The 115,343-nt window shown below is 65.2% G+C and carries 102 protein-coding genes and 2 pseudogenes (2 of these 104 only partly in view); 47 read left to right on the top strand and 57 right to left on the bottom strand.

The genetic code is table 11. The features are described from left to right. The 4 genes from FPZ24_RS17615 to FPZ24_RS12605 form a co-directional block, all read right to left on the bottom strand. Window positions 1-27 carry the beginning of a methyltransferase domain-containing protein gene (locus FPZ24_RS17615; protein ID WP_240047457.1) on the bottom strand. 732 nt of this gene lie to the left of the window's left edge, so only the first 27 of its 759 coding nucleotides appear in the window; its start codon is at window positions 25-27; its stop codon lies beyond the left edge, outside the window. A gap of 13 nt (window positions 28-40) precedes the next feature. Next, the gene (locus tag FPZ24_RS17610) at window positions 41-679 is read right to left on the bottom strand and encodes a hypothetical protein (RefSeq protein ID WP_240047456.1); all 639 of its coding nucleotides are present in this window, start codon (window positions 677-679) and stop codon (window positions 41-43) included. Between the two features lie 417 nt (window positions 680-1,096). Beyond that, window positions 1,097-2,440 carry a hypothetical protein gene (locus tag FPZ24_RS12610; protein ID WP_205012836.1) on the bottom strand — a complete coding sequence of 448 codons (1,344 nt, stop codon included), beginning with the start codon at window positions 2,438-2,440 and terminating at the stop codon, window positions 1,097-1,099. A 307-nt stretch (window positions 2,441-2,747) separates the two neighbouring features. Then, window positions 2,748-5,795 (bottom strand): SNF2-related protein, encoded by a 3,048-nt coding sequence (locus FPZ24_RS12605; RefSeq protein WP_146572519.1) that lies wholly within the window; start codon window positions 5,793-5,795, stop codon window positions 2,748-2,750. 486 nt (window positions 5,796-6,281) lie between these two features. On the opposite strand from FPZ24_RS12605, the gene FPZ24_RS12600 reads away from it, so the two are divergent. Genes FPZ24_RS12600 through FPZ24_RS12585 form a run of 4 tightly spaced genes read left to right on the top strand, consistent with a single transcriptional unit; the run spans window position 6,282 to window position 13,213 of the window. Beyond that, the gene (locus FPZ24_RS12600) at window positions 6,282-8,099 is read left to right on the top strand and encodes a type I restriction-modification system subunit M (RefSeq protein ID WP_240047455.1); all 1,818 of its coding nucleotides are present in this window, start codon (window positions 6,282-6,284) and stop codon (window positions 8,097-8,099) included. Next, window positions 8,089-9,276: a restriction endonuclease subunit S gene (locus tag FPZ24_RS17240; RefSeq protein WP_186728825.1), complete on the top strand. Its 1,188-nt coding sequence runs from the start codon at window positions 8,089-8,091 to the stop codon at window positions 9,274-9,276. The genes FPZ24_RS12600 and FPZ24_RS17240 overlap by 11 nt, the downstream gene beginning before the upstream one ends. Continuing rightward, the gene (locus tag FPZ24_RS12590; protein WP_146572517.1) at window positions 9,273-12,512 is read left to right on the top strand and encodes a type I restriction endonuclease subunit R; all 3,240 of its coding nucleotides are present in this window, start codon (window positions 9,273-9,275) and stop codon (window positions 12,510-12,512) included. The genes FPZ24_RS17240 and FPZ24_RS12590 overlap by 4 nt, the downstream gene beginning before the upstream one ends. Further along, window positions 12,509-13,213, top strand: a complete 705-nt coding sequence (locus FPZ24_RS12585) for a M48 family metallopeptidase (RefSeq protein ID WP_146572515.1) — start codon at window positions 12,509-12,511, stop codon at window positions 13,211-13,213. The genes FPZ24_RS12590 and FPZ24_RS12585 overlap by 4 nt, the downstream gene beginning before the upstream one ends. A gap of 142 nt (window positions 13,214-13,355) precedes the next feature. Here FPZ24_RS12585 and FPZ24_RS12580 read toward each other — a convergent pair whose 3' ends face one another. Further along, the gene (locus FPZ24_RS12580; RefSeq protein WP_146572513.1) at window positions 13,356-15,131 is read right to left on the bottom strand and encodes an ABC-F family ATP-binding cassette domain-containing protein; all 1,776 of its coding nucleotides are present in this window, start codon (window positions 15,129-15,131) and stop codon (window positions 13,356-13,358) included. Between the two features lie 100 nt (window positions 15,132-15,231). Between FPZ24_RS12580 and FPZ24_RS12575 the strand changes: the two genes are divergently transcribed. From FPZ24_RS12575 to FPZ24_RS12560, 4 genes are all read left to right on the top strand, one after another. After that, window positions 15,232-15,534 (top strand): hypothetical protein, encoded by a 303-nt coding sequence (locus FPZ24_RS12575; protein ID WP_186728823.1) that lies wholly within the window; start codon window positions 15,232-15,234, stop codon window positions 15,532-15,534. 33 nt (window positions 15,535-15,567) lie between these two features. Beyond that, window positions 15,568-16,251, top strand: coding sequence for a response regulator transcription factor (locus tag FPZ24_RS12570; protein WP_146572508.1), 684 nt, complete (start codon window positions 15,568-15,570; stop codon window positions 16,249-16,251). A 109-nt stretch (window positions 16,252-16,360) separates the two neighbouring features. Then, window positions 16,361-17,668 (top strand): sensor histidine kinase, encoded by a 1,308-nt coding sequence (locus FPZ24_RS12565; protein WP_146574500.1) that lies wholly within the window; start codon window positions 16,361-16,363, stop codon window positions 17,666-17,668. Window positions 17,669-17,670: 2 nt separating this feature from the next. Then, window positions 17,671-18,561 (top strand): diacylglycerol/lipid kinase family protein, encoded by an 891-nt coding sequence (locus FPZ24_RS12560; RefSeq protein WP_146572506.1) that lies wholly within the window; start codon window positions 17,671-17,673, stop codon window positions 18,559-18,561. Here FPZ24_RS12560 and FPZ24_RS12555 read toward each other — a convergent pair. After that, window positions 18,527-19,573 carry an LLM class flavin-dependent oxidoreductase gene (locus FPZ24_RS12555; RefSeq protein ID WP_146572504.1) on the bottom strand — a complete coding sequence of 349 codons (1,047 nt, stop codon included), beginning with the start codon at window positions 19,571-19,573 and terminating at the stop codon, window positions 18,527-18,529. The genes FPZ24_RS12560 and FPZ24_RS12555 overlap by 35 nt on opposite strands. A gap of 153 nt (window positions 19,574-19,726) precedes the next feature. Then, entirely contained in the window at window positions 19,727-22,087 is a 2,361-nt protein-coding gene (locus tag FPZ24_RS12550; protein ID WP_146572502.1) for a S8 family peptidase, read from the bottom strand. Between the two features lie 117 nt (window positions 22,088-22,204). Between FPZ24_RS12550 and FPZ24_RS12545 the strand changes: the two genes are divergently transcribed. The 5 genes from FPZ24_RS12545 to FPZ24_RS12525 all read left to right on the top strand — a co-directional run bounded on the left by FPZ24_RS12545 (window position 22,205) and on the right by FPZ24_RS12525 (window position 27,482). Further along, entirely contained in the window at window positions 22,205-22,870 is a 666-nt protein-coding gene (locus FPZ24_RS12545) for a pyrimidine 5'-nucleotidase (protein WP_146572499.1), read from the top strand. Further along, window positions 22,867-23,688 carry a 2,3,4,5-tetrahydropyridine-2,6-dicarboxylate N-succinyltransferase gene (gene dapD / locus FPZ24_RS12540; protein ID WP_146572497.1) on the top strand — a complete coding sequence of 274 codons (822 nt, stop codon included), beginning with the start codon at window positions 22,867-22,869 and terminating at the stop codon, window positions 23,686-23,688. The genes FPZ24_RS12545 and dapD overlap by 4 nt, the downstream gene beginning before the upstream one ends. A gap of 2 nt (window positions 23,689-23,690) precedes the next feature. Continuing rightward, window positions 23,691-24,479, top strand: a complete 789-nt coding sequence (locus FPZ24_RS12535; protein WP_146572495.1) for a glutaminyl-peptide cyclotransferase — start codon at window positions 23,691-23,693, stop codon at window positions 24,477-24,479. Between the two features lie 54 nt (window positions 24,480-24,533). Then, window positions 24,534-25,502 carry a class II fructose-bisphosphatase gene (gene glpX / locus FPZ24_RS12530; protein WP_146572493.1) on the top strand — a complete coding sequence of 323 codons (969 nt, stop codon included), beginning with the start codon at window positions 24,534-24,536 and terminating at the stop codon, window positions 25,500-25,502. A gap of 120 nt (window positions 25,503-25,622) precedes the next feature. Further along, complete coding sequence (locus FPZ24_RS12525) at window positions 25,623-27,482, top strand: CocE/NonD family hydrolase (RefSeq protein WP_146572491.1); 1,860 nt, start codon at window positions 25,623-25,625, stop codon at window positions 27,480-27,482. A gap of 1 nt (window position 27,483) precedes the next feature. Here the strand turns inward: FPZ24_RS12525 and FPZ24_RS12520 are convergent, their stop codons facing one another. The 5 genes from FPZ24_RS12520 to FPZ24_RS12500 all read right to left on the bottom strand — a co-directional run bounded on the left by FPZ24_RS12520 (window position 27,484) and on the right by FPZ24_RS12500 (window position 34,026). After that, the gene (locus FPZ24_RS12520) at window positions 27,484-28,245 is read right to left on the bottom strand and encodes an ABC transporter permease (RefSeq protein WP_146572488.1); all 762 of its coding nucleotides are present in this window, start codon (window positions 28,243-28,245) and stop codon (window positions 27,484-27,486) included. Further along, window positions 28,242-29,192, bottom strand: a complete 951-nt coding sequence (locus FPZ24_RS12515; RefSeq protein WP_146572486.1) for an ABC transporter ATP-binding protein — start codon at window positions 29,190-29,192, stop codon at window positions 28,242-28,244. Before FPZ24_RS12515 ends, FPZ24_RS12520 begins: the two co-directional genes overlap by 4 nt. A 59-nt stretch (window positions 29,193-29,251) precedes the next feature. After that, entirely contained in the window at window positions 29,252-29,965 is a 714-nt protein-coding gene (locus FPZ24_RS12510) for a DsbA family protein (protein ID WP_146572484.1), read from the bottom strand. Beyond that, a complete protein-coding gene (locus tag FPZ24_RS12505) occupies window positions 29,962-31,308 on the bottom strand; it encodes a M48 family metalloprotease (protein WP_146572482.1) in 1,347 nt (448 codons plus the stop codon). Before FPZ24_RS12505 ends, FPZ24_RS12510 begins: the two co-directional genes overlap by 4 nt. Window positions 31,309-31,404: 96 nt before the next feature. Then, window positions 31,405-34,026 (bottom strand): Rne/Rng family ribonuclease, encoded by a 2,622-nt coding sequence (locus tag FPZ24_RS12500; protein WP_240047454.1) that lies wholly within the window; start codon window positions 34,024-34,026, stop codon window positions 31,405-31,407. Between the two features lie 469 nt (window positions 34,027-34,495). Between FPZ24_RS12500 and FPZ24_RS12495 the strand changes: the two genes are divergently transcribed. The 4 genes from FPZ24_RS12495 (at window position 34,496) to FPZ24_RS12480 (ending at window position 40,217) form a co-directional block, all read left to right on the top strand. Further along, on the top strand, window positions 34,496-35,746 hold the full coding sequence (locus FPZ24_RS12495; RefSeq protein WP_240047453.1) for an N-acetylmuramoyl-L-alanine amidase: 1,251 nt from the start codon (window positions 34,496-34,498) through the stop codon (window positions 35,744-35,746). Window positions 35,747-35,801: 55 nt separating this feature from the next. Beyond that, complete coding sequence (locus FPZ24_RS12490) at window positions 35,802-38,300, top strand: penicillin-binding protein 1A (protein WP_146572480.1); 2,499 nt, start codon at window positions 35,802-35,804, stop codon at window positions 38,298-38,300. A gap of 70 nt (window positions 38,301-38,370) precedes the next feature. Beyond that, window positions 38,371-39,498, top strand: coding sequence for a peptide chain release factor 2 (gene prfB / locus FPZ24_RS12485; protein ID WP_146572478.1), 1,128 nt, complete (start codon window positions 38,371-38,373; stop codon window positions 39,496-39,498). Continuing rightward, window positions 39,495-40,217 (top strand): class I SAM-dependent methyltransferase, encoded by a 723-nt coding sequence (locus tag FPZ24_RS12480; protein ID WP_146572476.1) that lies wholly within the window; start codon window positions 39,495-39,497, stop codon window positions 40,215-40,217. Before prfB ends, FPZ24_RS12480 begins: the two co-directional genes overlap by 4 nt. Here FPZ24_RS12480 and FPZ24_RS17235 read toward each other — a convergent pair. After that, window positions 40,214-40,510 carry a JAB domain-containing protein gene (locus tag FPZ24_RS17235; protein ID WP_186728821.1) on the bottom strand — a complete coding sequence of 99 codons (297 nt, stop codon included), beginning with the start codon at window positions 40,508-40,510 and terminating at the stop codon, window positions 40,214-40,216. The genes FPZ24_RS12480 and FPZ24_RS17235 overlap by 4 nt on opposite strands. A 209-nt stretch (window positions 40,511-40,719) precedes the next feature. Between FPZ24_RS17235 and FPZ24_RS12470 the strand changes: the two genes are divergently transcribed. The 14 genes from FPZ24_RS12470 (at window position 40,720) to FPZ24_RS17860 (ending at window position 55,497) form a co-directional block, all read left to right on the top strand. Beyond that, a complete protein-coding gene (locus FPZ24_RS12470) occupies window positions 40,720-41,514 on the top strand; it encodes a thymidylate synthase (RefSeq protein ID WP_146572473.1) in 795 nt (264 codons plus the stop codon). Between the two features lie 34 nt (window positions 41,515-41,548). Continuing rightward, window positions 41,549-42,067 carry a hemerythrin domain-containing protein gene (locus FPZ24_RS12465; protein WP_146572471.1) on the top strand — a complete coding sequence of 173 codons (519 nt, stop codon included), beginning with the start codon at window positions 41,549-41,551 and terminating at the stop codon, window positions 42,065-42,067. Between the two features lie 40 nt (window positions 42,068-42,107). Next, window positions 42,108-42,575 carry a dihydrofolate reductase gene (locus FPZ24_RS12460; RefSeq protein WP_146572469.1) on the top strand — a complete coding sequence of 156 codons (468 nt, stop codon included), beginning with the start codon at window positions 42,108-42,110 and terminating at the stop codon, window positions 42,573-42,575. A gap of 102 nt (window positions 42,576-42,677) precedes the next feature. Then, entirely contained in the window at window positions 42,678-43,892 is a 1,215-nt protein-coding gene (locus tag FPZ24_RS12455) for a dipeptidase (RefSeq protein WP_146572467.1), read from the top strand. A gap of 19 nt (window positions 43,893-43,911) precedes the next feature. Then, window positions 43,912-44,835, top strand: a complete 924-nt coding sequence (locus tag FPZ24_RS12450; protein ID WP_146572465.1) for a bifunctional riboflavin kinase/FAD synthetase — start codon at window positions 43,912-43,914, stop codon at window positions 44,833-44,835. A gap of 284 nt (window positions 44,836-45,119) precedes the next feature. Beyond that, window positions 45,120-48,056, top strand: coding sequence for an isoleucine--tRNA ligase (gene ileS / locus FPZ24_RS12445; RefSeq protein WP_146572463.1), 2,937 nt, complete (start codon window positions 45,120-45,122; stop codon window positions 48,054-48,056). After that, window positions 48,056-48,571, top strand: coding sequence for a signal peptidase II (lspA, locus tag FPZ24_RS12440; RefSeq protein ID WP_146572461.1), 516 nt, complete (start codon window positions 48,056-48,058; stop codon window positions 48,569-48,571). The genes ileS and lspA overlap by 1 nt, the downstream gene beginning before the upstream one ends. Further along, window positions 48,564-48,974, top strand: a complete 411-nt coding sequence (locus FPZ24_RS12435) for a DUF3035 domain-containing protein (RefSeq protein ID WP_146572459.1) — start codon at window positions 48,564-48,566, stop codon at window positions 48,972-48,974. Before lspA ends, FPZ24_RS12435 begins: the two co-directional genes overlap by 8 nt. Before the next feature lie 94 nt (window positions 48,975-49,068). Beyond that, complete coding sequence (locus FPZ24_RS12430; RefSeq protein WP_146572456.1) at window positions 49,069-50,109, top strand: COX15/CtaA family protein; 1,041 nt, start codon at window positions 49,069-49,071, stop codon at window positions 50,107-50,109. 124 nt (window positions 50,110-50,233) lie between these two features. Then, complete coding sequence (gene rplM, locus FPZ24_RS12425; RefSeq protein WP_146572454.1) at window positions 50,234-50,713, top strand: 50S ribosomal protein L13; 480 nt, start codon at window positions 50,234-50,236, stop codon at window positions 50,711-50,713. After that, window positions 50,713-51,243, top strand: coding sequence for a 30S ribosomal protein S9 (rpsI, locus tag FPZ24_RS12420; protein ID WP_146572452.1), 531 nt, complete (start codon window positions 50,713-50,715; stop codon window positions 51,241-51,243). Before rplM ends, rpsI begins: the two co-directional genes overlap by 1 nt. 244 nt (window positions 51,244-51,487) lie before the next feature. Continuing rightward, complete coding sequence (locus tag FPZ24_RS12415; RefSeq protein WP_146572450.1) at window positions 51,488-52,366, top strand: alpha/beta fold hydrolase; 879 nt, start codon at window positions 51,488-51,490, stop codon at window positions 52,364-52,366. A 105-nt stretch (window positions 52,367-52,471) separates the two neighbouring features. After that, on the top strand, window positions 52,472-53,428 hold the full coding sequence (locus FPZ24_RS12410; RefSeq protein WP_146572448.1) for an SDR family NAD(P)-dependent oxidoreductase: 957 nt from the start codon (window positions 52,472-52,474) through the stop codon (window positions 53,426-53,428). 71 nt (window positions 53,429-53,499) lie between these two features. After that, window positions 53,500-55,497 (top strand): PAS domain-containing protein, encoded by a 1,998-nt coding sequence (locus FPZ24_RS17860; RefSeq protein ID WP_146572446.1) that lies wholly within the window; start codon window positions 53,500-53,502, stop codon window positions 55,495-55,497. Window positions 55,498-55,567: 70 nt separating this feature from the next. Here FPZ24_RS17860 and FPZ24_RS12400 read toward each other — a convergent pair whose 3' ends face one another. After that, the gene (locus tag FPZ24_RS12400) at window positions 55,568-56,332 is read right to left on the bottom strand and encodes an SDR family NAD(P)-dependent oxidoreductase (protein WP_146572444.1); all 765 of its coding nucleotides are present in this window, start codon (window positions 56,330-56,332) and stop codon (window positions 55,568-55,570) included. 90 nt (window positions 56,333-56,422) lie between these two features. Here FPZ24_RS12400 and amaB point away from each other — a divergent pair, with 90 nt between their 5' ends. After that, on the top strand, window positions 56,423-57,934 hold the full coding sequence (gene amaB, locus FPZ24_RS12395; protein ID WP_146572442.1) for an L-piperidine-6-carboxylate dehydrogenase: 1,512 nt from the start codon (window positions 56,423-56,425) through the stop codon (window positions 57,932-57,934). Here the strand turns inward: amaB and trmB are convergent, their stop codons facing one another. The 3 genes from trmB to lnt all read right to left on the bottom strand — a co-directional run bounded on the left by trmB (window position 57,935) and on the right by lnt (window position 61,563). After that, a complete protein-coding gene (gene trmB / locus FPZ24_RS12390; protein WP_146572440.1) occupies window positions 57,935-58,615 on the bottom strand; it encodes a tRNA (guanine(46)-N(7))-methyltransferase TrmB in 681 nt (226 codons plus the stop codon). Window positions 58,616-58,698: 83 nt separating this feature from the next. Beyond that, on the bottom strand, window positions 58,699-59,910 hold the full coding sequence (gene metK / locus FPZ24_RS12385; RefSeq protein WP_146572438.1) for a methionine adenosyltransferase: 1,212 nt from the start codon (window positions 59,908-59,910) through the stop codon (window positions 58,699-58,701). 81 nt (window positions 59,911-59,991) lie between these two features. Next, window positions 59,992-61,563 carry an apolipoprotein N-acyltransferase gene (gene lnt / locus FPZ24_RS12380; protein ID WP_146572435.1) on the bottom strand — a complete coding sequence of 524 codons (1,572 nt, stop codon included), beginning with the start codon at window positions 61,561-61,563 and terminating at the stop codon, window positions 59,992-59,994. Between the two features lie 47 nt (window positions 61,564-61,610). On the opposite strand from lnt, the gene FPZ24_RS12375 reads away from it, so the two are divergent. Then, a complete protein-coding gene (locus FPZ24_RS12375) occupies window positions 61,611-62,027 on the top strand; it encodes a VOC family protein (protein WP_146572433.1) in 417 nt (138 codons plus the stop codon). On the opposite strand, the gene FPZ24_RS12370 is transcribed toward FPZ24_RS12375, so the two are convergent. The 19 genes from FPZ24_RS12370 to FPZ24_RS12280 all read right to left on the bottom strand — a co-directional run bounded on the left by FPZ24_RS12370 (window position 62,024) and on the right by FPZ24_RS12280 (window position 78,438). Next, entirely contained in the window at window positions 62,024-62,518 is a 495-nt protein-coding gene (locus FPZ24_RS12370) for a helix-turn-helix domain-containing protein (RefSeq protein ID WP_146572431.1), read from the bottom strand. The genes FPZ24_RS12375 and FPZ24_RS12370 overlap by 4 nt on opposite strands. Window positions 62,519-62,716: 198 nt before the next feature. Continuing rightward, the gene (locus FPZ24_RS12365) at window positions 62,717-64,081 is read right to left on the bottom strand and encodes a PQQ-dependent sugar dehydrogenase (RefSeq protein ID WP_146572429.1); all 1,365 of its coding nucleotides are present in this window, start codon (window positions 64,079-64,081) and stop codon (window positions 62,717-62,719) included. Window positions 64,082-64,492: 411 nt separating this feature from the next. Then, window positions 64,493-66,658, bottom strand: a complete 2,166-nt coding sequence (gene katG / locus FPZ24_RS12360; RefSeq protein WP_146572427.1) for a catalase/peroxidase HPI — start codon at window positions 66,656-66,658, stop codon at window positions 64,493-64,495. 195 nt (window positions 66,659-66,853) lie between these two features. Next, window positions 66,854-67,744 (bottom strand): hemolysin family protein, encoded by an 891-nt coding sequence (locus FPZ24_RS12355; RefSeq protein WP_146572425.1) that lies wholly within the window; start codon window positions 67,742-67,744, stop codon window positions 66,854-66,856. A 9-nt stretch (window positions 67,745-67,753) separates the two neighbouring features. Further along, complete coding sequence (gene ybeY, locus FPZ24_RS12350) at window positions 67,754-68,263, bottom strand: rRNA maturation RNase YbeY (protein ID WP_146572423.1); 510 nt, start codon at window positions 68,261-68,263, stop codon at window positions 67,754-67,756. After that, window positions 68,263-69,261 carry a PhoH family protein gene (locus FPZ24_RS12345; RefSeq protein ID WP_146572421.1) on the bottom strand — a complete coding sequence of 333 codons (999 nt, stop codon included), beginning with the start codon at window positions 69,259-69,261 and terminating at the stop codon, window positions 68,263-68,265. The genes ybeY and FPZ24_RS12345 overlap by 1 nt, the downstream gene beginning before the upstream one ends. A gap of 197 nt (window positions 69,262-69,458) precedes the next feature. Continuing rightward, a complete protein-coding gene (locus tag FPZ24_RS12340; protein ID WP_146572419.1) occupies window positions 69,459-69,782 on the bottom strand; it encodes a hypothetical protein in 324 nt (107 codons plus the stop codon). Window positions 69,783-69,931: 149 nt separating this feature from the next. Beyond that, the gene (locus FPZ24_RS12335; protein ID WP_146572417.1) at window positions 69,932-70,717 is read right to left on the bottom strand and encodes a PEPxxWA-CTERM sorting domain-containing protein; all 786 of its coding nucleotides are present in this window, start codon (window positions 70,715-70,717) and stop codon (window positions 69,932-69,934) included. A gap of 22 nt (window positions 70,718-70,739) precedes the next feature. Next, complete coding sequence (locus FPZ24_RS17595; protein WP_146572415.1) at window positions 70,740-71,414, bottom strand: PEPxxWA-CTERM sorting domain-containing protein; 675 nt, start codon at window positions 71,412-71,414, stop codon at window positions 70,740-70,742. Window positions 71,415-71,501: 87 nt separating this feature from the next. Then, entirely contained in the window at window positions 71,502-72,815 is a 1,314-nt protein-coding gene (miaB, locus tag FPZ24_RS12325) for a tRNA (N6-isopentenyl adenosine(37)-C2)-methylthiotransferase MiaB (RefSeq protein ID WP_146572413.1), read from the bottom strand. Next, a complete protein-coding gene (locus FPZ24_RS12320) occupies window positions 72,812-73,627 on the bottom strand; it encodes a lysophospholipid acyltransferase family protein (RefSeq protein WP_420853363.1) in 816 nt (271 codons plus the stop codon). The genes miaB and FPZ24_RS12320 overlap by 4 nt, the downstream gene beginning before the upstream one ends. A 50-nt stretch (window positions 73,628-73,677) precedes the next feature. Further along, a complete protein-coding gene (locus FPZ24_RS12315) occupies window positions 73,678-74,100 on the bottom strand; it encodes a Fur family transcriptional regulator (RefSeq protein ID WP_146572411.1) in 423 nt (140 codons plus the stop codon). 112 nt (window positions 74,101-74,212) lie between these two features. Further along, window positions 74,213-74,629, bottom strand: coding sequence for a Ros/MucR family transcriptional regulator (locus tag FPZ24_RS12310; protein WP_146572409.1), 417 nt, complete (start codon window positions 74,627-74,629; stop codon window positions 74,213-74,215). A gap of 106 nt (window positions 74,630-74,735) precedes the next feature. Further along, window positions 74,736-75,206, bottom strand: coding sequence for a ribosomal protein S18-alanine N-acetyltransferase (gene rimI, locus FPZ24_RS12305; RefSeq protein WP_146572407.1), 471 nt, complete (start codon window positions 75,204-75,206; stop codon window positions 74,736-74,738). Next, window positions 75,203-75,817 carry a tRNA (adenosine(37)-N6)-threonylcarbamoyltransferase complex dimerization subunit type 1 TsaB gene (gene tsaB, locus FPZ24_RS12300; protein ID WP_186728819.1) on the bottom strand — a complete coding sequence of 205 codons (615 nt, stop codon included), beginning with the start codon at window positions 75,815-75,817 and terminating at the stop codon, window positions 75,203-75,205. The genes rimI and tsaB overlap by 4 nt, the downstream gene beginning before the upstream one ends. A 68-nt stretch (window positions 75,818-75,885) precedes the next feature. Next, window positions 75,886-76,482, bottom strand: coding sequence for a malonic semialdehyde reductase (locus FPZ24_RS12295; protein WP_146572405.1), 597 nt, complete (start codon window positions 76,480-76,482; stop codon window positions 75,886-75,888). 37 nt (window positions 76,483-76,519) lie between these two features. Next, a complete protein-coding gene (locus FPZ24_RS12290; protein ID WP_146572403.1) occupies window positions 76,520-77,092 on the bottom strand; it encodes a NifU family protein in 573 nt (190 codons plus the stop codon). A 90-nt stretch (window positions 77,093-77,182) separates the two neighbouring features. After that, window positions 77,183-77,407: a hypothetical protein gene (locus FPZ24_RS12285; RefSeq protein ID WP_146572401.1), complete on the bottom strand. Its 225-nt coding sequence runs from the start codon at window positions 77,405-77,407 to the stop codon at window positions 77,183-77,185. A gap of 41 nt (window positions 77,408-77,448) precedes the next feature. Next, the gene (locus FPZ24_RS12280) at window positions 77,449-78,438 is read right to left on the bottom strand and encodes a chymotrypsin family serine protease (protein ID WP_146572399.1); all 990 of its coding nucleotides are present in this window, start codon (window positions 78,436-78,438) and stop codon (window positions 77,449-77,451) included. Window positions 78,439-78,611: 173 nt separating this feature from the next. Between FPZ24_RS12280 and FPZ24_RS12275 the strand changes: the two genes are divergently transcribed. Then, entirely contained in the window at window positions 78,612-80,252 is a 1,641-nt protein-coding gene (locus tag FPZ24_RS12275) for a hypothetical protein (protein ID WP_146572397.1), read from the top strand. Here the strand turns inward: FPZ24_RS12275 and FPZ24_RS12270 are convergent. Further along, on the bottom strand, window positions 80,249-81,043 hold the full coding sequence (locus FPZ24_RS12270) for an aspartyl/asparaginyl beta-hydroxylase domain-containing protein (RefSeq protein WP_240047452.1): 795 nt from the start codon (window positions 81,041-81,043) through the stop codon (window positions 80,249-80,251). The two genes, FPZ24_RS12275 and FPZ24_RS12270, sit on opposite strands and share 4 nt — an antisense overlap. 189 nt (window positions 81,044-81,232) lie before the next feature. Here FPZ24_RS12270 and FPZ24_RS12265 point away from each other — a divergent pair, with 189 nt between their 5' ends. Continuing rightward, on the top strand, window positions 81,233-84,175 hold the full coding sequence (locus FPZ24_RS12265; protein WP_146572392.1) for a M16 family metallopeptidase: 2,943 nt from the start codon (window positions 81,233-81,235) through the stop codon (window positions 84,173-84,175). Window positions 84,176-84,312: 137 nt separating this feature from the next. Here the strand turns inward: FPZ24_RS12265 and FPZ24_RS12260 are convergent, their stop codons facing one another. The 3 genes from FPZ24_RS12260 to FPZ24_RS12250 form a co-directional block, all read right to left on the bottom strand. Beyond that, window positions 84,313-86,097 (bottom strand): AMP-dependent synthetase/ligase, encoded by a 1,785-nt coding sequence (locus FPZ24_RS12260; protein WP_146572390.1) that lies wholly within the window; start codon window positions 86,095-86,097, stop codon window positions 84,313-84,315. A gap of 64 nt (window positions 86,098-86,161) precedes the next feature. After that, window positions 86,162-87,931, bottom strand: coding sequence for a gamma-glutamyltransferase (gene ggt, locus FPZ24_RS12255; protein WP_186728817.1), 1,770 nt, complete (start codon window positions 87,929-87,931; stop codon window positions 86,162-86,164). A gap of 44 nt (window positions 87,932-87,975) precedes the next feature. After that, a complete protein-coding gene (locus tag FPZ24_RS12250; protein ID WP_146572387.1) occupies window positions 87,976-89,001 on the bottom strand; it encodes a quinone-dependent dihydroorotate dehydrogenase in 1,026 nt (341 codons plus the stop codon). 224 nt (window positions 89,002-89,225) lie between these two features. Between FPZ24_RS12250 and FPZ24_RS12245 the strand changes: the two genes are divergently transcribed. The 10 genes and pseudogenes from FPZ24_RS12245 (at window position 89,226) to FPZ24_RS12200 (ending at window position 96,442) form a co-directional block, all read left to right on the top strand. Beyond that, window positions 89,226-90,080 (top strand): helix-turn-helix domain-containing protein, encoded by an 855-nt coding sequence (locus FPZ24_RS12245; RefSeq protein ID WP_146572385.1) that lies wholly within the window; start codon window positions 89,226-89,228, stop codon window positions 90,078-90,080. 89 nt (window positions 90,081-90,169) lie between these two features. Beyond that, complete coding sequence (locus FPZ24_RS12240) at window positions 90,170-90,646, top strand: SUF system Fe-S cluster assembly regulator (RefSeq protein WP_146572382.1); 477 nt, start codon at window positions 90,170-90,172, stop codon at window positions 90,644-90,646. A gap of 9 nt (window positions 90,647-90,655) precedes the next feature. Continuing rightward, entirely contained in the window at window positions 90,656-92,119 is a 1,464-nt protein-coding gene (gene sufB, locus FPZ24_RS12235) for a Fe-S cluster assembly protein SufB (protein WP_146572380.1), read from the top strand. Then, window positions 92,119-92,373, top strand: coding sequence for a hypothetical protein (locus FPZ24_RS12230; RefSeq protein ID WP_186728815.1), 255 nt, complete (start codon window positions 92,119-92,121; stop codon window positions 92,371-92,373). The genes sufB and FPZ24_RS12230 overlap by 1 nt, the downstream gene beginning before the upstream one ends. Window positions 92,374-92,432: 59 nt before the next feature. Beyond that, complete coding sequence (locus tag FPZ24_RS12225; protein ID WP_146572377.1) at window positions 92,433-92,840, top strand: hypothetical protein; 408 nt, start codon at window positions 92,433-92,435, stop codon at window positions 92,838-92,840. A gap of 61 nt (window positions 92,841-92,901) precedes the next feature. Further along, window positions 92,902-93,672: pseudogene (gene sufC, locus FPZ24_RS12220) on the top strand (Fe-S cluster assembly ATPase SufC); the annotation flags it as partial. Then, entirely contained in the window at window positions 93,669-94,421 is a 753-nt protein-coding gene (locus FPZ24_RS12215) for a SufD family Fe-S cluster assembly protein (protein ID WP_146572373.1), read from the top strand. The pseudogene sufC and the gene FPZ24_RS12215, both read left to right, overlap by 4 nt. Further along, window positions 94,418-95,628 (top strand): annotated as a pseudogene (locus FPZ24_RS12210) (cysteine desulfurase). Before FPZ24_RS12215 ends, FPZ24_RS12210 begins: the two are co-directional and overlap by 4 nt. After that, window positions 95,625-96,089 (top strand): SUF system Fe-S cluster assembly protein, encoded by a 465-nt coding sequence (locus FPZ24_RS12205; protein WP_146572371.1) that lies wholly within the window; start codon window positions 95,625-95,627, stop codon window positions 96,087-96,089. Before FPZ24_RS12210 ends, FPZ24_RS12205 begins: the two are co-directional and overlap by 4 nt. Next, window positions 96,089-96,442: a HesB/IscA family protein gene (locus tag FPZ24_RS12200; protein WP_146572369.1), complete on the top strand. Its 354-nt coding sequence runs from the start codon at window positions 96,089-96,091 to the stop codon at window positions 96,440-96,442. The genes FPZ24_RS12205 and FPZ24_RS12200 overlap by 1 nt, the downstream gene beginning before the upstream one ends. Window positions 96,443-96,520: 78 nt before the next feature. On the opposite strand, the gene FPZ24_RS12195 is transcribed toward FPZ24_RS12200, so the two are convergent. From FPZ24_RS12195 to FPZ24_RS12170, 6 genes are read right to left on the bottom strand one after another with little or no spacing between them, the layout of a single operon-like run. Beyond that, a complete protein-coding gene (locus FPZ24_RS12195; protein ID WP_146572367.1) occupies window positions 96,521-96,973 on the bottom strand; it encodes a MaoC family dehydratase in 453 nt (150 codons plus the stop codon). Further along, the gene (locus tag FPZ24_RS12190) at window positions 96,973-97,431 is read right to left on the bottom strand and encodes a GNAT family N-acetyltransferase (protein ID WP_146572365.1); all 459 of its coding nucleotides are present in this window, start codon (window positions 97,429-97,431) and stop codon (window positions 96,973-96,975) included. Before FPZ24_RS12190 ends, FPZ24_RS12195 begins: the two co-directional genes overlap by 1 nt. Next, window positions 97,428-98,336, bottom strand: a complete 909-nt coding sequence (locus tag FPZ24_RS12185) for a crotonase/enoyl-CoA hydratase family protein (protein ID WP_146572363.1) — start codon at window positions 98,334-98,336, stop codon at window positions 97,428-97,430. Before FPZ24_RS12185 ends, FPZ24_RS12190 begins: the two co-directional genes overlap by 4 nt. Continuing rightward, window positions 98,329-100,170 (bottom strand): acetyl/propionyl/methylcrotonyl-CoA carboxylase subunit alpha, encoded by a 1,842-nt coding sequence (locus FPZ24_RS12180; protein WP_146572361.1) that lies wholly within the window; start codon window positions 100,168-100,170, stop codon window positions 98,329-98,331. Before FPZ24_RS12180 ends, FPZ24_RS12185 begins: the two co-directional genes overlap by 8 nt. A 16-nt stretch (window positions 100,171-100,186) precedes the next feature. Continuing rightward, window positions 100,187-100,675 carry a hypothetical protein gene (locus FPZ24_RS12175; protein ID WP_146572359.1) on the bottom strand — a complete coding sequence of 163 codons (489 nt, stop codon included), beginning with the start codon at window positions 100,673-100,675 and terminating at the stop codon, window positions 100,187-100,189. Between the two features lie 11 nt (window positions 100,676-100,686). Beyond that, the gene (locus tag FPZ24_RS12170; RefSeq protein ID WP_146572357.1) at window positions 100,687-102,288 is read right to left on the bottom strand and encodes a carboxyl transferase domain-containing protein; all 1,602 of its coding nucleotides are present in this window, start codon (window positions 102,286-102,288) and stop codon (window positions 100,687-100,689) included. Between the two features lie 105 nt (window positions 102,289-102,393). Between FPZ24_RS12170 and FPZ24_RS12165 the strand changes: the two genes are divergently transcribed. After that, window positions 102,394-104,469 (top strand): M13 family metallopeptidase, encoded by a 2,076-nt coding sequence (locus FPZ24_RS12165; RefSeq protein WP_146572355.1) that lies wholly within the window; start codon window positions 102,394-102,396, stop codon window positions 104,467-104,469. Between the two features lie 21 nt (window positions 104,470-104,490). Here the strand turns inward: FPZ24_RS12165 and FPZ24_RS12160 are convergent, their stop codons facing one another. Continuing rightward, window positions 104,491-105,642, bottom strand: coding sequence for an isovaleryl-CoA dehydrogenase (locus tag FPZ24_RS12160; RefSeq protein ID WP_146572353.1), 1,152 nt, complete (start codon window positions 105,640-105,642; stop codon window positions 104,491-104,493). A gap of 121 nt (window positions 105,643-105,763) precedes the next feature. Here FPZ24_RS12160 and FPZ24_RS12155 point away from each other — a divergent pair, with 121 nt between their 5' ends. Then, window positions 105,764-107,197, top strand: a complete 1,434-nt coding sequence (locus FPZ24_RS12155; RefSeq protein WP_146572351.1) for an amino acid permease — start codon at window positions 105,764-105,766, stop codon at window positions 107,195-107,197. Here the strand turns inward: FPZ24_RS12155 and FPZ24_RS12150 are convergent. The 10 genes from FPZ24_RS12150 to FPZ24_RS12105 all read right to left on the bottom strand — a co-directional run. Further along, on the bottom strand, window positions 107,186-108,013 hold the full coding sequence (locus FPZ24_RS12150) for an oxygenase MpaB family protein (RefSeq protein ID WP_146572349.1): 828 nt from the start codon (window positions 108,011-108,013) through the stop codon (window positions 107,186-107,188). The genes FPZ24_RS12155 and FPZ24_RS12150 overlap by 12 nt on opposite strands. A 2-nt stretch (window positions 108,014-108,015) precedes the next feature. After that, window positions 108,016-109,005: a polysaccharide deacetylase family protein gene (locus FPZ24_RS12145; RefSeq protein WP_146572347.1), complete on the bottom strand. Its 990-nt coding sequence runs from the start codon at window positions 109,003-109,005 to the stop codon at window positions 108,016-108,018. Then, complete coding sequence (locus tag FPZ24_RS12140; RefSeq protein WP_146572346.1) at window positions 109,005-109,823, bottom strand: formyl transferase; 819 nt, start codon at window positions 109,821-109,823, stop codon at window positions 109,005-109,007. The genes FPZ24_RS12145 and FPZ24_RS12140 overlap by 1 nt, the downstream gene beginning before the upstream one ends. Before the next feature lie 292 nt (window positions 109,824-110,115). Then, the gene (locus FPZ24_RS12135) at window positions 110,116-110,808 is read right to left on the bottom strand and encodes a MobA/MobL family protein (protein WP_146574489.1); all 693 of its coding nucleotides are present in this window, start codon (window positions 110,806-110,808) and stop codon (window positions 110,116-110,118) included. A 129-nt stretch (window positions 110,809-110,937) separates the two neighbouring features. Further along, window positions 110,938-111,564, bottom strand: a complete 627-nt coding sequence (locus tag FPZ24_RS12130) for a GntR family transcriptional regulator (protein ID WP_146572344.1) — start codon at window positions 111,562-111,564, stop codon at window positions 110,938-110,940. A 78-nt stretch (window positions 111,565-111,642) separates the two neighbouring features. Beyond that, window positions 111,643-112,410 carry a hypothetical protein gene (locus FPZ24_RS12125; RefSeq protein ID WP_146572342.1) on the bottom strand — a complete coding sequence of 256 codons (768 nt, stop codon included), beginning with the start codon at window positions 112,408-112,410 and terminating at the stop codon, window positions 111,643-111,645. Window positions 112,411-112,623: 213 nt separating this feature from the next. Continuing rightward, window positions 112,624-113,526: a HEPN domain-containing protein gene (locus FPZ24_RS12120; RefSeq protein WP_146572340.1), complete on the bottom strand. Its 903-nt coding sequence runs from the start codon at window positions 113,524-113,526 to the stop codon at window positions 112,624-112,626. A 353-nt stretch (window positions 113,527-113,879) separates the two neighbouring features. Continuing rightward, window positions 113,880-114,674: an exodeoxyribonuclease III gene (xth, locus tag FPZ24_RS12115; protein ID WP_146572338.1), complete on the bottom strand. Its 795-nt coding sequence runs from the start codon at window positions 114,672-114,674 to the stop codon at window positions 113,880-113,882. 28 nt (window positions 114,675-114,702) lie between these two features. Then, entirely contained in the window at window positions 114,703-114,993 is a 291-nt protein-coding gene (locus FPZ24_RS12110; RefSeq protein ID WP_205012835.1) for a hypothetical protein, read from the bottom strand. 73 nt (window positions 114,994-115,066) lie between these two features. Continuing rightward, window positions 115,067-115,343 carry the final stretch of an SOS response-associated peptidase gene (locus FPZ24_RS12105; protein WP_146572336.1) on the bottom strand. It continues 323 nt past the right edge of the window, so only the last 277 of its 600 coding nucleotides appear in the window; its start codon lies beyond the right edge, outside the window; its stop codon occupies window positions 115,067-115,069.

The raw sequence follows: 115,343 nt of genomic DNA, 5'->3' as shown, positions 1-115,343 counted from the left end.
CCCGCGGAAGCGCAAGTAGCGACGCACGATCAGTTCGCGGTCAGGGTGCGTCTCGAGCCAGCCCTCCCCCCTTGCGCAGCAGCTTCTCCACCTCGGCCTCCCCGATGTAATAGTGCTTCTGATTGTCAAGCACCGGGATCAGCACGAAAAGGTGGGTGAGCAGGGCGGCGAGCCGCACGGTGCCGGTCAGGCGTAGTGCCAAATACGGGCTGTTGCCCCAGTCGGGGTGCACTGGATCGAGCGCAATCGGTGTTGCCTCTACGGCATAGCCGAGCGGCCCGAACAGTCGTTCGATCAGATCGGGTCCGCCACGGGCAGGCAGCGGGGTGACGACAGCTTCGAGCGGGATCGCTGTATCGGCAAGTTCCTGACGATCCTTCGACCGCCCGCCCATCGCGGTGTTTACCAGTCGCCCCAGAGCTACCGACAACAAGGACGACGCCGCATAGGGGCGGTCGTTGACATACTGATCCTCCAGCCCCGCCTTGCCGCGCACGAGCTGCACCGGGTCGATCTCGAGCGTGACGGCTGCGGTGCAGCGCTCCTCGTTCGCCTCAGGGTAGAACAGGGTCGCGTTGCCGAACGGGAGTTCGACCGAATGCACGTTCGCGGGGTTCTTCATTAACAGAAACCCGAGGTCGGTCGCGGGCCGGTGCGTGGTCGTGATGGTCAGGAGCATGGTCGGTTCCGGGTATGAAAAAGCCCCATCGAGGGCTCGACGGGGCTGCGGGGCATGGTCGGGTGGAGCGGGGGTCCGACTATGGCGCAGCCTGGGCGCGAGGGTGATTGGCGGCGATGCGCAAATAAAAAGCGCACGACATCGGTGCTTGCGGGAAGCAGTGAGAGAAGGTCGATCTGGTCGCGCGCACGATCATGGACTCAAGCATCTAGCGGGTCGGGCCCGTCGTCAACTGTCGATACGATCGTGCCGGTGTCGCCGAGGATTTTGAAAAGGCTAGGTCCGTGACCGGACAGAAGAACGAAGTCCTACACTTTTGCCGAACTCGGTTATCCGGGTCGTGCCTAAACGGCGGGGCTCGATCGCTTCGAGCCATCCTCCGCCTTCGGTCAACCACCGACATGCGGATGAGATAGATTAAACTTGGTCTTTAGAGATCATCTCAGGCCCGCTGTGAGGCTGTGGCGGCGGACGATCGCCGGGCATGGCAACTTCCCGTAGTTCGATCGGCGAGCGGGCTAATCCATCAGCTAGGACCAGCCGACCTTCGCTCGCCCCGGCATCGCGCAGCAACCCGCGATCAAGCTCAGGCCGAAAGAATGGGCGTTGAAATGAAGCAGCCATGTCATCGAACAACGATCGGTGGATCGGCCCATCAATTCCGCCGCCGACCATGATCACCTGATAAGCGTAACGCCGATCATCGTCTTGGCTAAATCCGCTTCGTGCAAACTCCAATGTGTCTGCATAGACGCGATGCTCTTGAAATCGAACGGCACCTCGGCAGTCGTCTTCTCCAGCACCGGCAGCTTGATAAGCAACGCACGCATCCGCCCCAAGAGGCCCAACCTCGGCCGCATAAATGCCGATCGGCCAAGGCCCATTTCCTAGGTGAAAACTTGCGATGTCTAAGGTAGCGGACCCGCAATCGACGATAACGTGCGCTCCTTGGTAAGGCCGCGGGCCGGCACAGTAGCCGGCGATTGCACCGCTAAGCTCGGTGTGCAGCTCGAACTGGATCGAACCTTGATCTGATGTCGCAAGGGCTGCGTGAACATCGTCAAGCGTCAGCGCCGGAGCCACGCCCAGGAGCACTGCCGCAGCTCGAGTAACATTGCCGAACATTGAGGAGATCTTTTGGTCCGCAAGAGCTGCCACCGGAACACCGACGTTGATCACACTTATCCCGGCGTCCGGGCGAGTTTGTGCAATTGCCCCCAGCACGTAGGCCAAATGCAGCGTGATAAACGCGGTCGCCGCATCGGCCATTGAAACGACGCTGCCGCAGCACATCCGATGGCCTTGCCCCTCGATCAACGCCGATTTGAATCCGGTCAGAGCAACCAGCCCCTCTCCTGGAAGTGGAGCAAAGGCACGCGAAGCCGGATCGAAGTAGACCACCGTTGGCCATAGGTGCGGAACGTTGCCGCTGCACCAGCCAGCGGGAACGGGAACTGCAAAGGCTCCCGCAGATCGGTCGTAAGGCCAGCGAACGATAGCCTTCGTCGTGCTGGTGCCAAAGTCGTGTCCGACATATCCGTCTGCGTCAGGATCACAGATTGCCACGTTGACGGCAGCGCCGAGTGCGATGCATTGCACTATCGTTTCGCGCGTTTCCGCATCCACCGTCTTAGGCGCGCGCGTGTCCGAGATGAGTGACGAGAGTGAAGAGCGCAAGTTAGAAATTCGCCTATAGGCGGCGGCGCCCAAATCGCTGACCGATGCCGGCTCTATCGTGGTGCCATCCGTGCGGACCGGCAAGGCTGTTTCCCGTTGGATCTGCTCGGAGATATGCCGCGGAAGTCTGACTATCTCTTTCTTCCTAGCCTTAGCATTGCTTATTGCCGCCCTTGCCTGCCTCGCAGGCGGAGGAACAACACGCGCAGCATGCGTCATCGCTGCGCCGAGATCGTCGGACACTGCAGAAGGCGCGGCCTTTGCAGTGCTGCCGGAACTTGATGGCGTAGGAGTCTCCGGCGAGGTCATATTCTTCAAAAGCTGGGCAAGCATATTGCCTGCCTTTCCGTCCCCTAACGTTGCCCTGCCACGATTTTTCGGCATGTTCGCCCTATCCGATCGCTACAATCGCTATTCCGACCAAGTCCGGTTGAAACGAAAAGCGGTCGCGAACGGCTACCAGCTCATCTCGCCGATGATCTAGGCGTGCAAGCAGCTTATTCAGCTTGCCTTGTTCTGCGGGGATGAGGCGAAGCTTCTTTGAGTCTCCGCTCAACTTCCAATTCCACAGCTTGGCCTCTGAATCGCGCACCCGCTTTTCATGTTGCCGCTCAAGTCGAGCAATGCCGGTTTCTGCTCGGTCAAGGTGACGAGCTTCCTCGTCATCCACAAAAGCTTCAAACGCTGCCTTCAGATCGTCCCGCAATTTGTCCACGTCAGTAAGCAAATCGGGCGATACGTTGATGCCGGGTCGCCCTGTTGCCAAGGCGACTTGCAACATCTGTTCGGCGACGATGGCGTCGAGAGCAGACCCACCCACCATTCGCGCACCATAGGCGATGCGATCGACCCGCACGGCTCCGTCGACCATCCAATGCTCCACACAAACGACATACACCCCATCCGGGACGTCCATCGTATCCGACGGTAGTGTGACGTTTACGACGGGGACTGAAGCAACGCCTTGTGCAGCTTCCTTTCGCAAGGTCGCCGCAAGCCTAACCAGAGCGTGCACCGTGGTTACAAGTTCGATCGATTTGGGCAGCCCCGGCTTGCGTTCGAAAGCGGCACGTATACGTGTCTCGCGCGTGAGCCGGGTGCGGAATCTTCCCCCGCGAATTAAGATGCGCTTGAGCGCCAAATGCGCCGCGTCGCTTAATCTCACGTCGTAAAGGCCCGGCATGTCGGGAGCATCCACGATCTCGCTGCCGGGGAAGCGGCCGGCTATCGCCTCGTGAACATAGTCGGCCAGTTCCTCAGCACCGACTCTCCTCTCGGGGCGATGACTCTCGGCGATCTGCGCTAAAATCATGTCGCCGTGGGCGATTAGCCCAGGCGCTTCCTCTTCGAGCGCCATTGTCTGACGATGACGCTCCTCGATTGCCATCGCCCGACGAGACACCTCCTCCTCCCGCTGCGACGGCGTCAATTCAGGGTCAAGCAAACGCTGCTCTAGGGTCTGTATCTCGTTGCCCAGTATCGATTCGAATGCACCCAGCGTTTGCTCGATCACGAGGAGCCGCCTGTATAGACGTTGGTAGACTTGCTCCTCGATCGTGTCGGCGGCAATCAAGGACAGGATCGTTATCTTCGCAGCACCTTGGCCAATGCGGTCGATACGACCGATGCGCTGCTCGACCTTCATCGGGTTCCAAGGGAGGTCGTAATTGATCAGCGCGCGACAAAACTGCATGTCGAGACCTTCGCCACCAACTTCGGACGTCAACAGGACGCATGCGTCCTCCCGTGCGGCAAAGCGTGCCAGTATTTCCGTACGATCTTCGACTACGCCGCCGTGCATCAGCTCAAAGGCTGAACCGCTTTCGCGCAACCTGTCTGCCAGATAGTCGAGCGTCACGCGGAAGCTCGAGAAGATGATAAGCTTCGAGTCGCCAGCGGCTCTTTGATCGCTGATTGCCTTAACCAGACGTTCGAATTTCGTGTCGCTGGCCTCCAGCGCAGCCAAACGCGCCGGATCATTGCAAAGGACTCCCAACTTGGCCACGAGCGGGCCCGCCGCGTCCACAGCATCATCTGGGTCGTCCATTGACAAATCCGCCGCCCGACGTGCCCAGTGTCGACAGGCTGCCGCGAGCGAAGAGGCAATCAACCGCTGGGGCGTCGCGAGCAAGAAGCGTTCGGCGGCCGGTATCGACCAAGCATGCGCGCGCACCACATCCGATGCGTCGTCGTAGAAGGTTCGCTCTTCATCACTCATGTGCCAGCGCAGAAGGTCGACCTCTCGCTTGACCTGCAACTCGTTCACGTCGCGACGGCGCGTGCGATTGACCACCGAACCCAGCAGGGACATCTCTTCGAGTTGCGCGGCGATGCGGGTTCTGACCGTGCTATTGTCGACGAGATCGGGATCGGCCAGTTCGCGTTGCAGGTTTTCAAGCTGCCGGTCGATTTTCAGCAGTGACCCGCGCGGCATGTCGTCCAATGCCTGCTTCAATTCTGAGAACGGTGTGCGCGGGCGGAGTGCGAGCTCGCGCGCGGCGACCAAGGGCCTGTTTTCCTCGGCGAGAAGCTCGAATGTATAAGCGTTACCGAACGTATCAGGATCGAGCAGGGCCAGCAGGTTGCGCAAGTCCTCACTGCGCAAATTGATGGGCGTCGCGCTCAACAGCAGCTTATAGTCCGCTACATCCATCGCCGCGCTGGCAAAGGCGTGGTTCATTGTCTCAGCGTTGCGCAGATGATGGGCTTCGTCGAAAATGATGCAGTCGAATAGCGGATCCTGGCCTTGTTGGTCCGCGAGGAAACGGCTGAGCTTGGCGCGGGCGCTGTCTCCTTCGTCTTGCCATCCCCGAGGGGGACGCACGGAGGACAGCGACACAATCAGCGCAAACCCGTCGGACTGTTCGCCGTCCCGCTTGAGATAGTTGAGAAGCTCCGACGCATCGACGACCTTCGCGTCGACTGAGAACTTCTGCCAGAGTTCGAGCCGCCATTTTTCCGTGAGCGATTTCGGACAGACGACGAGCAAGCGGTGGCAATCGAACCGCGCGACGAGTTCGGTCCAGATGAGGCCGGCTTCGATCGTTTTGCCCAAGCCGACCTCGTCGGCGATCAGCAGACCCTGCGCCGGGGACGCGAGCAGCTTTACGACGGGTTTGAACTGATAAGCGTGAAATTCGGTGTCCGTGACGTCCATGCTGTAGATGACGTCGCGCAGGCGACCAGTCAGCCGTTTATGGAGCAGCATTCGCCGCAACAGATTTGGATCAGCGAAGCGTTGCGCTTCGAGGTCACTGAGAGGATCGGCGGGGCCGCTGGCCGCAACTAGCTGACTTTCTGGAAATGTTTGTTTCCCGCTCCCATCCGCAAGTTGCACCTCGTGATAGCGGCGGCCGCTCCGCTCGGTCGAAACACCCGTTATGTGTCCCGCGCAAGCAGGGTCATTGCGAAGCCTTACAATCGTGCCCGGCGCGAACATCGTTTCTCTCTCATCCGCGGCGCGAGATTTCCTTCGTTTTCCCGCCCGATCATATGCTTCCGGCTCGTTTGCCAGGCGTCAAGTGTCGGCAGCGGAATACTAGTTCATTTTGGCCGGAGCGGCTCGGCAACGGGGAAACGCGAGAGTTCGATTGACTTATAGAAGTGTGTTCTATAGTTTCTGGCTTATGGGCGAGCTGGTTCAGATCAGAAGTGGTTCAGTTAAGCGGCCTGGCGACGACGCATTGTTTGCCACGCCGCGATCGGTGTCGAGGGGATTCCTGTCCGATTCGGCGCTTGAAGCGGGAATGGCGCCGACACGGTCCGGTACAGATGCGGAAGTTCGGGTCGGCGATGTCTTGGTGACTATGCGAGGCCCGGTGAACGCCGCGGTGGCGGTTTCGACGACGTTCTCCAAGCCCTTATTCGCGACGCTGGAACTTGCAGTGCTTCGACCCTCCGACCTGTTGGATCCGGGCTATCTCGCGTGGTTCATCAATCTTCCAGAGAGCCAAGTCGCACTGGCTGGAGACCGCACGGGCGGAGCCGTGGCTCGCTTGCCGCTTCCGGCTTTGCGGTCGCTACCCATCCGCATCCCTCCGCTGTCCACGCAAAGGCGGATCGGAGCGCTGGCGACGCTCGCGGTCGAAGAAGCGCAGCTGTCGTCACGTCTTGCAACGCTCAGAGTGACATCGCTCCAAGCCAAACTGATCGCCATCGTCCATCGACATTCAACCGGAGGTGCAAGAATATGCACGCTGTAGAACAAAAGGCCCTCAACGATGCAGCGTGGAAGGCCTGCGACACCTTCCGAGGCGTTGTCGATCCCGCACAATACAAGGATTACATCCTCATCTTCCTGTTCTGGAAGTACGTCTCGGACCTGTGGCTGGACCACAAGAAGGCTTACGAGCGCGAGTTCGGCGGCGATGCGGAGCGGGTCGCCCGCAAGCTGCGGTTTGAGCGGTTCAATCTGACCAAAGAGACCACCTTCCAGGCGGTTTACGCGCAACGCAACGCCGACAATCTGGGCGAGCTCATCAACATCGCGCTTCAAGCGATCGAGGAGGCCAACCGCGCCAAGCTCGCCGGGGTGCTTACCAACATCGATTTCAACTCGACCAACAATCTGGGCGAGACGGCCGATCGAAACCGGCGACTGAAGAATCTGTTCGTCGATTTTGCCAAGCCAGAACTCGACTTCAGCCCGTCGCGGTTCGAGGGCGAGCATAAGGCAGAGGATGCCATCGGCGAGACCTATATCTACCTGATCAGCCAGTTCGCGTCGGACGCGGGCAAGAAAGCCGGCGAGTTCTTCACGCCGCGCAAAGTCTCGGAGCTGCTCGTGCGGCTCGCTGACCCGCAGCCCGGTAGCAAGATCTGCGATCCCGCGTGCGGCTCGTCGACGCTGCTGATCCGCGCTGCCGAGTATGTCGCGCACATCCAAGGTGTTGAGACCGCACGCGCGGACGTCAAACTGTTCGGGCAGGAGGCGACCCGGCAGACGCAAGGCCTCGCGCGGATGAACATGTTCCTCCACGGGCTGGACGACGCGAAGATCGAATGGGGCGACACGCTCAACAACCCCAAACTGATCGACGGTGATGCGCTGATGCGCTTCGACCTCGTCGTCGCCAACCCGCCGTTCAGCCTCGACAAATGGGGTGCGGAGAATGCCGAGAACGATCGCTGGCGCCGCTTCCACCGCGGCGTCCCGCCCAAAGGGCGCGGCGACTATGCGTTCATCAGCCACATGATCGAGGCGGCGAAGCCGCGTGAGGGCAGGGTGGCGGTGATCGCGCCGCACGGCGTGCTGTTCCGCGGCGGCGCAGAGGGGCGTATTCGCGAGAAGCTGATCGAGGAGAACCTACTCGACGGCATCGTCGGTCTGCCGGCGCAGCTGTTCCCTTCGACGGGCATTCCAGTCGTCATGCTAATCTTCGACCGCGCGCGGGAGAAGGGTGGCGCGCGCGAGGGCGTAGATGATGTACTGTTCATCGACGCAAGCCGCGACTTTATTCCGGGCAAAAAGCAGAACCAGTTGGGCCCCGAGCAACTTGATCGCATCGTTAGCGCTTGGCGTGCGCGCGGGGAGGTCGAACGCTACGCTGCGGTGGTGGAGCGCGCGCAGATCAAGGGAAACGGCTACAACCTCAACATCCCGCGCTATGTCGACACGTTCGAGGCAGAGAAGGAGATCGACGTGGCCGCGGTGCAGGCCGAGATCGAGGCGCTTGAGGCGCAGCTCGCGGAGACGCGGGTGAAGATGAAGGCGTATCTGCGGGAGCTGGGCGTTGTTTGCTGATCTCCCGGAACTAGGATCGCTTGTGAACAGCGTGAATGTGCGCGGCTATCAGGTCACCACGGATCAGTATCGCGCCGAAGGAGCACATCCCATTGTCGATCAGGGCAAGAAGCTGATCTGCGGGTATTGCGATGCTCCAACTCTCCCTTGCCGCCTCCCAGTAACGGTTTTCGGCGATCACACGCGCGAAGTTAAGTTCATCACCTTCCCGTTCGTCGTCGGCGCAGACGGAACGAAAGTCCTGGAACCAGCCGGCGATCAGAACCCGCGTTATCTCTCCGCGCTCATCGAATACGCGGCGGGCCGAATCAGCAGTCTCGGCTATGCCCGTCATTTCAAAGAGTTGAGGGAAGCGAGAGTTCCGTATACGCCCATGATCGCAGAGCAGGCGCGAGTTGCGGCGGTGCTCGAAGCATGGGATGACGCCGTGGCCGTCGCCGAGAGGCTGGTAGCCACGCGACAAGATCGCTTTGTTTGGGTGCAAAGCGCGGTCTTGACCGGACGCGTACGCCTACTCGGCTGCGCTCAAGCTTGGGCGGCCACCCCACTCTCGCGAGTACTACATGAGCACCGCACAACAAGCACAGGCGCCGAGTCGGTATTCTCAGTCTCCGTCCATCGCGGGCTTATCGACCAGGTCGAGCACCTTGGCCGCTCGTTCGCAGCAGCGAGCACTGAGCATTACAACCTCGTGCGACCGGGCGATATTGTTTACACGAAGAGCCCGACAGGAGACTTCCCCCTCGGCATCATCAAACAGAGCAAGGTCGAACGAGCCGTGATCGTTTCGCCACTCTACGGCGTGTTCACGCCCGCCTCTCGCGAGCTTGGCATTCTTCTTGATGCTTACTTCGCGAGTCCAGATGCTACGCTCCGCTATCTGACGCCACTTGTGCAGAAAGGCGCCAAGAACACGATCGCGGTCACAAATACCCAGTTCCTTCAAGGAAGGGTCATATTGCCGTCGGACAGCGCAGAGACGGCAATGCTCGCGTCACTTGTAGAGACTTGCCTGTCCGAGGCGCGGACGGCAGAAAGTCAAATCACTCTCCTCCGCCGACAAAAGCATGGCCTGATGCACAAGCTCCTCACCGGCGAATGGCGCATCCCCGCGGGCGGCGACTCCTTCGCCCCCGGCGGCCCCGCCGCCGACCGCCTCGCGGAGACCGCCGAATGACTTCGCCGGACTTCGCCACCTCCGAGGCCGGCGGGGTCCAGCTTCAGGCGCTGCACACGCTCGCCGGTCTCGGCTGGCGCTATCTCACGCGCGCCGAGGGCGAGGCGCAGCGGCGGGGGCGGCTGGCCGAGACATTGCTCGAGGATGTGCTCGCCGAGCGCCTCCACGCGCTCAATCCGCTCCGCCAGGGCAATGCCCGCCACGCGCTGCCCGGTGCCGCCGCGCAGGTAGCGATCCGGCGGTTGTCGCTCGCCATCGCCGATCAGGGCAAGGGGCTGCTCGGCGCCAACGCGGCGGTGACCGACCTGCTCCGGCTCGGCACCTCGGTCGACGTGACGCTGGCGAACGAGCGCGGCGAAGCAATCGCGCGCGGGCGTCAGCTTCGCTTCGTCGACTGGGACGATCCCGCCGCCAACCTCTTCCACATGACCGCCGAGTTCCCGGTCCAGCGCGAGGGCGCGGCGGATACGCGGCGGCCGGACATCGTGCTGTTCGTCAACGGCATCCCTTTCGCCGTGATCGAAGTCAAATCTTCAGTTGTCGGCACCGAGCAGGGCATCAGCCAGCAGCTGCGCAATCAGGGCCCAACCGAAATCCCGCGGCTGTTCGCCAGTGCACAGTTGCTCATCGCCGCTAACCCGTCGGACCCGCGCTTCGCCACGACGGGCACGGCGGCACAGTTCTGGGCATTGTGGCGCGAACATGAGATCATCGAGGCTGTAATTCACGGCACCGTCAATGCCGGTCTCGCGATCGAGACATCGTCCGCGATCTTCGCCGACTTCTCGATCCACCGGCGCCGGCACGAAAAGCTGATGGAGCATGGCGGCGGTCGTCAGCCGACACCGCTGGATAGGTTGCTCGTCTCGCTTTGCGGGCCTACCCGCCTCCTCGACATTGCGCGGGGCTACACGCTGTTCGATGCTGGCGACAAGAAAGTCCCCCGCTACCAACAGTATTTCGGCGTCCGCCGAGCGATCGACCGCCTCAAGACGCGGGACGAAGCTGATCGGCGCCGCGGCGGCGTGATCTGGCACACGCAGGGATCGGGTAAGTCGCTGACGATGGTGATGCTGGCCGGCGAGATCATTCGCGCCGTGCCCAACGCCCGGATCGTGCTTGTCACCGACCGCACCGATCTCGACATTCAGATCCGCGACACGTTCAAGGACACCGGCAAAGAAGTGGTCCAGGCGGACAGCGGCGCAGATCTCGGGCGTTTGATCCGCGCCCGGACGGACATCATCACGACGCTGATCCACAAATTCCGCAGTCTCGTCGAGCGCGGCGGGTTACGCGACGAGGACCCCGATGTTTTCCTGCTGGTCGACGAAAGCCATCGCAGCCAGACGGTTACCGACGACGAGAGCATGCATCGGCAGATGCGCGCAATCTTTCCGCGGGCCTGCTATATCGGCTTCACCGGCACGCCGCTGTTGAAGCGCGAGCGTTCGACCTTCACGACCTTCGGCGGTTTGATCCACAGCTACAAAATCGACGAGGCGGTTCGCGACAAAGCCGTAGTGCCGTTGCTCTATGAGGGCCGGCACGTCGATATGGACGTCGAGCAAGACGGCCTCGATCGCTGGTTCGAGCGCGTCACCAAGGCTTTGACCGACGATCAGAAAACCGATCTCAAGCACCGCATGGGTCGCGCGAACGAAGTTCTGGGTGCGACCCCTTGGCTGAGGGAGGTCGCTTTCGATGTATCCGAAGATTTCGCGCGCAACTGGCAGGGAACGCCCTTTCGCGGGCAGTTGGTGGCGCGGGGCAAGCGCGAGGCGGTCCTGCTGAAACAGCTGATCAAGGGTTTCGGGGATGTCACGGCCGAGGTCATCATCTCCGACATCGACGATCGCGAGGGTCACGACGAGGTGGCCGACGAGGATGACGACATCGTTCGTGCGCACATCAGGCAGGCTAAAGCGCTGCATGGCGATCTGAAGACCTTCGAACGTTTCGTTATTCAGGGCTTCAAGGCTGGCAAGGGCCCCGACATCCTAATCGTGGTCGACAAGCTGCTGACCGGCTTCGATGCGCCACGCAATCGCGTCCTCTATCTCGCCAAGTCGCTGAAGGAGCATGGTCTGCTCCAGGCGATCGCGCGCGTGAACCGGCTTTATCAGGACGACGAAGCGGAGAAGACGCACGGCCACATCGTCGATTATGCAGGCGTGCTCGGGGAACTCGACAAGGCGCTCACGAGCTATCAGGCGTTCGCTGACTATGACGAAGGCGATGTTGCCCAAGCGCTGGTTTCAATCCGCGAAGAAACCGAGAGACTGCCAGACACGCACGCCGCGTTGCTCGACCTGTTCAAGGGCATCGAGAACGCGGCTGACCAAGAAGCCTACGAACTGCTACTCGCGGAAGACCTGATCCGGCGCGACTTTTATGAACGCCTTCGGGCGTTCGCCAGCGCCCTGCAGTCGGCTTTCACGTCGCAAGACTGGGTCGATCGCACCCCAGAGCGCACGATCCGGGGCTATAAAGACGATCTCAAGCGGTTCGAGTCTCTTCGCCGCGCCGTGGCGCGCCGTTATGCGGACGATACGGACGATTACGACGCTCGAGAATATCAAGCTCGCATTCGAAAGCTGCTTGACCAGCATATCACGACGGCCGGGATGATCGAGCTGGTGCCGCCCGTCGACATTTTTGATGAGACGGTATTCAAGCAGGCAGTGGAAGAGGCGACTGGCGGCTCGGCCTCGGTTGCCGATGCCATCGCAAGTGCGACGGCGCGCACAATCAACGAGCGGATGGGTGAGGATCCCATTCGCTACAAGCGCTTCTCCGCGATTGTCGCTGAAGCAATCGAGGAGTTTCGCGCTGGCCGTCTCAGCGAAGCAGACTATCTTGCCCGCGTGACGGCGGTCAGGGATGAGATCGTCGGCGTAAAGGCATCGGAGGATTTGCCCGAGGCAGTGCGTGGCGACGATTTTGCCGGCGCCGTGTGGAGAATCCTACGAGAGGCACTCTTGCCATTGGCGGGCGATGACGTTGACCACATCGCCACCGACGTAACGTCTTCGATCACTGCCGCGGTGCGAGCGGAGTGCCGGGTCGGTTGGCAAGACGACATTGGCCCGCAGAACGCGATGCGCGCCGGCATAGACGATATTCTCTACGATCGCGTTCGTGATCGCCGTGGGATTTGGGGCTTGGATGCTGCGGCGATGGACGAGATTGCCGATCGCATCATTGCTGTTGCCCGCAGACAGCTCCCGAGATGATCAACGGGGTTGTTCTGCTCGGTGCGACCGACATCCCCTATACGGTCTCCTATAGTGGAAGGCGCACTCTCGGGATCTCTGTGCAGCCGAGCGGTGCGCTTACTGTTGCTGCTCCAAGAGGCACTTCCCTCGCCGTAATCGAAGAACGTCTCAAAAGGCGGGGCGCCTGGATACTCAAGTCCATTCGAGACTTCGACCGTTTCCGGCCTCGGACCCCCGAGCGGCATTACGTTGCAGGTGAGTCTCATCGCTATCTAGGCCGTCAGTATCGCCTGCTGGTAAGTCCTAATGCCGCACGCGGGGTTGTGCTGACGCGCGATCACATTGAGGTTGGCGGTATCTCTACTGACGAAACAAGCCGCATCAGGAATCGACTGATCAACTGGTATCAACGCGAAGCGCGCCGCATCATGGAAGTGCGCTTTGATGCGTGCTGGGCCAAGCACGGCTCGGGCCTACGTCCACGCCTAATCGTGCGGCCTATGGAGAAGAGATGGGGTAGTTTGTCGGCAAGCGGGCGCTCTCTCATACTCAATCGCAGGCTGGTTGAGGCTGACGTCGATGCGATTGACTTCGTCATCGTCCACGAGCTTTGTCATCTGACGTATCATCATCACGGACCCGCCTTCGAGGCGTTGCTCGGCGCACGAATGCCAGATTGGCGCGATCGTAAAGCGCGACTTGAAAGGTGGATGATGTGACCGTGATGAAAGGGCTTGGGACAAATAAGCTTAAGTTGGGGGCGCGATCGGGGGTATCTGATCGAGATTGACAGAAATTATTCTGATAAAATAGTCACATAGCGTACCAATTCGAGTCCTGTAGGCGCACCATTTTCTTCCTTCACCCCAGTGCTTCGACTTGCGCGGCCAGTTCGAGCCAGCGCAACTCCGCAGCGTCCTTATCCTCGCGAGCGCGTTCGATCGCGTCGGTCAGCGCGGCGAATTTCGCGGGGTCGCGCGTGTAGAGCGACGGGTCGTGGAGCGCTTCCTCGTCGCGGGCGATGGCCGCTTCGATCGCCTCGATCCGTTGCGGGAGCAGGTCGTAGTCGCGCTGGTCTTTGTAACTGAGCTTAGCCGTCTTGGGACGCGCGGGCGCGGCCGACGCGGGCTTCGCCGCCGCCTTCTTCTCCGCCGTTGGTCGTCGCCGCGCTTCCCAATCGGCATAGCCGCCGGCGACGATATCGACCGTGCCCGATCCGTCGAGCCCGAGCGTCAGGGTCACGGTGCGGTCGAGGAAGTCGCGGTCGTGGCTGACGATCAGCACGGTGCCGTCATAGTCGGCGATCACTTCCTGCAGCAGGTCGAGCGTTTCGAGGTCGAGGTCGTTGGTCGGCTCGTCGAGCACCAGCAGGTTCGACGCGCGGGCGAATTCGCGCGCCAGCAACAGGCGGGAGCGCTCGCCGCCCGACAAGGTGCCGACCTTCGCTTCGACCATGTTGGGATCGAATAGAAAGTCCTTCAGATAGCCGTGAATGTGCTTCTTGGTGCCGAGCACGTCGATCCAGTCGCCGCCATCGGCCACGACCTCGCGCACGGTCTTTTCCGGCGCCATCAGCTTGCGCTGTTGGTCGATCACGACGCCGTCGAGCGTCTTGGCGAGCTTCACCTCTCCGCTGTCGGGGGCATATTCGCCGGTCAGCAGCTTTAGTAGAGTGGTCTTGCCCGCGCCGTTGGGGCCGACGACGCCGATCCGGTCGCCGCGCGTGATGCGCAGCGTAAGGTCGCGGATGATCGTGCGGCTGTCGAACGACTTGCTCGCGTGCTTGGCGTCGATCACGACCTTGGTCTTGGTGTCGTCGCTGGCGGTCGCTAGGTTTGCGGCGCCTTGCGGGCCGAGCATCGCGGCGCGTTCGGCGCGCATTTCCTTCAACTTCGCGAGCCGCCCCTGGTTGCGCCGCCGCCGTCCAGTGACGCCGCGTTGCAACCAATGTTCCTCGAGCTTGAGCTTGGCGTCGAGCCGCTGCGCATTGCGCTCTTCCTCGGCATAGACTTGTTCGGTCCACGCCTCGAACCCGCCATAGCCGACCTCGGCGCGGCGGATCGTGCCGCGGTCCAGCCACAAGGTCTGCTTCGTCAGCCGTGTCAGGAACGTGCGGTCGTGGCTGATCACGACGAACGCGCCCTTGAACCGGTTGAGCCACTCCTCCAGCCATTCGATCGCGGCGATGTCGAGATGGTTGGTCGGCTCGTCGAGCAATAGCACGTCGGGGTTCTGTGCGAGCGCGCGGACGATCGCGGCGCGGCGGCGTTCGCCGCCCGAGGCGGATTTGGCGTCGCGCAACAGGTCGATGCCGAGCTGGTCGGCGATCGCGTCGGCTTCGTGGGGCAAGGGCGGATTGGCGCCGCCGAGCACGAAATCGGCGAGCGTCGCGAACCCGTCGACCTTCGGATCCTGTTCGAGCAGCACGACGTTGGTGCCGGGGACGATCGTCCGCCGCCCCTCGTCGGCGTCGATCGCACCGGCGATCAGCTTCATCAGCGTGGTCTTGCCCGCGCCGTTCCGTCCGATCAGCGCGAGCCTGTCACGCTCGCCGATATAGAGGTCGAGGTGGCGGAACAGCCAACCCGCGCCCTGCACGAGGCCGAGATCTTCATACGCTAATACGGGAGCCGCCATGGGCGGGCTATCTAGGGGCTGAGCACCACAGCGCAACCTTGTTGGCGGCTGACGGCGACGTTCACAGGCTGTTCAAGCCCAGAACCTTATGCAATCCCCGATGTTCATGTTTGCGTTGCTTGCTTTGACCCTGTCGCCGTCGGTGATTCCGGCGGATGCGATGCCGTGCCAGAAACGGCGCGACCAGGACCGCGCGTTCGAAGCGCGCAAGCAGGGCCGCATCCTGCCGCTTCCCGAAATCGAGCGCCGCGTGATCCCGACCATGGCGGGTGCGCAGTATCTCGGGCCGGAGGTCGATTTCGACACCGGCGTTTACACGCTCAAGTTCCTGCGCAATGGAACGGTCATCTGGGTGCGGGTCGACGGCCGGTCGGGGCAAGTCATCGGCCACACCGGTTACTGAGCGGTTCGACCGCTCCACGCGAAGGGGATCATCATGCGCGTTCTGATCGTCGAGGACGAACCCAATCTGGGCCAGCAGCTCAAGAATACGCTGGAGGGCGCGGGCTACGCCATCGACCTGGCGACCGACGGCGAGGAAGGGCTCTTCCTCGGCGAGACCGAGGCGTATGACGCGATTGTGCTCGACCTCGGCCTGCCGGAGATCGACGGGCTGACCGTGCTCGATCGCTGGCGCAAGCAGGGCAAGACGACGCCGGTGCTGGTGCTGACCGCGCGGGACAGCTGGTCGGACAAGGTCGCTGGGCTCGATGCCGGTGCCGACGACTATGTCGCCAAGCCGTTTCAGACCGAGGAACTGATCGCGCGGCTGCGCGCGCTGATCCGCCGCGCGTCGGGCAATGCGTCGAGCGAACTGATCGCGGGCGACGTCCGGCTCGATACGCGCAGCGGCAAGGTGACGCTGGCCGGTGATCCGGTGAAGCTGACCGCGCAGGAGTACAAGCTGCTGTCGTACCTGCTGCACCACAAGGGCAAGATCGTCAGCCGCACCGAATTGATCGAGCATATCTACGATCAGGATTTCGACCGCGATTCGAACACGATCGAAGTGTTCGTGACGCGCATCCGCAAGAAACTGGGGCAGGACGTGATCACCACGATCCGCGGTCTGGGCTACAGCCTCGACGACCCCGACGGCCCGCCGCGCGCGACCGAATAAGCGACCGGTGGCCGAGCAGGATCCCGCCGCGTCGATGACTCCCGCCGTCGCGGCCGACGCGCCGCGGCCGATGCCGACGACGCGGATCACCGGGTCGCTCGGCCGGCGCATGATCGCCATCGCCGCGTTATGGATCATCATCCTGCTCGCCGGCGGCGGCTTCGCGCTCGATCGCGTGCTGACCAGCGCCGTAACGCGCAATTTCGACGATCAGCTCGATTACGTGCTGACCTCGCTGTTCACCTCGGCAGAGATCGGTCCCGATGGGGAGGTCATCTTCAGCCGCGAACCCGCGGACCAGCGGTTCCTCGAGCCGTATTCGGGGCTGTATTGGCAAGTCTCGGCGCCGGGTAAGGAAGCGTTTCCCTCGCGGTCGCTCTGGGACCGGCGGCTCGCCTACGGCACCGCGCATACGGACCTCGAAGTCCATGTCTACGACAGTAGCCAGTTCAAGGACGAGAAGCTGCGCGTGCTCGAACGTGACGTGCGTCTGCCGGGATCGCGGATCCGCTGGCGGTTCCAGGTCGCGCAGAGCCGCGACGGGCTCGACGCCAATATCAACGTGCTACGCAGGACATTGGTGCGCAGCTTCCTGTTGCTCGCGCTCGGGCTGATCGTGCTCGCGGGACTGCAGACCTGGTACGGCCTGCGCCCTCTGCGGCGGTTGCGCGCGGATATCGCACGGCTGCGCGGCGGGCTGTCGCGGCGGATCGAGGGCTCGATGCCGGCCGAAGTCGCGCCGATGGTCGAGGAACTGAACGCGCTGATCGAACATAACGATCGCCAGGCCGAGGAAGCGCGCCGTCACGCGGGCAATCTCGCGCACGCGCTCAAGACGCCGCTGACGGTGATCATGAACTCGGCGACCGCCAAGTCGGACGATCTGGCGGAGACCGTGGTCCGTGAGGCGCGCACGATGCGGCGCCAGGTGGATCACCATCTGGCGCGCGCCCGTGCGGTGGGGCGGCGCGGGTCGGCGCATAGCCGCGCCGACGTCTGGCCCAGCCTCGAATCGGTCGAGCGCGCGGTGTCGCGACTCTACCCGAACGTCCGCATCGACGCCGACGGGCCGAAGGATCTGCAGGTTCATGTCGAGCGCCAAGACCTCGACGAAATGCTCGGCAATCTCATCGAAAATGCCGCGAAGTACGGCGGCGGCAGCGTGTTCGTGACGGTCGGCGCGCAGGCCGGGTTCATCGAATTCCAGGTCGAGGATGACGGCATGGGCATCCCCGAGGAGGAACGCGTGCGCATCTTCGACCGCGGCGTGCGGCTCGATACGGGCAAGCCGGGGACGGGCCTGGGTCTGGCGATCGTGCGCGACGTGGCGGAGATTTACGAAGGCACCGTCAGCCTCGAAGAGAGCGAAGACCTCGGCGGGCTGCTCGTCCGGTTGCGACTGCCGGCGGCGACCTGATTTTGGCGGCCAAGCTACCGATCATCGTCAACAGGAATGGCGGCACGGCGGCGAAGATGGGCGACAAGCTCGTCTCGACGCTGACCGAGGCGTTCGACGCGGCGCGCGCGAACGCGGCGATCGAACCGCTCGACGGCAAGCAAATCCCCAAGGCGATAAAGGCGGCCGCGAAGAAGGGCCGCGTCGTCGTCGCGGGCGGCGACGGCACGGTGTCGTGCGCCGCGCAGGAACTGGCGGGGAGCGACGCAGAACTCGGGCTGCTGCCGCTCGGCACGCTCAATCACCTCGCCCGCGATCTCGGCCTGCCGACCGACCTGAAGGAGGCGGCCAAGGTAGCGGCGACGGGCAAGGCGACCGCGATCGACGTCGCGGAGGTCAACGGCAAGGTCTTCGTCAACAATGCATCGATCGGGTTGTACCCGCTGATGGTGCGCGAGCGCGAAGGGCTGCAGGACGACAAGGGCTGGCCCAAATGGCTGTCGACGATCCCCGCCGCCTATGCCGCGCTCGAGCGTTTCCCGCATCACCGGCTGCGCGTCGATCTGGGGAAGGGCGAACGCGCGATCGTCACGCCGCTGCTGTTCGTCGGCAACAACATCTATTCGCTCGACGCCGGCGCGCTCGGCCAGCGAGCGTCGCTGACGGACGGCAAGCTGTCGGTCTACGCTGTCTCGCACCGCAGTCGCGCGAAGCTGCTCTGGTTCGCCGCGCGCGCGCTGTTCGGACGCGCACGTCATGACATGGATTTCGTGACGCTCGGCGAATGCGAGACGCTGAAGGTTTGGTCGAGCGGTGACAGTATCGAGATCGCGCTGGACGGCGAGGTGCAGCGAATCGATTCGCCGCTCGAATTCCGGATCAGATCGGGCGCGTTGAAGGTCGTGACCCCGTAGTTCCCTCCCTGTCAGGGAGGGGAGTTTTCAAGCTCCGCATAGCCTCGGCCGCCAGCGCGACGCTCTTCTTGCGCGCCGCAACGTCGTAGATCGAACTCGAGATCATCACCTCGTCGACGCCGGTGCGTTCGACGAACGCGGCGAGCCCGTGCTCGACGGTGTCGATCGTCCCGACCGCCGAGCATTGCAGGACATGGTCGAGGATCGCGGCATGGTGCGGGGGCAGGCTTTCGCGATAGCCGGCGACCGGCGGCGATAGCTGGCGCGGATTGCCGGTGCGCAGGCTGACGAACGATTGCGCCTGCGAACTGGAAAGGAATTCGGCCTCTTCGTCGTTGTCGGCGGCGATCACGTTGAAGCCGGCCATCGCATAGGGTTTGTCGAGCGCCGTCGAAGGGCGGAAATCGCGGCGGTAGATTTCCATCGCCTGGTCGAGCGCGTCGGGCGCGAAGTGCGAGGCGAAGGCATAGGGCAGACCGAGCATCGCCGCGAGCTGCGCACCGAACAGGCTGGAGCCGAGGATCCATAGATCGGGTTTCGCCCCAGCACCCGGCGTCGCGCGAATGCCGGTCTGGCCGTCGTCGGCGAAGTAGCTCTGCAATTCGAGCACATCGCGCGGGAAAGCGTTGGGGTCGCTGTCGAGCGTCCGGCGGATCGCTTGCGCGACGCGCTGGTCGCTACCCGGCGCACGGCCGAGCCCGAGGTCGATCCGACCCGGGAACAGCGCGTCGAGCGTGCCGAACTGTTCGGCGATCACAAGCGGCGCGTGGTTGGGCAGCATGATCCCGCCCGCGCCGATACGGATCGTCGAGGTCGCCGCCCCGACATGCGCGATGACGACAGCGGTCGCCGAACTCGCGATCCCCGCCATGCCGTGATGTTCCGCCACCCAATAGCGGGAGTAGCCCGCGGCTTCGGCGTGGCGCGCCATATCGGCGGCGTTGGCAAGCGCCTGGGCGACGCTGCCGCCTTCGACGACGGGGACGAGATCGAGCAGCGAAAATGCGGTCATGGTTTGGGAGATAGGATCGCATGGCAATCCTTCCACCCCGTCATCCTGAACTTGTTTCAGGATCCATGCGGCCAGCGCGCCGCAGGCCGACCGCGCGGGAAGAAGGGAATATATGCATGCTGAAACAAGTTCAGCATGACGGCAATAGAAGGCTCAGAACTTCACGCCGTACCGCAACGCCATGCCATAATCGTCGGGCAACGCGGCGAAATTCCCGGGGTCGCGACGGTAGAAGAAATTGGATTCGACGTTCCCGCCGAACAATGTCCAGCCGTACGCGAACTCGACGTCGAGCTCGCGGCCGGTCGGGGCCAGATTGAAATATTGCCGCGTATATTCGGACACGCCGACCGTGCCGACATAGCTCCAGCCGGTCGGCAGGTTGAGGTCGAGTCCGCCGCCCGACACGCGGAGCGGCTGGGCGATGCGGATGCCCGCCCGGTCGGTCTTGCCGAATACGCCGAACTTGGTGACATCGGCGTCGAACGCGTTGGTCTTCACCGTGCCGCCGCCCTCAAGCCCGAACCGCAGGTCGGCGATCGTCCAGCCCTGACGCCAGGCGCCGCCGATCGACCAGCCGCCGCCGGCGTCGAGCCGCGCGGTCGCATCGACGAACCAGCTCGTCGCGCGCGGCGCGCCCAGGCCGGCGCTGAACTTCGCGCCGAGCAACGTGTCGCTCTCCGCCAGCCGGCTCGCGCCGACCCACAGGCCGAGCGGGCCGAAGCGGCGATCGACGGTCATGCCGATGCGGTTGTAGTTGTACGGGCGATAGCGATAGGCGATGCCCGGCAGCGCTTCCTGGTCGCCGCGCACCAGCGCCGCGCCGCTTTCGACCGATCCGGAAATGCCCCAGCGGCCGATCTGTTCGCGCATCGCGATCGAGCTGCCGGTGCGGCTGTCGAAGCCGAGATTGGTCAGCGGGTCGCGCGCCACGAGGAAGGCGGGGGCGTTCTGCCCGCTCAGCCGCGCGGTCAGGCCCTGGCCGCCCTCGGCAAAGCCGATCGCGAAGCTCGATTTGCTGCCCAATCGCTGCACGATGCTGCCCGCGACCGCGCGAGATTGCTCGGCGTCGGCGCTGCTGAGGTTGAGCCCGGTCAGCACCGCGCCGCTGGTGCGGAACGGCGCGATCGTCATCGCGACGCTGGTTGCACCGCGATCGAACGCGCGGGTCTGCGTCTTGCCGGTCAAAACGCCGGCCAGCGTGCGCTGCGGCCCTGTCCGATTGATCGTGCGCGCCAGGTCGAGCGCGAAGGCCCGGTCGAAGCCGTCGAGGATGACGGCGCCCAGCGCGCCGGTCCGTGCGTCGCCCATCGGCGCCGACAGCGTGCCGTTGATGCTGGTCGATATCGGCGCGCCGGTGGTGGTCTGCGTGCCGCCGAGCGGGGTGAACGCTTTGGACAGATCGAGCACACCACGGCCATAGATGGAGTCGGTGCCGGTCGTTCCGGCGTCGCGCGCGCTGGTCAGCAGGATCTGGACGATCTGCGCGCCGGTCAGGTTGGGAAAGGCCTGCGCCAGCAATGCCGCGGCGCCCGCGATCTGCGGCGCGGAGAAGGACGTGCCCGACCACAGGCAAACCTGCGTGTCGTTGCACGGCGCGCGGACGTTTTCGCCGACTGCTGCCAGGTAGAATTGCGCTTCGGGGCCGGTGCCGGCACGATTGCTGAAGTCGGAGATCGCGTCGCCGCCCGCCGTCCGATTGTTGTTCGGACCGACCGACCCGGCGAGGATCACCAGGTTGCGCGCGACCGAACTGTCGACGACGCCGGCGCCGAACGGATCGGGCGTCTTGCCCTTGACCGGATCGTCGCCGTCATTGCCGGCGGAGATCACGATGATGATGCCCTTCGCGGTCGCGCGGCCGATCGCGGCGATCAGCGCCGACGACGGCGCGCTGCCGCCCAACGACATATTGATGACGCGCGCGCCGTTATTGGCGGCCAGATCGACGCCCCGGGCGATATTCGTATCGTCGAAGCTGCAGCCCGAATCGGGGCCGGTCGTGTTCGCGCACGTGCCGGGCGTGTCGGCGCGCGCGATGATGACCGTCGCGTCGAACGCGATGCCTTGCGTACCGGCGCCGTTGCGCACCCCCGCGATGGTGAAGGCGACCGCCGTGCCATGGCCGTCCTGGTCGTCATAGGTCGTGCCGCCCGCGACGTTGGCGGAGGCTGCGTCGACGCGGCCGGTGAATTGGTCGCTCGCGAGGTCGAGCCCGGAATCGATCACCCCGACCTTGATCCCGCGGCCGGTGTCGCCGTTGTTATAGGCGGTCAGCGCGTTGGCCGAGACCGCGCCGACCGTCGCGCGATATTCGCTGGTGTCGAAGCTGCTGGGCGTCGGGGTAGGGGTCGGCGTCGGGGTAGGAACCGGGGTCGGCGTCGGCGTGGGCGTCGGGGCGGGGGTAGGTGTCGGCGTGCTGGCAACGCCGCCGCCGCCACCGCCGCACGCGGCGGTCACCAGGAAACTCGCAAGTGCCGCCGACTGCAGCAATCGTACGCGCGCGATCGTCATCACTGTCCCAACCCCTTCTCGGCAATCATGGATTAGGTTTGGTTTACAGAGTCTTAAAATCTTCCGGCCGGGCGCGCCTTGCTCCACGTCAGTACGCCGCCTAGGGCCTGTCTCCGCATGCTCCCGCGTCTGGCCTCGATCCGCAACTGGATTTTCGACCTCGACAACACGCTCTATCCGCACGGCGCGCGGTTGTTCGAGCAGGTCGACCGGCGCATCACCGATTACATCGCGCGGCTGTTCCAGGTTAATCGCGACGAGGCGTACCGCATCCAGAAGAACTATTTCCACACGCGCGGCACGACGCTGGCAGGGCTGATGGCGGAGCACGGCGTCGATCCGCACCAATATCTCGCCGACGTCCACGATATCGAGATGGACATGCTGGAGAATAACGCGCCGCTCGCCGCCGCGATCGCCAAGCTGCCGGGGCGCAAGATCGTCTTCACCAACGCCGACGAGATTTACGCGCGGAAGATTTTGGCCCGGCTGGGGCTGGGCGATACGTTCGAGGCAATCCACGACGTCCACGCGCTGAATTACCGGCCCAAGCCCGAGCCCTGGGCGTATCGGCACATCTGCGACACGTTCGGACTCGATCCGCACGAATGCCTCTTCGCCGACGACATGGCGCGCAACCTGAAGCCGGCAAAGGACATCGGCATGACGACCTTGTGGGTCGACAACGGTTCCGAACAGGCCGACAGCGCCGAGCGCGATCATATCGATTTCGCGACCCGCGACATCACCCACTGGCTGCACGAGATATTGGAGGAAGCATGACCGATCTGGCCGCGACGATCGACGCCGCGTGGGAGGATCGCGCGAACGTTTCCACCGGGACGACCGGCGCGGTGCGCGACGCGGTCGAGGCGGCGTTGGCGCTGCTCGATTCGGGCGAGGTGCGCGTCGCCGAACCGTCGGGCGACGGCTGGGTGGTCAATCAGTGGCTGAAGAAGGCGGTTTTGCTGTCGTTCCGCCTGAACGACAACGAAGTGATCAATGGCGGTGCGGCGGGCGCGCCGGCGTTCGACAAGGTGCCGTCCAAGTTCGCCGGCTGGGGTGAGAACCGCTTCCGCGACGCGGGCTTCCGCATCGTACCCGGCGCGGTGGTGCGGCGCGGGTCGTTCATCGGCAAGAACGCGATCGTGATGCCGAGCTTCGTCAATATCGGCGCCTATGTCGGCGAAGGCACGATGGTCGATACCTGGGCGACCGTGGGCAGCTGCGCGCAGATCGGGAAGAACGTGCACCTGTCGGGCGGTGCGGGGATCGGCGGCGTGCTCGAACCGCTTCAGGCTGATCCGGTCGTGATCGGCGACAATTGCTTCATCGGTGCGCGCAGCGAAGTGGTCGAGGGCGTCCGCGTCGGCGAAGGCGCGGTTCTGTCGATGGGCGTGTTCATCGGCAAATCGACCAAGATCGTCGACCGCGCGACCGGCGAAGTGATGTTTGGCGAAGTACCGCCTTATGCGGTCGTCGTCCCCGGCTCGATCGGCGGCGGCGACGGCAAGCCGGGGCTGTATTGCGCGGTCATCATCAAGCGCGCCGACGCGCAGACGCGGGCGAAGACGAGCATCAACGAGCTGCTGAGGGATTGATCATGCGTATCGCGATCCTGCTCGCTCTCCTCGCCGGCCCGGCGGTCGCGCAGGACATTCCGGTGCTCGAGCCGACCAATGTCCCGGTAGCCCGCGCGCAGATCATCGCGACCTACCCGCACGATCCGCAGGCCTATACCGAGGGGCTGTTCTACGAGAACGGCAAGCTGTGGGAATCGACCGGTACCGTCGGCAAGTCCGGCATCCGCAAGGTCGATCTGATGACCGGCAAGGTGCTGATGCGCGTCGCGGTCAATCCGCCGCTCTATGGCGAGGGCATCGCGCCCTGGGGCAATCAGATTCTGAGCCTCACGTGGAAGAACGGCATCGGGTTCCGCTGGTCGAAGGACAAATTGAAGAAGGTCGGCGAGTTCAAATATGCGGGCGAGGGTTGGGCGCTGACCGGCGACGGTACCAGCCTGATCATGTCCGACGGCACGCCGGTGCTGCGGTTCGTCGATCCGACCACGTTCGCTGTCCGCCGCACGCTGACCGTGACACATGACGGGCAGCCGCTGATCAACCTCAACGAGCTTGAATATGTCGACGGCGAGATCCTCGCCAACGTCTGGTTGACCGATCGCATCGCGCGGATCGATCCGAAGGATGGGCACGTGATCGGCTGGATCGACGTTGCCGAACTCCATCGCCAATCGGGCGCGACCGCGGAGAACGACGTCGCCAACGGCATCGCCTGGGACGCGAAGAAGCGGCGGCTGTTCGTGACGGGCAAGGACTGGCCGTACATTTTCGAGATCAAGGCGCCGCGCGACACCGTCTCGACTCCGTAACGTCGCGCGCCTATCCGCGCCGCCAACAGACCAATTGAGAGGATTCCCGACGACATGACCACCGCCAGCAAGGTGCTCGACCGCGTGCTCGTGCTCGAAATGGTGCGCGTCACCGAAGCCGCCGCGATCGGCGCATCGACCCTGGTCGGGCGCGGCGACGAAAAGGCCGCCGACGCCGCCGCGGTCGAGGCGATGCGTGCCGCGCTCAACGAACTCGCGATGGACGGCACCGTGGTGATCGGCGAAGGCGAACGCGACGAGGCGCCGATGCTGTTCATCGGCGAAAAGGTCGGGTCGGCGATCGGCACCGGCCCGAAGATCGACATCGCGCTCGATCCCCTCGAGGGCACCACTATCTGCGCCAAGGCGGGGCCGAATGCGCTCGCGGTGCTGGCGATTTCCGAAGAGGGCAATTTGCTCAACGCGCCCGACGTGTACATGGACAAGATCGCGGTCGGGCCGGGCTATCCAGAGGGCGTGATCGATCTTGACAAGTCGCCGACCGATAACGTTGCCGCGATCGCCGCGGCTAAGGGGTGCAAGCCCAACGAGGTCATCGCCTGCGTGCTCGACCGGCCGCGGCACGAAGGGCTGATCGCCGAACTGCGCGCGATCGGCTGCGGCGTGATGCTGATCGGCGACGGTGATGTCGCGGGCGTGATCGCGACGACCAATCCCGACACGACGATCGACGTGTATATGGGATCGGGCGGTGCGCCGGAGGGGGTGTTGGCTTGTGCCGCGCTGCGCTGCGTCGGGGGGCAGTTCAAGGGCCGCCTGTTGTTCCGCAACGACGACGAACGTGCCCGCGCCCGCAAATGGGGAATCGACGACCTCGACAAGCAATACGATCTGTCGGAACTCGCGAAGGGCGACTGCATTTTCGCCGCGACCGGCGTGACCGACGGCTCGCTGCTCGATGGCGTCAAGCGCCAGGGCGGCAAGATGACGACCAATTCGGTAGTGATGCGCGCCAGTTCCGGTACGGTGCGCTGGGTCAAGGGCGAGCACCGCATCGGCTAACGCCGCCTTCCGTCGTCATGCCGGGCTTGTCCCGGCATCCGCCGTGCCGCAAACATCGCGCGTCCAGATTCGTGGCACGGCAGACCCCGGCACAAGGCCGGGGTGACGGAGGAGATTAGGATGCGGAAACACACCGTCTTGCTCGCGGCGGTTGCGGCGCTGGTTCCGGCGTCTTTCGTCGCCGCGCGCCCGCAAGCTGCTACGTCCGTCGCCGCCCCGAGCGTCGCCGACCAATTCACCTACACGCGCGTGATGGTCCCCATGCACGACGGCGCGAAGATGGAGACGGTAATCATCGCCCCGAAGGGCGCGAAGACGAAGCTGCCGATCCTGTTCCAGCGCACGCCCTATGGCGTCCCCGGCGGATTGCCGACACAGGTCCCGGCGAACTGGAAGCCGCTGGTGGCGGACGGCTACATCTTCGTGTTCCAGTCGATGCGCGGGCGGTTCGGATCGGACGGCAAGTTCACCCTATCGACCAGCGTCAAGACGACGCCCAACGAAGCGACCGATGCCTACGACGCGATCGACTGGCTGGTGAAGAACGTGCCGAACAACAACGGCAAGGTCGGGATGTGGGGCGTGTCGTACCCCGGCTTCGCCGCCGCCGTCGCGCTCGCCAAGCCGCACCCGGCGCTGAAGGCGGTCAGCCCGCAGGCGGCATGGATCGATTATTGGCTGTCGGACGATCTTCACCGCAACGGCGCGTTGCGGCTGAGCTATGCGACCGAATGGGTGTCCAGCCTGCAGGTCGACAAGACGCAGAACAAGGAACTCAGCCTCGACGGCATGACCGACGCCTACGACTGGTATCTGAAAATGGGGCCCGTCGAGAATATCGACAAGACCATCTTCAAGGGCGCGGCGCCGATGTTCACCTCGCTGCTCGATCACCCGAACCACGACGCCTTTTACACCGATCAGAACTGGCAGACGTCGCTGGGCAAGACGACGGTGCCGACGCTCAACGTCGCCGGCTTCTGGGATCAGGAAGATCCCTGGGGTTCGTGGCAGATCTACGCGCAGCAAACGAAGAACGATCCCGACCATCTAGCGCAGATCGTCGCCGGGCCGTGGAACCATGGCGGGTGGCAGGGGAAGGGATCGACGCTCGGGGCCATCCCGATCGGCACCGAAAGCGGTACCGAATTCCAGACGCAGGTCCAGGCGCCGTTCTTCGCCTATTGGCTGCACGGCAAGGGGGCGCGGCCCGATTTCACCGCGCGGATGTTCCAGTCGGGGTCGAACGTGTGGAAGACCTATGCCGCCTGGCCGCCCGCCGGCGCCAAGCCGACCGACCTCTATTTCCACGCCGATGGCAGCCTGTCGTTCACCGCGCCCGCCGCGGGTGAGGGCTGCCGCGATTACGTCAGCGACCCCGCCAACCCGGTACCGTTCCGCAAGCGGCCGATGAGCCGAACCTACGCGACCCCGGACTGGCGGCTATGGGAGAGCGATGACCAGCGGTTCGTCGACCACCGGCCCGATGTGCTCAGCTATGTTTCTGCGCCGCTCGATAACGATGTGACGGTGACCGGTGCGATCGCCGCAAAGCTGATGGCGTCGACCAGCGGCACCGATAGCGATTTCGTGGTCAAATTGATCGACGTGCTGCCCGACAATTACGTCGATACCAGCACGACCAATTGGGGTCTCGGCGACTATGCCAAGACGCTCAACGGCTATCAGTGGCCGATCGCGATGGACGTGCGCCGCGGGCGTTTCCTGGCGAGCGATACCAAGCCGCAGGCGCTGGTCCCCGACAAGGTGATCGCGTGGGATGTGCCGCTGCGCGACCACGACCACGTATTCAAGAAGGGCCACCGCATCATGGTCCAAGTGCAGTCGACCTGGTTCCCGGTAATCGACCGCAATCCGCAGACCTTCGTGCCGAACATCATGCGCGCGAAGGCGAGCGATTTCGTGAAGGCGACGCAGCGAGTGTGCAGCGGCTCGAAAATCGTGCTGCCGGTAATGTAGGCTAATTTTTGAGCCGGTACCCCGTCCGGAAAATCCACGCGATCACGCCGAGACACACCAGCAGGAACGCGGCGGTCGCGGCGAGGCTGATGCCGACCGGCACGTCGCCTCGATCGAAGAAGCTCCAGCGGAACCCGCTGACCAGATAGACGACCGGGTTGAACAGGCTGACCGTGCGCCAGGGCTGGGGCAGCATATCGATCGAGTAGAACGCGCCGCCGAGAAACGTCAGCGGCGTGATCAACAAAGCGGGGACGAAGTTGAGCTGTTCGAACCCTTTCGCCCACACGCCGATGATGAAGCCGAACAGGCTGAACGCCAGGCTGGTCAGGATCAGGAACGCGACCATCGCGACCGGGTGCGCGATCGGGATCGGGACGAACGCCGCCGCGGTCGCGAGGATGATCAGGCCGAGGATCACCGACTTGGTAGCCGCCGCGCCGACATAGCCCAGCACCATCTCCATCGAATTGATCGGCGCCGACAGCAGTTCGAAGATCGTCCCGGTGAACTTCGGGAAATAGATGCCGATCGACGCATTGCTGATCGATTGCGTCAGCAGCGACAGCATGATGAGGCCAGGTACGATGAAACTGCCGTAACCCACGCCACCGACTTGATTTATCCGCGACCCGATCGCGCCGCCGAAGACCACGAAATAGAGGCTAGTGGTGATGACTGGCGTGACCAGGCTTTGCCACAACGTGCGCAGCGCGCGGGCCATTTCGAAGCGGTAGATCGCGTAGACGCCGTGAAGGTTCATGCCGCCTTCTCCTGCGACCGGCCGCCATCGTGGACGAGATCGACGAAGATGTCCTCCAGGCTCGACTTGGATGTTTCGAGGTCCTTGAACCCGATATTGAGCTCCGCGAGCTTGCGCAGCAGCGACGGGATGCCGGTACGTTCGGCCTGCGCATCAAAGACATAGCGCAGTGTCTTACCGTCGTTCTGCAAGCTCAGATCCCACTCGCCGAGTTCCGCGGGCAAATCGCGCATCGCCTCGCTGAGCGACACGTCGAGCTCGCGCTTGCCGAGCTTCTTCATCAGCGCGGCCTTTTCATCGACCACCAGCAGCTTGCCGCCGGAGATCACCCCGACGCGGTCGGCCATTTCCTCGGCTTCTTCGATGTAATGCGTGGTCAGGATGATCGTCGTACCCTTTTCGCGGAGCTTGTGGACCAGTTTCCACATGTCGCGGCGCAGTTCGACGTCGACGCCCGCGGTGGGTTCGTCGAGGAACAGGATGTCGGGCTCGTGGCTCAGCGCCTTGGCGATCAACACGCGGCGCTTCATGCCGCCCGACAGCTCCATGATCTTCGACTTGCGCTTGTCGTAGAGCGACAGGTCCTTGAGCACCTCGTCGATATGGCTCGAATGCGGGGGATAGCCGAACAGCCCGCGGCTGAACCGGCACGTCGCCTCGACCGTTTCGAACATGTCGGTGGCGAGCTCCTGCGGCACCAGACCGATCTGCCGACGCGCGCGCTTGGGCTGATTGATCGCGTCGCAACCGCCGACGGTGATCGTGCCCGTCGATGGCGTGACGATGCCGCAGATGATGCTGATCAGCGTCGTCTTGCCCGCGCCGTTCGGGCCGAGCAGCGCGAAGATTTCGCCTTTGTTGATGTCGAGATCGACTTCGTGAAGCGCGTGGACGCCCGAGGCATAAGTCTTGGATACGCCGCGGACGGATAGGATCGGATCGGTCATGCAGTCCCCTTGAACGCGCAAGATGGGGAAGGGGGTAGCGGCGCGCAACCGCGCAGGAGCTATTTCGCGCGCGCCGCGGCGATGGCGTCGCGCATGTCTTCCAGGCTCATCACGCTGGACACGACGCGGTCGCCGATCACCCAGGTCGGCGTGCCGGTCATGCCGAGCGGGCGCATCAGCGACAGGTTGGTCTTGATCATCGCTTCTACCGAGGCGCTCTTCGCCTCTTCCTTGACCTTGGCCGGATCGAGCCCGGCGGTGACGAGCGCCTTGTCCATGCTCGCCTCGGTCAACGGGCCGCCGGCGTAGAGCGCGGCGTGGAGCGCGCGATACTTGCCCTGGCGCCCGGCGACGATCGCGTAACGCGCCGCGGTTTCGCTCTCCAGGCTGAGCACGGGGAGTTCGCGGTAAATGACCTTCACGTTCGGTTCGGCGGCGATCAGCTTGTCGACGATCGGCAAGCTCGCGCGGCAATAGGTGCAGTTATAGTCGAGATACTCGACCACGGTGACGTCGCCGTTCGGATTGCCCGCCCACGCGCTGCCGACCGGCGTCAGGATGTCGGCGCGGTTGGCGGCGATGACCTTGGCGTTCGAACGTTCCTGCAGCTTCTGCATGGCCTCCGGAATGACTTCCGGATGTGCGAGCAGGTACTCGCGGACCTGATTCCCGCCGGCCTGATGCGACACCAACCACGTGGCGCCGGCACCGAGTAAGGCGGCTGCCGCCGCGACCAGAGGAAGCGCGGCGCGCGACGACGGGAAATCGGTCATTTCTTCTTACGCTTCTGATCGTCGAGCTGGTTCTGGCCGGTCAGCGCGATGTCCTGCGCGCGGATCCAGTCGGGCGTATTCGGCGGGAGCGCGGCCATGGCCCCGCGCGCGCTGTACACCGCGGTACGCATATCGCCGGTCATGCTGGCGCGCTCGGCGGTCGCGAGCATTGCGCGGGCAGTGTCGCCCTTCAGTTCGTAGACAGTACCGAGTTGGTACCAGGCGAACGGGTTGTCGTCGTCCTTGTTGACCGCGATCCGCAGCACGCGCTCGGCTTCGGCATAGTTGGCCTTGTCCTCGGTTGCGATCAGCGCATGGCCATAGGTCGTGACGATCAGCGGGTCGTACCGAGTCAGTTCGCTCGCTTCCTTCAACGGCGCGATCGCATCGACCGGCCGCCCGGCCTCGAGCAGGATCTGGCCGCGGATTTCGAGGAAATAGGGATCGTGCGGGCGCGCCGCGATCAGCGCCAACGTCTCGGCATCGGCTTTGTCGGGATAGCCGGCCTTATGCCAGGCATAGGCACGGGCGTAGCGGGCGTAGATCGAATTATCGCTCTCGGGATAGTCGTTGAGCGTGCGCGCATAGGGTTGGACGTATCCCGCCAGCTTGGCCTTCACGCGCTTGAAGCGTTCCTCCAGCACCGGGTCGGGCGGGTTGTTCCACGCGGGCGACGCCTTGAGGTCGGCGGTCAGCGCCGCGACGCGCTCGTTCGACAGCGGGTGCGTCTGCGCGTACGGATCGATGTTGGCGAGGCCGTAGCTATATTCCTCGTTCGCCAGCTTCTTGAAGAATTGGAGCATGCCCTTGCCGCTGATCCCCGCGACGCGAAGATATTTCGCGCCGCTGGCGTCGGCCGTCGCTTCCTGGACGCGGGTGAAGGCGAGCACCTTGCCCAAGGCGGCCTGCTGGCCGGCCGCGAAGATGCCCGCGCCGGCCTCTCCGGCTCCGGCAGCGGCGGCGGCGATACCCAGCACCATGCTGAGCAACGAAATGCCGAGCGCGGGCTTATAACCGGCATCGGCCAGTACGACGTGACCGTCGGCGATATGGCCGAGTTCGTGCGCGATCACGCCCTGCACCTGGCCGGCATTGTCGGCGGCGGCGATCAGGCCAGAATGGATGTAGACGGTCTGCCCACCGACGACGAACGCGTTGATCGAATCGTCGTTGACGAGGACGACGTTGACGTTGTTGGGCGACAGGCCGGCGGCGATGATCATCTGCCGCGACATGTCCTTGAACATCGCCTCGGTCTCGGCGTCGCGCAGGATGGATTGGGCGCGGGCCGGCTGGACCCAGATCAGGACCATGGCGGCGAGAATCGCGACGTACCGTTTCATATCCCGATAATCCGCCCGTTTGCCCCGACGATCAATGCGACCGCCGCCCTGCGCCCCGGCGAGTGAACCCGCCATGAAGCGCAGGGCGCGTCGTGATTACGCGCCGAAGGTGCGCTGCCACCAGCCGCGGCGCGGCTCGCCGTTCTCGTCGGTTCCGGCCGCGTCATCGGCGGGTGCCGCACCGTCGGTGTCGGGCGCCGCTGCCGCTTCGTCGGCATCGTTCGCCGGCGCTGGAGCCTCGGCATCGGCCTTCTTGCGCGAGCGGCGCTTCGGTTTTTCGGCGGCGGCTTCCTCGATCTCGGTCACGGCAGGCGCAACGGCGATCGTCTCGGGTTCGGCCGGGGCTTCGACAGTCGGCTCGGCCTTCTTACGCGAGCGGCGCTTGGGCTTTTCGGCCACCGCCTCCTCGATCTCAGTCACGGCAGGCGCGACCGCGATTTCCTCGGCGGCGCGGGCACGCGGACGGCGGCGCGAACGCTTGGGCGCGGCATCCGCTTCCTCGGCATCAGGCTCGACCGCAACCGGCACGTCGGGGTTGGCGTGGGTTGCGACGACCGCGCCGGCGTCACCGGCATCGGCTTCGTCGGCCGACGGGGCAACGTCGCCCGTACCTTCACCGCGACGACCGCGACGGCCACGACGGCGGCCACGACCGCGACGCGGTTCGCCATCCTCGTCGGCGGTCACACGCTCGGGCACATCCTCGGCTTCGTCGTCGTTGGCTTCACCTTCGGGCTGCTGCGTGACGGTTTCGTCGCCGCCCTCTTCGCCCTCGGGACGGCCACGGCCGCGACGACCGCGACGGCGGCGGCGACGCTTGCGCCCGCCTTCGCCATCGTCCTCGCCCGACCGCTCGCGCGGCGCACCACGCTGCGGACGATCGTCTTCGTCAGCCTCTTCCTCGATTTCCTCGTCGATCTCGTCCTCGACGAAATCGTCTTCCTCTTCCTCGACGACCTGCTCGAACTTCGGCTGATAGGCGGGCGGCGGGCCGCTCGCTTCGACCGACATGCGCGCGCCTTCGGTCTCGCCGTCGGGCAGGATCACGACCTGGACGCCGTAGCGATCCTCGATCTCCGCGATGTCGGCGCGCTTCTTGTTGAGCACGTAGATCGCGGCTTCCTGGCTCGCGCGCAGCGTCAGGATCGAGCCTCGGCCGCGGGCGGCCTCGTCCTCGATCAGGCGCAGCGCCGACAGTCCGGCCGACGACGCGGTGCGGACCAGCCCGGTGCCTTCGCAATGCGGACACTGGCGGGTCGATGCTTCGAGCACACCGGTGCGCAGGCGCTGGCGGCTCATCTCCATCAGGCCGAAGCCCGAAATACGGCCGACCTGGATGCGGGCGCGGTCGTTCTTCAGCGCCTCCTTCATCGCCTTCTCGACCTTCCGGACATTGGAATTGTTGTCCATGTCGATGAAGTCGATGACGACGAGCCCGGCCATGTCGCGCAAGCGCAACTGACGGGCGATCTCGTGCGCGGCCTCGAGGTTGGTCGCGGTCGCGGTTTGCTCGATATTGTGCTCGCGGGTCGACCGCCCTGAGTTGATGTCGATCGAGACGAGCGCTTCGGTCGGATTGATGACCAGATAGCCGCCCGACTTGAGCTGGACGACCGGGTTGTACATCGCCGACAACTGATCCTCGACGCCGGCGCGCTGGAAGAGCGGCACGGGGTCGCTGTAATGCTTCACGCGGCGGGCGTGGCTCGGCATCAGGAGCTTCATGAACTCCTTCGCTTGACGATAGCCCTCATCGCCCTCGACGATCACCTCGTCGATGTCCTTGTTGTAGATGTCGCGGATCGCACGCTTCAGCAGGTCGCTGTCGCCATAGACGAGCGCGGGTGCGGCGGAGGCGAGGGTGGTTTCGCGAATGCCGTCCCACAACCGGGCGAGGTAATCGAAGTCGCGCTTGATCTCGACCTTCGTACGCTGCAGCCCGGCCGTGCGGACGATGCAGCCCATCGACGGCGGGAGCTTGAGGTCCGCCATGATCGACTTGAGGCGCTTGCGGTCGCCCGCGTTCGAAATCTTGCGCGAAATCCCGCCGCCGTGCGACGTGTTCGGCATCAGCACGCAATAGCGGCCGGCGAGCGACAGGTAGGTGGTCAGCGCCGCGCCCTTGTTGCCGCGCTCTTCCTTGACGACTTGAACCAGCAGCACCTGGCGGCGCTTGATGACGTCCTGGATCTTGTAGCGTCGACGCAGGTTCATGCGGCGCTCGCGCAGCGCATCGACCTGGTCGTCCGACCCGCCGCGGCGCGGACGGCGGCCACGGCTTTCGTTGCCGGCGGCTACCTCTTCGTCGGGCGCACCGTCGTCGTCGAGCCGTTCGAGTTCTTCCTCGCTCGGCTCGTGATCGTGATCGTCGTCGTCATGCTCGTCGTCCTCGGCATCGAGTTCGGCGCGTAGGGCGGCTTCTTCCGCGGCATGCTCGGCCTCTTCACGAAGCAGGGCGTCGCGATCCTCCTTGGGAATCTGATAATAATCGGGGTGAATTTCCGAAAAGGCGAGAAAGCCGTGTCGGTTCCCGCCGTAATCGATAAACGCCGCCTGCAACGACGGCTCGACCCGCGTAACCTTGGCTAGATAGATGTTCCCCTTGAGCTGCTTGCGCTCGGCACTCTCGAAATCAAATTCCTCGATGCGGTTTCCCTTGACGACCGCCACCCGGGTTTCCTCCCGGTGGCGTGCGTCGATCAACATACGCATGGTCATTTAGTGTTCTCCGGGCGCGCCGCTCCTCGAACGGAGGAGGGGGCGCGCCGATAAATCGCGCGCTGCCGGCGGATCGCCGGGCGTTGCGGATGGGTGGATGTGCGTCTTTCGCGCGCAGAGCACGCCCGAGCGCCTGGCCCGGGACACCCCCGTCAGCACGGCCGCCGGCAAGTGCCGGGCGGATCGTGTATCGGGGGAAATGCATCATTGCGCGCGTCAACCTGGATAAGCCGCCTGACCCGAATACGCCGGGGCGGCCGTGATACCGGACCCACGCAAATCACGCGCGAAAGCCCGGTTGCCACTGAAGTAGCATTCCGAACGCTGCGCTTCAACTGGCAGAATTCGGCCGTTTTTGCCTGCACGCAAAAGCCTAACGACCGGTTAACCATGTCGATTCACCATGTGGCAGCGAGCGCACGCGATAAGCATCGCCATGTTTGGGGGCGTAACGCGGGTTCTCCGTCGGATGGTTTTTCGCTGGACCGGCGACAAGTCGCCGCGCCATTACGTACGCGTGTCGTTCATTCTCGCACTTCTGGCGCTATGGTTCGGCGGGACACCGGCCTGGGCCGGCACGATCCAGCGGGTCGAGGTCAGAAATGACTCGGTCGTCGTAACGTTCGACGGCCGTGTCGCCGACGCCTCCAGCTTCCTGCTCGCCTCGCCGAACCGGGTTGCGCTTGATGTGACCGGTGCGAAACCCGGCGGCACGGTTAAAACCGGCGGCTTGGTCGGCGGCGTGCGCGAAGGAGTCCGTGACGGTGGCGCACGCGTCGTGTTCGACCTGACCCGTCCAGCCGTCGTGACCGGTGGCAAGTTCGGCGCGGACGGTCGCGTCCTGACCCTCCAGCTAAAGACCGTCGACGACGACGATTTCGCGCGCGCGGCGGGCGAAGGGAAGTTGCGCTTCCTGCCGCCGTTCAACATGCCCGATACCGGGCTGATCCCGGCGCGCTACACTGTATCGCTGCCGGTGCCGGGGTCGAGCCGGACGCTCACGCTGCCGCGCGTCGACGGCGACGCCGATCGCCCGTTGGTCGTGATCGATGCCGGGCATGGCGGGTTCGATCCCGGCGCGATCTCGCCGACCAGCGGTCTCAAGGAAAAGGACGTCACGCTCAAGATCGCCAAGGCGATCCGCGACGAACTGCTCAAATCGGGCCGCGTCCGCGTAGCACTGACGCGGGAGGACGATCGCTTCCTCGTGCTCCAGGAGCGTTACGGGATCGCGCGCAAGCTCAAGGCCGACCTCTTCATTTCGATCCATTGCGACAGCGTCGGCACGGGCGATGCCACCGGCGCGTCAGTCTACACCCTTTCGGAGATCGCCTCCGACAAGGAAGCCGCCAAGCTCGCGTCGCGCGAGAACAAGGCCGACATCATCGGCGGGATCGACCTGGGCGGAGAGAATGCCGACGTGTCGTCGATCCTGATCGACTTGACGCAACGCGAGACGATGAACGCCTCCGCCGCGTTCGCGCGTCTGCTCGGTCGCGAGGCAGCGCCGTTGATGCCGTTGCGCACGAACTTCCACAAAATGGCGTCGCTGATGGTGCTCAAGGCGCCCGACATGCCGTCGATCCTGTTCGAGACGGGCTACATCTCCAACCCCAACGACGCGGCGTTCCTCGATTCGCCCGAGGGTCGCAAGCGGATCGCGACGAGCGTGCTGCGTGCGGTCGAGATCAATTTCGCCAAGCGCATGGCGGCGAACTAGCGGCTCGTCGAACACGGCTGGCAACCGCCAACGGACCTGCTAATGCGGGCGACCTATGGCCGCCGACGCTACCGAGAACACTAACTTCACGATCAAGCGCGATCCCGGCAGTCCGGGGTTCGTACGCCGCGCGTGGCGGCGGTGGTGGGTCAAGGTGCTGGCGTTCATCGCGCTGATGATCGCGCTCGCTTATGCCGCGCTGCTGATCTTCGTGATGCCGGGCCTGCCGTCGGTCGATACGCTCAAAACGTACGAGCCGCCGCTGCCGTCGAACGTGCGCGATACCAACGGCATGCCGGTTTACTCCTATGCCCGCGAACGCCGCGTTCAGTTGAGCTTCGACGAATATCCCAAGTTGCTGGTCGGCGCGTTCCTATCGGCCGAGGACAAGACGTTCTTTTCGCACCACGGTGTCGATTATCCGGGCATCGTCTCCGCGCTGATCGACAATCTGCGGTCGAGCGGGCGCGCGCGCGGCGCCTCGACGATCACGCAGCAGGTCGCGAAGAACCTGCTGGTCGGCAACGAGCGCAGCTATACGCGCAAGTTGAAGGAGGCGATCCTCGCCTATCGCATCGAGAATGTGCTGACCAAACAGCAGATTCTCGAAATCTACCTCAACACGATCTTCCTCGGCCGCAACGCCTACGGCGTCGAGGCGGCGGCGCATGCTTATTTCGACAAGGACGTCAGCCAGCTGACGATCCCCGAATTCGCCTATCTCGCGATCCTGCCCAAGGCGCCGTCCGGGTATGATCCCGATCGCCAGACGGAGCGGGCGAAGGCGCGGCGCAACTACGTGCTCAACGAGATGCTGGCCAACGGCTATATCAACCAGGCGCAGCACGACGCCGCGGTCAACGCGCCGCTCGGCACGGTCAACAAGCGTACCGCATCGTTCGAATCGGTGCCGGGCTATTTCATGGAAGAAGTCCGCCGCCAGTTGATCGAGAAGTTCGGCGAGAATCCCGAAGGCGGGCGCAATCCGTTCAGCGTCTATGCCGGCGGGCTGTGGGTACGGACGTCGTTCGACCCCGCCCAGCAGACGCTCGCGCAGAAGGCGTTGCGAAACGGCCTGCTCCGCTACGATCGCGGGCGCGGTTGGACCGGGCCGCTCAAGCATGTCGAGATCGGATCGAGCTGGCAGAGCGCTCTGCTGGGCAGCAATATCGCGCTCGATTACGAAGATTGGCAGGCGGCAATCGTCACCGATGCCGGCGGCAGTTTCGGGCTGGGCTTTGCCGACGGCAAGACCGGAACGATGTCGCGCAGCGCGGCGTCGATGCCGATCCGCGGCGGCGGCGGCGTCGCGGCCGACGCGATCAAGGTCGGCGATATCCTGGCGGTCGCGCCCGAAGGTGGCGGCTATGCGTTGCGTTCGATCCCGAAGATTTCGGGCGGCTTCCTAGTCGAGGAACCGGCGACCGGCCGCATTCTAGCGATGCAGGGCGGGTTCGACAGCCGCGTCCAGGCGTTCAACCGGACGACCCAGGCGATGCGCCAGCCGGGATCGACCATCAAGCCGATCGTCTATGCCGCGGCGCTGCAGGCCGGGCTGACCCCGGCGTCGATCATCGTCGATGGGCCGTTCTGCGTTTATCAGGGCGCGCGGCTCGGCCAGAAATGTTTCCGCAACTTCGGCGGCGGCGGCGGGTCGGGACCGCACACGATGCGCTGGGGCGTCGAGCAGTCGCGCAACCTGATGACCGTCCGTGCGGCGGCGCAGACCGGCATGTCGAACGTCGTCAAGCTGATGGACCAGATCGGCGTCGGCAAATATCCGCCTTATCTATCGTTCTCGCTCGGTGCGGGCGAGACCACCGTGTCGCGGATGGTCAACGCGTATTCGATCCTGGAGAATAACGGGCGCGGGCGGCCATCGACGTTGATCGACTATGTCCAGGACCGGCGCGGCAACGTGATCTGGCCGGAGAATTGGCGTCCGTGCGATCGCTGCAACGCGCCCGATTGGAACGGCAAGCCAATGCCGCGCCCGGTCGTCCGGCTGAAGCAGATCGTCGAGCCGCTGAGCGCGTATCAGATGGTGCATATCGCCGAAGGCGTGATCCAGCGCGGCACCGCGGTCGTGCTGCGCGATCTCGATCGGCCGATGTTCGGCAAGACCGGCACCAACTCCGGCCCGAAGGACGTGTGGTTCATCGGCGGCACGCCGCAGATGATCGCCGGCGTCTATATCGGGTACGACACACCGGTGAACCTGGGCGGCTACGCACAGGGCGGTACCCTTGCCGCGCCGATCTTCAAGGAATGGGCGATCAAGGCGTATGACGGCATGCCCAAGATCCCGTTCCGCGCCCCGCCGGGCATCCAGATGGTGCGGATCGATCGCGCGTCGGGCAAGCCGGTCTACGGCTCGTGGCCGACCGACGATCCCAAGGCGTCGGTAATCTGGGAAGCGTTCAAGCCCGAAAGCGATCTTCGCCGTGGCCCGATCCGCCGCGACTTGCCGACCCCCATCGCGACCAAGGCCCCGCCGCCGCCCAAGGCGAACGACGACGGCGATTTCTTGCAACGGCAGGGCGGTATCTACTAGGTCCGCTTCCTACATTGGTATGTGCGCGGCGCTCGACCGCGCACGTTACGTTTGATTTTGGAGTTTCCCGATGCGCGCCGAAGCGCAATCGCATGTCGATACGATCAACGAGGCGCTGGCGTTGCTGCGGCGATTCCTCGACTGGGACCGCGCGCTTCGCCGGCTCGACGAGCTCAACGCACGGGTCGAGGACCAGAGCCTGTGGAACGATCCCAAGGCCGCGCAGGAAGTCATGCGCGAACGCCGCCGGCTGGACGAGGCGATCAACGCGACGCGATCGATCGAGCAGGAACTGACCGACAACGTCGAACTGGTCGAAATGGCCGAGGCCGAGGGCGACGCCGAACTCGAGGGCCAAGCGGTCGAGGCGCTGGCCGAACTCGCCAAGCGCGCCGACCACGACAAGATCCAGGCGTTGCTGGCCGGCGAGGCCGACGCGAACGACACCTATGTCGAGATCAACGCCGGCGCTGGCGGGACCGAGAGCCAGGACTGGGCAGGGATGCTCAGCCGCATGTACCAGCGCTGGGGCGAACGCCACGGACTGAAGGTCGAACTGGTCGATCAGCATTCGGGTGAACAGGCCGGGATCAAGTCAGCGACCTTGCTGCTCAAGGGCGAGAATGCGTACGGCTACGCCAAGACGGAAAGCGGTGTGCACCGCCTCGTTCGGATCAGCCCGTACGACAGCGCCGCGCGGCGGCACACCAGCTTCGCGAGCGTCTGGGTCTATCCGGTCGTCGACGAGAATATCGAGGTCAATTACAACGAGAGCGATCTGCGCATCGATACCTATCGCGCATCGGGTGCGGGCGGGCAGCACATCAACACCACGGACTCCGCGGTTCGCATCACGCACATCCCAACCGGGATCGTCGTGCAGTGCCAGAACCAGCGCAGCCAGCACAAGAATAAGGCCGAGGCCTACAATCAGCTCCGCGCGCGGCTCTACGAGCGCGAACTGGCCGAGCGCGAGGCGGTCGCCAATGCCGAGAATGCGACCAAGACCGATATTGGTTGGGGGCACCAGATCCGCAGCTACGTGTTGCAACCATATCAGCTGGTGAAGGACCTGCGTACCGGCGTGACCTCGACCAGCCCGTCGGACGTGCTCGACGGCGATCTCGAAGCGTTCATGGCCGCGGCGCTGTCGCAACGCGTGACCGGCGAAGCGGTCGAGGTGGAGGACGTGGATTGATCCGCGCCGCCGTCGCCCTGATCCCCGCTATCCTGCTCGTCGCCGCGTGCGACGGCGGGCCGGCGGTGGTGCGCGACAAGCCCGACAATGTCGGACCGTTTCCGGCCGCTGACCGTCCGGTCGCCAGGATCGTCTCGGCGCGCTGGTCGACCGAGGAAGCCCGCGACCGCCTGAACGAGGCGGGCGAGGTGATGAACAAATCGGGCGTCGCCAAGGGCATGACCGTCGCCGATATCGGCGCGGGCGAAGGCTATTATACGATCCGCCTGGCGAGCCGCGTCGGCAAGGACGGCCGCGTCGTGGCGGAGGATATCGTGCCGCAAGTCCGCGACGCGCTGGCGCAGCGTGTGGTCCGCGACCGGCTCGACAATGTCAGCGTGCGGCTGGGCGATCCGGCCAATCCCAAGCTGCCCGACAACAGCTTCGACCGCGTGCTGATGATCCACATGTATCACGAGATCGAGCAGCCCTACGAATTCCTGTGGCGCATTCGTCCGTCGCTGAAGGCCACCGGCGAAGTCGTGGTGGTCGATGCCAATCGCCGGACGGTCGATCACGGCACGCCGCCCAAGCTGCTGCAATGCGAGTTCGCCGCGGTCGGGTATAAATTGGTGGCGTTCGACGACATGCCGTCGGCGGGCGGTTATATGGCGCGGTTCCAGGCGTTCGGCGCTCGGCCCGAGCCCAAGGACATCAAAGCCTGCAGGATCGCAGGCTAGAGATAACCTTCGTCGCGCAGGCTCGTGCAGCCGTTGCGCCCCACTATCAGATGATCGACCAGCCTGACGCCGATCGCGTCGAGCGTGCGCGAGAGCCGTGACGTGACCGCCAAATCGTCCTTGCTGGGCCGATGATCGCCGCCCGGATGGTTGTGCGCCATCAGGACCAGCCGCACATCGAGGGTCAGCACGTCGCGGGCGATCTCGCGGATCGGGACGGCGACGCAGCCGGAGTCGCCCGACGCGCAATGGCGCATGCCGAGGTATCTCCAATCCGGATCGAAATAGACCAATGCCATGACCTCCGATTGCTCGTCCGCGATGCCCGCGAACAACCGACATGCCCAATCGCGGTCGCGCGGCTCGGTTTCCGGTGGAGGAGGGGACGCAGGCACTGGATCGATGGTGCGCGGGTGAGGCGATGCGACCAATCCATGACTTATCCACCACGGATGATTTCGTTCGGCTTGGCGACCCATCCGCAGACCGTTAGATCGGGGACATGCGGCAATATCTCGACCTGATGCAGCGCGCGCTCGACCATGGGGCCGAGCAAATGGACCGCACCGGCACGGGGACGCGTAGCGTGTTCGGCCACCAGATGCGCTTCGACTTGAGCGAGGGCTTTCCGGTCCTGACCACCAAGAAACTCCATCTGCGCTCGATCATCGTCGAACTGCTGTGGTTCCTGCGCGGCGACACCAACGTCCAGTGGCTGCACGATCGCAAGGTCAGCATCTGGGACGAGTGGGCCGACGAGAATGGCGATCTCGGCCCGGTCTATGGCAAGCAGTGGCGCGACTGGGCGACCGCGGACGGCGGACATGTCGACCAGATCGCCGAACTGATCGAGACGCTGAAGGTCAATCCCGCCAGCCGCCGCATGGTGGTGAGCGCATGGAACCCCGGCGAACTCCACGCCATGGCGCTCGCGCCGTGCCACTGCCTGTTCCAATGCTATGTCGCGAACGGGAAGCTGAGCCTGCAGCTCTACCAGCGTTCGGCCGATATCTTCCTCGGCGTGCCGTTCAACATCGCGAGCTACGCGCTGCTCACGCACATGCTCGCGCAGCAGGTGGGGTTGGAGGTCGGCGAGTTCGTGTGGACCGGTGGCGATTGTCACCTTTATTCGAACCATCTGGAGCAAGCGCGCGAGCAGCTTGGGCGTGAAACGGGGCGGCTGCCGAAGCTCGAGATCCTGCGCAAGCCGGCGTCGATCGACGCCTACGAATATGAGGACTTCCAGCTCGTCGGCTACGAGGCGCAGGCGCACATCAAGGCGCCGGTCGCGGTCTGACGGAACCGGGTTCGCCCAGCGCGGTTGAGGCGGGATGGACATCACGCAACTCATCCTCGACGAACACGCGCAGCAACGCAGCATGTTCGCGCAGATCGACAGTATCGACCCGAAGGACACCGAGGCCCTGGCGGCGATCTGGGGAAGGTTGAAGAACCTGCTCGACTCGCACGCGGAGGCCGAAGAGCGCTTTTTCTATCCGCGCTTGATGAAGATTGGGACGGGCGGGAATGACGCCGATTCCGCGGCCGAGGAAACCGAGGACGCGATCGAGGACCACAACGACATCCGCGACACCGGCGAAGCCGTGCAGAAGCACAAGGTCGGGTCGAAGGCGTGGTTCGAGGCGGTCGGCGCCTGCAACAAGGCGAACAGCGACCACATGGCGGAGGAAGAGCGACAGGGCCTCACCGATTTCCGCAAGCATGCCAGCCTGAAGGAACGTCATGATCTGGCCGTGCAGTTCGCGACGTTCGAGGCACAGCACCTCGACGGGGTAAAGGTCGTGGACAAGGATCCCGACGCTTACGTGAAGAAGCACGCCAAAAGCTAAGCGGCTCGTTTTCTCAGGCGCGCCGTGGCAGAGCGGGCGCATGATCACGCTCATCCTCGCACGCGCCGACAATGGCGTGATCGGCCGCGACGGCGGCTTGCCATGGCATCTCCCCGCCGATCTCAAGCGCTTCAAGGCGCTGACCACGGGCAAGCCGATGATCATGGGGCGCAAGACCTTCGAGAGCTTCCCGTCGCCGCTGCCCGGGCGGCGGCATATCGTGCTGACGCGTGACCCCGCGTGGTCGGCGGAGGGCGCGGATGTCGTGCGGTCGGTGGATGAGGCGCTGAAGCTCGCCGGCGACGAAGCGATGGTGATTGGAGGGGCGGAAATCTTCGCACTGCTCCTCGAACACGCTGATCGGGTCGAGCTGACCGAGGTGCATCTCGATGCCGCGGGGGATGTCAGCGTGCCGGCGTTTGCGGGCTGGCGCGAGGACGCGCGAGAGGATCATGCCGCCGAGGGTGATCGGCCCGCCTATAGTTTCGTGACGCTCGCCAAGTCCTGATCGTCACCCCGGCCTTGTGCCGGGGCCTGCCGTGCCTCAAGCTGCATCGCTGGCGGATAGGCGGATGCCGGGACGAGCCCGGCATGACGGAGGGGGTGGTGGATGCGTAAGTGGATTTTTGGCGGCCTTGGCCTAATCCTGATCGCCGCCGTCGCCTTCTTCGTGTTCGCGCCGGGCATCGTCGAGAACCAGCAGAACAAGGTGCAGCCGGTCGCCTTCGCCGTCAGCCCGCGTGCGGCTGCGTTGCAGAGGACGCTCGATGTCGCCGACATGCATGCCGATTCGCTGCTGTGGAAACGCGATCTGCTGACGCGATCGACGCGCGGGATGGTCGATCTGCCGCGGCTGCAGGAAGGGCATTACGCGCTCCAGATTTTCTCGTCGGTGACCAAGACGCCGAAGGGGCAGAATTACGACGGCAACTCGGGCGACACCGACAACATCACGACCTTGGTGATCGCCGATCTGCAGCCGGTACGGACCTGGGGGTCGCTGCTCCAGCGGTCGCTCTATCATGCCGACAAGCTGAAGGATTTCGCCGCACGGTCGAACGGGCAGATGCGGCTGATTACGAGTGCGCAGGACCTGATGCGGCTGATGGTCGATCGCGCCGATCCTGGCCGCTGGCCCGTCGCGCCGCCAAGCATCGTCACAAGCCCCCCGCGTCAGCCGCCGGTCGGCGCGATGCTGTCGATCGAGGGACTGCAGGACCTTGAGGGCAATATCGCCAATCTCGACAAGCTCTACGCCGCCGGGTTCCGGATGGCGGGGCTCGCGCATTTCTTCGACAATGACGTCGCGGGGTCGATGCACGGGCTGAAGAAAGGCGGGCTGACCCCGCTCGGCGTCGCGGTGGTGCGGCGGATGGAGAAGCTCGGCATGGTGGTCGATGTCGCGCATTCGAGCCACGCCGCGGTCGCGGAAATCATCGCGATGGCGCGCCGCCCGCTCGTGTCCAGCCATGGCGGGGTGCAGGCGACCTGCAAGGTCAACCGCAACTTGACCGACGACGAGGTGCGCGGGATCGCGAAGACCGGCGGGGTGATCGGGATCGGATACTGGGACGCGGCGGTTTGTTCGACCAAGCCCGCCGATGTCGCCAAGGCCATCGCCTATGTCCGCGATCTGGTGGGGATCGATCACGTCGGGCTCGGGTCCGACTTCGACGGGGCGGTTACGACCGGGTTCGATGCGAGCCAAGTCGCCGCGATCACCCAGGCGCTGATCGATCGCGGCTTTTCCGACGACGACATTCGCAAGGTCATGGGCGGCAATGTCATCCGCGTGCTGCTGGCGGGGATGGTGCCGGGCAAATGAGGTCCGTATAGGCCCGGCCATGGAGCGGCTTTCCAGCGGCTCGGCGGTGCCCGCCCATCTGCGCGGCGGCTTCGTCGCGCTCGGTAATTTCGACGGGTTTCACCTCGGCCACCAGGCGGTGGTAGGCCGCGCGGTCGAGCGCGCCCGGGCGGCGGGCAAGCCGGCGATCGTCGCGACGTTCGATCCGCACCCGATGCGCTACTTCCGGCCCGACAGCCCATGGTTCCGGCTGACCAGTCTCGACCAGCGCGCCGCATTGTTCGGCGCGACGGGGGTCGATGCGATGTACGTGTTCGACTTCGACGCCGCGCTCGCCGCTTTGTCGGCGGAAGCGTTCGTGACCGAGCGGCTGGTCCGCGATCTTGGCGTCGCGGGCGTCGCGACGGGCGAGGACTTCACCTTCGGCAAGGGGCGGAGCGGGGATATCCCGTTGCTGCGCGCGCTGGGGGAGGAGCATGGCTTCACCGTCGATACGATCGCGCCGGTCCAACTCGACGGCGCGACGGTGTCCTCGACCCGCATCCGCGAGGCGCTTCGTAACGGCGACCCGCGCGAGGCGGCGCGGTTGCTGACTCGGCCCTATACGATCGAGGGCGTGGTCCAGCATGGCGACAAGGTCGGGCGGACGCTCGGCTTTCCGACCGCGAACATCGACATGGCCAATTACCTGCGGCCCAAGTTCGGCATCTACGCGGTACGCGGACGGCTCCCCGACGGCCGCGTGCTCGACGGCGCCGCGAACCTGGGTGTGCGGCCGAGTTTCGACCCGCCCAAGGAATTGCTCGAACCCTATTTCTTCGACTTCGACGGCGACCTGTACGGCCAGTCGATCGCGGTCGAGTTGATCGACTTCATCCGGCCCGAGGCGAAGTTCGAGAGCCTGGACGCACTCAAGGTGCAGATGGCCGACGACGTCGCGACGGCGAAGCGGCTGCTAAGGTGACACCAGGGTTACACTAGCGACGACGTTTCGCGGCGGTCGGTGAAGGCCGATCAAATCCAGCAAGTACAAAGAGCTGGGTGACGGTGACAGGCGAATTCCTACATTGCCAGAACAATCCTCCCCGGGACGGGGAGGGGGACCGTCGCGCAGCGATGGTGGAGGGGGCGTGCCTCTAGCGAACCGAGTGAGGCGAACCCCCTCCGTCAGCCTTCGGCTGCCACCTCCCCGTCCCGGGGAGGATTTGGATGACGCGCTCGGAAACCTTCGCTAATGCCCCCGCACCTATGACCGACGACACCATGCCCGCAGCAGATTACCGCGACACCGTCTTCCTGCCCAAGACCGACTTCCCGATGAAGGCCGGGCTGGCGGCGAAGGAGCCGGCGATCCTGGCGCGCTGGGCGGCGATGGATCTGTACGGAAAGCTCCGCGCGCAGCGGAAGGACCGCAAGCGCTTCATCCTCCACGACGGTCCGCCCTACGCCAATGGCGACATCCATATGGGCCATGCGATGAACAAGGTGCTGAAGGACATCGTCGTCCGCAGCCAGACCCTGCTCGGCAAGGACGCGCCCTACGTGCCCGGCTGGGACTGCCATGGTCTCCCGATCGAATGGAAGGTCGAGGAAGCGTATCGTGCGAAAAAGCTGAACAAGGACGACGTACCGGTCGCGCAGTTCCGCGCCGAATGCCGCGCCTATGCCGAGAAATGGGTCGCGGTGCAGCGCGAACAATTCCAGCGGCTCGGCGTGATGGGCGAATGGGACGACCCGTACCTGACGATGAACTATGCGTCGGAGGCGGTGATCGTCGGCGAATTGCTGAAGTTCGCCGAAAGCGGTCAGCTCTATCGCGGCGCCAAGCCGGTGATGTGGTCACCGGTCGAAAAGACCGCGCTCGCTGAAGCAGAGGTCGAATATGAGGACGTCGTGTCGACCCAGATCGACGTGGCGTTCGAGATCGTCGAAGCGCCGAACGCGCCCGAACTGGTCGGCGCGCATGCGGTGATCTGGACGACGACGCCGTGGACGATCCCGGTGAACCAGGCGCTCGCGTATGGGCCTGAGGTCGGATACGTATTGCTCGACACCGAACGGGGAAAATTCCTCGTTGCTGCCCTGTTAGTCGATCAGTTCGCAAAGCGGGCGGGCATTGAACTACCAGATGACTTAGCAAGCACACTTCGGACTTGGGACTATTTGGTTCCTTGGGACGATCAAACGAAGTTTGAGAGTGTTTTGTGGAGTGGATCCGGGGCCAACCTAGCTGGCGCTGTCGCACGTCACCCGATGCATAAGCTTGGCGGCTTCTTCGAGCGGTCCCGCCCCTTTCTACCTGGTAACTTCGTGACGACCGATACGGGTACTGGCCTCGTCCATATGGCGCCCGATCACGGCGAAGACGACTTTGAGCTTTGCAAAGAGTTTGCGTTTTCGGTTCAGGCGCAAAATTTATCGCTGGCTCCGGTCTTTGCTGTCGATGGTGCCGGATTTTACGTTCAAGAATGGGAGTGGCTCGGCGGGCAGGGGAGCGTCATCAACAAGAAGTTCGTGGCATCCGACGGGCCGATCTGCAGCGACCTGCGCGCGGCGGGCGCGCTGCTCGCGGCGTCGGACGATTTCGCGCACAGCTATCCGCATTCGTGGCGGTCCAAGGCCAAGGTGATCCAGCGCGCGACGCCGCAATGGTTCATCCCGATGGACCAGTCGCAAGCGTCGGTGGAGGCGATGGTCGCCGCGCAACCGCCGATGATCGATCCGGCCGGCATGGCGCCGCCGCCGATGGGGCTCGGACTCGGCAACGGACCGACCTTGCGCGGGCTCGCGCTCGACGCGATCGAGCGGACGCGCTGGGTACCGGAGCGGAGCAAGAACCGCATCCGGTCGATGGTCGAAGGACGCCCCGACTGGGTGATTTCGCGCCAACGCGCCTGGGGCGTGCCGATCGCGCTCTACGTCGACCGCGCGACCGGCGAGTATCTGCGCGACACGGCGGTCAACGATCGCATCGTCAAGGCGTTCGAGGCGGGCGGCGCGGATGCGTGGTTCACCGCCGACCATCAGGCGCTGCTCGGTCCGGACTACCGCCTCGCCGACTACGAGCCGATCAACGACATCCTCGACGTGTGGTTCGACAGTGGTTCGACCCACGCTTTCACGATCGAGGCGCGGTACGGCGAGGGCGTCCGCGCCGACCTCTATCTCGAAGGCTCCGACCAGCATCGCGGCTGGTTCCAGTCGTCGCTGCTCGAAAGCTGCGGGACGCGCGGGCGCGCGCCGTACGACGCGGTGCTGACCCACGGCTTCGCGCTCGACGGCAACGGGCGTAAGATGTCCAAGTCGCTCGGCAATGTCGTCGATCCGCTGAAAGTGATCCAGGAATCGGGCGCCGACATATTGCGCATGTGGGTCGCCTCGACCGACTATTTCGACGACGTGCGGATCGGCAAGGAAGTGCTGGGCACCGCGAGCGACGCGTATCGCAAGCTGCGCAACACGTTCCGCTACATGCTCGGTGCGCTCGACGGTTTCGCGGACAGCGAACGCGTCGCGCCGAAGGACATGCCGCAGCTCGAACTGTACGTGCTCGACTTGCTGGGCAAGCTCGACGTCGAGTTGAAGGCGGCGGCGGAGGCGTTCGAGTTCAACCGCTACCTGCGGCTGCTGACCGATTTCGCGCAGGACGATCTGTCGGCGTTCTTCTTCGATATCCGCAAGGACTCGCTGTATTGCGACGCGCCGGGCGACATGAAGCGGCGCGCGTACCGGACGGTGCTCGACGTGCTGTTCCATGCGTTGGTCCGCTACGCCGCGCCGATCCTGTGCTTCACCGCCGAGGAAGCGTGGCAGGCGCGGTTCCCGAGCGAGGACGGGTCGGTGCACCTGCTCGACTGGCCGGACCTGCCGAAGGTGCCGGGCGACGCGCCGCACGCGACCAATTGGGACGATATCCGCGCGTTGCGGGCGCAAGTGACCGAGGCGATCGAGCCGTTCCGCCGCGACAAGGTGATCAAGTCGAGCCTCGAGGCGAACGTGACGGTGCCGACCCTGCCCGCGGACGCCGCGGCGCTCGCCGAGACGTTCATCGTCGCCAAGGTTTCCCAGGGCGATCTGGCCGTCGCTCGGACCGATTATCATAAATGCGGCCGCTGCTGGCGGCTGTTGCCCGAAGTGACGGCGGATGGTGCGTTGTGCGATCGCTGTGCGGAGGTGGTGTCGTGATGGGGAAGGCGCCCAAGGCCGGGCTGATCGCGGCGGCTCTGTTCTTCGTGCTCGACCAAGTCATCAAGTGGCTGGTCGTCGGTCCGATCGGGCTGGCGATGGAAGGCGACGAGCGCGCGGTGCTGCCTATCTTCACGCTGCGCAACCTGCACAATCATGGCGTGTCGCTCGGTTTCCTGCGCGTCGCGCCGGAAAATTCGTGGATGTTGGTCGTGTTGACCGGCGTCATCGCCTTCGCCGTCCTCGTGTGGATGTGGCGCGAGGCGAACCGCCAGGACCAGTTCGCGCTGGGCATGATCGCGGGCGGCGCGCTCGGCAATATCCTCGATCGCGTGCGGCTCGGCTATGTGCAGGATTACGCCGATCTGCACTTCGGCACCTGGTCGCCGTTTTTGACCTTCAATCTTGCCGACGCGGCGATTACGATAGGCGTGCTCATCCTGCTAGCGCGTGCCCTGTTGGTCCGTGACAAGCCCAAGGCCGAGCCGGGTGAAGTGGAGAATTCGAATGCGTAAGTTTGTAATGGTCGTCGCGGTTGCGAGCGTGGCCTTGTCCCTTTCGGCCTGCGGCAAGCGCGGGTACGACCGCACGCGTCCGGACGAATATGCCGTCGCGCGCAGCCAGCCGCTCGTCGTGCCGCCCGATTTCTCGCTGCGTCCGCCGCAGCCGGGCGTTGCGCGTCCGCAGGACAACAATCCCTCGGCGCAGGCGCTCGACGCACTGTTCGGCGGTTCCGCCCCGCGCAGCCAAGCGGAACGCTCGACGCTCGACCAGGCCGGCGGCGATTCGGCCGCACCCGGCGTGCGCTCGGAAGCGGGGGACCCCGAAACCAAGATCGTCGACAAGGGCGGCACCACGCGCGACATCGTCGCCGCGCCCGAAGGCGACGGCCAGAACGCGCGCGCCGCGGCCAACTGATCTCCTCCTTCGTCGCCCCAGCGAAAGCTGGGGTATCGTGCAGCATTGCGATAAGGCCTGAGATCCCAGCTTTCGCTGGGATGACGGTGTGGGTATGGCCGCGGCCATGATCGCCAATACCCGCCCTCGCACCATTGCCGCATGGCTCTATATCGTCGCGGCCCTGATCGTCGCGATCGTCGTGGTCGGCGGTGTTACGCGGCTGACCGAATCGGGGCTGTCGATCACCGAATGGAAGCCGCTGATCGGCGCCGTTCCGCCGCTGACCGAGGCGCAGTGGCAGGCGGAGTTCGCGAACTACCGCCGCATCCCGCAATACGAAGCGATCAACCACGGCATGACGCTGGCCGGGTTCAAGGCGATCTTCTTCTGGGAATATCTCCATCGCTTTCTCGGTCGGATCATCGGGCTGGCGTTCCTGATCCCGTTCGTCTGGTTCGCGGCGCGGCGGCAAATCCCGCGCGGCTATTTCTGGCGGCTGTTCGCGCTGTTCGCGTTGATCTGCCTGCAGGGGACGTTCGGCTGGCTGATGGTGCGATCGGGGCTGACGCATCGGACGGAGGTCGCACCGGGCTGGCTCGCGACGCATCTGCTGACGGCGCTATTCACGCTGGCAGGGATGGTGTGGACCGCGCTCGACCTGCGACGGCTGGCGCGCGAGTCCGGCGCGAGGCCGGCACGGCTGACCGGGTTCGGACTGGCGGCGACTGCGATCCTGACGGTGCAGTTGCTCTACGGCGCCCTGATGGCGGGGCTGCGCGCGGGGCGGGTGGCGAACGACTGGCCGCTGATGAACGGATCGATATTCCCCGGCCCGAGCCAGAGCGGCGAGTCGCTCGGCAAGTTGCTGTTCGACGATCCCGCGACCGTTCACTTCATCCACCGCTGGTGGGTGTGGGTGGCGGTGGTGATGCTCGTGCTGCTCGCGCGCAAGGTGAAGCCGCTGGACCGCCGGGCGCCAGTCGCGATCCACATCGCGTTCGGGACGCAGATCCTGCTCGGCATCGCGACGGTGATGAGCGATGTGAACGTGACGCTCGCCGGACTGCATCAGCTGGTCGGCGCGTTGCTGGTGATCGCCGTGACCTGGGGTATCCATGCCATCGGACAGCAATCGCACTACCGGGTATCATAATACCCGTCAGCAAAAGCCCGGTTTTGCTTGACTTTGACGCGGTCCGATTGCATTTGGCCGCCACGAACGCGGCTGGGCAACCGGCCGCGCGTTTGTTTTCCATAGCCAAGAAGGTCAACAGCCCATGAAGGCGCTGATGAAGACCACCAAGCCGGCCAAGCCGCACGAGGTGGAGAAGAAGTGGCATATCGTCGACGCGACCGATCTGGTCGTCGGCCGTGCCGCGGTGGTGATCGCAAACGTCCTGCGCGGCAAGCACAAGACGTCGTTCACGCCGCACGTCGATTGCGGTGACAATGTCATCGTGATCAACGCGGACAAGATCCGTTTCACCGGCAAGAAGCTGGCGGACAAGGTGTATTACAAGCACACCGGTTATGCCGGCGGCATCAAGGGGATCACCGCGGGCAAGGTGCTCGAGGGTCGTTTCCCGGAACGCGTGCTGGAAAAGGCCGTGGAGCGCATGATCCCGCGCGGCCCGCTCGGCCGTCAGCAGCTGCGTAACCTGCGCATCTTCGCCGGGACAGAGCATCCGCACGAAGCTCAGAACCCCGAAGTCCTCGATATCGCGGCGATGAGCCGCAAGAACAAGGTGGGCGCATAATGGCTGACGAACGCCAGTCCCTCGCTGATCTCGGCGCGATCGCTGCCGGTCAGACCCCCGACGCGGTCGTTGCCGCGGCGGACACCAACAACAGCGGCCCCGCACCCGCGCCCGCTCCGCTGCGCGAGCAGGAAATCGACGCGCAGGGCCGCGCCTATGCGACCGGCCGCCGCAAGGACGCCGTCGCACGCGTCTGGCTGAAGCCGGGCACGGGCAAGATCACGATCAATGGTCGTGACCTGGAAGTCTATTTCGCGCGTCCGTCGCTGCGCCTCGTCATCAACCAGGTGTTCGGCGTCGCCGAGCGCGAGGGCCAGTATGACGTCGTCGCGACCGTCAAGGGCGGTGGTTTGTCGGGCCAGGCCGGTGCGGTCAAGCACGGCATCAGCCAGGCGATCACGAAGTACGAGCCGATCCTGCGCACGCAGGTGAAGCGCGCCGGCTTCCTGACCCGCGACAGCCGCACCGTCGAGCGCAAGAAGTACGGCCGCGCGAAGGCGCGTCGCAGCTTCCAGTTCTCGAAGCGCTAAGACGCGGGCGGCTTGGGATTGCGCCAGCAATCCCAAGACTCGCCACGTCGGGCAGCGGATCGGCGAAGCCGATACGTCTGACGACGTGGCAGCCAACGAAACGAAAAGGGCGGTCCGGCGACGGGCCGCCCTTTTTCGTGCGCGAACCGCAATCCGGTTTGCACAGATTTGCGTCTACAACCGACCGTTTCGGTGGCATTATGATTTGCGGGGGAGGACGACTCGAACTGTTGAGGAATTCCCCATGCCATTCATCACGACCGACGACGGCACCGAGATCTTCTACAAGGATTGGGGCCCGCGCGATGCGCAGGCGATCATGTTCCACCACGGCTGGCCGCTGAGCGCCGACGACTGGGACAACCAGATGCTGTTCTTCAGCCAGAAGGGCTATCGCGTCATCGCGCACGACCGGCGCGGGCATGGCCGTTCGACCCAGACCGCGACCGGCAACGACATGGATACCTATGCGGCCGATGCGATCGCGCTGGCGCGCGCGCTCGACCTGAAGAACGCCGTGCATGTCGGTCATTCGACCGGCGGCGGCGAAGTCGCCCGCTACGTCGCCCGCACCGATCCCGGCCGCGTGTCGAAGGCGGTGCTGATCTCCGCGATCACGCCGCTGATGCTTAAAACCGACGCCAATCCCGGCGGTCTGCCGATGGAGGTATTCGACCAGTTCCGCGCCGGCATGATGAACCGGTCGCAATTCTACATCGATGTCGCCGCCGGCCCGTTCTACAATTTCAACAAGCCCGGCGTGGCGACGATCCAGGGGCTGGTCGACAATTGGTGGCGCCAGGGAATGATGGGCGGCGCGATAGGCCATTACGAGTGCATCAAGGTATTCTCGGAAACCGACCTGACCGAGGACCTCAAGGCGATCGATGTGCCGGTGCTCGTCATCCACAGCGAGGGCGACCAGGTCGTGCCCTATGCCGACAGCGCGCCGCTGGCGGTGAAGCTGCTTAAGCACGGTACGCTCAAGACCTATCAGGACATGCCGCACGGCTGCATGACGACGCATCCCGACCAGATCAACGCGGACATCCTGAACTTCATCCAGGGTGACGCTGCCGCCGATCCGGAATCGATGTTGATCGTCGAACGGGTCGCGAACTAGTCGATCGAGGGGCGGCTCCGCGCGGGCCGCCCTTTTTCATGAAGCCTGCTCTTTCGGCGAGGGACTGCGACCCTATCTATCGCTCACACCATTCGGGAGAGCGACATGACCTTTGGCAGCAAATCCACCACCGACGACGTGCTGGCGGGCGTCGATCTCAGCGGCAAGCGAGTCCTGATCACCGGCGTATCCGCGGGGTTGGGCGTCGAAACGGCGCGCGCGCTGGCCGCGCATGGGGCGTGGGTGGTCGGTGCGGCGCGCGATCTGGCCAAGGCTGAAGCCGCGACGGCCCAAGTCCGCGAACAAGCCAAGGCGCCGGGCGGGCTGGAGCTGATCGAACTCGACCTCGCCGATCTGGCGAGCGTTCGCGCCGCCGCCGATGCGCTGAACGCGAAGGGCGAGACGTTCGATATCGTCATCGCCAATGCCGGCGTCATGGCCTGTCCGCAGGGGACGACCAAGGACGGGTTCGAGACGCAGTTCGGCACCAATCACCTGGGGCATTTCGTATTCGTCAATCGCATCGCCCCGCTGATCCGCGACGGCGGGCGGTTCGTGAGCCTGTCGTCGTCGGGGCACCGCTTCGCCAATGTCGATCTGGACGACCCCGGCTTCGAACGCACGCCCTACACCGAATTCGGTGCCTATGGCCGGTCGAAGACCGCCAACGCGCTGTTCGCGGTCGAATTCGACCGTCGCCACAAGGGCCGGGGCGTGCGCGCGGCGGCGGTCCATCCGGGCGGTATCCAAACCGAGCTCGGACGGCACATGACCCCACAAGTCATGCAGACCATGATCGACGCCATCAACGCCAACCAGAAGGACAATGACGGCCCGGCGTTCGAGTGGAAGACGATACCGCAAGGTGCGGCGACGTCGGTGTGGGCGGGCGCGGTGGCGTCCGGTGACGACGTCGGCGGCAAATATTGCGAGGACTGCCACGTAGCGGAAGTCATCGACATCGAGGGTTTCCGTGGCGGCGTGCGCCCTTACGCCGTCGATCCCGACAATGCGAAGGCACTGTGGGCCAAGAGCGAGGAAATGGTCGGCGAGCGTTTCTAGAGCGCGCGCCGCGGAACCGCTCGGCCCCGCCCGAAGTTGATCGGGACCAGCTTCCCGGATAGGTTTACTGCATGGCCGACCAGCCCTCGACCACTGCTCCGCTTCCCTCCGACCGTTACCGCGAGTTGTTCGACGCGATCGACGAGGGCTTTTGCGTCATCGAGTTCTTCGACGGCCCGCATGGCCCGCTGAGCGACTACGTCCATATCGAGGCGAACGCAGCATATGCGCTGAATGCCGGCATCCCGAATGTCGTTGGTCAGAAGTTGCGCGAGATGGTCGGGGACGAAGCCGACGCCTGGGTAGCGCGGTACGGCGAAGTATTGCGCACCGGCGTGCCGATCCGGTTCGAGCAGGAACTTGTCGCCACCGGCCGCCACTTGGAGTTGTCGGCGTTCCGGCTCGACCCGCCGGAGGCGAAGCAGGTCGCGGTGCTGTTCAAGGACGTCACCGCGCGCCATCAGGCCGACGCCGCCCAGCGCGCCCTTAACGAAGAGCTGGAATCGCGCGTTGCCGCTGCGCTCGCCGAGCGCAAGCTGCTCGCCGATATCGTCGAGGGGACCGATGCGTTCGTCCAAGTCGCGGACAAGGATTTCCGCTGGCTGGCGATCAACAAGGCATCGGCCGACGAGTTCGAACGGATCTTCGGGATACGGCCAGCGGTCGGCCAATCGATGCTCGACGTCCTGGCGGACCGGCCCGAGCATCAGGCGGCGGTGCGCGATGTATGGACGCGTGCGCTGGACGGTGAAGCGTTCGTCGAAGTGGGGGCGTTTGGCGACCCCGGCCGCGACCAGCGATCGTACGAGATGCGGTTCAGCCCGCTGCTCGACGCAAACGGCAAGCAGATCGGTGCGTATCAGTTCGTCTATGACGTAACCGAGCGACTCCAGAGCCAGGAGCGGCTGCGTGAGACCGAGGAAGCACTCCGCCAGGCGCAGAAGATGGAGGCCGTCGGCCAGCTGACCGGCGGCCTCGCGCACGATTTCAACAATCTGCTCGCCGGCATTTCGGGCGCGTTCGAGATGATCCGCACGCGGCTGGCGCAGGGGCGGACCGAGGACGTCGAGCGCTACCTCGCCGCCGGACAGGGCGCGACGCGGCGCGCCGCCTCGCTGACGCATCGCCTGCTGGCGTTTTCGCGGCGCCAGACCCTGTCGCCCAAGCCGATCGTGGTGAACCGCCTGCTCGGCGATTTCGCCGAGTTGGTGCGGCGCACGGTCGGGCCGAACATCGAGGTCGAGACGGTCGCTGCGGGCGGGCTGTGGTCGGCGTTGGTCGATGCCAACCAGCTCGAGAACGCGTTGCTCAACCTCTGCATCAACGCGCGCGACGCGATGCCCGCGGGCGGCAAGATCACGGTCGAGACCGGCAACCGCTGGCTCGACGAGCGCGCCGCACGCGAACGCGGGATGGAGGCGGGGCAATACGTCACCGTGTGCGTCAGCGACACCGGCGAGGGCATCGACAAGGACATCCTCGACCGCGTGTTCGACCCGTTCTTCACGACCAAGCCGATGGGCGAGGGGACGGGTCTCGGCCTGTCGATGGTCTACGGCTTCGCGCGACAAAGCCACGGCCATGTCCGGATCTATTCCGAGTTGGGGCAGGGGACGATGGTGTGCGTCTATCTGCCCCGCCACCTGGGCGACGACGATGCCGAGGACGTCGCCGGCCCCACGACGATCGCCACCGCGACCGAGGGCCAGGTCGTGCTGGTGATCGACGACGAGCCGACCGTGCGGATGCTGGTCAACGATGCTTTGGTCGATCGCGGCTATGCGACGATTGAGGCCGCGGACGGCGCGGCCGGCCTGCGTGTGGTCGAATCGCCGGCGCGGATCGACTTGCTGATCACCGATGTCGGGCTGCCCGGCGGGCTCAACGGGCGGCAGGTCGCGGAGGAGGCACGACGGTTGCGGCCTGAGCTGAAAGTGATGTTCATCACCGGCTATGCCGAGAACGCGGTGCTCAATCACGGCCATATCGAGCGCGGCATGGAGGTGCTCACCAAGCCCTTCGCGATCGACGACCTGACCAACCGCGTCGCGCGGCTGCTGGGTCCCTAGGCCCGGATCCGATCGAGCGCTGATCAGGGCGTAGCTCTGGTCGCGCGCGGGGGTGATGCTGCTGTTGGCATCAGACCGCCGTCCAGCCGCCGTCGACCATCAGGATGTGACCGTTGACGTAGCTCGCGGCGGGGGAGGCGAGGAAGACGGCGGCGCCGGCGATTTCCGTCGCGTCGGCGGCGCGGCCCAGCGGGGTCTTCGCCATGATCGCCTGGCCCGCCGGGGAATCGAGCGTCGCGGCGGTCATTTCCGTTCGGACGTAGCCGGGGCCGATCGCGTTGACGAGGATGCCGCGCTGGCCCCATTCGACCGCGCAGGTCCGGGTGAGCTGGACGACCGCGCCTTTGGTCGCGGCGTAGGGGGCGGAGAGCGGGTCGGCGACCACGCCAGCGAACGAGGCCAAGTTGATGATTCGCCCGGGCCGACCTTCCGCGAGCCACCGCCGCGCGCAGGATTGCATGCAGTGGAACACGCTCTTGATGTTGAGGTCGATCATCTGGCCGAGCGCGTCGTCCGGATAGTCCTCCGCGGGTATGCGCGCGCTGACCCCGGCATTGTTGACCAGGATGTCGATCGGGCCGGCGAGCGACCAGGCTTGCGCGATGGCGGCTTCGACATTGTCGCGACCGACGATATCGGCCTGGATGAAGTGCGCGGCGGCGCCGGTGGCGCGGATCGCGGCTGCGGCTTCCCGGCCGTCGCCGGCGATGTCGAGCAGGACGATCTCTGCACCGTGTGCGGCCATCGCGTCGGCGATCGCCCGGCCGATCCCGCGCGCGCCGCCGGTGATCAGCGCGCGTCGTCCCGTCAAATCGAATGATGCCTGACCCGCCATTATGCCTCCCGTTCCGCTATGGACGGCTTGTTCCGATCGATCGCGGAATGGGTATAGTACGATTCTGAATAACGACAGGCGAGAACGTGAATGATTGATGGCGGGGTAGCGGCAGAGGCGCTGGCGGTGCTCGAACGGCTCGGCGTCGATCAAGGCGCGTGCGCCGGTAGCACGCTGGTCGTGCAGTCGCCGATCACGGGCGAGACGATCGCGCACTTGGCCGAAAGCGACCCGGGCGCGGCCGCGGCGGCGATCGATCGGGCGCACGCGGCTTTCCTGCAGTGGCGCACCGTCCCGGCGCCGCGTCGTGGCGAGTTGGTGCGGCTGCTGGGCGAGGAACTGCGCGCCGCGAAGGACGATCTCGCGCGATTGGTGACGATCGAGGCGGGCAAGATCGTGTCCGAAGGGCTCGGCGAGGTCCAGGAGATGATCGACATCTGCGATTATGCGGTCGGCCTGTCGCGGCAGCTGTTCGGCCTGACCATCGCCACCGAACGCAGCGAGCATCGCATGATGGAGACGTGGCATCCGCTGGGCGTCACCGGGATCGTTTCGGCGTTCAACTTTCCCGTCGCGGTATGGTCGTGGAACGCCGCGCTGGCGTTGGTGTGCGGTAACAGCGTGGTGTGGAAGCCGTCCGAGAAGACGCCGTTGACGGCGCTGGCGGTGCAGTCACTGTTCGACCGCGCGGCGGCGAAGTTCGGTGGTGCGCCGGAAGGATTGTCGAGCGTGCTGATCGGCGGGCGAGAGATTGGCGAGGTGTTGGTCGATCACCCGAAGGTGCCGCTGGTGTCGGCCACCGGTTCGACGACGATGGGGCGCACGGTCGGGCCACGCCTCGCCGGCCGGTTCGCCCGCGCGATCCTGGAGCTTGGCGGCAACAATGCGACGATCATCGCGCCGTCGGCGGACCTCGACCTTGCGATCCGTGGCGTGGCGTTCGCCGCGATGGGAACGGCGGGGCAGCGCTGCACGACGTTGCGGCGGCTGTTCGTCCACTCGTCGGTCCGCGATCGGTTCCTGCCGCGGCTGAAGGCGGCGTACGGATCGGTGCGAGTCGGCGATCCGCGTGAAACGGATACATTGGTCGGGCCGCTGATCGATGAGACGGCGTATGAGGGGATGCAGCGAGCGTTGGAGCAGGCGCGGGCGCAAGGCGGCTCGGTTACGGGAGGCGAGCGGATCGACCTGGCGGGCGGCCATTACGTGCGCCCGGCGCTGGTCGAAATGCCCGGGCAGACCGACGTCGTCCGCCACGAGACATTCGCGCCGATCCTGTACGTCATGGCGTACGAGGATCTCGACGAGGCGATCGCGCTGCAAAACGATGTGCCGCAGGGTCTGTCGTCGGCGATCTTCACGCTCGACATGCGCGAGGCGGAGCGGTTCCTGTCGTCGGCCGGATCGGATTGCGGGATCGCCAACGTCAATCTCGGTCCATCGGGCGCGGAGATCGGCGGCGCGTTCGGGGGCGAAAAGGAAACCGGCGGCGGACGCGAGGCCGGATCCGACAGCTGGAAGGCCTATATGCGTCGCGCCACCAACACGATCAATTACGGCCGCACCCTGCCGCTCGCGCAGGGCGTGTCGTTCGAGGTGTGATCAGGCGCGCAAGTACCGGAAATACCACACTTCATGGCCTTGCCGCCGCGCCTTGCGTTCGTAGCGCGTCTCCGGCCAGTCGGCGGGGCGGGTGAGGAAGTCGTGCGGGCCTTGCGCGAGCCACGTAAAGTCGCGGCGCCGGTTCATCACCATCATCGACCAGCGGCAATAGGTCGGATCGTCGGTGCCGAGCCGGAATTCGGCACCGCGCTTGAGCTTGGCGGCGATCAGGTCGAGCGGGCCGTCATTGACCATCCGTCGCTTGGCGTGTCGCGCTTTGCGCCAGGGATCGGGGTGGAGCAGGTACACGCGGTCGAGGCTGGCGTCGGGCAGTCGCTCGATCACGTCGAGCGCGTCGCCCATGTGGAGGCGAACGTTCTCCAACTCGTCGTCGCGGACATGATTGAGCGCGCCGACCACGCCGTTGAGGAACGGTTCGCAGCCGATGAAACCGTGATCGGGCCGCGTTGCTGCTTGCCCGGCGAGATGCTCGCCCGCGCCGAAGCCGATTTCGAGTTCGAGCGGGCGGTCGTCGCCGAACAGCGATCGGGCATCGATCGGGCCGGTGTCGGGCACGCTGATCCGCGGCAACAGCTCCTCGACCAGCGCCGACTGGCCCTGGCGCAGCTTATGCCCTTGGCGGCGGCCGTAGAGACGGCGGATCGTGGTGGGGTCGTTCATCGCGCGCGGCCTAATCGCAATGGGGTTACAAAGAAAAGGGCCGGGATCGCTCCCGGCCCTTTCGATTCGAACTGTCGGCGTGGTTACGCCAACGCCGCCTTCAGGTCTTCGACCAGGTCGGTGCGTTCCCACGGGAAAAAGTCGCCCTCCGCCTTACGGCCGAAGTGACCGTACGCCGCGGTCTTCGCATAGATCGGCTTGTTGAGACCCAGATGCGTGCGGATGCCGCGCGGAGTCAGGCCGCCGAGCTTTTCGATCTTGCCGATCGCCGTTTCCAATTTGTCGTCGCCGATCACGCCGGTGCCGTGGGTATCGACATATAGCGACAGCGGCTTCGACACGCCGATCGCGTAGGCGAGTTGGATCGTGCAGCGCTGGGCCAGGCCCGCTGCCACGATGTTCTTCGCGAGATAGCGCGTGATGTAGGCGGCCGAGCGATCGACCTTGGTCGGGTCCTTGCCGCTAAACGCGCCGCCGCCATGCGGCGCGGCGCCGCCGTACGTGTCGACGATGATCTTGCGGCCGGTCAGCCCCGCGTCGCCGTCCGGCCCGCCGATCTCGAAGCTGCCGGTCGGGTTGATGTGATAGACGGTCTCGTCGCTCAGCAGGTGCGCGGGGATCACCTGGGCGATCACGTCCTTCACGTAAGCGTGAAGCTCGGCTTCCTTGTCGCCCTCGTCATAGCCCTTGCCGTGCTGGGTCGAGACGACGACCGCGGTGCACGCGACGGGTACGCTGCCTTCGTAGCGGAGCGTCACCTGGCTCTTGGTGTCGGGCTCGAGGAACGACGCCTTGCCGCTGTGGCGGTCGGCGGCCATCTGCTCGAGGATCTTGTGGCTGTAATACAGCGTCGCCGGCATCAGGTCCGGCGTGTCGTTGGCGGCGTAACCGAACATGATGCCCTGGTCGCCGGCGCCTTCGTCCTTGTTGCCCGACGCGTCCACGCCCTGCGCGATGTGCGCCGATTGCGGGTGCAGATTGTTCTCGAAGCGCAAAGTCTGCCAGTGGAAGCCGTCCTGCTCGTACCCGATCCGCTTGACGGTATCGCGCACGGCCTTCTCGACCTCGTCCTGCACGCCCGGCGCCCAATTGCCGTCCTCGTCCATGATGCCCTTGCCGCGGATTTCGCCGGCAAGGACAACCAGCTGCGTGGTGGTCAGCGTCTCGCACGCGATGCGTGCCTCGGGGTCCTTCGACAGGAACAGGTCGACAATCGCGTCGGAAATCTGGTCGGAGACCTTGTCCGGATGACCTTCGCTGACCGACTCGGACGTGAACAGGTAATTGGAACGCATGTAGTTTTCCTCTTGGAATGCCAAGGAAAGCCGGGCCGTTGCCATGCCCATATAAAGCTTTCCTTATATGTCGGCGGCGTCCTAGCCGTGGCGACGGCGAATGGCAATTGCGATCAGCGTTAATAGCCCTCCGACCAGCGCAACCATCCAATTGCCAATGAGGCTGAACGGCGTGGGGGCGAAGCGCGGCGGGATCGGCGTCTCGATCGCGCCGGTCCTGTGCATCGGCACCGACGCGAGGATGCGGCCGTCGGCGGCGATGATCGCGGAAATCCCGGTCGGGGTCGCACGGATGACCGGCAGGCCTTCCTCGATCGCGCGGAGTTGGGCTTGCGCCAGATGCGCGGGCGGACCGAGGTCGCCGAACCACGCGTCGTTGGACGGATTGAACAGGAAATCCGGCCGGTTGGCGGGATCGACTGTCGCGCCGGAGAAGATCACTTCGTAGCAGATCAGCATCCCGACCCGGCCGAACCCGGGAACCGCCATCGTGCGCGGACCCGGGCCGGGAATGAAGTCGACATCGCCCGGCACCAGCCGCGACAGGCCGAGGGCTTCGAGCAGGGGGCGCATCGGCAAATATTCGCCGTATGGCACGAGGTGCGCCTTATCGTAGCGGCCGTGCAGCCGCGCGTCGGATCGTACCAGCACGATCGAGTTGGTCGCCGCGACCATGTCTTCGGCCTTATCGAACCGGATCGTCTGAGTGCCGGTCAGGATCGCGTCCTGGTCGCTCAGCAACGCGCCCATTCGCATCCGCGCCATCGTCGCGCTGCCGAGATACGCGTAGACATATTTGGGGTAGCCGTCTTCGACGGGAAACCGCATCGCGCCCTCGGGCCAGAAGATCAGTCGGGGCGGCGCATTCGGGTCGGCGCGGCGCGAGAGTTTGGCGAGCGCCTGGAAATTGTTCTCGGCATAGGCGGTGGTCGGGCGTTCCTCCTCGGGGAGGTTGGGTTGGACGACGCGGACGAGCTTGGTGCTTGCCGGGAGCGGGACGCACGTAGCGATCCGGCAGGGGTCGTTGCAGCACAAGGTCAAGAGCGCGAACGCGGGCCAGGCGACGGCCGCGAGCCGCCAACGGCGCTGCACCAACAGAATCAACGCGCCTGCCAGTACGACGATCAGTCCCGACAGCGCATAAGTGCCTACCAGCCAGGCCGCCTGCGCATAGTCGCCGGGGACCAGCACGAGCGCCAGCGGATCCCACGGATAGCCGGTGAACATCGTCCCGCGCAGATATTCCGTGACCATCCACGCGGCGCCGGCGATCAGGACGAAGGCGGCGTCGGCGGCTGGCGCGGGATCGCCTTTCGCGGCGGGGCTGGCAAGCCGCCATGCCAGGCCGGCGGCGAGCATCGGGTAGATTGCGAGATAGAGCGACAGCAGCAGCACCGCGAGATAGCCGAGCCAGTGCGGCATCGCTTCCTGGAACTCGAACGGCTGCTGGATCCAGGCATTGGCGATGCAGAAATGCCCGACGCCGAACCACCAGCCGATCCCGAGCACGCGGCGCAGGGTCGGGGCTTCGTGGACTAGGTGCAGCCAGATCGCGAGCGCGATCAGCGTAACTGGGAGGGCGTTCCAAGGCGGGAAGCCGGACGCCGATACGGCCCCGAGGGTAACCGGAAGAAGAAAGCGAAACGCACGCATCGCCCGCGGCTATCGCGGGGATCGCGGCGATTTGCTAGGCCCCGATCATGCTCCGCCCGTTCCACCTCGCCTTCCCGGTCCACGACCTGCTCGCCGCCCGTGATTTCTACGGCAAAACGCTCGGCTGCCCGGAAGGGCGTAGCAGCGACACGTGGATCGACTTCGACCTGTTCGGGCATCAGATCGTCGCGCATCTCGACCCGGCCGCGAAGCCGGTCGCGGTGTCCAATCCCGTCGACGGCCACGACGTCCCGGTGCCGCATTTCGGCGTCGTGCTGACGATGACCGATTGGCAGGCACTGGCCGATCGCGTCGCGGCGGCGGGCGTGAGCTTCGGCATCGAACCGCACATCCGCTTCGTCGGTCAACCCGGCGAACAGGCGACGATGTTCTTTCGCGATCCCAGCGGCAACGCGCTTGAGTTCAAGGCGTTCGCCGACGACGCAATGCTGTTCGCGACCTAGCCGCCCGGCTTCACCTCGATCACGCCCGCGCGGAGTAGCGCCTCGCCTGTCCGCGCGAATTCGGTCAGGAGCTTTTCAAGCAACGGTTCGTACCCGCGATCCTGGATCGCCCCCGGGACGATCGTCACCCCGCCGCGCGGGTCCTCGATCAGCAGGCCCTGGTCGATCAGATGGCCGACATGGCGGCGCACCGTCTCGCGGGGCAGGCCGGTCGCCGCGGCGATCGCGCTGCGCGACATCGGTACGACCCATTCGCGCGGCAACACGGCGGTCGCCACGAACGCGTCGGGCACGTTGCGTTCGCGCATCAGCTTCTGGATGTTGCCGACACAGACGGTGCAATAGATCAGCAGCACCGACGGCCCCATTTCCTCATGCTCGGTCAGCGACCGGTGCATCGTCAGGAACAGGTTGAGCAGCGGAAAGATGCCCGCGCGCCAATGATCGGCCATGCGCTCCGGGACTGTCGCGACACGATCGCCTGCGGCCATTCTACTTACTCCCGCCCCCGGAAGTACCCATTTTGGGCAGGCGCGCGAATTTCGTCAACGCATTACTGACATCGGTGTGTATAAGCACCCGTAATCGAACGGAAAGAAGTGTGCGTCCGTCCTACGGGTAGCGCACGGACCCCGTCGGGTTGCACAAGGTGGGCCGCGCAGCCGGGGGGGCTGTTGCGGCCCGCTTCGTTATTTGGCGGCGGGCGTCGCCGCGGGCGCGGGTTGCGGCGTCGCCGAACTCACGCGCCAGATCACGTTGCCGACATCGTCCGCGACGAGCAGCGATCCGCTCGCGTCGAAGATCACGCCGACCGGCCGTCCGCGGGCATTGCCGTCCTTGTCGAGGAACCCGGTCAGCACGTCGACCGGCTTGACGTTGGGCAGCGGGAAGCCCTTGTCGCCGAACGGCACGAAGATGACCTTGTAGCCCGACACCGGCTGGCGATTCCACGATCCGTGCTGGCCGACGAACGCGCCGTTGGCATAGCTCGCGCCGAGCCGCGCATCGGCAGCGAAGGTCAGCCCGAGCGAAGCGGTGTGCGGCCCCAGCGCATAGTCCGGCCGCTTCGCATATTGCTGCAGCGCCGGATTACCGGGCTTCACGCGATGGTCCGGGTAACCACCCCAATAATACCAGGGCCACCCGAAATTATCGCCGGCCTCGACCGCGCTCATGTAATCGGGCGGGCCGTCGGAGCCCGCCATGTCGCGCTCGTTGACCGTCACCCACAATGCGTTGGTGTGCGGCTCCAGCGCCAGGCCGTTGGGGTTGCGCGTGCCGGCGGCGTAGATTCGATAGCCTTTCTGGTCGGGATAGACTTGCAGGATGTTCGCGCGCCCGCGCTCGGCGTCGATCCCGTTCTCGGCGATGTTGGTCGACGATCCGACGGTCAGGTACAGGCTCTTGCCGTCCTCCGCGACGATGATGTTGCGCGCCCAATGGTTGCCGCCGCCGGGATAGGTGACGACGGTTTCCGGCTTGGCGGTGATCCGGGTCTGGCCCGGCTTGAACGGGAAGCGCAGCAATTTGTCGGTGTCGGCGACGTAGAGATAGTCCCCCATCAGCGCCATGCCGAACGGCGAGTTGAGGCCACTCAACAGCACCGACCGACTTTCCGCCACGCCGTCGCCGTTCGCGTCGCGCAACAGCGTGATGCGGTTGGCCGAGGGCACGCCCGCGCCGCCCTTGTTCAGCAGATAGCTCATCACGAGCCCGGTGATCCCGCCGCCCTCGCGCGGCGGCGAGTTGGTCTCCGCGACCAGCACGTCGCCATTGGGCAGGCGGTACATCCAGCGCGGATGGTCGAGCCCGGCCGCGAACGGCTTGACCGTCAGCCCGGCGGCGGGGGTCGGGGTCTCGCCCGCTTTCCAGCCGACCGCGTCGGCGACCGCGATGGTCGGCACGATCTGGTTGCGCGGCGGATCGATCTGCGGCGTCCGCCCGCTGACCGCGGCGACGCTGAGTCGCGCCAAGTCCGGCTGGGCGAAATAGAGATACAGCCCGCCCAGCAATGCCAGGACGAGCGCGAGACCGATCAGGATTTTCTGGCGCATGGCGGCAAGATAGAGCCGGCGAGGGGCTTGGGCAATGATATCGCATCACGTTCGAATGCGCGGCGAAAGGTTACAAGGGTTACACCGACGGGGTCGTTTTGGCCCAACGCTCCCACGACGCACCTGCGACGCACCGCAATGGCACCACGACGCGCCAGCCGCGCGCCATTGAGATCACGAGAATGCGCCGGCGTTGCGCCGTGGACGCCACGGCTAAGGGACGCCGACGCGCCGCCGACGAGCGACGTCGCTATGCTCTTGGTGCTGCGAGCAACGTAGGGGCGACGATCGGTCATCCACCGACGCTGTCATACGAAATCCTACATTGAAAGCAGGATCCTAAATCGAAAAGCCGCCGACGCCGGGGAGGGGGGAGGCGCCGACGGCTCTTCTACCGCGATGAATCGCGGATTAGGCGAGATCGTAGCGGTCGGCGTTCATCACCTTCGTCCACGCCGCCACGAAGTCCTTCACGAACTTCTCCTCGTGACCGTTCTCGGCATAGACTTCCCCGACCGCGCGCAGTTCGGAGTTGGAGCCGAAGATCAGGTCGGCGCGGGTCGCGCGCCACTTCTCATTGCCGCTCGCGCGATCGGTCGCGACATATTCGTCGTCGTTGTCGCCGGCTGCCCAGACATTGGTCATATCGTAGAGGTTGACGAAGAAGTCGTTGGTCAGCTGGCCCGAACGCTTGGTGAAGTGGCCGTGGCCACGCTCGCCGTGATTGGCGCCGAGCACGCGCAGACCGCCGATCAGCACCGTCATTTCGGGCACCGACAGGCCGAGCAACGAGGCGCGATCGATCATCATCTCCTCGACCTTCACCGCGAGCTTCTTCTTGCCGACATAGTTGCGGAAGGCGTCGGCCTCGGGCTCCATCACCGCGAAGCTGTCGGCATCGGTCTGCTCCGCCGTCGCGTCGCCGCGGCCGCCGGTGAACGGCACATTGGTCGCGCCCGCTTTCTCGAGACCCACGACGCCGCCGAGGACGATCGCGTCGGCGAGGCTCATCGACCCGCGCAGGCCGTTCAGCGTGTCGATCACCTTGGCGAGCATGGCAGGTTCGTTGACCTCCCAATCCTTCTGCGGGGCGAGCGCCACGCGCGCGCCGTTGGCGCCGCCGCGGAAGTCGGACTTGCGGAAGGTGCTGGCCGAGGCCCAGGCGGCTTTCACCAGCTGGCTCACAGTCAGCCCGCTGTCGGCGATCTTCGCCTTAACCGCCGCGATGTCGGCGTCCGACAGCTTGGTGCCGGCGGGGATCGGATCCTGCCAGATGAGGTCTTCGGCGGGGACGTCCGGGCCGAGGTAGCGAATCTTCGGCCCCATGTCGCGGTGGGTCAGCTTGAACCAGGCACGCGCGAACGCGTCCTTGAACGCTTCGTGATCGGTCCGGAACCGCTCACTGATCGCGCGGAATTCGGGGTCGCGCTTCAGCGCCATGTCGGCGGTGGTCATCATCGTCGGGACCTTGATGGTCGGGTCCCACGCGGCCGGCGCCATATCCTCCTCTTTCTGGTCGATCGGCTGCCACTGATTGGCGCCCGCGGGCGACTTCACCAGCTCGTATTCGTAGTCGAACAGCAGGCGGAAGTAATTCTCGGTCCATTCCTTGGGCGTGTTGGTCCACGCACCCTCGATGCCGCTGGTGACGGTGTGTTCGCCGATGCCGCCGCTCTCATGCCCGCTGACCCAGCCGAAGCCCTGCGCGACGATATCGCCGCCAGAGGGCGCGGCGCCGAGCAGTGAGGCGTCGCCATTGCCGTGCGCCTTGCCGAAAGTGTGGCCGCCGGCGGTCAGCGCGACGGTTTCCTCGGCGTTCATCGCCATGCGCGCGAAGGTCTCCTTCATGTCGCGCGCCATGCCGGCATCGTCGTGCGGATTGCCCTGCGGCCCTTCCGGGTTGACGTAGATGAGGCCCATCTGGATCGCGGCGAGCGGCCCTTCGAGCTCATGCATGCCGTGTTCGGGGGCGATGCGGGTCTGGACGCCTTCGTTGACCCACTTGTCCTCGGAGCCCCAATAGATGTCGCGCTCGGGCTCGTAGACGTCGGGGCGACCGCCGCCGAAGCCGAACACTGGCCCGCCCATGCTCTCGATCGCGACGTTGCCCGCCAGGATGAAGAGGTCGGCCCAGCTGATATGCTTGCCGTACTTTTGCTTGATCGGCCACAACAGGCGGCGCGCCTTGTCGAGGTTGCCGTTGTCGGGCCAGCTGTCGAGCGGGGCGAAGCGCTGCTGCCCGCTATTGGCGCCGCCGCGACCGTCCGCGGTGCGATAGGTGCCGGCGGCGTGCCAGGCCATGCGGATGAAGAACGGCCCGTAATGCCCGTAATCGGCCGGCCACCAGGGCTGGCTGTCGGTCATCAGCGCGGTCAGATCGGCCTTGAGTGCGGCGTAATCGAGCTTCTTGAACGCCTCGGCATAATTGAAATCCTTGCCCATCGGGTTGGACGCGCCGTTAGGATTGAGGATCTCGGTCGCCAGCATCTCCGGCCACCAATCCTTGTTGGTGCGGCCGAGCAGCGCGCGTGCGCCGTGGGCTGGACAGCCGTCCATCGATCCGGTCTTCGCGTCCATGGAATCATTCCTCTCGCTAGTGGGGTTTGAAACCGTCCTAGCGGGCGAGGATGACAGGTCAAAGATTTAGGCGATGACTTAATCCAATCTCGACCAGCGAGAAAATCGATCACAGATCGTCATCCCGGCGAAGGCCGGGATCGCTGGCGGTGGTGCGATGTCGGCCAGCGGCCCCGGCCTTCGCCGGGGCGACGGTTACGCGTCCACGCCTTCCGGCACCGGCTTCGGCGGGTGCAGCCTCAGACGTTCGACGCGGCGGGAGTCGGATTGCAGGATTTCGAGCGTCCAACCCGACGGCGTCGTCAGGCATTCGCCCTTGGCCGGCACGTGCCCCGCAAGCACCGCGGCGAGGCCGCCGAGCGTATCGACATCCTCGTCATGCTCGCCCAGGCGCGGATCGACGGTCTCGGCGACATCCTCCAGCTCGACGCGCGCATCGGCATCCCACGCACCGCCGTCGAGCGGGACGAGCAACGCCTCGGGCGCGTCGTCATGCTCGTCTTCGATGTCGCCGGTGATTTCCTCGATCAGATCCTCGATCGTGACCAGGCCCTCGGTCCCCGAATATTCGTCGAGCACGACCGCGAGGTGCACCCGCTTCGACCGCATTTCCGCGAGAAGATCGAGCGCCCCCATCGCCATCGGCACGTAGAGCGGCTGGCGGACCAGGATGCCGATCGTCTCGGGCGGCGGCGTGCCGCTCGCCATGATCGCGAACACGTCCTTGACGTGAACCATGCCGATCACCTCGTCCAGGCTGCCGCGATAGACGGGCAGGCGGCTGTGGCCGGCATCGGCGAATTGCTTCACCAGGTCGGCGAAGCTGGTATTTTCCTCGACCGCGATCACGTCGGCGCGCGGCACGCCGATCTCGCCTGCGTCGCGCTCGCCGAAGTGCAGCAGGTTCTTGACCATCTGGCGTTCGAGCGGGGTCAGGTCGCCCGCAGCGTCGGGGGCGGGGTCGTCCTCGTGGCGTTCGATCACGCCTTCGAGCTGGTCGCGGAGCGAGGCTTCCTCGCCGAAGATGGTCGATTTCAGCTTGCGCCAGATACTGTCGCCGGCGTCGCTACTGGGGCCCTCGGGCATGGTGGGTAGTCAGTCCTCTTGGATCAGATAGGGATCGGCAATGCCGAGCGACGCCAACGCATCGACTTCGATCGCCTCCATCCGGTCGGCGTCGCCGTCGTCGATATGGTCATAGCCTAGCAGATGCAGCGTGCCGTGCACGATCAAATGTGCCGCGTGCGTTTCGATGGCGATGCCGCGCTCGTCCGCTTCGCGCGCGCAGACGCCGTGGGCGAGGACGATGTCGCCGAGCAGGACTTCGCCATCGTCCGAATTCTGCGTGACGGTCTCGAGCAGATCGGGCTGGACCATCGGGAAGCTCAGGACGTTGGTCGGCTTGTCCTTGTGGCGGTATTGGTTGTTCAGCTGATGCACCTCGTCGTCCGACGTCAGCCGGACCGAAATCTCCATCATCGCCGACGCCGTCAGCAACTCGCCATGCGGCGTCAGCCCGATCGCCGCGCGCGCGGCGCGGTCGGCGAGCGCTTCCCAGTCATGGTCGGGCCAGGGGGATTCGCTGGACAGCGCGACGTCGAGCATCAGAGCCCTGTCCCCTCATACGCCTCGACGATTCGGCCGACGATCGGGTGACGGACGACGTCGCCCGGGCCGAAGCGGCAGAGCGAAATGCCTTCCACTCCCTCCAGCCGCGTCGTCGCGTCGGCGAGCCCCGAAGCGCCGACGCCGCCGGGCAGATCGGTCTGGTTGGGGTCGCCGCAGATCACCATGCGGCTGTTCTCACCGAAGCGGGTCAGGAACATCTTCATCTGCGCGGGCGTGGTGTTCTGCGCTTCGTCGAGGATGATGAAGGCGTCGGCGAGCGTACGGCCGCGCATGAAGGCGATCGGCGCGATCTCGATTTCGCCCGACGCGATCCGCCGCTCGACCTGTTCGGCGGGCAGGCAGTCGTTGAGGGCGTCGTAGAGCGGGCGAAGATACGGATCGACCTTCTCCTTCATGTCGCCGGGCAGGAAGCCGAGCTTCTCGCCCGCCTCGACCGCGGGGCGGGACAGGATCAGCCGCTGGACGCTGCCGGTGATCAGCTGCGACACTGCCTGCGCCACCGCGATATAGGTCTTGCCGGTGCCCGCGGGGCCGAGCGCGAAGATCATCTCGTGCGTGGTCAGCTCGCGCATGTAGTGCGCCTGCGCGGGCGTGCGCGGGACGATGGTTTTCTTGCGTGTGCGGATCATGATCGGCGGCGTCGAATGCCGTTCGGTCGAGATGATGCCGTCGAGCACCGGTTCCGACGCCATCGCGATCGAGGCGTCGACCAGCCCGGTATCGATCTCCTCGCCGCGCTGCAGCCGCTTGTAGAGATCGTTGAGCACGTCGCGGCCCAAAGCGACCTGCTCGGCCGATCCCTCCAGCCCGATCTTGTTGCCGCGCGCGGTGATGTAGATGCCCAGCCGATGTTCGAGCGCGACGAGATTCTGGTCGTATTGCCCGAAGAGTTGCGCGAGCAGTTGCGGCTTGTCGAAGGTGAGCTCTACCCGGCTGCGTTCACCGGATTGGGCGGGGACAGGCTTGCGGCTCATGCGGTCCTTTCGGGGCTGAAGATTGGCGGAGAGCCGAACGAGGCGGAGCGGAACCGTGTTCCGCTGGGGCGCTGGAATTGCGAGGCCTGGCTCATCCGTGGCCGAGAATGGCAGATCGACGGCACCGAGGACAGCGCGAATATCGGTCGACGCGCGAAGCTTTGCGACCGCGGCCAAAAGGCAACAATGCGCGGTCGTCAGACGAGCGACTTGATGCAATCGCCGAACGCGTAGCAGGCGAAGATCATCGCCCAGACGAACAGGAACAGCGTGATGACCGGCACCATCAGGCAGCCAAGCAAGGCGCGCTTCAACACCCGGAGCGGCAGAATCGCAAAACCGACGATCGACAGGACGGGGAGCGCGTAGATCATCCAATCGCGCGCCCAGGCGGGCGTCTGGCGGAAATCGTCGGCCAGGTAGATGAACCAGGACAGGATGATCATCGGGACGGGCGCCGCCAATGCGATGCCCAGGATCAGCCGGAGCCGATAATGCGGCGGGCGTTCGTCGGGCGTCATGACGCCATATCCGCGCCTTGTCGCGCGATCGTGCCGCTGTCCATTCGTATCCCCCCGGTTTCGAACCGCGCGAGGATGTCAGCGCCCGGGCGGGCTGGCAAGGGTGGGGGAAGCGCCGCTCGTCTTACCGAGCGGCGCTTCCCGGTTCGTCAGGCGAAACGGACGCGCTGCGCAACGCGGCCGCGGCGGCGGACTGCCCCCGCCATCGCGCCGAAGCCCAGGATGATCATGCCCCAGGTCGCCGGTTCCGGCACCGCACCGGTCGCGAGTGTCGACTTCAGCGAGAAGTTGTCGACCGCCAGGCCATGGTCGTTGCCGCCCGAGTTGAGATCGGTCCAGCGGAAGCCGAAATTGGCGCCCGACAGGATCGACAGGCCGCCGATCGTCGTGGCCAGGCTCCGCTGGTTCGCGGCAAGGTTGCCATTGAGCGCACCCTGCGTACCCGACGTCACCGCCGGCAGGAAATCGAGCGCGCTGAAACGCGTCCAGGTGCCGCTGGTCAGGCTGGTCGCGTTGGTCGAATATTCGAACGTCAGGCCGTCGTCGGTCGAATTGCCCAGACGCCACTGCTCACCGATATAGGCGATGTCGAACGCGGTGATCGTGCTGCCGAGCTGGTTGGTGAACAGCACGCCGTACTGCGCCTGGGTGATCGCGCCGCTACCGACGCTGCCGAGTGCACGCTCGGTGCTGCCCGTCGCTCCGAAGCTGTACGTGTTGCCGCTGTTCGAGCTGCCGTCGCCGGCGGCATAAGCGCCGTCGGCGGCGGTGCCGGTTTCGCTGATCGCCCAGCCGGCGGGCAGTGTGCTGCTGGTGCCGGTCGAGGCGAGCGTGTCGAAGTTCTGGACGTAGTTGGCCGTGGACAGCGCAGTCTGCGCCGACGCGGCGACCGGCGCGATCGCGGCGGCCAGGATGACGGGCGTGAGGTAACGCATCGTGATACTCCCTGTTGAACGCTTAGGCGGCGACGAACTGCGCGGTGCGCGAACGGCGGCGAAGCGCCCCGCCCATCATGCCGAAGCCAGCGATCATCATCGCCCAGGTCGCGGGCTCAGGCACCGCACCGGTCGCCGTCGTGCCGCTGACGCGGAAGTTGAGGTCGCACTGGCTGGCAGGGGTGTTGGGGCAGTTCGGGTAGGACTGCACGCCGAACGCTTGGCCGCCGGTATAGGCGTCGCCGCCCAGGATCTGGCCCGTCTGGATGTTGATGTCCGGGCCGAGCACGACGCCGTAGCGCAGGCTGCTGTTCGACAGGACGAAGGTGTAGACGCTGCCGATCGTGGTCGCGATGTTGGGCAGGCTGACGTCGAACCAGTTGAGACCGCTGGTCGGGATCGTCGTCGGCAGGGTGAATTGCGTCGTGAAGATCTGCGTTCCACCGAGGCCCGAACCGTTCAGGAGCTGCAGCGTGAACGGCGTGGTCGGCTGCGGCGTGTTGAACAGTTGGAACTGGAAGCCGACCGACGTCAGTGCCGAATCGATCGACGTGAAGCTCTGACCGATCGGGCCGTTGAACGTCGTGGTCGAGCGAATGCCGCTGCCCGAAATGACCGAGATATCCCCGGCGTGCGCCGGTGCGGCGATGGCGAGGACGGACAGGCCGGCGGCGACCGCCAGAGACTTGGAAAACATGATGCGACTCCCTTGTTGGATAGGGAGCCTCTGGGCATTGGTTATGACAACGTTAAGACATTTTGTGTCTTATTTCCGTCATTTACGTCAGGCCGCGGCGCGAATCGTCTCAATTCCGGACAAAGAATTCGGGTCGGCGCGGACGATTTCCACCTCGACGATGTCGCCGATCTGTGCGGCGGTCATCAAGTGCACAGATTGCAGCCAAGGCGACTTGCCGAGCATCTGGCCCGGCAGCTTGCCGGGGCGCTCGATCAGTACGTCGCAGGTGCGTCCCACGGTCGTCGCGTTGAACGCGGCCTGGTCGCGATTGAGCGCTGCCTGAAGCCGTTGCAGGCGATCGTCCATCACCGCCGGCGCGATCTGGCCGTCCATGGTCGCGGCGGGCGTGCCGGGGCGGGGTGAATATTTGAAGCTGAACGCCAGGCTGTAGCCGACGGCGTCGATCAGGCTCAGCGTGTCGGCGAATTCCTCCTCGGTCTCGCCGGGGAAGCCGACGATGAAGTCGCCCGACAGCGCGATGTCGGGGCGCACGGCGCGGACGCGGTCGAGGATGCGTAGATACGAATCGCGGCTGTGACTGCGGTTCATCGCCTTCAGCACGCGGTCGCTGCCCGACTGCACCGGCAGATGGAGGAACGGCATCAGCTTTTCGACATCCCGGTGCGCGTCGATCAGCCCCTGCGTCATGTCGTTGGGGTGGCTTGTCGTGTAGCGGATACGCGCGAGCCCCGGGATGCGGTCGAGCTCGCGGATCAGCGCGCCGAGGTCGCGGTCGCCGTCAGACCAAGCGTTGACGTTCTGGCCGAGCAGGGTGATTTCCTTGGCGCCCGCATCGACCAGCGACTTCGCTTCGTCGACCAGCGCCTGCCACGGCCGACTGATTTCCGCGCCGCGCGTGTAGGGGACGACGCAATAGGTGCAGAATTTGTCGCACCCTTCCTGCACCGTCAGGAACGCGCTCGGCCCGACCTTGCGGCGGGCGGGCAGGGCGCCGAACTTCGACAGGACCGGCATGTCGGTGTCGAGCCCGAGCTCGCCGCGCGTGGCCTTCGCCACCAGGTCGGGCAGGTTGTGATAGGCCTGCGGACCAACCACGATATCGACCTTGGCACGGTGGGCGATCTCCTCGCCCTCGGCCTGCGCGACGCAGCCGGCGACCGCGATCATCGGGTTCGCGCCGTGTTTGCGCAGGCGGCCGATGTCCGAATAGACCTTCTCGGTCGCTTTCTCGCGGATGTGGCAGGTGTTGAGCACGACGAGATCGGCGGCATTGGCGTCGTCGGTCGCGGTCAGGCCCTGCGCGGCCATCAGCTCGCCCATCCGCTCGCCGTCATAGACGTTCATCTGGCAGCCGAACGATTTGACGTGGTAGGTCTTGGGGGCGGTCTTCGCGGTCATGGGCCGGGCGCTATAGCGCCGGCATCGGGCGCGGCATAGGCCACCGGCGCGACGTCATAGGCGAAGGGGCGCAAGGGCTTGCCGAGCACGGCGATCAACGCCTCCTCGATGCGGCGACGGCTCTCCGCGGCGATCGCCTTGCGGCCGGGGAAGTCCTCAGGGCGAAACGGTTCGAGGAAGTGGACTTTCAGCGGGAAGCTGCCGCGGCGCGACAGCAGCCGCTTGGCGTTGTTCAGCCCGCTTTCCTCGCCGATCCAGCCGATCTCCTCGGCCACCGCGCCGTACTCCAACATCACCGGCTGGACCATGACGCCGGGCGGCGGCGGTTCGAGCACGCGGAGCATCGGGGTCTTGAAGGGCAGCAGCGACTGGCCGTCGGTGGTCGTGCCTTCGGGGAAAACGGTGACCGACCAGTTTTCGGCGAGCGCGTCGCGCAGCGCATTGATCTGCTCGGCGACGCCCATCCGATTCTCGCGTTTGACGTAGACCGTGCGGTTCAGCGTCGAGAGCCAGCCGACCACCGGCGCCGCGCGCAATTCTTCTTTCGACACGAACGCCGTCCCGCTCTGGCCGGCGATCGAGAGGATATCGATCCAGCTGAGATGGTTGGAGATGTAGAAGACGTCGCGCTTCAGCGGCACCCCGACTCGCGTCACGCGCGCGCCCGCCAGTCGCGCCGCCCAGCCAAGGAATATCTTCGGCCAGGGCGAACTCAGCCGGAACAGCCGCCATAAATAGTGGAGCGGCACGGTGATCAGCAGCGCGCCGAGCAGGCCACCGGTGCGAAGGAGGATGCGGACCCAGCCGATCAAGTCGATCGGCGGCGGATTGCCCGCTGCCGCGGCGGCGCGTTGGTCGGGGCTCAGGACTTCCGGTCCAGGCTGACGCCGTACAATTCCATCCGATGATCGACGAGGCGGAAGCCGAGCTTCTCCGCGATCTGCTTCTGGAGCTGTTCGAGTTCGGGATCGACGAACTCGATGACCTTGCCGCTCTCGATGTCGATCAGATGGTCGTGGTGCGATTCGGGCGAGGGTTCGTAGCGCGCACGGCCGTCGCCGAAATCGTGACGGTCGAGGATGCCGGCCTCTTCGAACAGCCGCACGGTGCGATAGACCGTCGCGATCGAGATGCCCGGATCGATCGCCGACGCGCGCTCGTAGACCTTTTCGACGTCGGGATGATCCTCGGCCTCCGACAGCACGCGCGCGATCACGCGCCGCTGTTCGGTGATCCGCAGGCCCTTTTCGTTGCAGAGTGCTTCCAGATCGATCTTGCGCGCCATGCGCCCGATATAGGCGCAATGGGCTTATTGCGAAAGTAGAGAGTCATTCGCAAAAAGCCCCGCGGTGTGGGAGCACCGCGGGGCTTTTGTCTGCTCGCCTTTCGGCGATAAATTACTTGGTCTTTCGGCGCTTCGTGCCCAAGCCGATCTTCTTCGCCAGGTTCCGGCGCTGTTCGGCATAGTTCGGCGCGACCATCGGATAGTCGGCGGGGAGGTTCCACTTGGCGCGGTACTGGTCGGGCGTCATCTGATAATGCGTCATCAGGTGGCGCTTGAGCATCTTGAGCTTCTTGCCGTCTTCCAGGCACACGACATAGTCGGGCTTGATCGACGCACGGACCGATACGGCAGGCTCCTGCTTGGGCTCGGGCGCCGGCGTCGCCGGGCTCAGCTTCGACAAGCCGCGATAGATGTTCTGGATGACCAACTCGATGTCGGACACGGCGACATTGTTGTTGCCCATATATTCCGCAGCGATGTCGGCGGTCAGCGTGACCAGCGTTTCCTGCATGTCGGTATCGTTGTCCATTCTAGTTCCTTTAGACCCATTTTTTCGATTTTTGCTTCCCCCGAATCCGACCTTTGATCCCGATCTTTGTGACGCGCAAGTACCAAATCGGCGTGTTAAGATGATCTCATCGTGTTGAGCGTTGCAGGGTTAAGGCCGAATAGCTTCGCCCATCTGCACCGCGATAGTAATCGCGCCGTTCGCCGATCTTGGTAAATCCCGAATTTCTATACAATTTGAGTGCATCGTTACCGTCGCGCACTTCGAGATGCAGCGAATCGATCCCGCGCATCGCACAGTCGCTGACGACGGAGCGCAGCAACGCCGCGCCCACGCCCTTGCGCCTCATTTCGGGTATAACCGCGAGCAACAGCAGTTCGGCTTCGTCGAGTACGCCACGTACCAGCGCGAATCCGGCGGCCTGGCCGTTCTGTTCGGCGATCGTCAGCCACACGCCCGGGACCGCCAGGATGCCGATCACCTGGTTGCGCGTCCATGCCTCACCCCAGCGCGAGTCGAAGGCGTCGGCCATCATGCGATCGACACGGTCGAGGTCGCGGACGTCGCCCTCGCGCAAGTCGATCGCGGCGGTGCTCACCGTTCGGCCATCGGCTTGGCGTCGGGGGCGCGGCCATAGATCGGACGCGGTGGGAGTTGGATGAGAGCGGGCGGCAAAAGGATCGCGTCGGCCGCGTCGGGCAGCGCGTCGTCGCCCTCCACGCCGAGGAAGCGCACGCCATTCCCGACCGGCCGCGCGCCGTCGAGCCTGGCTTCCGCGTCGGCGGGCGGCAGCGACGCCAGATCGGCGGTGGCGGCGAAGAGGTCGGCGGTGAACGGCTGCATGAACACCTCACCATGCCCACCCTCCAGAACAACGGCAAGGCGGTCGCGCGACGGGTCGGCGGCGAAGGCGGTCGCGGCGATTAGCGGCAACGACGAATAGCCATGCACCGGGACGCTCCAGCCGAGCCCGAGCCCGCGCGCCGCGGCGATCCCGACACGGATGCCGGTGAAGCTGCCCGGGCCGACATCGACCAGGATCTCGTCGGCACGGCCGCCGTCGGGCAGTTCGGCGATCATCGGCACCAGTCGTTCGGCATGGCCGCGGCCGACGACTTCGTGGCGGCGCGCAACCACGCGCCGGCCCTCGATCAACGCGACCGAGCAAGCGGCGGTGGCGGTTTCGATGACTAGGGTTCGCAAATCCATTCCGTCGCCCCAGCGAAAGCTGGGGTCTCAAGCCTCAGGAGACCCCAGCTTTCGCTGGGGCGACGATATTAGGCAACAGTGTTGAACTTCTCGAACGCGGGGCGCGGCGAGCGGTCGAAGATCGTCGCGGGGTCGCCATGGCCGAGCGTCGAGATGAAGTTCGACCGGACCGCCGGCGTGTCGGCGAAGAACGCCGCATCGACCTTGCCGTTGTCGAACCCCGACATCGGCCCGGCGTCGAGCCCGATCGCGCGGGCCGCCATGATGAAATAGCCGCCCTGCAGCGACGAATTGCGGAACGCCGACGCCTCGCGCAGCTCGGCATTGCCGTCGAACCAGCTCTTCGCGGTCTGGTTGTGCGGGAACAGTTCGGGCAGATGCTCGTGGAAATTGGTGTCCATGCCGATGACGACGCTGACCGGCGCGGCTAGGATCTTGGGCGCGTTCTGCGCGCTGGCGCAGGCGGCGAGCTTGGCCTTGGCCTCGTCGGTCACGCACCACACCATCCGCGCGGGCAGTTGGTTGGCGGAGGTCGGGCCGAACTTCATCAGATCCCAGATCGCGCGAAGCTGATCCTGGCTAACGGGTTCGTCGGTGTAACCGTTATAGGTCCGCGCGGTGCGGAACAGCGTATCCAAAGCGTCATCGCTGAGCGGCTTGCCCATAACTATCTCCAGTAATTGCGTGGTCGGGGTCGGCGGATCAGACCGCGCGGACTTCGGTGACTTCGGGGACGTAATATTTGAGCAATTGCTCGATCCCGTTCTTCAGCGTCGCGGTCGACGACGGGCAGCCCGAACACGCGCCCTGCATGCGCAGGAACACCTTGCCCTTGTCGAACCCGCGATAGACGATGTCGCCGCCGTCATTGGCGACAGCGGGACGGACGCGGGTGTCGATCAGCTCGCGGATCTGCGCGACGATGTCGGCATCGGCGGGATCATCGGCCAGGCCTTCGTCGTCGGCGGGGACGCTGAAGTTCGCCGACGCCGGCTTGAACAGCGGCATGTTGGCGCTGAAATGGTCGAGCAGGATCGCGAGAACATCCGGCTTGAGTCCCGGCCATTCCACTCCCGGGGCAGCCGTGACCGACACGAAATCGCGGCCGAAGAACACACCGGTCACGTCGCCCAGGTTGAAGATCGCCTCGGCCAGCGGACTCGCCTCGGCCTCCTCGGGCGTCGCGAAATCGCGCGTGCCGCCGTCCATCACGGCGCGGCCGGGCAGGAACTTCAGCGTCGCCGGGTTGGGCGTGGTCTCGGTCTCGATCAGCATGGTCGCGATGTGGGCGCGATTGGTCGGTGGATCAAGCGCGCATCGGGAAAGGAAATGTTTCCATGCGGCGACCTTTGGCCGCCCTCGCGATCAGAGGCCGCGTTTTCTGATCTTGCCGGTGATTTCATAGACGACCGGAACGCCGTTGATTATTTCCGGCAATCTTTTCCTCGGCTTGCTCGATAGATTGACCTTGACCGCCAGCCCGCCGAGCGCCTGTCCGATCCCGACCCCCGTCGCGGGCCAAGCCGCCTGGCGCGACATCGTCAGCGCTTGTGATTTAGCTTCGCGAGCTTGTTCAAGCGTGATCGTCATGGCGGCGATATATTCCTTCTTGGGTTCGAAGGCGAGCGGTTTCAGATCGCGAGGTCTATCTGCAGGGCGTCCAGCACGGCGCCAATATCGTTCGCATAGGTTAATCCTTTGCCGTTCGACGCGCCGTGATCGCCCCCGGCGAACAACAGCCCGACCGCGTGCATATCCTCATCGACGATCAGCGAACCGCTGTCGCCGCCGGCACTGAACGCGCTGTCGCCGATCCCCTCGATCTCGATCTGCCGATCGAACGACAGGTTACCGCGATCATATGACACCACGACGTCGTCCAGTTCGACGGCGGTCACGGTGCCGCGCGTCAGGCCCGTCGTCCGGCCGATCTTCGATACCGACGCACCGGGCAATAGCGTTCCCTCGGCCCATCCTTGCAGACTTCCCAGGCCGTAGAGCTCGCGTAGCAGGGTCTCGGCGCCGTCGTCCAATGCTGCGATCGCCGCATCGACCAGATTGTTCGAGGGGCTCAACTTGATCCACTCGGCCAATGTCCCGACCCGGTCGTCGGGGTTGAGTCCGCCGTCATAGCGACCTTGCTGCAGAACGAGGTCGCCGGCGTTGCCCGCATCCTCGTTGGCGAGGACGTGATTGTTGCTGAGGACGAACACGCGGTCGTCGCCAGGTCGTTTGACGAACGCGCCCAACGTGCCGGCCGTGACGTCGCAATGCGCGATCGACACCCCGATTTTCAGCGGGCGCTGGCGGCATTGGTGCCACGGTGTTTGCTTGAACAACTGGCCGACATAGCGAATGTCGGCTTCGCCGCGGGCGCGGTTCTGAATATCGGCCAGCAGCTTGTCGTTTTCCTCGAGCATGCGCCGCTGCGTGCGAACGGCCAGGCGATAGCCCTTGTCCGATGCCGCGATACCCAATGCGACCGATCGTTGCGGCAGCGAGGCGTGGACGATCGGCGATGCGGGCAATCCGAATTTACGGGCCGCTATCTGCTGCTCGACGATCGGTGCGACGATATCGGAGATTTCTTCTTTTAGTGCGCGAACGGACGCCAGTTCCACTTCAATCCCCCCTGCTTTTGGGGAGCGCTATGCGGCGGTGCATCCTCGCGCAAAGGGTTGCCTCCGTTATCGATCTAGTTGTCCTGAGACCGGACGCGAATGGACGTCCGCGTCATGGGTGATATAGTCGACTGGGTCAGGGCGTTCCCTGATCGAAGGCGTAAGGTGTCATGATGAGCAAGCGTCCAGTTCCGCCCGCCGACATTGTCCCCAATCTGGTATCGCGCCGCAGCGCCGTGCTGATGCTGTCGTCGTCGGCGTTGCTCGCCGCGTGCGGCGATGGCGGTGGGGGCGGGGGAACGCCGACACCGACGCCCACGCCCGCGCCGACTCCGACACCCACGCCGACCCCGACGCCCGCACCGGTCGTCGGCGCTGCCTGGTTCAGCTACGGCCACGATGCCCAGCACACGGCGGTCAGCGCGAACACATCTCAGGATCTCGGGCGGATCGCCTGGTCGACGCCGGTCGACATGCAGCCGCAATATACGTCATACGGCGCGCTGCTGACGCATTACGGTTCGCCGGTCTCGACCACGCGCAACACGATCGTCGTACCGGTGAAGACGGGCGCCAATGGCGGCTATCGGATCGAGGGTCGGAACGGCGCGACCAACACGTTGATCTGGTCGATGACCAACAACTACGCGCCGCCGCCGCACAATTGGCTGCCGCCCTACAACGTACTGCTGACCGCGCAGGGCAAGCTGTACGTCCCGGATGTCGGCGGCCGGCTGGCGGTGCGCGCGGACCCAGATGCGGCGACCAGCGCGATGCAGTCGCTGACCTTCTACGGCGACGCGACCTATACCGCGAATGCGGCGGCGTTCGACGCCAACGTGTTCGTCTGCACGCCGCTGACCGCCGATGCGAACGGCAACGTGTTTTTCGGCTTCCAGGTGAATACCGGCACGAGCCCGGGCGGACTGGTGAGCGGCATCGCGCGCATCGGAGCGGACGGTGTGGGCAGCTGGGTCAGCGCCACGACGGCGGCTGGCGATGCCGCGATCATCAAGCCGGCGATGAACTGCGCGCCCGCCATCTCGGCCGACGGCGCGACGGTCTATATCGCGGTCAACACGGCCGGCGCGACGCCGCGCGGCTATCTGCTCGCGCTCAACGCCACGACGCTGGCGACCCGCGCGAAGGTCGCGTTGAACGATCCGAGCACGGGGACGGCGGCGCGGATCAGCGACGACGGCACCGCGGCGCCGGTGATCGGATCGGACGGGCGCGTCTTCTACGGCGTGCTCGAACCGACCTTCGGCACGCACAATGGGCGCGGTTGGCTGTTGCAGTTCGATGCCTCGCTCAATCCGGTGGGCGTGCCGGGCAGCTTCGGCTGGGACGTGTCGCCCAGCATCATCCCGGCGTCGATGGTGCCGACCTATGCGGGCACATCGACCTATCTGCTCGCGGTGAAGTACAACAATTATGCCGGCGCCGGGACGGGCGACGGGATGAACAAGCTCGCCATCCTCGACCCCAAGGCGAGTCAGGCCGACTTCATCACGCCGAGCGTACAGGTGATGAAGGAAATCCTGACCATCCTCGGCCCGACGCCCGACGGCACATCCGGGACCGGGCGGCGCGAATGGTGCATCAACACGATGGCCGCCGATCCCGCGCGCAAGTCGATCCTGGCGAATAACGAGGACGGGATCGTCTATCGCTGGGACCTGACGAACAACACGCTGTCGCAGAGTATTAAGATCACCGCGGGCCTGGGCCAGGCCTATACGCCGACGCTGATCGGGGCCGACGGCGCGGTCTACGCGATCAGCAACGCGATCCTGTTTTCGATCCGAGCCTAGACGTCGAGCTGCTTCACCGCGGCGTTCCATGCCAGCACGTTGTCGCGCGCTTCCTGGACGAAGGCGGAGCGGCGGATGACGTTGAGGAACGCGTCCGAAATCCACTTGCCGGGATTGCGTAACGGCCGGCGGACCTGGATCAGCAGGACGACGCGGGTGTGCTGCGTGTCGTTCCACACTTCGTGGTCGTAGGTGTCGTCGAATACCAGCGTCTCTCCCTCCGACCAGCGGACGATGCGGTCGTCGACCCGCATGCGGACGTCGCCGTCCTTGGGTACGATCAGCCCCAGGTGGCACGTGATCAGCCCCTTGGTCACGCCGCGATGCGCGGGAATATGCGTGCCGGGCGCGAGGATCGAGAAAAACGCGCTGTTGAGGTGGGGAATCTTCGCGATCGTCGCGGCGGTCACAGGGCAGCGGTCGAGATTCTCGTCGATGCTGTAGCCGTAGCCCCACAGGAAGAAGCTACGCCATTTATCGACCGGCGCGATCGCGCGATGATCGGGCGACACGCTGGCGAGTGATGGCGAGTTCTGGCCGAGTGCCGCACGGATAGCCTCGTCGCGGATCGCCTGCCAGTTTTCGCGGAGGATGTGCGTCCAGGGAAAATCGCGGACGTCGAGCACCGGGTCGTTGGAGACGAGCGACGACGACGCGATCAGCCGGTCGAAGAAGCCGCGCAGATGCTTGCCGTAGCGGATGATCAGCGGGCGCTTGGCGTTCGCGACCTGCTCCGCCGGCGACGGGGAAAGCGTTGCCGTCGCCCGTTCGATCTTTTCGTATACGCTCACAACCAGCCTCTTCCGGCCGCGCCTCCCCGACCACGGCTCCTCAACGTCCGCCCCGATCGGCGGCTCCACAGAACGCGCTAGAAATGGGGTTTGACCAAAACATGGCGATTTAGGGCGGTAATCGTGATCTTTCGGCCGTGGCGCTCCAGCCATTGCCCGTTAAGAATCGAATCCCTACACGGAGCGCTTATGCCGACCATGACCCGCGCGCGCCGCGTCTCGCTTCTCGTTGCCCTCACCGTCAGCCTGTCGATCCCCGCGATCGCGCAGACCGTGTCGCGCAAGAAACCCGCGGCCGCCACGCCGCCGGCCGCCGCGGCAACGCCGGCGATCCGTCCGGAAGTCGATCGCTCGCCCTGGCTGTTCAAGGGCAGCGACATCACGCCCGACCTCAACTGGCATTTCGGCACGCTGCCCAACGGGCTGCGCTATGCGGTGCGCAAGAACGGGGTGCCGCCGGGGCAAGTCTCGATCCGCGTCCGCATCGACGCCGGGTCGCTGTATGAGGACGATAGTGAGCAAGGCTTCGCGCACTTCATGGAGCACCTCGTGTTCCGCGGCAGCGCGTATGTCGCCGACAACGAAGCGAAGCGTACCTGGCAGCGGCTCGGCGCGACGTTCGGCTCCGACACCAACGCTTCGACGACCTTCACCCAGACGGTGTTCAAGCTCGACTTGCCCTCGGCCACGCCCGAGACGGTCGATGAGAGTCTGAAGATCCTGTCGGGGATGATGGAAGCGCCCAGCTTCGACGACAAGGTTGTGAATTCGGAGCGGCCGGTCGTCCTCGCCGAGCAACGCGAAGCGCCGGGGCCGCAGGTGCGATACAGCGATGCGATGCGCGCCACGATCTTCGCCGGCCAGCCGTTCGCGACGCGCTCGCCGATCGGCACGACCAAGACGCTGAATGCGGCGACGGCGGCGTCGCTGCGCGCGTTCCACGACAGATGGTACCGCCCGGAACGCGCGGTCGTGATCATTTCGGGCGACATCGACCCGGTGGTGTTCGAGCAGCTGGTCGACAAGAATTTTGCAAGCTGGAAGGGCAAGGGCGCGAACCCCGTCGATCCCGACTTCGGGACGCCCGCGACCAAGCAGCCGATAACCGGCTCGCTCGTCGAACCGGGCCTCCCGACCGTGGTGTCGATGGCGGTGCTGCGGCCATGGAAATTCAACCAGGATCTGGTGCTGTTCAATCAGAAGCGGCTGGTCGATCAGCTCGCGGTGCAGATCATCAACCGGCGGCTCGAATCGCGCGCGCGGAGTGGCGGCAGCTTTATCGCCGCCGGGGTCAATCTCGACGATATCGCGCGGTCGACGAATGCCACGACGGTGCAGATCCAGCCGGTCGGCAACAATTGGGAACAGGCGCTGAAGGATGTGCGCGCGGTGATCGCCGATGCGATGACCAACCCGCCGAGCCAGGCCGAACTCGATCGCGAATATGCCGAATATGCCTCGGCGATGAAGAATGGCGTGGATACCTCGCGAGTCGAGGCCGGGTCGGCGCAGGCCGACAACATGGTCTCCGCACTCGACATCCGCGAAACGGTGGCGGCGCCCGACGTGTCGTACGCGATCCTGACCGATGCGTGGAAGAAGGGCATGTTCACCCCGGCGTCGATCCTGGCGTCGACCAAGCGCATCTTCGAAGGCGACGCGACGCGCGCGTTCGTCTCGACGCCGGCGCCCGACACCGGGGCCGGCGCCAAGCTCGCCGCCGCGCTGACGGCGGACGTGTCGAAATTGGTGACCAAGCGCACGGCGCTCGCCGCGGTCGATTTCTCGAAGCTGCCGCCGCTCGGCACGCCCGGCACCGTGGTGAGTCGCGAGATGCTGCCCGAGATCGAGATGGAGAAGATCGTCTTTTCCAACGGCGTGCGGCTGATGCTTTACCCCAATTCCGGCGAGACCAACCGCGTCTATGTCCGCGTGCGCTGGGGCGGCGGATATAATGCGCTGCCGTCGAAGAAGCGGACGCCGGCCTGGGCGGGCGACCTGGCGCTGGTGCAGAGCGGGATCGGCGACCTGGGTCAGGAACAGCTCGATCAGTTGATGACCGGCCGACGGCTGGGGATGGATTTCGGGATCGACGACGACGCCTTCGTGCTCGGCGCGGTCAGCTCGCCGGCCGACTATCAGGATCAGCTCCGCTTGCTTGCCGACAAGCTGGCGACGCCGGGTTGGGATCCCGCGCCGATCGCGCGCGCCAAGGCGTTGCTGTCAAACAATTTCGCCGGGCTGGAGGCGTCGCCCGACGGCGTGCTGAGCCGCGACCTCGAATATTTCCTCCACGATCGCGATCCGCGCTGGGGCATGCCGCCCAAGCCGGTGGTCGATGCGCTGACGCCGTCGAGCTTCAAGTCGTTCTGGCAGCCGGTGCTGGCGAGCGGGTCGATCGAGGTGCAGGTGTTCGGCGACGTCAAGGCGGAAGAGGCGATCGCCGCGGTCGCCAAGACGCTCGGCGCGCTCAAGCCGCGCAACCCCGTGTCGGCGGAAGCCGCGCCGGTTCGCTTCCCCGCGCACAATGCGACTCCGGTCGTGCGCACGCATAACGGGCGGCCCGACCAGGCCGTCGCGCTGATCGCCTGGCCGACCGGCGGCGGGGTCGACGGCATTGCGGAAAGCCGCAAGCTGGAAGTGCTCGCGCAAGTGTTCAGCGATCGGTTGTTCGACCGCCTGCGCACCGAATCGGGCGCGAGCTACAGCCCCAGCGTGCAGTCGAGCTGGCCGACCGGGATGAGCGCTGGCGGCCGCGTGATGGCAGTCGGCCAAGTGCCACCCGACAAGACCGAATTGTTCTTCCGCCTGTCGCGCGAAATCGCCGCCGATCTCGCCAAGAACCCGATCAGCGACGACGAGCTGAAGCGCGTGAAGGAGCCGATGATCCAGTACGTGCTGCGCTCGTCGACCGGCAATGGGTTCTGGCTCAACCTGCTGGGCGGCGCGACGTACGATCCGCGCATCGTCGAGGCGGCGCGGTCGATCATTATCGACTATAACGGCATCACCGCGACCGAACTGCAGGCGGTCGCGGCGAAGTATCTGCGGCCCGACAGAGACTGGACGATGGAAGTCGTCCCGAAGGCCGTTGCCGCGAAGTCAGGTCTGACGGTGGCCGCGGGGCAGTAAGCTAAAGCTCCTCCCCGGGACGGGGAGGGGGGCCGCTCGCGCAGCGAGTGGTGGAGGGGGACAGCCTCACGCGGATCGTTTGAGGCCCGCCCCCTCCGTCAGCCTGCGGCTGCCACCTCCCCCGTCCCGGGGAGGATCTATGATTTATACAACGCGTCCAGCCGTTCGCCGTAGACTTCCTTCAGCACGTGGCGCCGGATCTTCAGGCTGGGCGTCATCTGCTGGTTCTCGATCGTGAACGGTCCGTCGGCCAGGATGAAGCGGCGGACGCGTTCGATCACCGACAGATCCTTGTTCACGCGCTCGACCGCGGCCATCAAAGCGGCGCGATAGTCGAGGTCGTCGATCAGCGCCTTCGGGTCGCACAGCGCGCCGGTGCGGGCACACCATTCCTGCGTCCACTCCTGATCGGGAACGATGCACGCGACCATGTAGGGCCGCCGGTCGCCAGTGATCATCGCCTGGCCGATTTCGGGCTGCAGCGTCAGCATACCCTCGATCTTCTGGGGCGACACATTGTCGCCTTTGTCGTTGATGATCAGGTCCTTCTTGCGGTCGGTGATCTTGATCCGCCCGCGCTCGTCGATCTCGCCGATATCGCCGGTATGCAGCCAGCCGTCCTTCAGGACACGCGCGGTTTCTTCCGGGTTGCGCCAATAGCCGTGCATGACGAGTTCGCCGCGGACCAGAATCTCTCCGTCCTCGGCGATTACCACCTCTGTATCGGGCAGCGGCGGGCCGACCGTGTCCATCTTGAGCCCCGCACTCGGGCGGTTGCACGAGATGACGGGTGCGGCCTCGGTCTGACCATAGCCCTGCAGGAAGGTCAGTCCGAGCGACTGGAAGAAAATGCCGATTTCCGGGTTGAGCGGAGCGCCGCCGGACACCATCGCCTTGATCCGCCCGCCGAACCGCTTCGAAATCTTGGGCATCAACAGCCGCTTCACGATCAGGTTCATCGGCTGGTCGTAGAACGGGACGCCGCCCGCCGCCTTCTTGCCGCCGATCGAGACCGCGCGGTCGAGCAGGTAGTTCGAGAGCTTGCCCTGCTTCTCGATCGCCTTGACGATCCGCGTGCGCAGGACCTCGAACAGGCGCGGCACGACGACCATGATCGTCGGACGAACCTCCTCGATATTACTCGCCAGCTTCTCCAGTCCTTCGGCGTAATAGATCTGCGCGCCGAGCCCGATCGGGAAATGCTGGCCGCCGGTATGTTCGTAGGCGTGGGAGAGGGGGAGGAACGAGAGGAACACCTCATCCTCCCAGCCGAAATCCTCCGAGATTACCGCGCAGCAGCCCGCGACATTGTGCAGGATCGCGCCGTGATGCTGCTGCACCCCGCGCGGCGCGCCGCCGGTGCCGCTGGTGTAGATGATGCACGCCAGGTCGTCGCGCTTGGCATCGGACACGATGGTGGCGGGGTCGGTCGGATGGTCGGCGATCAGCTTGGACCATTGATAGTGATCGAGCGTTCCCGTCTGCATCACCCGCAGATCGTCGATGCCGATCACGACCTTCGCCTCGCTCGCGCGGATCGCGGCCGGGAGGAGCGGGCGGGCGAGCTTGGCGGTCGAGACGATCACCGCGCGTGCGCCCGAATTCTCCAGGATGTGCGTGTGGTCGCGTTCGGTGTTGGTGATGTAGGTCGGCACCGTCACGCAGCCGGCGGCCATGATCGCGAGGTCGCTGATGCACCATTCGGGGCGGTTTTCGCTGACTAGCATCACGCGGTCGCCGGGCTGCAGCCCGATCGCCTTCAGGCCGGCGGCGAGGCTGGCGACCTGGCGCGCGGCGTCGGCCCAGCTCTGCGAAACCCAGGCGTCGCCTTCCTTATGCCACAGGAACGGCGCGTCGCCGCCCGCCGCCGCTCGCGCGAAGAACATCGCGACGAGGTTCGGGAAATGTTCAAGCTGCCGCATCGGGCTTTCTCTCCTGCGATGACGCGCCGTTTTCGGCTGCGTCCGATCCCCGTTTTCGGGGAGGTTATTCCGATGGCCGGTTCGCCGGCATCTTGGCGCGTTCGATCACCGTCACGCTGCCGTCCTGGCCCATCGCGACGCCTTCGCTGCGCGGATCGGCGGCGCCGACCCAGCGGCCACCGACGCGCTCGATCGCGTTGGCCTTGAGACCGAGCGGGCCGACCACGACCTTCTCGCCGAGCGCGCGCAATTGCGGCACCATCGCTTCGGCTTGCGTTCCCGACTCGGCCACCGCAGTGCCACCCGGCGAATAGATCAGCCCGAGCCCAATCGCGTCCTGCGCGCTCATCTTCCAGTCGACGACCGCGATGATCGCCTTCGCCACCTGCGCGATGATCGTCGAGCCGCCGGCCGCACCGATCGCGAGCCGGACCTTGCCGTCCGGGCCGTAGACGATCGTCGGCGCCATCGAACTGCGCGGGCGCTTGCCCCCGGCGACGCGGTTGGCGACGAGATAGCCGTCCTTCTCCGGCACGATGTCGAAATCGGTCAGCTCGTTGTTGAGCATGATGCCGTCGACCGACAGGCCCGATCCCCACGGGCCTTCGATGGTAGTGGTCACTTCGACCACGTTGCCCGTCTTGTCGGTGACGACGAGATCGGTGGTACCCGGAGTCTCGCTCGGTGCGACACGCTTGCGCGGCGGTGCGCCAGCCGGGGTGCCGGCCTTCACGTCCTGCATCGACTTGTCGGGCGAGATCAGCACCGAGCGCGACCAGATATATTTCGGGTCGAGCAGCCCGGTCAGCGGGACGGTGACGAAGTCGGGATCGCCGACATACATGTCGCGGTCGGCGTAGGCGAGGCGGCTGCTTTCGGCGAACAGGTGCCAGGCGACGGGCGAATCCCTGCCCAGCTTGGCCATGTCGAACCGCTCGAGCTGCTTCAGGATCATCATCACGGCGATGCCGCCCGATGACGGCGGACCCATGCCGCAGATGCGATAGCCGCGATACGTGCCGCACAGCGGCGGGCGAGCCTTGGCGCGATAGGTCGTGACGTCGCTCAGCACCATCTTCGACGGATTGCGTTCGGCGTTGTTGACCGTCGAGACGATGCGGCTCGCGGTGCCGCCGCTATAGAATGCATCCGGCCCCAGGCGCGCGACGCGATCGAACAGGTCCGCTTGCTTGGGGTTCTTGATGATCGTCCCGACGGGCCACGGCTTGCCGGTCGGATCCATGAAGATCGCCCGCGTGCCGGCATCGACGTGTCGCGAGTAGGAGACGAGGGCGTTGACCAGCCGCGGCGACGCGGCGAAGCCTTCGCGGGCCAGCCGGATCGCGGGCTGGAACAGCCGCGCCCAGGGCAGCTTGCCCGATTGCGCATGCGCCATCGCCATGACGCGGAGCTGGCCGGGCACCCCGACGCTGCGCCCGCCCGGGACCGCGGCGAAGTGGTTCAGGGGGTTGCCCTGCGCGTCGTAGAACCACTTCCCGTCCGCGGCGGCCGGTGCGGCTTCGCGACCATCGATCGTGTTGAGCTTGCCGGTCGTGCCGTCATGGCGGACGAAGAACGTGCCGCCGCCCATGCCCGAGCTTTGCGGCTCGACCACGTTGAGCGCGAGCATCGTCGCGATCGCGGCGTCGGTCGCGTTGCCGCCGGCGTTGAGGATCTCGACCCCAGCCGCAGCGGCGCGTGGGTCCGCCGCGCTGACCATGCCCGTTGCGGGCTTTGCGACGACCGGCCGGACGGGCTGGCGCGCCGGCGCGGGATCGGCGATCGAAAATACGAGCGGCAGGAGAAGGGCGGCTGCGGCGATCAGTCTCTTCATGCCACCGACCCTAGCGGGGTCAGCCGGGGTGGCAAGACGCTACGTCACCCAGCGCCGACCGCGTCCGCGACGCTCGTAAACCCATCGCGCTTGAGCAGAGCGTCGAGCTCCCGGAGGATACGGCGCGGCAGGCCGGGGCCTTCGTACACGAGCGCCGAGTAAAGCTGGACGAGGCTCGCGCCGGCGCGGAGGCGGGCATAGGCTTCGGCGCCGCTGTCGATCCCGCCCGCCGCGATGAGCATGAGCTCGCCGCCGGTGGCCTTGCGGAAATCTCCGAGGCGCTGCGCGGCGAGGCTGGCGAGCGGGGCGCCGGACAGCCCGCCTTGCTCGGTTGCGTTCGCCGACCGGAGCGCGGGGCGGCCGACCGTGGTATTGCCGACGATCAGCGCGTCCACACCGGCATCGATCGCGGCCTTGGCGATTTCGTCGATCTGCGCGGGCTCCTGATCGGGCGCGACCTTGAGGAACAGAGGCGTCGTGCCGCGTGCGGCTGCCGATCGCGCGAGCAGATCGGTCAGGGCAGGGCCGTGTTGCAAGTCGCGCAGGCCCGGCGTGTTGGGCGAACTGATGTTGATCGTGACGTAGTCGGCGGTGGGCGCCGCAGCGGCGACTCCGGTCTCGTAGTCGGCGATACGGTCGGCAGCGTCCTTGTTCGCGCCGACGTTGATACCCAAGACGCCTTTCCGTCGTGCCGCCTTGGCGCGGGGCAGAGCCGCGGCGAGACCACCATTGTTGAAGCCCATCCGGTTGATCACCGCCCGATCCTCGATCAACCGGAACAGCCGCGGCTTCGGATTGCCGGACTGAGGCAGGGGGGTCAGCGTCCCGATCTCGACCGCGCCGAACCCGAGCGCCAAAAAGCCGTCGATCGCGCGCCCGTCCTTGTCGGCGCCCGCCGCCAGCCCGAGCGGATTGGGGAAGGTCAGCCCCGCCACCGTCACCGGAAGCGATGGCGTGCTCGTGGCCATCGGCGTACCGGCTGTACCCCATGCCGCGAGCATGTCGATCGTCAGACCGTGCGCGCGCTCGGCATCGAACGCGAACAATAATGGGCGCAAAGCAAAGCTCATGTCCCGCCATGGCACTATGCGAGAAATTCGCAAAACGGCGAATCCATCCAATACGACTCGGCAAGTGCCTCGTAGACGAGAGCTGCGACCCGAAGGGCCCTGGGAGGGGTTCTTTCCCTCGACGGCCCGGTCTTCCCTGGAAGACCGGGCCGATTTTTTATGGTCTGCCCAAGAAAAATCGTATAAAAGCGACATCACGAAAGCATAGAGGGGCGCACCTTTTCGTGAGTGATATTGGGCTCGACTATCGGGTTCCCGGACCCGATGTTGCTGATTACGCTACGTTATTCTACTTCTTTAACACCGACTTGGCGGTGTTCGAGGATACGGAACGTGCGGATCACGCCCAGGTGCGATTCCGCCTCGATGACGGCGCCGCCGAATATCATTTTCCCGACGGTACGGTGCAGCAGGCGCCCCCCGTCCACGTGCTCGGCCCCACCAGTGCAGCGTTCAAGGTTCGCGCAGAAGGGCCGGTACGGCTGTTCGGCTGGGGCGTGACCGCCGGCGGTTGGGGCGCGATGATGGGCGGCGACGCGTCGAACGCGCTCAATCGGATGCTCGACGGCGTCGCCGTCCTCGGCCAACGGATAATGGCGGCACGCGCGCAGTTTCAGGCGGCGCGCGACATCGACGAAATGGCCGCGATCGCCACCTGTCTGATCCGCGATCTGGTCGGCGATGCGTGCGACGATGTGGTGCAGTTCGCGCGTCAGGTCGATTCGTGGCTGGAGGACAGCAACTCGCCCGAAATCGACGATCTGATCACCGCGACCGGGCTGTCGCGGCGGCAGGTCGAACGCAAGTGCAACGCAATCTATGGCGCGCCGCCCAAGCTGCTCGCGCGCAAATTCCGCGCGCTACGGGCGGCGGTGGCGATGCGCGGCCGTGATCTCAGCTTCGACGACGCGGTCGGCCACGGTTTCTACGATCAGTCGCACCTGATCCGCGAGGTCAAGCAATTCACCGGGCTGACCCCAAAGCAAATCCGCGACCAGCCGACCGCGCTGGCCGCGATCACCGTCGCCCAGCGCACCGCGCTGAACGGGCAAGTGAAGACGCTGATTTCGGAGACGTAATTCGTTCTGAATCGGGTTGACGGCGCGCAGGTCCGCGCCCACATGGCCAATCGGATCGAATTGATCCGATTTGAGAATCGTTCGCAGTAATGAAACTATCCAGTCTCGCCGACTATGCGGTCGTGATGATGTCCGCCGCCGCGCGGCATTGTGGGGGTATCGGTCGTCTCAACGCGACTAGCCTCGCCGACGAGACCGGCCTGCCGCTGCCGACGGTGCAGAAGCTGGTGAGCAAGCTCAGCGCCGCGGGCCTGATCGAAAGCCAGCGCGGTACCGGCGGGGGTTTCCGTCTCTCGCGCCCGCCTGCGACGATCAGTCTCGCCGATATCGTCGAGGCAATCGAGGGGCCGATCGCGATGACCGCCTGCGTCGATCACGGCGCGCACGATTGCTGCGTGGAACAAAGCTGCAAGGTGAAGCCGCACTGGAACGCGGTAAATGGTGCCGTGCGGGGGGCGCTGGCGGGGGTATCATTAGCCTCCCTTTCTTCCGTTCGCCCTGAGCTTGTCGAAGGGCGTGGGAGCCACGTGCTTCGACAAGCTCAGCACGAACGGTATTTGGGGTGAGCGCGTAACATGGCGACCAAGAACGCCGAGGCGCATGCCGCCGCGAACAAGCAGTATGAATGGGGCTTCTCCTCGGACATCGAACAGGAGTTCGCGCCCAAGGGCCTGTCCGAGGACACCGTTCGGTTCATTTCCGCCAAGAAGAACGAGCCCGAATGGATGCTCGACTGGCGGCTGAAGGCGTATCGGCTGTGGCTGACGATGGAGATGCCCGACTGGGCCAAGCTCAACGTCGATCCGATCGACTATCAGGACGCTTATTATTACGCCGAGCCCAAGGCGAAGCCGAAGCTGGGGTCGCTTGATGAGGTCGACCCCGAGATCCTGAAGGTCTACGAGAAGCTTGGCATCCCGATCGAGGAGCAGAAGGTGCTTGCGGGCGTCGAGGGCGCGCGCAAGGTCGCGGTCGATGCGGTGTTCGACTCGGTCAGCGTCGCAACGACGTTCCGCAAGGAGCTCGAGGCCGCTGGCGTCATCTTCCGCTCGATCAGCGAGGCGATCCGCGAATATCCCGACCTCGTCCGCAAATGGCTGGGCAAGGTCGTGCCGCAGCATGACAATTACTTCGCGGCGCTCAACTGCGCGGTCTTCAGCGACGGGACGTTCGTGTACGTGCCGGAGGGCGTGCGTTGCCCGATGGAGCTATCGACCTATTTCCGCATCAATGCCGAGAATACCGGCCAGTTCGAACGCACGTTGATCGTCGCCGACAAGGGCGCGTACGTCTCGTACCTCGAAGGCTGCACCGCGCCGATGCGCGATGAGAATCAGCTTCATGCCGCCGTGGTCGAACTGGTCGCGCTCGACGATGCCGAGATCAAATATTCGACCGTCCAGAACTGGTATCCCGGCGACGAGAACGGTAAGGGCGGCATCTACAATTTCGTCACCAAGCGCGCGCTGTGCCAGGGCAAGAACAGCAAGGTGTCGTGGACGCAGGTCGAGACCGGCAGCGCGATCACCTGGAAATATCCGAGCTGTATCCTGAACGGCGAGAACAGCGTCGGCGAATTCTATTCGGTCGCGGTGACCAACAATCGCCAGCAGGCCGATACCGGCACCAAGATGATCCACAACGGCAAGGGCTCACGATCGACGATCGTGTCGAAGGGGATTTCGGCGGGGCGGTCGGAGAACACCTATCGCGGGCTGGTGCGTGTGGCGCCGGGCGCGGAGGGCGTGCGCAACTTCACCCAGTGCGACAGCCTGTTGCTCGGGTCGGAATGCGGCGCACACACCGTGCCCTATATCGAGGTGCGTAACCCGTCGGCGCAGATCGAGCACGAGGCGACGACCAGCAAGATCAGCGAAGACCAGATGTTCTACGCGATGCAGCGCGGGCTGGATCAGGAGGCCGCGGTCGCGCTGATCGTCAACGGCTTCGCGCGGGAAGTGCTCCAGCAACTTCCGATGGAATTCGCGGTCGAGGCGCAGAAGCTGCTTGGGATCAGCCTTGAGGGGAGCGTGGGGTGATGGCGGCGGTCGAGCAGCTGTTAAAGCTAGCAGAGTCGTTGGGTGTGCGTCGTGAAACCGTGGTCTCCGACTGGGGCGACTTCAAGACAGTTTACTGGATGGCGGACCCTATGCCGCTGGAGGTTCGCGAGTTGGGGCGTGATTTGTCCGAACTTGAATATGCTTCGTATGAAGGTGATCCACACAATCGAGCTGACGAGAACTTTCTCGATCGTGATCGACGCGTCGCTATCTCGTTCCCAAGGGCCTGCTAGATGCTCCGGACGTATAGATTTTGCGTGGTTGCTAGCGAACAGCATTGCAAGGGCTTCGCATGATCGCCTTTGCCCTCTCCGCCGCGACCACGGCCGACCCGACCGATTTCGACGCGCTCAGCAAGGCGGTCGCGAAGTGCGATCGCGCGGTCGTGACCAAGACGGTCAACGACACGATCGCGCGGCACTCGACCTTCCTGATCGATGCCTATGCCGAACAGCGGGCGATCGCGCAGGCGCGCAGCGACCTCGCCGAACGCCGCCGCAAGCTGCATTCGGGCGAGAAGGTGTCGGGCGAGAAAACGACCGATACCGAGGCCGCGCTGACCCTCGTGCGCGAAGGGCTCGACGACCGCCAACGCGCGCTAGACGACCAGCGCACGCTCGACCGGCTCGAACAGGACATGATGTATTATTTTCGCCAGCAATATCTGACGCAATGCGCTGGCCGTGGGACCGAGAAATAAGATGCTGACGATCGATAACCTCCACGCCGACATCGACGGCAAGGAAATCCTCAAGGGCCTCAGCCTGACGGTGAACGCAGGCGAGGTGCATGCGATCATGGGGCCGAACGGCGCGGGCAAGTCGACGCTGGGCTACGTGCTCGGCGGGCGGCCGGGCTATGAGGTGACTGGGGGAAGCGTGCGATTCCTCGCCAATTCTGCGTGCTCCGGCGAAGGCCGGAGCGTTGGCGATGATGGCCAAGGCTCCGGCCTTCGCCGGAGCACAGAGGATGGGGAATGGCTTGACCTCCTTGACATGGAGCCGCACGAACGCGCGGCGGCGGGGCTGTTCCTGGGCTTTCAATATCCGGTCGAGATTCCGGGCGTGTCGAACGTCCAGTTCCTGCGCGAGGCGCTCAATTCGCAACGTCGCGCGCGGGGCGAAGCGGCGCTTTCGGGTGGCGATTTCCTGAAACTGGCGCGGGCGCAGGCGGGCGCGCTGTCGATGGACGCCGAGATGCTCAAGCGACCGGTCAATGTCGGTTTCTCCGGCGGCGAGAAGAAGCGCAACGAGATGGTGCAGATGGGGATCATCGACCCGAAACTCGCGATCCTCGACGAGACCGACAGCGGTCTCGACATCGACGCGCTGCGCGTGGTCGGCGACGGCATCAATCGCATCATGCGGCGGCCCGACAAGGCGGTGGTGCTGATCACGCATTACCAGCGGCTGCTCGATTATGTGCGGCCCGATTTCGTGCACGTGCTGGAGGCCGGGCGGATCACACGGTCGGGCGGGCCGGAACTGGCGGTGCAGCTCGAACGCGAAGGCTATGGAGCGGTCGCAGCGTGACGTTGCTGACGCTCCCGACCCGGCGCGACGAGGCGTGGCGGTATAGCGACCTCGATGCGCTCGCCGGCGTATGGCCGGTCGCCGGGCCGGAGGTGGTCCGCGTCGCGGCAGGTGACGAGATCGCGCGGCTGATCGTGCAGGACGCCGAGGCCGGTGCGGTGGCGGTGCAGGACTTTATCGTCATTCTCGAACGCGACGCGCGGGCGGCGTTCAACATCCTCAACATCGGCGGCAAGTTCGGTCGCGTGTCGATCGACGTGACGTGTCACGAAGGATCGCATTTCGAACTCGCGGGCGCGATCATTGGTGGCGGCGACCAGAATCTCGAGATCGTCACGACGCTCAATCACGTCCAGCCGAACGCGACCAGCAACCAAGTCGTCCGCACGGTGCTGGGCGGCAAGGCGACGGGGTCGTATCTCGGCAAGGTCGCGGTCGCGCGGGACGCGCAGAAGACCGACGCCAGCCAGTCGGTGAAGGCGATGCTGCTGACCCGCACCGCGACCGCCAACGCCAAGCCCGAGCTCGAAATATTCGCCGACGACGTGAAGTGCGCGCACGGCGCGACGGTCGGCGAATTGGACGCCAACGCCTTGTTCTATCTGCAGAGCCGCGGGATCGCGCCGGCCGACGCCAAGGCGATGCTGCTCCGTGCCTTTATCGGCAGCGTGTTCGACGGGATCGGCAACGCGGTGCAACGCGAGGGCGTCGAAGCAGTCGCGCAGGCGGCGCTGGAGCGGGTGTTGTGAGCGTCATCGCCGACGCGCGCCCGCTCGATGTACTCGCCGATTTCCCTGCGATTCCGGCGGGATGGGCGTATCTCGACACCGCCGCGACCTCGCAGAAGCCGCGACCGGTACTCGATGCGATCGCGCGGGCCTATGGCGAGACCTACGCGACGGTGCATCGCGGCGTGTATCAGCGGTCGGCCGATATGACGCTGGCCTATGAAGCGGCGCGGCGGCGGGTCGCTAAGTTTATCGGCGGCGACGAGCGCGAAGTGGTGTTCGTCCGCGGCGCGACCGAGGGGATAAACCTCGTCGCGCAATGCTGGGCGGGGGAGCAGCTCAAGGCGGGCGACCGCATCCTGCTGTCCGCGCTCGAGCATCATTCGAACATCGTCCCGTGGCAGATGGTCGCTGAGCGCGTCGGTGCCGCGATCGACGTCGTGCCGCTGACCGACGACGATCGGATCGACCTCGATGCGATGGCGGCGATGATCACGCCGCAGCACAAATTGGTCGCGCTGGCGCATGTGTCGAACGTGCTCGGCTCGGTGCTCGACGCCAAGCGCGCGACCGAGATCGCGCATTCCGTCGGCGCGAAGATCCTGCTCGACGGGTGTCAGGCGGTGCCGCGCATGACGGTCGATGTCGCCGCGATCGGTTGCGATTTCTACGTCTTCTCGGGCCACAAGCTCTACGGTCCGACCGGCATCGGCGTGCTGTGGGGCCGTTACGATCTGCTCGACGCGATGCCGCCGTATCAGGGCGGCGGGTCGATGATCGACCGCGTGACCTTCGCGAAAACGACTTACGCTCTGCCACCGGGCCGGTTCGAGGCGGGGACGCCGCATATCGTCGGTGTGGTCGGGCTGCACGCCGCGATCGATTATGTCGACAGCATCGGGCTCGACCGCATTCACGCGCACGAGACCGCGCTAGTCGCCGCGACGCGCGATCGGCTCGGCCAGATCAATTCGGTGCGACTGTTCGGCCCGGCCGACGCTGCCGGGATCGTCAGTTTCGCGGTCGAGGGGTGCATCCGCACGACGTCGCCACCATCTTGGACGAGAGCTCGGTGGCGATCCGCGCGGGGCATCATTGCGCGCAGCCGCTGATGGACATGCTCGGCGTGCCGGCGACCGCGCGGGCGAGTTTTGGGGTCTATAATTCGCTGGCCGATGTCGAGGCATTGGCGGCCGGCGTGGAACGGGTAACGAGGATCTTCGGATGAACGAAGAACGCAAGATTGCGGTAGAAGAAGTGGACGCTGTGGAGGCGCCGCCCAAGGCGCGCGTCGAGGGCGCGGGCGAGACGTTCGAACGCAAGCGCGACTATCTCGCCGGATTCCTGGCACAGAAGCCCGAACCGCTGGCCGGGGGCGAGCCGGGGGGCGAACTCTATGAAGCGATCATCGCGTCGCTTAAGGAAATCTACGACCCCGAAATCCCGGTGAACATCTACGACCTCGGGCTGATCTACGGCGTCGAGGTGACCGACGATGGCCATGCCGCGGTCACGATGACACTGACCACGCCGCATTGCCCGGTCGCGGAATCCATGCCCGCCGAGGTCGAACTGCGCGTCGCCAGCGTGCCGGGCGTCGCGTTCGCCGACGTCAATCTGGTGTGGGATCCGCCGTGGGACCCGCAGAAGATGTCCGACGAAGCCAAGCTCGAACTGGGGATGCTCTAATGGCTACCACGCTCCGCCAGCGTCCTGCGGCGCTCATCCTTACCCCCAATGCCGAGGCTCGCATCGCCGACCTGATGGCGAAGGCGCCCGAAGAGGCGATCGGCGTCAAGCTGTCGACCCCGCGGCGCGGCTGTTCCGGCCTCGCTTATTCGGTCGACTACGTCACCGAAGCCAAGCCGTTCGACGAGAAGATCGAGACGCCAGGCGGCACGCTCTATGTCGATGGCGGGTCGATTCTGTATCTGGTCGGATCGACGATGGACTGGGTCGAGGACGATTTCGCCGCGGGCTTCGTATTCCAGAACCCCAACGCCAAGGGCGAATGCGGGTGCGGGGAGTCGTTTACGGTCTAACTCGTCGCCCCGGCGGAGGCGGGGGCCGTTAGCAGTATCGCGCCATCGCCAGCGATCCCGGCCTTCGCCGGGATGACGTTATTTCGCTGTCCGCAGCAACAACGCCGTCCGCAAACATTCGCACACCACCTCGCCGCGCTGGTTGAGCATGCGGTGCTTCCACGTCACCAGCCCGGCGTTCGGCCGCGACTTGCTCTCGCGCAACTCGGTCACTTCGCTCGTCGCGTGGAGCGTGTCGCCGATGAACACCGGCTTGGGCATCACGAGCTTATCATAGCCCAGGTTCGCGACGAGCGTGCCCATCGTCGTCTCCGCGACGGTGATCCCGACCATCAGGCTGAACGTGAAGGTGCCGTTGACCAGGATGCGGCCGAACTCGCTGGCCTTCGCGGCCTCTGCGTCGAGGTGGAGCGGCTGCGGGTTGTGGGTCATCGTCGACCACAGCAGATTGTCGGTCTCGGTCACCGTGCGACGGAGCGGATGCTCGATCGTCTCGCCGACCGTCCATTCGTCGAAGAATTTGCCGGGCATCAATGGGCCTCCAGATACAGCTTGAACCCGGCATGGCTCTTTTGCCAGCCGAGCCGTTCGTAGAACCGATGCGCCGCGACACGATCGTTGTTCGACGTGAGTTGCGCCATGAAGCAGCCGCGCTCGCGGAAGCGTTCGAGCGCCCAGGCGATCAACTGTTCTCCCAGTCCCTGCGAGCGCCGGTCTGCGGCGATGCGGACCGCCTCGATCTGCCCGCGCCACGCGCCGCGGTTGAGCAGGCCGGGGAGGAAACTGAGCTGCATCGTGCCGATCACCGCACCGTCGATTTCGGCGACGATCAGCCGCTGATTGGGGTCCGCGTCGATCGCAGCAAATGCTGCAGCATAAACGGGGTCGAGCGGCGGTCCGGGATCGTCCTTGCGACCACCGATCTGATCCTCTGCGAGTAGGCGGATGATCACCGGCAGGTCGGCCGCGGTCGCCTCGCGATAGCTCACCACTCCAGCTCATCCAACCATGGCGAAAAGTGCGGTAAGTCGCTGGAAACCTTGTCGGGATAATCGGCCACGCGCTTCTCAAGGAACGACGCGACCCCCTCTTTCGCATCGGCGCTCGATCCGCGCGACCAGACTAGCCGGCTGTCCAGCCGGTGCGCGTCGATCGGCGATGCCGCGCCCATCATTCGCCACATCATCTGACGCGTCAGCGCGACCGAAACGGGCGCCGATTGCGCGGTCAATTGCTGCGCCAAATCGCGTGCAGCATTCAGCAGATCGCCGGGGGCGTGGACCGATCGCACCAGCCCCGCTTGCTGCGCTTCGACCGCCGACACCAGTCGCCCCGAATAGCACCAGTCGAGCGCGGTCGAGATGCCGACCAAGCGCGGCAGGAACCAGCTCGACGCGGCCTCCGGCACGATCCCGCGCCGCGCGAACACGAAGCCGAACCGCGCGCCGTCGGCGGCGAGGCGGAAGTCCATCGGTAGCGTCATCGTCGCACCGATCCCGACCGCGGCGCCATTTATCGCGCCGATCACCGGCTTCTTGGACTGGAAGATGCGCAGGGACAGCATCCCTCCGCCGTCGCGCACGCCGGGATGGTCGTAATCGACCGATCCATCCGGGCGGAGCGGGGAGCTGGCATGGCCGAAATCGTTGCCACGCTTGGCATAGTCGAACGTCGCCGAACCGCCCGACAGGTCGGCCCCGGCGCAGAAGGCACGATCGCCGCTGCCCGTGACGATCACCGCGCGGACCTCGTCATCCATATCTGCGCGGTCGAATGCGGCGACCATCTCCTGCATCATCTGCGCGGTGAAGGCGTTCATCGCCGCCGGGCGGTCGAGCGTGATGGTCAGGATGCGGTCGGTCAGATCGATGGCGATCTGCGCCGGCTCAGCCATCAATTTTCTCGATCCGCGCGAGCAGGGCATCGACCTGCACCTGCGCACCCGACGACGCGTTGAGTTCGGCGACGGTGCCGTCGAACGGCGCGGTCAGGCCGTGCTCCATCTTCATCGCTTCGAGGGTCAGCAGCTTCTGCCCCTTGGTCACCGTATCGCCCGCCGCGACATCGACCGAGATCACGCGGCCCGGCATCGGCGCCAGGATCGCGCCGTCGCCGGTCGCACCGCCAGCGCCGCCAGCCGCGCGCCAATGCGCGAGCTGCCAGGTCTGGCCGTCCTCGGCGATCAGCAGATTTTCCGTCGGCTGCGACCCGGCCTCGGGATCGGCCCGATCGATCGTCACCGGCGCACCATCGAGCAGGAACGTGCCGAGCGTGCGCGGGGCCGCGTTGAGCCGAAACCCGGCCATCGGCACGTCGCCGATCAAGGCCGCCGCCGCATCGGCCAGCGCTTCTTCGCTCGGCTTCGCATTCGGCATCAGCGCGTCGCCTTCGCGCGCGATCAGGCCGGTATCGACCTCACCCGACGCGAAGGCATGATGCTCCAGCGCTTCGACCAGGAACCCGGCGTTCGACCGCACCGGCCAGACGATCGCGTCGGACAGCGCATCGGCGAGGGTCTCACGCGCTTCCTCGCGATCCTCGCCCCACGCGATAACCTTGGCGATCATCGGGTCATAGAAGGGCGAGATGTCGGCGCCTTGCTCGACCCCGGTATCGATGCGGGCTTCGTCGCCCAGGTCGAACGCTTCGAGCCGCCCGATCGAGGGGAGGAAGCCCTTGGCCGGATCCTCGGCATAGAGCCGCGCTTCCATCGCCCAGCCGTTGATCTCGAGCTCGTCCTGCGCGCAGGGCAAGGGCTCGCCGCTCGCGACGCGCAACTGCCACTCGACCAGATCCTGCCCGGTGATCTCTTCGGTCACCGGGTGCTCGACCTGCAGCCGCGTGTTCATTTCCATGAACCAGATGCGATCGGCGCGCAGGCCTTCGCTCGCGTCGGCGATGAATTCGATCGTGCCCGCGCCGACATAATCGACCGCCTGGGCCGCGCGTACCGCAGCGGCGCAGATCGCTTCGCGCGTGTCGGCGTCCATGCCGGGGGCGGGGGCTTCCTCGATCACCTTCTGGTGGCGCCGTTGCAGCGAGCAATCGCGTTCGAAAAGGTGGACGACGTTGCCGTGGCTGTCACCGAACACCTGCACTTCGATGTGGCGCGGGCTCAGGATGTATTTTTCGATCAGCACGCGGTCATCGCCGAACGACGATGCAGCCTCGCGCTGGCATGACTGCAGCATGTCGGCGAAGTCCTCCGCGGCATCCACGCGCCGCATCCCCTTGCCGCCACCGCCCGCGACCGCCTTGATCAGTACGGGGTAGCCGATCTTGTCCGCTTCGGCCTTGAGGTGATCAGGCCGCTGATCCTCGCCGAGATAACCCGGCGTCACCGGCACACCGGCGGCGATCATCCGCTCCTTGGCGGCGTCCTTCAGGCCCATCGCGCGGATGCTGGCGGGGTTGGGGCCGACCCAGATCAGCCCGGCGTCCTTCACCGACTGCGCAAAATCGGCATTCTCCGAAAGAAAGCCATAGCCCGGATGAATCGCCTCCGCCCCGGTCTGCCTGGCCGCGGCAATGATCTTGTCGCCGACCAGATAGCTTTCGCGCACCGGCGACGGCCCGATATGCACCGCGTCGTCGGCTTGGCGGACGTGCAGCGCGTTGGCGTCGGCATCCGAATACACCGCGACCGTGCGAATACCCATCTCACGCGCGGTACGGATGATGCGGCAGGCGATCTCGCCGCGATTGGCGATGAGAAGCGATTTCAACATGTCGGCGATCCAGACTTCATCGCTGCGGCAGGCAGCCGGTGTTGCGGTGCGAGGAGGTGATGTTGAGCACCTTCCACGTGCCGTTCTCGCGCACCATGTCCATCAGGTCGATACCGCAATGGTCGGCTTTGCCGTTGCGATAATTGACGTACGGCGCCCACACCATCGCAACGTCGCCGTCGATTTCGATGGCGGGCGTGCCGAGGCGTTCCTCGTTCCTGTTCGGACCCGGCTTCAGCACCGATGCGAGCTTGGCCCAGCCCATGGTGAAGATCTTGCGCGAGCCGTCGGAAAGTTCGTTGACGACCAGCAGCACGCCCTCCGGCCGCGTCTGCGCGAGTACGCCAGCGCCGTCCTCGGCGTTGAACGCCGCGAACAGCGCATTGACTGGCGCCATGACCGCGGCCGCCTCGGGATCGTCGTAGGGCAGCGGGTTGGCGGGCGGGAGCTTGTCGGCGCTCTGGACCGAAGTCGCGAGGAGCAGGGGGAGGATCAACGATAGCATTGGCGACTCCATCACATCCGGAACACGCCGAAGCTCTGACGCTCCGGAATCGGGGCGTTGAGCGTGGCGGCGAAGGCGAGGCCGAGGACGTCGCGGGTTTGCGCCGGGTCGATGATGCCGTCGTCCCACAGGCGCGCGGTGGCGTGCCAGGGATTGCCCTGCGCCTCGTAATCGTCGCGGATCGGTTGCTTGAACGCTTCGGCCTGTTCGGGCGTCCAGTTCGCGGCGTCGCGATGAACCGTCGCGAGCACGCTCGCCGCCTGCTCGCCGCCCATCACGCTGATCCGGCTGTTGGGCCAGGTGAACAGGAAACGCGGCGAATACGCGCGGCCGGCCATGCCGTAATTGCCCGCGCCGAAGCTGCCGCCGATCAGCACGGTGATCTTGGGAACGGTGGCCGTCGCGACGGCGGTGACGAGCTTGGCGCCGTGCTTGGCGATCCCTTCCGCCTCGTATTTTCCGCCGACCATGAAGCCGGAGATGTTCTGCAGGAACAGCAACGGGATGCGGCGTTGTTGCGCGAGCTCGATGAAGTGCGCGCCCTTGACCGCGCTCTCGCTGAACAGCACGCCGTTGTTCGCCAGGATCGCGACCGGCATGCCCCAGATATGCGCGAAGCCGCAGACGAGCGAGCTGCCGTAAAGTGCCTTGAACTCCTGGAACTCGCTGCCGTCGACCAGCCGCGCGATGATCTCGTGCACGTCGTACGGCGCGCGGACGTCCTGCGGGATGATGCCATACAAGTCCTCGGCGGCGAACTTGGGCGCGCGGGGTTCGCGCAGGTTCACATCGGCACCGGCTTGCGGTTGCAGCGTCGAGACGATGTCACGGACGATCGTCAGCGCATGTTCGTCATTTTCGGCGAGGTGATCGACCACACCCGACTTGCGCGCGTGAAGGTCACCGCCGCCGAGATCCTCGGCGCTGATGACCTCACCCGTCGCGGCCTGGACGAGTGGCGGACCGGCGAGGAAGATCGTGCCCTGGTTGCGGACGATGACACTCTCGTCGCTCATCGCGGGGACGTATGCGCCGCCCGCGGTGCAGCTGCCCATCACGCAGGCGATCTGGGGGATGCCCTTGGCCGACAGATTAGCCTGGTTGAAGAAAATCCGCCCGAAATGTTCGCGGTCGGGAAACACCTCGGCCTGGTGCGGCAAGTTCGCGCCGCCCGAATCGACCAGATAGATGCATGGCAGGCGGTTCTGTTCGGCGATCTCCTGCGCGCGGAGATGCTTCTTGACCGTCATCGGATAATAGGTGCCGCCCTTCACCGTCGCGTCGTTGCAGACGATCATGACCTGGCGGCCCGACACGCGGCCGACGCCCGCGATCATACCGGCGCCGGGAACCTCGCCGTCGTAGAGATCGCAAGCGGCAAGCTGGCCGATTTCGAGAAACGGCGAGCCCGGATCAAGCAGTCGTTCGACGCGATCGCGCGGGAGCAATTTGCCGCGCGACGTATGCCGTTCGCGGCTCTTTTCGTTGCCACCTAAGGCGGTTTGCGCGACGTCGCCGTGCAGCTTTTCCGCGAGCGCGCGATTGTGCGCGGCATTGCTGCGAAACTGGTCGTTGTCGGGCGAAAGCTTGGTGTCGAGGACAGGAGCGCTCATGCCGTTCTGCCTAGCCTTGAGCGACCGCGTTGGGAAGCGCTGGAACCGCTCGGCATGTTAGTGTAGCGAATCGGTCATACACCAGTTCAGGAAGAGGGATCCCCGATGAAGCGCTCCATTCTCGCCGCCATGCTGCTCGCTACCACCGCCGGCGGCGTCGCCGTGTGGCAATCGCCCGCGATCGGCCAGGCCGTGGCGGGAACCAAGTCCGGCGTCGATCAGTCGTACATCGACAAGAGCGTCAAGCCCGGTGACGACTTCAACGCCTATGCCAACGGCGCCTGGGTCAAGACCGCCGAAATCCCCGCCGACCGTTCGCAGATCGGGACCGGCGTCGATGTGTCGAAGGTTGCGGAAGAGCGCAACGTCGGCATTATCCGGGACGCCGGCGCGGCGAAGGCCAAGGCGGGCACCGACCTGCAGCGCATCGCGGATTATTACGCTGCCTATAACAATACGGCCGGGATCGAAGCGCGTGGTTTCGCGCCGCTCCAGCCGACCTTGGCGAAGATCGCCGCGCTCAAGACCAAAGCGCAACTGTCGGCGATGCTCGGCGCGAACATGCGGGCCGACACCGATCCGTTCAACAACAACAACTACGCGTCGACCGACAATCTGTTCGGGCTGTTCGTCGGCGGCGACTTGAACCGCGGCACGGTCAACGCGCCGTATCTGATGCAGGGCGGGCTCGGCCTGCCCGACCGCGATTACTATCTGTCGTCGACCAAGGATATGGGCGAAGTCCGCGACGGCTACAAAGCCTATGTCGCCAAGCTGTTCTCGCTGGCCGGCATGAGCGATCCGCAGGCGCGTGCCGACCGGGTGTTCGCGCTCGAAATGAAGATCGCCGAGGCCCAGACCGACATCATCACCACGCAGGACGCGCACAAGGGCGACAATCCGTGGAAGCGCGCGGACTTCGCCGCCAAGGCGCCGGGGATCGACTGGAACGCGTTCTGGACCGCGGCCGGGCTGCCCAAGCAGCAGGATTTCATCAACTGGAATCCCGATACCACGACCAAGCTCGCCGCGCTCGTCGCCAGCGAGCCGATGGCGACGTGGCAGGATTGGTTGGCCTTCCACCAGATCAACCAGAACACCTCCGTGCTGCCCAAGGCGTTCGACGACGCGGCCTTCGATTTCTTCGGCAAGCAGTTGAGCGGTACGGCGGCGGCACGCCCGCGCGACAAGCGTTCGATCGCCGCGGTCAACGGCGCGCTCGGCTATGAAATCGGCAAGATCTACGCCGCGAAGTATTTCCCGGCATCGTCGAAGGCCGCGATCAACACGATGGTGAAGAATATCGTCGCCGCGTTCGATCGCCGCATCGTCGCGCTAGACTGGATGGCGCCGGCGACCAAAGCCGAAGCACGCAAGAAGCTGGAAGTCTTGAAGGTCGGGGTCGGATATCCAGACGTGTGGCCGATCCGCCCGTACTACGCGGTCAGCGCGACCGACCCGCTCGGCAACCTCCAGCGCGCGAGATTGTCCAACTATCGCTACCAGATCGGCAAGATCGGCAAGACGCCCGATCGCGGCGAATGGTGGATGACACCGCAGACCGTCAACGCGGTGAACCTGCCGCTGCAGAACGCGCTCAATTTCCCCGCGGCGATCCTGTATACCCCGTATTTCGACGCGGGTTTCGAGGATGCCGCCAATTACGGCGCGATCGGTGCGACGATCGGGCATGAAATCAGCCACAGCTTCGACAATCTCGGCGCAGACTTCGATTCGACGGGTCGCCTGCGCAACTGGTGGACGCCGACCGACCTCGCGCGGTTCGAGGCGTCGGGCAAGGCGCTGGCCGATCAATACGACAAGTACGAGGTATTGCCGGGCCTGTTCGCCAAGGGTCAGCAGGAACTAGGCGAGAATATCGCCGATACGGCCGGCCTGACTGCGGCGTACGAAGCCTATCACACCTCGCTTGGCGGCAAGCCGTCGCCGGTGATCGACGGGCTGACCGGCGATCAGCGCTTCTTCCTGGCCTTTGCGCAGAGCTGGCGGACGAAGATGCGCGATCGGGCGATCCGCGCGCGGATCGCGACCGACGTGCATGCGCTGGCGATGCTGCGCATCGAAACCGTTCGCAATCTCGACGCGTGGTACGATGCGTTCGGCATCAAGCCGGGCGACAAGCGGTACCTCGAGCCGAAGGACCGCGTCCACGTCTGGTAAGGCAGGACCGGCGCGGGTTCTTCAGCCCGCGCCGATCAGCTCGCGGCCGATCAGCATACGGCGGATTTCGTTCGTCCCCGCGCCGATGTCGAGCAGCTTGGCATCGCGCCAGTAACGTTCGACCGGCCAGTCCTTGGTATAGCCCGCGCCGCCCAGCGCCTGGATCGCTTCGCCCGCGACCTTCACCGCGCTCTCGCTCGCCAGCAGGATCGCGCCCGCCGCGTCGAACCGCGTCGTCAGCCCAGCGTCGCAATTCTTGGCAACCGCGTAGACGTAGGCACGCGCCGAATTCAGCGCGACGTACATGTCGGCGACCTTGGCCTGCATCAGCTGGAACTGGCCGATCGCCTTGCCGAATTGCTTGCGTTCGCGGACGTAGGGTATGACCACGTCGAGGCAGGCCTGCATGATCCCGAGCTGGATACCGGCGAGCACGGTGCGCTCGTAGTCGAGCCCCGACATCAATACGCCGACTCCGCCGTTGAGCGGACCCATGACGTTCTCCTCGGGGACCTCGCAATCGTCGAACACCAGCTCCGCGGTCGGCGATCCGCGCATCCCGACCTTGTCGATCTTCTGGCCGATGGAGAAGCCCGGCATGTCCTTTTCGATCAGGAACGTCGTGATACCGCGCGATCCCTCGCCGGTCTTGGCGTAGACCACCAGCGTGTCGGCATAGGAGGCGTTGGTGATCCAGAACTTGGTACCGTTGAGGACGTAGCCGCCCTGGACCGGCTCGGCCTTGAGCTTCATCGACACGACGTCCGACCCCGCGCCGGCTTCCGACATCGCGAGGCTGCCGACATGTTCGCCGGAGATCAGTTTCGGTAGGTACTTCGCCTTCTGTTCGGGCGACGCCCAGCGGCGGATCTGATTGATGCACAGGTTCGAATGCGCGCCGTAGCTGAGCCCGATCGATGCCGAGGCGCGGCTGACTTCCTCGCACGCGATGACATGCTCGAGATAGCCGAGCCCGAGCCCGCCATCTTCTTCGCCGACGGTGATGCCATGCAGTCCGAGTTCACCCATCGCCGGCCACAGGTCGCGCGGGAACCAGTCGTCATGATCGATCTTCGCAGCAAGCGGCGCAATCTGGTCCGCCGCAAACCGCCGCGTCGTGTCACGGATCATGTCGGCATTTTCGCCGAGGCCGAAGTCGAGGGTGGCGTCCATAAGATCTCCGTTCGCGTCATCGTCACCCCGGCCTTGTGCCGGGGTCTGCCGCGCCTTACGCTTTGAATCCAATGGGGCACGGCGGATGCCGGGACAAGCCCGGCATGACGGGGAGAGCCGGATGGCAAACAGTTTATTCCGCCGCAAGACCATCACGGAGCAGCCGCCCGAACACCAACTAGCGCGCACTTTAAGCTGGCCGCACCTCGTCGCGCTGGGCGTCGGTGCGATCGTCGGCACCGGCATCCTGACGCTGATCGGCGTCGGCGCCGATCGCGCGGGGCCGGCGGTATTGCTCAGCTTCGTCGTGGCTGGGGCGATCTGTGCGTGCGCGGCGCTCTGCTACGCCGAAATGGCGACGATGATCCCCGCGTCGGGGAGCGCCTACACCTATAGCTACGCGACGCTCGGCGAAGTGATCGCCTGGGTCGTCGGCTGGTCGCTGATCCTCGAATATTCGCTGGTCGTCGCGACCGTCGCAGTCGGTTGGGCTGGCTATGCCAACGGGTTCCTAGCGGCGCGAGGAGCGGCGTTGCCCGACGTTCTCACGCACGGGCCGACCCTGGCGGGGAGTGTAGCGAATGGCACGCTTCACTTGGCGACCCCGGGGATCAACGTGCTCGCGATCGTCATCATCGGGGTCGTCGCCGGGTTGCTGATGCTCGGCACGCGTGAGAGTGCGCGGATCAATACGGCGCTGGTCGTGCTCAAGATCGTCACGCTGACCTTGTTCGTCGCATTTTCGCTGCCCTATTTCGACGCCGCCAATCTGCATCCGTTCGCGCCGCTCGGCTATGGCAGCACCCCAGGGGCGGGGGGCGTGAAGTACGGGATGATGGGCGCGGCGGCGATCATCTTCTTCGCGTTTTACGGGTTCGATGCGATCTCGACCGCGGCGGAGGAGGCGAAGAACCCCGAACGCGATCTCGCGATCGGAATCGTCGGGTCGATGGTCGCCTGCACCATCATCTACTTGATCGTCGCGGCGGCGGCGGTGGGTGCGCTGCACTACACCAAGTTCGCCGACAGCCCCGAACCGCTCGCGCTGATCCTGCGCGGCATCGGCCAGGACACGGTCGCGGCGGTCGTCGCGGCGGCGGCGGTGATCGCGTTGCCGACGGTGATCCTTGGGTTTCTCTATGGGCAGAGCCGCATCTTCCTGGTGATGGCGCGCGACGGCTTCCTGCCGACGAGCCTGGCCAAGGTTTCCGCGCGCGGCACGCCCGCGCGGATCACCGCAGTGACGGCCGTGCTGGTGTCGATCCTCGCCGCGCTGACGCCGCTCGACGTCATCGCCAGCCTGGCCAATGCCGGAACGCTCTGTGCTTTCATCGCGGTGGCGGTGTGCGTGCTCGTCCTGCGCCAGCGCGAGCCCAATGGCCGGCGCCCGTTCAGGACGCCGCTCGCCTGGCTGGTCGCGCCGGGGGCGATCCTGGGCTGCCTCTACCTGTTCACCAGCCTGCAGAGCATTACGCAGATTTCGTTCTTCGTGTGGAACGCGATCGGGCTGCTGATCTACTTCCTCTACGCGCGGCGGCGGTCTCTAGTCGCGTAGCGCCCAGCGCACCGTCTCGGCGATCCCGCGCGTACCGAGACGGATGGCGGGCTTGGTCAGCGTCGGCGTGCCGAGCCCGTGCATGTGCCGCGCCCAATCGGGCAGCAATTCGATCGCGGCGTTCATCGTCAGCGTCTGGAACGGCAGGAGCATCAGGCTCGGCGGCGGTTGGTGGAGGAGCAGGTGGAGCACCTCCCGGCTGCGCTCGTCGGCCTTTAGTTCGGGCAGGAAGGCGGCGATGATCGCTTCCGCCTCGGCCCGGCTGCGCGGGACGGGGTCGGCCCCCAGCATCTCCGCCATCACCGCCATTTCCGCGAAGTAGCGATCCTGATCGGCGATGCTCATCCCCGGCTCGCCATAGCGTATCCAGCCGTCGAGAAAGCTCGTCGCCTCCGCGACATGCACCCAGGCGAGCAGATGCGGATCGTTCGCCGAATAGGGCGTGCCGTCGGGCAGGGTCCCCGCCACCTTGTCGTGGATATGCCGCACCCGCGCGATCTGCGCCGCCGCCGACGCGCGCGTTTCGAACGTCGTCTGCGCAATGAACCGCGCCGTCCCGCGCAGTCGCGCGTTCATGTCGTCGCGAAACCCCGAATGGTCCCACACCCCGGCCAGCACCTTGGGATGGAGCATCTGCAGCATCAGCGCGGCGATCCCGCCGACCATCATGCCGGTCACATCGATATGAACGCGCCACGCCACCGAATCCGGAGAGAACAGCCCGCTGCCGTCATGCGCCATCTCGATCCGTGGGTTGGTTGGATCGGACAGCAACCCGCGAATCTGGCGGGCGATGGCTGAGCGGATGCCGAGCATCGTCAGCCGCCGAGCGCGCGGAGCCTCGCCTTGATCGGCTCGACCACTTCGACGCGTGCGAACAGCCCGGCCACGGTCTCGTCGCCGATATGCGTCCGGCCGATCGCCATCGGATTCAGCCGGCGGTTGGCGCCGCCGACTTCGCCGATGCTGGTCAGCCCTGCGCGCGCGGCGATGTCGGCCGACGACCCGCTGTGATGACCGAACGGATAGGCAAGGGAAGTGACCAGGCCGATCTTGCGGCCGATCGCATCCTGCGCCCCGGCGAATTCGGCGAACTGCTCGTCGTCACTCAGTCGCTCGAGGTTCGGGTGCGTGATCGTGTGATTGCCGAACGTCATGCCGGCCTGCTGCATCTCTCTGACGTCGTCCCAGCTCACGTAGAGCTGCGAGAGCGCGACGGCTGCCTGGTGCGCGTCGGGAAACTTCACCCTGATCCGGCCGAGTGCCGCGAATATCCGCTGCGGATCGTAGTTCATCCGGCAGTGCGAAATGACGTCCGGCACCGACAGGCCAGCCGGCACGCCGACATCCTTTTCCACGACCGATCGCGTGAACCCAGGCTCGGCGCGAAGCCAGTAATTGAGCTCGTTCACCCAGACCATCGCGACGTTATCGACCACGCCGGAGATCAGATACACCGTCGCCGGCATGCCGCGCTCGCGCAGGGCGGGCCAAGCGTTGCGATAGACCGAGTGATATCCGTCGTCGAAGGTGATGACCGCCGCGCGGCGCGGCGCCTCGCCCGCGAGAAACGTCTCCAGGCTGACCACCGTGTAGTGTTGCCGCAGCCAGTCGAGATGCGCCGCGAACGCCTCGGTCCGTGTCGTGCAATCCAGCCCGGCGGTATAGTCGGTCTCGTGCGCTTCGACGTCGTGATAAAGCAGGACCTTGACGTTCCCGCGTCCCAGCCAGCGGACCAAGCCATCGAGCCGCAAATGGAAGAGCACCAACCCCAACCAATACAGGGCATTGGTCAGCAAGCGTCCCATCACCGACCCGTCGTGCGGCGCAACAGCCCGCCTTCGATCGCCTTTGCCGTGCGGCGCTCGCTCGCCAACGTACGATCGACCGAGCGGTATTCCATCCCCAGCGACAGGTCCTGTGTTTCGGGCGACGACGTGCCGGCATATTCGCGGACGATCTGCTCGCACAGCAAGTCCGCGCCGAGCTTCACGCACTTCGCGAACAGGGTGTCTTCGATGTCGTCGGGCTCGATGGCCGGTCGTGCGGTGGCGAGGATCGGGCCCGAATCGACGCCGGCTTCCAGCCGGTGGACGGTGACGCCGACATAATCTGGTTCGCCGTTATGGAGCGGCCAGAAGATCGTGTCCGACCCGCGATAATAAGGAGACAGGCCGGTATGGATGTTGAGGATGCGGGGGGAGGCGGCGATCACCTTTCGCCCGATGATCAGCGTTCCGTACACCGCGACCACATCCGGCTTGATCCAGTCGAGCAGCGCAAGACACTCCGCGCCGTTATGCGACGGCACCCGGACGATCAGGTCGCGGCGCGGCATCAAGCCGTCGTCGCCATCGGGAAACAGCACCGAGCGAAACGCCGCGCGCCGTTGCTCGTCATGCTTCGTCAACGTGCGCGAAATCTTGACCCCGATCCGCGAAGCGATCTGCGGCAGCGTGTAGCGCTTCCACCACGCCTTCAGCTTCTGCAGCTTGGGTTTCGCCACGCCGGTGGCGATGACGATCGCCTGCAATTCTTCCGGGAAGGTGTCCGCCAGCTTTTTGGCGACATAGCGATGCTGGACGTCGCCCTCGGGCGTATGCGCGATGAGCAGGACCAGCTTCATTCCGGTGATCCCCCACGACGCGGCATGACGAGGCCCATGGTTGCGCCTCGAAAGGTGGTGACCCCTACGGGGAGGGGATAGAGGGGCCGAAAACCGCAGAAATCCGCGCTTTTCCAATTCCCGCCGGACCGCCTTCTGTACACACGCTCTGTACCCATCGGGCGCCCATCGCCCGATTACCTCCGCACGCTTTGAAGCGCGGCCGAGGCCCAGTCAATCGGGCCATGCGTGACGGCGCGTGTCCGCGAAGCGCCGGTCCACGCACGGGACCGGCGCTTCGCGGCTCGTCGGATCAGGCGGTCGCCCGGTGAAGCAAGGCGACAGGCCGGACCGTTGCCTCGATCGGGGCGGCGTGGCGCTCCGACGCTAGGATGTGTCCGATCGGATAGACGCCGCTCACTTGCCACCACAGCTCGGCGAGACGCTTGCGGGTGCGGGCGGAGCGCAGCCAGTTCTGGCGGATGCGGCCGCATTCCGGGTGGGCTGGATCGTAGGCGCGGGTGGTGACGATCCCGTGCCAGTGGGGTTTGATCGCAGGTCTGTCGCCGGTCGCGTCGCGGTGGTGGATGGCCCAATCGACCACCATACCTTGAGAGCTGAGATGGTCCTCACAGAACCCCTCGATCAGGTGACGCCAGCCCTCGACGGTGTCCCCAATCGGCAGCGAGCCGACGACGTGCGCGCAGGTCGGCTCGTCAGGGCGGAACCGGAGCGCATGGGCATCCGCCTGCTCCCATAGGGCGAGCCCGTCGAGCGCCGGATCCCCGGCGCGGCTGGGCGCCGAGCGGCCACAGCCGACGAGGTCGTCGCGGGCCGACCAGTCAGGGGTGTCGCCGAGCGCGTCGGTGCCCTGCCGGCGGTGGATATAGAGCCAGCTCGCCTTTGCGGTCCGGTGGGTGCGCAACAGGTCGGGGGTGTGGCGATCGCTCTTCTGCCAGACGACGTAGCGCAGGTTGAACGGACGGCTGTCGTAGAGGGTGTCCATCATCGTACTCCTTCTTGGGGTTTGGCCGAACGCGGCCAGGTCCCGCGGCCGTTCGGCCGTGGGATTTCGGGGAAAGTGGTTGTCGGCTGAGGTCGTGCCGCTGGTGCCGCGCGACGGCCGGTATCGATCCTACTCGAACAGCGCTCCGATCCGTTTCGACCTCTTTTCGGCGGCGCGGCAGATTGCGGCCGTCGCGGAGATGCGGCGGTGGAACGCGATCTGCAGCGCATCGCGCAAAGGAGCTTGGCCGCCTTCCGCGAGGGCGCGCGCGAGCGCAGCTGCCTCCTCATCGCAATCGACGAGAACGGCAGGCTCCGCGCGAACGTAATTCGCGATGCGAAGCGTCGTGGTGGCGATGATGGGTATGGTGGCCGTGGCGCCGGTGCGGCAGGCGAGCGCCCAGATCAGCCGGCCCAGCGACGTATCGGTCATCGGATCGTCGCGGTCGGATGGGAAAGGGGCTTCCAGTCGAACCAAGCCGTCGGCGATCATCGCGAGCAGCCGGTATTCCTCGGCGAGCTCGTGGGGCATGAGGCGCGGCACCGAGAAGCCGTTCCGATGGCTCGCCTCGATGACGCGGGCGCCGAGCAGCAGCGCGAGGGCTTCCCGGACAGGGCTAGCGCTCATGCCGAACTCGGCAGCGAGTGCTGTTGCATCAAGTGCGGCGCCAGGCGCCCAGCGGCCTTGGCGCAGTTCGGCATGCATCCTGGCCACCGCCAAATCCCGAGCGCCGTTCGGATATCGCGATTTCGCCATGACGATATCGCCTCCTCGTAAACGACAAGGCCCCGCCGAAGCGGGGCCCTGTCGAGGTGTCGTGGTGAAATCGGATGGTCAGACGTAGGACGTGCCGTCCTCGAAGGTCACCCAGCGGGCGTCGGTGTCACCGGCATCGCATCTGGCGCGATAGTCGCGATAAAGGCCGGCGAACGATGCGACCCAGTGGTACGGTCGCGAAGCGAGCACCGCCTTCAGCTCGGGATAGGTGGGCTCGATCTCCATCAGCCGCTCGCGCAACGGCAGCAGCGTCTCGAACATCGGATCCGGTGCGGCGCGCTGGAACGCTGCGCCATGCGCCCACAGCGTCAGCCGCGACACGGCGTTGGCCAACGCAATGCTCTCTGCCGCTTGCGGCGCGTTGGCATCCCAGCATCTCGCCACGTCGTCGTCGGTCACCGTGGCAACCGGGATATCGAGCCGCCGGCTCAATGCCGCTTCATCGTAACCGTCCCCGACCCCGAACATCCTGACCGGGTCGATCATCTCTTCCCAGTTCGCCAGCGCGGCCAGCGCAGGTTCGACGAAGAACCGCCGCGACGCTGTCTCGACGGACAAAACGTCGCAATCGGCTTCGGTGATGACGGTCGGTGCGCCGGCCACGAGGGCATCGTCGATCAGCGCGGGGAGGGGCCATTCGAACGGGCGTGCGTCCGACATTGTCTTGATGACGACGTCGCGATGGCCGTCGTTGCGTGCGACGAGCGTGATCACCGCCGCCGCCACCGGCTTGCGCGCAAGCGCGGTGCCGGGCGGCATGTCGGCGAGCGGCACGCATGCCAGGCCAACCGCCTGCAGCACAGGCGGCATAGATGGGGATTTCATGACAGGTCTCCTGAGGAGAACCAGGAAGCTCAAAGCCGAATATCAGCTTTTTTTCCACTCTTCCTGATTCTCACTACATCAGCAGTCTGTCTTGCTGATTAACCGCGCCCGCCGGCTGCGGTCGCCGCACTCACAAGTGCGGCGTTTTCCACGCCTGTGTCATGAGAAGTGCTCATAGGAGCAGACGGCGGGCTGACGGCCACCGACCTATCGTCACGCGTCGGTATTCAGCCGTTCTTCGCAAACCCCGCGCACGAGATCCTGCAATATCCCCACACGATCGATGAGCCAGGCCAGCTCCTCGTCGCTGATCTTGTAGTGCGGCGAGTAGCGGGCATCGACGTACGCGCGGCGCAGCAGTTCGAACGATCGCTGGGCGAAGCGCGTGTCGCGCGGCCACGCTTCGATCAGCGTCGGCGCGATCCGCTCGGCCTGCGAGCGTAGGAAGTTCAGCTTGTGCGACTTGGGGCTGTAGAGGGTCAGAACCAACATGGTGCAGTGGTAGAGGCGCTCGGCGGCTTGGTGGAGAGCGAAGGCCGCCTCATTTGAATTGCCTTCAGACCTCGCGTGTTTACCCATACTTATGAACGCATTCGCACTGGGCAGCCACTTTTCGAAACTTCCTTTTGCCTCTTCCAGCGCCGCCGCTGGCGAAATCGCCTTTGGCTGGTCGAATGGATGATCTGGCGCTTCGTAGAGTGCGATGCCGTCGCGCACGATGTCGGTGAAGAACGGGCGGCCACGCTTGAGCTGCGCGTTCACGTCGGCGAGGCTGTGGACGATGAAATTGACAGGCGTGCGGATCTTGCCGGTGATTTCCTGCTCGCGCAGCAGATGGTCGTCGGCCTGTCCCCAATATTCGGTCACATCGGCGAGTTCGTCGTGGTTGACGACCACCAGCAGGTCGTAGTCCGAGAAATAGCCGCCCTTCGGATCGGCGACCCAGTCGCCGCGCGCATACGAGCCGAACAGAATGATCTTGAGGATGCGGCCCGCCTTGCGGTGTGGCGCGTTCCTGCCAGCCAAGGCATCCTCGAACTCGAGGAACAGGATACGCACCGCTTCCTCAAGCTCATGGCGCTTGGCCAGTGGCAGATGATCAAGTTCGGTGCGCATCAAGGTCATTGCTTTAGCTAAGCCTCACTGCTGGTCGAGAGCCAATCGGAAATGTTCAGGGGGCCGCGGACGTGCATCAAGGAGCGTCCAAGTCGACAAGCTACGCGGCCGCAGACGTTTTCGGTCCGGCAAGGGCGCTGACTGCAATTGGGCCGGAAGTGGTTGCTGGAACTGGGCCGTAAGCGGACCCGCTGGTTTCGGCATGGAACGTCGAATTGCTGTCGTTGGCAGCGAGCTCCCAACCGCTAATCGAGCGAGTGAATTCAGGCCGATAGTGGAAGAATGGCGAGCCCGACCTCGCTCGAACGATAGTGCGCAATACGCGTTGCACCGACTGGTTCGCGTCACAGCGATCAGCGGCGTGAACGGCGCGTCGCCTCGCCAAGCTCGATCCACACCGGCGCATGATCGCTCGTTTTCTCCCAGTTCCGCACGTGCCGGTCGACCTCGGCAGCGCGCAGGCGGCCGGCGAGCGTCGGGCTGAGCAGCAGATGGTCGATCCGCAGCCCGGCATTGCGGCCATAGGCGTTCCGGAAATAATCCCAGAAGGTGTAGATCGTTTCGTCGGGATGCTGCGTGCGCAGCGCGTCGGTCCAGCCCTGCGCGACGAGATTGGCGTAGGCCGCGCGAACTTCGGGCGCGAACAGCGCGTCGTCGCGCCAGCGCTCCGGCTTGTAGACGTCGAGGTCGGTGGGCATCACGTTGTAGTCCCCCGCCAACACAACCGGCATGTCCGCATCGAGCAGCTCGCGCGCATGACGGGCGAATGCGTCGAACCAGCGCAATTTGTAGTCGAACTTGGGGCCCGGCCGCGGATTGCCATTGGGAAGATAGAGCCCTCCGATCAGCACCCCGCCGACCGCCGCCTCGATGTAGCGGCTCTGCGCTTCGTCGGGATCGCCTGGCAGGGCGCGACGGGTTTCGACGGGTGTCCCGATCCGGCTGAGGATCGCCACGCCGTTCCAGCTTTTCTGCCCGTGCCAGATCGCTTCGTATCCAGCCTCTGCGATCGCGGCTTCGGGGAACTTGTCCTGCGGCGCTTTCAACTCCTGCAGACAAACCACGTCCGGTTGCCGTTCGGCGAGCCACCGTAGCAGCACGGGGAGCCGGCCATTCACGCCGTTGACGTTATAGGTGGCGATGATCACGGCGGTACGGCTCGCTTGGACCGCCAGATCAGCGCGTCAGGCGGCGGCGATTGGCCGCGACCTTTCGCCGCAAGTGATTGATCGTGCCGCGCGCGCCGGCAACCGGCGTCGACCCGAGCTTGCCGGTCGCGAGTGCGGCGGCGAGATCGATGCCGGATTGCATCTTCTCGGTGACCATCAGCGACATCTCGTTCGCGGCGGGCGCGCCGCCCCGCGACATCTTGGCGAGCCTGAGCCCAATCACCATCGAGGATTCGAGCCCGAGGAACCAGGCATCCATCCCCGCATTCATCCAGGCGCTCATTGCATTCGTCGTCATGCCGGTTTCCTTCATTACCGACTGACAACGCGACCCGGCGTCAAATGGGGACAAGGCTTTTTTCGATAGTGGTTCAGCGGACCCGCGTGACCTCGAAGCTGCCGGCGGGAAGCGCGCGCAGCACGTCGCCGGCGGGAACGGCGGGATCGAGCCAGCGCGTCCAGTCGTCGGGCGGCAGCACCACGATCTGGCGACCGTGATAGGGCGCCACATCGGGACCGGGCTCGGTGGTGAGCATCGTAAATGCCTCACCGACCTCGGGGTGCGCGCGGTAGATACCGGCGATGCAGAACCAGCGCTGTCCGCGCATGGTGAAGAGCCATTTGTCCTTGAGCTTCTTCTTGGGCGCA

Origin of the sequence: Sphingomonas panacisoli, assembly GCF_007859635.1 — a bacterium.
GTDB lineage: Bacteria > Pseudomonadota > Alphaproteobacteria > Sphingomonadales > Sphingomonadaceae > Sphingomonas > Sphingomonas panacisoli.
Note: the sequence above shows the minus strand (reverse complement) of the source record. Positions and strands in the feature narration are given on the sequence as shown.

Bases quoted from the DNA above. Each gene is read 5' to 3' on its own strand.
- FPZ24_RS17610 (WP_240047456.1), bottom strand. From the start codon at position 679: ATGCTCCTGACCATCACGACCACGCACCGGCCCGCGACCGACCTCGGG.
- FPZ24_RS12605 (WP_146572519.1), bottom strand. From the start codon at position 5,795: ATGTTCGCGCCGGGCACGATTGTAAGGCTTCGCAATGACCCTGCTTGC.
- FPZ24_RS12590 (WP_146572517.1), top strand. From the start codon at position 9,273: ATGACTTCGCCGGACTTCGCCACCTCCGAGGCCGGCGGGGTCCAGCTT.
- FPZ24_RS12585 (WP_146572515.1), top strand. From the start codon at position 12,509: ATGATCAACGGGGTTGTTCTGCTCGGTGCGACCGACATCCCCTATACG.
- FPZ24_RS12580 (WP_146572513.1), bottom strand. From the start codon at position 15,131: ATGGCGGCTCCCGTATTAGCGTATGAAGATCTCGGCCTCGTGCAGGGC.
- FPZ24_RS12575 (WP_186728823.1), top strand. From the start codon at position 15,232: ATGTTCATGTTTGCGTTGCTTGCTTTGACCCTGTCGCCGTCGGTGATT.
- FPZ24_RS12570 (WP_146572508.1), top strand. From the start codon at position 15,568: ATGCGCGTTCTGATCGTCGAGGACGAACCCAATCTGGGCCAGCAGCTC.
- FPZ24_RS12565 (WP_146574500.1), top strand. From the start codon at position 16,361: ATGATCGCCATCGCCGCGTTATGGATCATCATCCTGCTCGCCGGCGGC.
- FPZ24_RS12555 (WP_146572504.1), bottom strand. From the start codon at position 19,573: ATGACCGCATTTTCGCTGCTCGATCTCGTCCCCGTCGTCGAAGGCGGC.
- FPZ24_RS12550 (WP_146572502.1), bottom strand. From the start codon at position 22,087: ATGACGATCGCGCGCGTACGATTGCTGCAGTCGGCGGCACTTGCGAGT.
- FPZ24_RS12545 (WP_146572499.1), top strand. From the start codon at position 22,205: ATGCTCCCGCGTCTGGCCTCGATCCGCAACTGGATTTTCGACCTCGAC.
- dapD (WP_146572497.1), top strand. From the start codon at position 22,867: ATGACCGATCTGGCCGCGACGATCGACGCCGCGTGGGAGGATCGCGCG.
- FPZ24_RS12535 (WP_146572495.1), top strand. From the start codon at position 23,691: ATGCGTATCGCGATCCTGCTCGCTCTCCTCGCCGGCCCGGCGGTCGCG.
- glpX (WP_146572493.1), top strand. From the start codon at position 24,534: ATGACCACCGCCAGCAAGGTGCTCGACCGCGTGCTCGTGCTCGAAATG.
- FPZ24_RS12525 (WP_146572491.1), top strand. From the start codon at position 25,623: ATGCGGAAACACACCGTCTTGCTCGCGGCGGTTGCGGCGCTGGTTCCG.
- FPZ24_RS12520 (WP_146572488.1), bottom strand. From the start codon at position 28,245: ATGAACCTTCACGGCGTCTACGCGATCTACCGCTTCGAAATGGCCCGC.
- FPZ24_RS12515 (WP_146572486.1), bottom strand. From the start codon at position 29,192: ATGACCGATCCGATCCTATCCGTCCGCGGCGTATCCAAGACTTATGCC.
- FPZ24_RS12510 (WP_146572484.1), bottom strand. From the start codon at position 29,965: ATGACCGATTTCCCGTCGTCGCGCGCCGCGCTTCCTCTGGTCGCGGCG.
- FPZ24_RS12505 (WP_146572482.1), bottom strand. From the start codon at position 31,308: ATGAAACGGTACGTCGCGATTCTCGCCGCCATGGTCCTGATCTGGGTC.
- FPZ24_RS12500 (WP_240047454.1), bottom strand. From the start codon at position 34,026: ATGACCATGCGTATGTTGATCGACGCACGCCACCGGGAGGAAACCCGG.
- FPZ24_RS12495 (WP_240047453.1), top strand. From the start codon at position 34,496: ATGGTTTTTCGCTGGACCGGCGACAAGTCGCCGCGCCATTACGTACGC.
- FPZ24_RS12490 (WP_146572480.1), top strand. From the start codon at position 35,802: ATGGCCGCCGACGCTACCGAGAACACTAACTTCACGATCAAGCGCGAT.
- prfB (WP_146572478.1), top strand. From the start codon at position 38,371: ATGCGCGCCGAAGCGCAATCGCATGTCGATACGATCAACGAGGCGCTG.
- FPZ24_RS12470 (WP_146572473.1), top strand. From the start codon at position 40,720: ATGCGGCAATATCTCGACCTGATGCAGCGCGCGCTCGACCATGGGGCC.
- FPZ24_RS12465 (WP_146572471.1), top strand. From the start codon at position 41,549: ATGGACATCACGCAACTCATCCTCGACGAACACGCGCAGCAACGCAGC.
- FPZ24_RS12460 (WP_146572469.1), top strand. From the start codon at position 42,108: ATGATCACGCTCATCCTCGCACGCGCCGACAATGGCGTGATCGGCCGC.
- FPZ24_RS12455 (WP_146572467.1), top strand. From the start codon at position 42,678: ATGCGTAAGTGGATTTTTGGCGGCCTTGGCCTAATCCTGATCGCCGCC.
- FPZ24_RS12450 (WP_146572465.1), top strand. From the start codon at position 43,912: ATGGAGCGGCTTTCCAGCGGCTCGGCGGTGCCCGCCCATCTGCGCGGC.
- ileS (WP_146572463.1), top strand. From the start codon at position 45,120: ATGACCGACGACACCATGCCCGCAGCAGATTACCGCGACACCGTCTTC.
- lspA (WP_146572461.1), top strand. From the start codon at position 48,056: ATGGGGAAGGCGCCCAAGGCCGGGCTGATCGCGGCGGCTCTGTTCTTC.
- FPZ24_RS12435 (WP_146572459.1), top strand. From the start codon at position 48,564: ATGCGTAAGTTTGTAATGGTCGTCGCGGTTGCGAGCGTGGCCTTGTCC.
- FPZ24_RS12430 (WP_146572456.1), top strand. From the start codon at position 49,069: ATGGCCGCGGCCATGATCGCCAATACCCGCCCTCGCACCATTGCCGCA.
- rplM (WP_146572454.1), top strand. From the start codon at position 50,234: ATGAAGGCGCTGATGAAGACCACCAAGCCGGCCAAGCCGCACGAGGTG.
- rpsI (WP_146572452.1), top strand. From the start codon at position 50,713: ATGGCTGACGAACGCCAGTCCCTCGCTGATCTCGGCGCGATCGCTGCC.
- FPZ24_RS12415 (WP_146572450.1), top strand. From the start codon at position 51,488: ATGCCATTCATCACGACCGACGACGGCACCGAGATCTTCTACAAGGAT.
- FPZ24_RS12410 (WP_146572448.1), top strand. From the start codon at position 52,472: ATGACCTTTGGCAGCAAATCCACCACCGACGACGTGCTGGCGGGCGTC.
- FPZ24_RS17860 (WP_146572446.1), top strand. From the start codon at position 53,500: ATGGCCGACCAGCCCTCGACCACTGCTCCGCTTCCCTCCGACCGTTAC.
- FPZ24_RS12400 (WP_146572444.1), bottom strand. From the start codon at position 56,332: ATGGCGGGTCAGGCATCATTCGATTTGACGGGACGACGCGCGCTGATC.
- amaB (WP_146572442.1), top strand. From the start codon at position 56,423: ATGATTGATGGCGGGGTAGCGGCAGAGGCGCTGGCGGTGCTCGAACGG.
- trmB (WP_146572440.1), bottom strand. From the start codon at position 58,615: ATGAACGACCCCACCACGATCCGCCGTCTCTACGGCCGCCGCCAAGGG.
- metK (WP_146572438.1), bottom strand. From the start codon at position 59,910: ATGCGTTCCAATTACCTGTTCACGTCCGAGTCGGTCAGCGAAGGTCAT.
- lnt (WP_146572435.1), bottom strand. From the start codon at position 61,563: ATGCGTGCGTTTCGCTTTCTTCTTCCGGTTACCCTCGGGGCCGTATCG.
- FPZ24_RS12375 (WP_146572433.1), top strand. From the start codon at position 61,611: ATGCTCCGCCCGTTCCACCTCGCCTTCCCGGTCCACGACCTGCTCGCC.
- FPZ24_RS12370 (WP_146572431.1), bottom strand. From the start codon at position 62,518: ATGGCCGCAGGCGATCGTGTCGCGACAGTCCCGGAGCGCATGGCCGAT.
- FPZ24_RS12365 (WP_146572429.1), bottom strand. From the start codon at position 64,081: ATGCGCCAGAAAATCCTGATCGGTCTCGCGCTCGTCCTGGCATTGCTG.
- katG (WP_146572427.1), bottom strand. From the start codon at position 66,658: ATGGACGCGAAGACCGGATCGATGGACGGCTGTCCAGCCCACGGCGCA.
- FPZ24_RS12355 (WP_146572425.1), bottom strand. From the start codon at position 67,744: ATGCCCGAGGGCCCCAGTAGCGACGCCGGCGACAGTATCTGGCGCAAG.
- ybeY (WP_146572423.1), bottom strand. From the start codon at position 68,263: ATGCTCGACGTCGCGCTGTCCAGCGAATCCCCCTGGCCCGACCATGAC.
- FPZ24_RS12345 (WP_146572421.1), bottom strand. From the start codon at position 69,261: ATGAGCCGCAAGCCTGTCCCCGCCCAATCCGGTGAACGCAGCCGGGTA.
- FPZ24_RS12340 (WP_146572419.1), bottom strand. From the start codon at position 69,782: ATGACGCCCGACGAACGCCCGCCGCATTATCGGCTCCGGCTGATCCTG.
- FPZ24_RS12335 (WP_146572417.1), bottom strand. From the start codon at position 70,717: ATGCGTTACCTCACGCCCGTCATCCTGGCCGCCGCGATCGCGCCGGTC.
- FPZ24_RS17595 (WP_146572415.1), bottom strand. From the start codon at position 71,414: ATGTTTTCCAAGTCTCTGGCGGTCGCCGCCGGCCTGTCCGTCCTCGCC.
- miaB (WP_146572413.1), bottom strand. From the start codon at position 72,815: ATGACCGCGAAGACCGCCCCCAAGACCTACCACGTCAAATCGTTCGGC.
- FPZ24_RS12315 (WP_146572411.1), bottom strand. From the start codon at position 74,100: ATGGCGCGCAAGATCGATCTGGAAGCACTCTGCAACGAAAAGGGCCTG.
- FPZ24_RS12310 (WP_146572409.1), bottom strand. From the start codon at position 74,629: ATGGACAACGATACCGACATGCAGGAAACGCTGGTCACGCTGACCGCC.
- tsaB (WP_186728819.1), bottom strand. From the start codon at position 75,817: ATGGATTTGCGAACCCTAGTCATCGAAACCGCCACCGCCGCTTGCTCG.
- FPZ24_RS12295 (WP_146572405.1), bottom strand. From the start codon at position 76,482: ATGGGCAAGCCGCTCAGCGATGACGCTTTGGATACGCTGTTCCGCACC.
- FPZ24_RS12290 (WP_146572403.1), bottom strand. From the start codon at position 77,092: ATGCTGATCGAGACCGAGACCACGCCCAACCCGGCGACGCTGAAGTTC.
- FPZ24_RS12285 (WP_146572401.1), bottom strand. From the start codon at position 77,407: ATGACGATCACGCTTGAACAAGCTCGCGAAGCTAAATCACAAGCGCTG.
- FPZ24_RS12275 (WP_146572397.1), top strand. From the start codon at position 78,612: ATGAGCAAGCGTCCAGTTCCGCCCGCCGACATTGTCCCCAATCTGGTA.
- FPZ24_RS12265 (WP_146572392.1), top strand. From the start codon at position 81,233: ATGCCGACCATGACCCGCGCGCGCCGCGTCTCGCTTCTCGTTGCCCTC.
- FPZ24_RS12260 (WP_146572390.1), bottom strand. From the start codon at position 86,097: ATGCGGCAGCTTGAACATTTCCCGAACCTCGTCGCGATGTTCTTCGCG.
- ggt (WP_186728817.1), bottom strand. From the start codon at position 87,931: ATGAAGAGACTGATCGCCGCAGCCGCCCTTCTCCTGCCGCTCGTATTT.
- FPZ24_RS12250 (WP_146572387.1), bottom strand. From the start codon at position 89,001: ATGAGCTTTGCTTTGCGCCCATTATTGTTCGCGTTCGATGCCGAGCGC.
- FPZ24_RS12240 (WP_146572382.1), top strand. From the start codon at position 90,170: ATGAAACTATCCAGTCTCGCCGACTATGCGGTCGTGATGATGTCCGCC.
- sufB (WP_146572380.1), top strand. From the start codon at position 90,656: ATGGCGACCAAGAACGCCGAGGCGCATGCCGCCGCGAACAAGCAGTAT.
- FPZ24_RS12230 (WP_186728815.1), top strand. From the start codon at position 92,119: ATGGCGGCGGTCGAGCAGCTGTTAAAGCTAGCAGAGTCGTTGGGTGTG.
- FPZ24_RS12225 (WP_146572377.1), top strand. From the start codon at position 92,433: ATGATCGCCTTTGCCCTCTCCGCCGCGACCACGGCCGACCCGACCGAT.
- FPZ24_RS12205 (WP_146572371.1), top strand. From the start codon at position 95,625: ATGAACGAAGAACGCAAGATTGCGGTAGAAGAAGTGGACGCTGTGGAG.
- FPZ24_RS12200 (WP_146572369.1), top strand. From the start codon at position 96,089: ATGGCTACCACGCTCCGCCAGCGTCCTGCGGCGCTCATCCTTACCCCC.
- FPZ24_RS12195 (WP_146572367.1), bottom strand. From the start codon at position 96,973: ATGCCCGGCAAATTCTTCGACGAATGGACGGTCGGCGAGACGATCGAG.
- FPZ24_RS12185 (WP_146572363.1), bottom strand. From the start codon at position 98,336: ATGGCTGAGCCGGCGCAGATCGCCATCGATCTGACCGACCGCATCCTG.
- FPZ24_RS12180 (WP_146572361.1), bottom strand. From the start codon at position 100,170: ATGTTGAAATCGCTTCTCATCGCCAATCGCGGCGAGATCGCCTGCCGC.
- FPZ24_RS12175 (WP_146572359.1), bottom strand. From the start codon at position 100,675: ATGCTATCGTTGATCCTCCCCCTGCTCCTCGCGACTTCGGTCCAGAGC.
- FPZ24_RS12170 (WP_146572357.1), bottom strand. From the start codon at position 102,288: ATGAGCGCTCCTGTCCTCGACACCAAGCTTTCGCCCGACAACGACCAG.
- FPZ24_RS12165 (WP_146572355.1), top strand. From the start codon at position 102,394: ATGAAGCGCTCCATTCTCGCCGCCATGCTGCTCGCTACCACCGCCGGC.
- FPZ24_RS12160 (WP_146572353.1), bottom strand. From the start codon at position 105,642: ATGGACGCCACCCTCGACTTCGGCCTCGGCGAAAATGCCGACATGATC.
- FPZ24_RS12155 (WP_146572351.1), top strand. From the start codon at position 105,764: ATGGCAAACAGTTTATTCCGCCGCAAGACCATCACGGAGCAGCCGCCC.
- FPZ24_RS12150 (WP_146572349.1), bottom strand. From the start codon at position 108,013: ATGCTCGGCATCCGCTCAGCCATCGCCCGCCAGATTCGCGGGTTGCTG.
- FPZ24_RS12145 (WP_146572347.1), bottom strand. From the start codon at position 109,005: ATGGGACGCTTGCTGACCAATGCCCTGTATTGGTTGGGGTTGGTGCTC.
- FPZ24_RS12140 (WP_146572346.1), bottom strand. From the start codon at position 109,823: ATGAAGCTGGTCCTGCTCATCGCGCATACGCCCGAGGGCGACGTCCAG.
- FPZ24_RS12135 (WP_146574489.1), bottom strand. From the start codon at position 110,808: ATGGACACCCTCTACGACAGCCGTCCGTTCAACCTGCGCTACGTCGTC.
- FPZ24_RS12130 (WP_146572344.1), bottom strand. From the start codon at position 111,564: ATGGCGAAATCGCGATATCCGAACGGCGCTCGGGATTTGGCGGTGGCC.
- FPZ24_RS12125 (WP_146572342.1), bottom strand. From the start codon at position 112,410: ATGAAATCCCCATCTATGCCGCCTGTGCTGCAGGCGGTTGGCCTGGCA.
- FPZ24_RS12120 (WP_146572340.1), bottom strand. From the start codon at position 113,526: ATGCGCACCGAACTTGATCATCTGCCACTGGCCAAGCGCCATGAGCTT.
- FPZ24_RS12110 (WP_205012835.1), bottom strand. From the start codon at position 114,993: ATGACGACGAATGCAATGAGCGCCTGGATGAATGCGGGGATGGATGCC.